The sequence below is a fragment of the Kribbella sp. NPDC055110 genome, assembly GCF_053607525.1.
In genome coordinates this window covers 1-102942 of sequence record NZ_JBSGTS010000029.1, presented here as the reverse complement: position 1 = coordinate 102942, position 102942 = coordinate 1, and the positions used below count along the sequence as shown (strand labels likewise).

Annotated in this window: 102 protein-coding genes and 1 tRNA gene; 43 read left to right on the top strand and 60 right to left on the bottom strand. The window is 68.3% G+C overall.

The window, feature by feature from the left end:
* Positions 1 to 1133: 1133 nt before the first annotated feature.
* A complete protein-coding gene (locus tag ACWF0M_RS32665; protein WP_452239590.1) occupies positions 1134 to 1904 on the bottom strand; it encodes a hypothetical protein in 771 nt (256 codons plus the stop codon).
* Between the two features lie 644 nt (positions 1905 to 2548).
* On the opposite strand from ACWF0M_RS32665, the gene ACWF0M_RS32660 reads away from it, so the two are divergent.
* A complete protein-coding gene (locus ACWF0M_RS32660) occupies positions 2549 to 2902 on the top strand; it encodes a nuclear transport factor 2 family protein (protein ID WP_452239589.1) in 354 nt (117 codons plus the stop codon).
* Here the strand turns inward: ACWF0M_RS32660 and ACWF0M_RS32655 are convergent.
* On the bottom strand, positions 2899 to 3720 hold the full coding sequence (locus ACWF0M_RS32655) for a SigB/SigF/SigG family RNA polymerase sigma factor (RefSeq protein ID WP_452239588.1): 822 nt from the start codon (positions 3718 to 3720) through the stop codon (positions 2899 to 2901). The genes ACWF0M_RS32660 and ACWF0M_RS32655 overlap by 4 nt on opposite strands.
* Before the next feature lie 271 nt (positions 3721 to 3991).
* Between ACWF0M_RS32655 and ACWF0M_RS32650 the strand changes: the two genes are divergently transcribed.
* Positions 3992 to 4225, top strand: a complete 234-nt coding sequence (locus tag ACWF0M_RS32650; RefSeq protein WP_131459723.1) for a DUF397 domain-containing protein — start codon at positions 3992 to 3994, stop codon at positions 4223 to 4225.
* 258 nt (positions 4226 to 4483) lie between these two features.
* On the opposite strand, the gene ACWF0M_RS32645 is transcribed toward ACWF0M_RS32650, so the two are convergent.
* Both ACWF0M_RS32645 and ACWF0M_RS32640 read right to left on the bottom strand, forming a co-directional pair.
* Complete coding sequence (locus ACWF0M_RS32645) at positions 4484 to 4669, bottom strand: hypothetical protein (RefSeq protein ID WP_130383591.1); 186 nt, start codon at positions 4667 to 4669, stop codon at positions 4484 to 4486.
* 29 nt (positions 4670 to 4698) lie between these two features.
* On the bottom strand, positions 4699 to 4893 hold the full coding sequence (locus ACWF0M_RS32640; protein WP_452239587.1) for a hypothetical protein: 195 nt from the start codon (positions 4891 to 4893) through the stop codon (positions 4699 to 4701).
* A gap of 448 nt (positions 4894 to 5341) precedes the next feature.
* On the opposite strand from ACWF0M_RS32640, the gene ACWF0M_RS32635 reads away from it, so the two are divergent.
* Positions 5342 to 6214 (top strand): helix-turn-helix domain-containing protein, encoded by an 873-nt coding sequence (locus tag ACWF0M_RS32635; protein ID WP_452239586.1) that lies wholly within the window; start codon positions 5342 to 5344, stop codon positions 6212 to 6214.
* A 230-nt stretch (positions 6215 to 6444) separates the two neighbouring features.
* On the opposite strand, the gene ACWF0M_RS32630 is transcribed toward ACWF0M_RS32635, so the two are convergent.
* Positions 6445 to 7071, bottom strand: coding sequence for a DUF2461 domain-containing protein (locus tag ACWF0M_RS32630; protein ID WP_452239585.1), 627 nt, complete (start codon positions 7069 to 7071; stop codon positions 6445 to 6447).
* Between the two features lie 41 nt (positions 7072 to 7112).
* Between ACWF0M_RS32630 and ACWF0M_RS32625 the strand changes: the two genes are divergently transcribed.
* The gene (locus tag ACWF0M_RS32625; RefSeq protein WP_452239584.1) at positions 7113 to 8069 is read left to right on the top strand and encodes a quinone oxidoreductase family protein; all 957 of its coding nucleotides are present in this window, start codon (positions 7113 to 7115) and stop codon (positions 8067 to 8069) included.
* Here ACWF0M_RS32625 and ACWF0M_RS32620 read toward each other — a convergent pair.
* Both ACWF0M_RS32620 and ACWF0M_RS32615 read right to left on the bottom strand, forming a co-directional pair.
* Positions 8050 to 9171 carry an epoxide hydrolase family protein gene (locus tag ACWF0M_RS32620; protein ID WP_452239583.1) on the bottom strand — a complete coding sequence of 374 codons (1122 nt, stop codon included), beginning with the start codon at positions 9169 to 9171 and terminating at the stop codon, positions 8050 to 8052. The genes ACWF0M_RS32625 and ACWF0M_RS32620 overlap by 20 nt on opposite strands.
* 29 nt (positions 9172 to 9200) lie before the next feature.
* Positions 9201 to 9464: a hypothetical protein gene (locus tag ACWF0M_RS32615; RefSeq protein ID WP_452239582.1), complete on the bottom strand. Its 264-nt coding sequence runs from the start codon at positions 9462 to 9464 to the stop codon at positions 9201 to 9203.
* Between the two features lie 351 nt (positions 9465 to 9815).
* Between ACWF0M_RS32615 and ACWF0M_RS32610 the strand changes: the two genes are divergently transcribed.
* Genes ACWF0M_RS32610 through ACWF0M_RS32585 form a run of 6 tightly spaced genes read left to right on the top strand, consistent with a single transcriptional unit; the run spans position 9816 to position 17326 of the window.
* Positions 9816 to 11015: an ROK family protein gene (locus ACWF0M_RS32610; protein ID WP_452239581.1), complete on the top strand. Its 1200-nt coding sequence runs from the start codon at positions 9816 to 9818 to the stop codon at positions 11013 to 11015.
* Complete coding sequence (locus tag ACWF0M_RS32605; RefSeq protein ID WP_452239580.1) at positions 11012 to 11950, top strand: carbohydrate ABC transporter permease; 939 nt, start codon at positions 11012 to 11014, stop codon at positions 11948 to 11950. Before ACWF0M_RS32610 ends, ACWF0M_RS32605 begins: the two co-directional genes overlap by 4 nt.
* Positions 11943 to 12746, top strand: coding sequence for a carbohydrate ABC transporter permease (locus ACWF0M_RS32600; protein ID WP_452239579.1), 804 nt, complete (start codon positions 11943 to 11945; stop codon positions 12744 to 12746). The genes ACWF0M_RS32605 and ACWF0M_RS32600 overlap by 8 nt, the downstream gene beginning before the upstream one ends.
* 13 nt (positions 12747 to 12759) lie before the next feature.
* A complete protein-coding gene (locus tag ACWF0M_RS32595) occupies positions 12760 to 14010 on the top strand; it encodes an ABC transporter substrate-binding protein (protein WP_452239578.1) in 1251 nt (416 codons plus the stop codon).
* Positions 14007 to 15113 (top strand): glycoside hydrolase family 15 protein, encoded by a 1107-nt coding sequence (locus tag ACWF0M_RS32590; protein WP_452239577.1) that lies wholly within the window; start codon positions 14007 to 14009, stop codon positions 15111 to 15113. Before ACWF0M_RS32595 ends, ACWF0M_RS32590 begins: the two co-directional genes overlap by 4 nt.
* 17 nt (positions 15114 to 15130) lie before the next feature.
* Complete coding sequence (locus ACWF0M_RS32585) at positions 15131 to 17326, top strand: glycoside hydrolase family 31 protein (protein ID WP_452239576.1); 2196 nt, start codon at positions 15131 to 15133, stop codon at positions 17324 to 17326.
* On the opposite strand, the gene ACWF0M_RS32580 is transcribed toward ACWF0M_RS32585, so the two are convergent.
* The gene (locus ACWF0M_RS32580) at positions 17295 to 17582 is read right to left on the bottom strand and encodes a DUF1905 domain-containing protein (protein WP_452239575.1); all 288 of its coding nucleotides are present in this window, start codon (positions 17580 to 17582) and stop codon (positions 17295 to 17297) included. The genes ACWF0M_RS32585 and ACWF0M_RS32580 overlap by 32 nt on opposite strands.
* A gap of 84 nt (positions 17583 to 17666) precedes the next feature.
* Between ACWF0M_RS32580 and ACWF0M_RS32575 the strand changes: the two genes are divergently transcribed.
* Positions 17667 to 18179: an N-acetyltransferase family protein gene (locus tag ACWF0M_RS32575; protein WP_452239574.1), complete on the top strand. Its 513-nt coding sequence runs from the start codon at positions 17667 to 17669 to the stop codon at positions 18177 to 18179.
* On the opposite strand, the gene ACWF0M_RS32570 is transcribed toward ACWF0M_RS32575, so the two are convergent.
* From ACWF0M_RS32570 to ACWF0M_RS32545, 6 genes are all read right to left on the bottom strand, one after another.
* Entirely contained in the window at positions 18133 to 19134 is a 1002-nt protein-coding gene (locus tag ACWF0M_RS32570; protein WP_452239573.1) for a cation diffusion facilitator family transporter, read from the bottom strand. The two genes, ACWF0M_RS32575 and ACWF0M_RS32570, sit on opposite strands and share 47 nt — an antisense overlap.
* A complete protein-coding gene (locus ACWF0M_RS32565; protein WP_452239572.1) occupies positions 19131 to 19550 on the bottom strand; it encodes an ArsR/SmtB family transcription factor in 420 nt (139 codons plus the stop codon). The genes ACWF0M_RS32570 and ACWF0M_RS32565 overlap by 4 nt, the downstream gene beginning before the upstream one ends.
* Positions 19551 to 19631: 81 nt before the next feature.
* Positions 19632 to 20210: a Uma2 family endonuclease gene (locus ACWF0M_RS32560; RefSeq protein WP_452239571.1), complete on the bottom strand. Its 579-nt coding sequence runs from the start codon at positions 20208 to 20210 to the stop codon at positions 19632 to 19634.
* An 85-nt stretch (positions 20211 to 20295) separates the two neighbouring features.
* Positions 20296 to 21894, bottom strand: coding sequence for an ABC-F family ATP-binding cassette domain-containing protein (locus ACWF0M_RS32555; RefSeq protein ID WP_452239570.1), 1599 nt, complete (start codon positions 21892 to 21894; stop codon positions 20296 to 20298).
* 116 nt (positions 21895 to 22010) lie between these two features.
* Complete coding sequence (locus tag ACWF0M_RS32550) at positions 22011 to 23420, bottom strand: HAMP domain-containing sensor histidine kinase (protein ID WP_452239569.1); 1410 nt, start codon at positions 23418 to 23420, stop codon at positions 22011 to 22013.
* Positions 23421 to 23422: 2 nt separating this feature from the next.
* On the bottom strand, positions 23423 to 24106 hold the full coding sequence (locus tag ACWF0M_RS32545; RefSeq protein ID WP_452239568.1) for a response regulator: 684 nt from the start codon (positions 24104 to 24106) through the stop codon (positions 23423 to 23425).
* A 156-nt stretch (positions 24107 to 24262) separates the two neighbouring features.
* Between ACWF0M_RS32545 and ACWF0M_RS32540 the strand changes: the two genes are divergently transcribed.
* The 6 genes from ACWF0M_RS32540 (at position 24263) to ACWF0M_RS32515 (ending at position 31088) form a co-directional block, all read left to right on the top strand.
* Positions 24263 to 26056 carry an ABC transporter substrate-binding protein gene (locus ACWF0M_RS32540; protein WP_452239567.1) on the top strand — a complete coding sequence of 598 codons (1794 nt, stop codon included), beginning with the start codon at positions 24263 to 24265 and terminating at the stop codon, positions 26054 to 26056.
* A gap of 123 nt (positions 26057 to 26179) precedes the next feature.
* Entirely contained in the window at positions 26180 to 27157 is a 978-nt protein-coding gene (locus ACWF0M_RS32535) for an ABC transporter ATP-binding protein (RefSeq protein WP_452239566.1), read from the top strand.
* Positions 27154 to 28167, top strand: a complete 1014-nt coding sequence (locus tag ACWF0M_RS32530) for an ABC transporter ATP-binding protein (RefSeq protein WP_452239565.1) — start codon at positions 27154 to 27156, stop codon at positions 28165 to 28167. The genes ACWF0M_RS32535 and ACWF0M_RS32530 overlap by 4 nt, the downstream gene beginning before the upstream one ends.
* The gene (locus ACWF0M_RS32525; protein WP_452239564.1) at positions 28164 to 29090 is read left to right on the top strand and encodes an ABC transporter permease; all 927 of its coding nucleotides are present in this window, start codon (positions 28164 to 28166) and stop codon (positions 29088 to 29090) included. The genes ACWF0M_RS32530 and ACWF0M_RS32525 overlap by 4 nt, the downstream gene beginning before the upstream one ends.
* Positions 29091 to 29092: 2 nt before the next feature.
* Positions 29093 to 30052, top strand: a complete 960-nt coding sequence (locus tag ACWF0M_RS32520; RefSeq protein ID WP_452239563.1) for an ABC transporter permease — start codon at positions 29093 to 29095, stop codon at positions 30050 to 30052.
* A 52-nt stretch (positions 30053 to 30104) separates the two neighbouring features.
* On the top strand, positions 30105 to 31088 hold the full coding sequence (locus ACWF0M_RS32515) for a 2-dehydropantoate 2-reductase (RefSeq protein WP_452239562.1): 984 nt from the start codon (positions 30105 to 30107) through the stop codon (positions 31086 to 31088).
* An 82-nt stretch (positions 31089 to 31170) separates the two neighbouring features.
* Here ACWF0M_RS32515 and idi read toward each other — a convergent pair whose 3' ends face one another.
* Positions 31171 to 31734, bottom strand: coding sequence for an isopentenyl-diphosphate Delta-isomerase (gene idi, locus ACWF0M_RS32510; RefSeq protein WP_452239561.1), 564 nt, complete (start codon positions 31732 to 31734; stop codon positions 31171 to 31173).
* A 223-nt stretch (positions 31735 to 31957) separates the two neighbouring features.
* Between idi and tyrS the strand changes: the two genes are divergently transcribed.
* The 3 genes from tyrS (at position 31958) to ACWF0M_RS32495 (ending at position 34428) form a co-directional block, all read left to right on the top strand.
* Entirely contained in the window at positions 31958 to 33142 is a 1185-nt protein-coding gene (gene tyrS, locus ACWF0M_RS32505) for a tyrosine--tRNA ligase (RefSeq protein WP_452239560.1), read from the top strand.
* 5 nt (positions 33143 to 33147) lie between these two features.
* Complete coding sequence (locus tag ACWF0M_RS32500) at positions 33148 to 33414, top strand: hypothetical protein (RefSeq protein WP_452239559.1); 267 nt, start codon at positions 33148 to 33150, stop codon at positions 33412 to 33414.
* 192 nt (positions 33415 to 33606) lie between these two features.
* Entirely contained in the window at positions 33607 to 34428 is an 822-nt protein-coding gene (locus tag ACWF0M_RS32495; RefSeq protein ID WP_452239558.1) for an NAD(P)H-binding protein, read from the top strand.
* A gap of 148 nt (positions 34429 to 34576) precedes the next feature.
* Here the strand turns inward: ACWF0M_RS32495 and ACWF0M_RS32490 are convergent, their stop codons facing one another.
* Together ACWF0M_RS32490 and ACWF0M_RS32485 are read right to left on the bottom strand one after the other, a co-directional pair.
* Positions 34577 to 35101, bottom strand: a complete 525-nt coding sequence (locus tag ACWF0M_RS32490; RefSeq protein WP_452239557.1) for an isochorismatase family protein — start codon at positions 35099 to 35101, stop codon at positions 34577 to 34579.
* Positions 35098 to 38247 carry a DUF2961 domain-containing protein gene (locus ACWF0M_RS32485; protein WP_452239556.1) on the bottom strand — a complete coding sequence of 1050 codons (3150 nt, stop codon included), beginning with the start codon at positions 38245 to 38247 and terminating at the stop codon, positions 35098 to 35100. Before ACWF0M_RS32485 ends, ACWF0M_RS32490 begins: the two co-directional genes overlap by 4 nt.
* 119 nt (positions 38248 to 38366) lie before the next feature.
* On the opposite strand from ACWF0M_RS32485, the gene gndA reads away from it, so the two are divergent.
* Complete coding sequence (gene gndA, locus ACWF0M_RS32480; protein ID WP_452239555.1) at positions 38367 to 39806, top strand: NADP-dependent phosphogluconate dehydrogenase; 1440 nt, start codon at positions 38367 to 38369, stop codon at positions 39804 to 39806.
* Here the strand turns inward: gndA and ACWF0M_RS32475 are convergent.
* Complete coding sequence (locus ACWF0M_RS32475) at positions 39764 to 41170, bottom strand: MFS transporter (RefSeq protein ID WP_452239554.1); 1407 nt, start codon at positions 41168 to 41170, stop codon at positions 39764 to 39766. The two genes, gndA and ACWF0M_RS32475, sit on opposite strands and share 43 nt — an antisense overlap.
* Positions 41171 to 41240: 70 nt before the next feature.
* Between ACWF0M_RS32475 and ACWF0M_RS32470 the strand changes: the two genes are divergently transcribed.
* The 5 genes from ACWF0M_RS32470 (at position 41241) to ACWF0M_RS32450 (ending at position 44888) form a co-directional block, all read left to right on the top strand.
* Complete coding sequence (locus ACWF0M_RS32470) at positions 41241 to 41858, top strand: TetR family transcriptional regulator (RefSeq protein ID WP_452239553.1); 618 nt, start codon at positions 41241 to 41243, stop codon at positions 41856 to 41858.
* A gap of 40 nt (positions 41859 to 41898) precedes the next feature.
* The gene (locus ACWF0M_RS32465; protein ID WP_452239552.1) at positions 41899 to 42351 is read left to right on the top strand and encodes a DUF6319 family protein; all 453 of its coding nucleotides are present in this window, start codon (positions 41899 to 41901) and stop codon (positions 42349 to 42351) included.
* A 591-nt stretch (positions 42352 to 42942) separates the two neighbouring features.
* Positions 42943 to 43479, top strand: a complete 537-nt coding sequence (locus tag ACWF0M_RS32460; RefSeq protein ID WP_452239551.1) for a DUF6817 domain-containing protein — start codon at positions 42943 to 42945, stop codon at positions 43477 to 43479.
* 25 nt (positions 43480 to 43504) lie between these two features.
* Positions 43505 to 44434, top strand: coding sequence for an alpha/beta fold hydrolase (locus ACWF0M_RS32455; protein ID WP_452239550.1), 930 nt, complete (start codon positions 43505 to 43507; stop codon positions 44432 to 44434).
* A gap of 46 nt (positions 44435 to 44480) precedes the next feature.
* Entirely contained in the window at positions 44481 to 44888 is a 408-nt protein-coding gene (locus ACWF0M_RS32450; RefSeq protein WP_452239549.1) for a hypothetical protein, read from the top strand.
* On the opposite strand, the gene ACWF0M_RS32445 is transcribed toward ACWF0M_RS32450, so the two are convergent.
* The 6 genes from ACWF0M_RS32445 to dapC form a co-directional block, all read right to left on the bottom strand.
* Positions 44878 to 45591, bottom strand: coding sequence for a PIG-L deacetylase family protein (locus ACWF0M_RS32445; protein WP_452239548.1), 714 nt, complete (start codon positions 45589 to 45591; stop codon positions 44878 to 44880). The genes ACWF0M_RS32450 and ACWF0M_RS32445 overlap by 11 nt on opposite strands.
* Positions 45592 to 45600: 9 nt before the next feature.
* Positions 45601 to 46902 carry a D-arabinono-1,4-lactone oxidase gene (locus ACWF0M_RS32440; RefSeq protein WP_452239547.1) on the bottom strand — a complete coding sequence of 434 codons (1302 nt, stop codon included), beginning with the start codon at positions 46900 to 46902 and terminating at the stop codon, positions 45601 to 45603.
* Entirely contained in the window at positions 46899 to 48065 is a 1167-nt protein-coding gene (locus ACWF0M_RS32435; protein WP_452239546.1) for an amino acid deaminase/aldolase, read from the bottom strand. The genes ACWF0M_RS32440 and ACWF0M_RS32435 overlap by 4 nt, the downstream gene beginning before the upstream one ends.
* 42 nt (positions 48066 to 48107) lie before the next feature.
* Positions 48108 to 48752 carry a hypothetical protein gene (locus tag ACWF0M_RS32430; RefSeq protein ID WP_452239545.1) on the bottom strand — a complete coding sequence of 215 codons (645 nt, stop codon included), beginning with the start codon at positions 48750 to 48752 and terminating at the stop codon, positions 48108 to 48110.
* A 128-nt stretch (positions 48753 to 48880) separates the two neighbouring features.
* Positions 48881 to 50026, bottom strand: coding sequence for a M15 family metallopeptidase (locus ACWF0M_RS32425; RefSeq protein WP_452239544.1), 1146 nt, complete (start codon positions 50024 to 50026; stop codon positions 48881 to 48883).
* Positions 50027 to 50272: 246 nt separating this feature from the next.
* Positions 50273 to 51373 carry a succinyldiaminopimelate transaminase gene (gene dapC, locus ACWF0M_RS32420; RefSeq protein WP_452239592.1) on the bottom strand — a complete coding sequence of 367 codons (1101 nt, stop codon included), beginning with the start codon at positions 51371 to 51373 and terminating at the stop codon, positions 50273 to 50275.
* 95 nt (positions 51374 to 51468) lie between these two features.
* On the opposite strand from dapC, the gene ACWF0M_RS32415 reads away from it, so the two are divergent.
* Positions 51469 to 52554 (top strand): FAD-dependent oxidoreductase, encoded by a 1086-nt coding sequence (locus ACWF0M_RS32415; RefSeq protein WP_452239543.1) that lies wholly within the window; start codon positions 51469 to 51471, stop codon positions 52552 to 52554.
* On the opposite strand, the gene ACWF0M_RS32410 is transcribed toward ACWF0M_RS32415, so the two are convergent.
* From ACWF0M_RS32410 to ACWF0M_RS32385, 6 genes are all read right to left on the bottom strand, one after another.
* The gene (locus ACWF0M_RS32410) at positions 52545 to 52883 is read right to left on the bottom strand and encodes a GroES family chaperonin (RefSeq protein ID WP_130381884.1); all 339 of its coding nucleotides are present in this window, start codon (positions 52881 to 52883) and stop codon (positions 52545 to 52547) included. The genes ACWF0M_RS32415 and ACWF0M_RS32410 overlap by 10 nt on opposite strands.
* Complete coding sequence (locus ACWF0M_RS32405) at positions 52880 to 53143, bottom strand: DUF3618 domain-containing protein (RefSeq protein WP_130381886.1); 264 nt, start codon at positions 53141 to 53143, stop codon at positions 52880 to 52882. The genes ACWF0M_RS32410 and ACWF0M_RS32405 overlap by 4 nt, the downstream gene beginning before the upstream one ends.
* Before the next feature lie 77 nt (positions 53144 to 53220).
* Positions 53221 to 54264: a glucose 1-dehydrogenase gene (locus tag ACWF0M_RS32400; protein WP_452239542.1), complete on the bottom strand. Its 1044-nt coding sequence runs from the start codon at positions 54262 to 54264 to the stop codon at positions 53221 to 53223.
* Between the two features lie 4 nt (positions 54265 to 54268).
* Positions 54269 to 55111, bottom strand: a complete 843-nt coding sequence (locus ACWF0M_RS32395; RefSeq protein WP_452239541.1) for a transglutaminase family protein — start codon at positions 55109 to 55111, stop codon at positions 54269 to 54271.
* The gene (locus ACWF0M_RS32390) at positions 55108 to 56052 is read right to left on the bottom strand and encodes an alpha-E domain-containing protein (protein ID WP_410790254.1); all 945 of its coding nucleotides are present in this window, start codon (positions 56050 to 56052) and stop codon (positions 55108 to 55110) included. Before ACWF0M_RS32390 ends, ACWF0M_RS32395 begins: the two co-directional genes overlap by 4 nt.
* A 16-nt stretch (positions 56053 to 56068) precedes the next feature.
* Positions 56069 to 57646, bottom strand: coding sequence for a circularly permuted type 2 ATP-grasp protein (locus ACWF0M_RS32385; RefSeq protein ID WP_452239540.1), 1578 nt, complete (start codon positions 57644 to 57646; stop codon positions 56069 to 56071).
* A gap of 101 nt (positions 57647 to 57747) precedes the next feature.
* Between ACWF0M_RS32385 and bcp the strand changes: the two genes are divergently transcribed.
* The 3 genes from bcp to ACWF0M_RS32370 all read left to right on the top strand — a co-directional run bounded on the left by bcp (position 57748) and on the right by ACWF0M_RS32370 (position 60315).
* Positions 57748 to 58215 (top strand): thioredoxin-dependent thiol peroxidase, encoded by a 468-nt coding sequence (bcp, locus tag ACWF0M_RS32380; protein ID WP_452239539.1) that lies wholly within the window; start codon positions 57748 to 57750, stop codon positions 58213 to 58215.
* 325 nt (positions 58216 to 58540) lie between these two features.
* Positions 58541 to 60172: a substrate-binding domain-containing protein gene (locus tag ACWF0M_RS32375; RefSeq protein ID WP_452239538.1), complete on the top strand. Its 1632-nt coding sequence runs from the start codon at positions 58541 to 58543 to the stop codon at positions 60170 to 60172.
* A 62-nt stretch (positions 60173 to 60234) separates the two neighbouring features.
* Positions 60235 to 60315: transfer RNA gene (locus ACWF0M_RS32370), tRNA-Leu, on the top strand.
* A 36-nt stretch (positions 60316 to 60351) separates the two neighbouring features.
* On the opposite strand, the gene ACWF0M_RS32365 is transcribed toward ACWF0M_RS32370, so the two are convergent.
* Positions 60352 to 61551, bottom strand: a complete 1200-nt coding sequence (locus ACWF0M_RS32365; protein ID WP_452239537.1) for a PEP/pyruvate-binding domain-containing protein — start codon at positions 61549 to 61551, stop codon at positions 60352 to 60354.
* 72 nt (positions 61552 to 61623) lie between these two features.
* Here ACWF0M_RS32365 and ACWF0M_RS32360 point away from each other — a divergent pair, with 72 nt between their 5' ends.
* Positions 61624 to 62007 (top strand): hypothetical protein, encoded by a 384-nt coding sequence (locus tag ACWF0M_RS32360; RefSeq protein ID WP_452239536.1) that lies wholly within the window; start codon positions 61624 to 61626, stop codon positions 62005 to 62007.
* Positions 62007 to 62606: a transcriptional regulator gene (locus ACWF0M_RS32355; protein WP_452239535.1), complete on the top strand. Its 600-nt coding sequence runs from the start codon at positions 62007 to 62009 to the stop codon at positions 62604 to 62606. Before ACWF0M_RS32360 ends, ACWF0M_RS32355 begins: the two co-directional genes overlap by 1 nt.
* 76 nt (positions 62607 to 62682) lie before the next feature.
* Here ACWF0M_RS32355 and ACWF0M_RS32350 read toward each other — a convergent pair whose 3' ends face one another.
* The 4 genes from ACWF0M_RS32350 to ACWF0M_RS32335 are packed head-to-tail and all read right to left on the bottom strand — an operon-like array spanning position 62683 to position 65477.
* Complete coding sequence (locus ACWF0M_RS32350) at positions 62683 to 63273, bottom strand: hypothetical protein (RefSeq protein ID WP_452239534.1); 591 nt, start codon at positions 63271 to 63273, stop codon at positions 62683 to 62685.
* A 2-nt stretch (positions 63274 to 63275) separates the two neighbouring features.
* The gene (gene rdgB, locus ACWF0M_RS32345; protein WP_452239533.1) at positions 63276 to 63881 is read right to left on the bottom strand and encodes an RdgB/HAM1 family non-canonical purine NTP pyrophosphatase; all 606 of its coding nucleotides are present in this window, start codon (positions 63879 to 63881) and stop codon (positions 63276 to 63278) included.
* Positions 63878 to 64594: a ribonuclease PH gene (rph, locus tag ACWF0M_RS32340; protein WP_452239532.1), complete on the bottom strand. Its 717-nt coding sequence runs from the start codon at positions 64592 to 64594 to the stop codon at positions 63878 to 63880. The genes rdgB and rph overlap by 4 nt, the downstream gene beginning before the upstream one ends.
* A gap of 10 nt (positions 64595 to 64604) precedes the next feature.
* On the bottom strand, positions 64605 to 65477 hold the full coding sequence (locus ACWF0M_RS32335) for an SGNH/GDSL hydrolase family protein (RefSeq protein WP_452239531.1): 873 nt from the start codon (positions 65475 to 65477) through the stop codon (positions 64605 to 64607).
* A 146-nt stretch (positions 65478 to 65623) separates the two neighbouring features.
* Between ACWF0M_RS32335 and ACWF0M_RS32330 the strand changes: the two genes are divergently transcribed.
* On the top strand, positions 65624 to 66796 hold the full coding sequence (locus ACWF0M_RS32330; RefSeq protein WP_452239530.1) for a Gfo/Idh/MocA family protein: 1173 nt from the start codon (positions 65624 to 65626) through the stop codon (positions 66794 to 66796).
* Positions 66797 to 66961: 165 nt separating this feature from the next.
* A complete protein-coding gene (locus tag ACWF0M_RS32325; RefSeq protein WP_452239529.1) occupies positions 66962 to 67792 on the top strand; it encodes an SAM hydroxide adenosyltransferase in 831 nt (276 codons plus the stop codon).
* On the opposite strand, the gene ACWF0M_RS32320 is transcribed toward ACWF0M_RS32325, so the two are convergent.
* The 4 genes from ACWF0M_RS32320 to murI all read right to left on the bottom strand — a co-directional run bounded on the left by ACWF0M_RS32320 (position 67789) and on the right by murI (position 73973).
* Entirely contained in the window at positions 67789 to 71328 is a 3540-nt protein-coding gene (locus tag ACWF0M_RS32320; RefSeq protein WP_452239528.1) for a PQQ-dependent sugar dehydrogenase, read from the bottom strand. The genes ACWF0M_RS32325 and ACWF0M_RS32320 overlap by 4 nt on opposite strands.
* A 159-nt stretch (positions 71329 to 71487) precedes the next feature.
* Complete coding sequence (locus tag ACWF0M_RS32315; RefSeq protein WP_452239527.1) at positions 71488 to 72315, bottom strand: alpha/beta fold hydrolase; 828 nt, start codon at positions 72313 to 72315, stop codon at positions 71488 to 71490.
* A complete protein-coding gene (locus tag ACWF0M_RS32310; RefSeq protein ID WP_452239526.1) occupies positions 72296 to 73042 on the bottom strand; it encodes an MBL fold metallo-hydrolase in 747 nt (248 codons plus the stop codon). The genes ACWF0M_RS32315 and ACWF0M_RS32310 overlap by 20 nt, the downstream gene beginning before the upstream one ends.
* A 127-nt stretch (positions 73043 to 73169) precedes the next feature.
* A complete protein-coding gene (gene murI, locus ACWF0M_RS32305) occupies positions 73170 to 73973 on the bottom strand; it encodes a glutamate racemase (RefSeq protein ID WP_452239525.1) in 804 nt (267 codons plus the stop codon).
* A 168-nt stretch (positions 73974 to 74141) separates the two neighbouring features.
* Between murI and ACWF0M_RS32300 the strand changes: the two genes are divergently transcribed.
* Positions 74142 to 74504 carry a hypothetical protein gene (locus ACWF0M_RS32300; RefSeq protein WP_452239524.1) on the top strand — a complete coding sequence of 121 codons (363 nt, stop codon included), beginning with the start codon at positions 74142 to 74144 and terminating at the stop codon, positions 74502 to 74504.
* A 96-nt stretch (positions 74505 to 74600) separates the two neighbouring features.
* Here the strand turns inward: ACWF0M_RS32300 and ACWF0M_RS32295 are convergent, their stop codons facing one another.
* The 6 genes from ACWF0M_RS32295 to clpS all read right to left on the bottom strand — a co-directional run bounded on the left by ACWF0M_RS32295 (position 74601) and on the right by clpS (position 78240).
* Positions 74601 to 75548, bottom strand: a complete 948-nt coding sequence (locus tag ACWF0M_RS32295) for a PLP-dependent cysteine synthase family protein (protein WP_452239523.1) — start codon at positions 75546 to 75548, stop codon at positions 74601 to 74603.
* A 2-nt stretch (positions 75549 to 75550) separates the two neighbouring features.
* Positions 75551 to 75829: a MoaD/ThiS family protein gene (locus ACWF0M_RS32290; RefSeq protein ID WP_452239522.1), complete on the bottom strand. Its 279-nt coding sequence runs from the start codon at positions 75827 to 75829 to the stop codon at positions 75551 to 75553.
* Position 75830: 1 nt separating this feature from the next.
* On the bottom strand, positions 75831 to 76286 hold the full coding sequence (locus tag ACWF0M_RS32285; RefSeq protein WP_452239521.1) for a Mov34/MPN/PAD-1 family protein: 456 nt from the start codon (positions 76284 to 76286) through the stop codon (positions 75831 to 75833).
* Positions 76287 to 76357: 71 nt separating this feature from the next.
* A complete protein-coding gene (locus ACWF0M_RS32280) occupies positions 76358 to 77335 on the bottom strand; it encodes an aldo/keto reductase (RefSeq protein WP_452239520.1) in 978 nt (325 codons plus the stop codon).
* A gap of 69 nt (positions 77336 to 77404) precedes the next feature.
* Positions 77405 to 77956: a DUF2017 domain-containing protein gene (locus ACWF0M_RS32275; RefSeq protein WP_452239519.1), complete on the bottom strand. Its 552-nt coding sequence runs from the start codon at positions 77954 to 77956 to the stop codon at positions 77405 to 77407.
* Positions 77953 to 78240: an ATP-dependent Clp protease adapter ClpS gene (gene clpS, locus ACWF0M_RS32270; RefSeq protein WP_452239518.1), complete on the bottom strand. Its 288-nt coding sequence runs from the start codon at positions 78238 to 78240 to the stop codon at positions 77953 to 77955. The genes ACWF0M_RS32275 and clpS overlap by 4 nt, the downstream gene beginning before the upstream one ends.
* 94 nt (positions 78241 to 78334) lie before the next feature.
* Between clpS and ACWF0M_RS32265 the strand changes: the two genes are divergently transcribed.
* Both ACWF0M_RS32265 and ACWF0M_RS32260 read left to right on the top strand, forming a co-directional pair.
* Entirely contained in the window at positions 78335 to 79624 is a 1290-nt protein-coding gene (locus tag ACWF0M_RS32265; protein WP_452239591.1) for a nicotinate phosphoribosyltransferase, read from the top strand.
* On the top strand, positions 79621 to 80115 hold the full coding sequence (locus tag ACWF0M_RS32260; protein WP_452239517.1) for a MarR family winged helix-turn-helix transcriptional regulator: 495 nt from the start codon (positions 79621 to 79623) through the stop codon (positions 80113 to 80115). The genes ACWF0M_RS32265 and ACWF0M_RS32260 overlap by 4 nt, the downstream gene beginning before the upstream one ends.
* Here the strand turns inward: ACWF0M_RS32260 and gabT are convergent.
* The 6 genes from gabT to ACWF0M_RS32230 are packed head-to-tail and all read right to left on the bottom strand — an operon-like array spanning position 80106 to position 86813.
* A complete protein-coding gene (gabT, locus tag ACWF0M_RS32255) occupies positions 80106 to 81419 on the bottom strand; it encodes a 4-aminobutyrate--2-oxoglutarate transaminase (RefSeq protein WP_452239516.1) in 1314 nt (437 codons plus the stop codon). The genes ACWF0M_RS32260 and gabT overlap by 10 nt on opposite strands.
* Complete coding sequence (locus tag ACWF0M_RS32250) at positions 81416 to 82225, bottom strand: ABC transporter permease (RefSeq protein ID WP_452239515.1); 810 nt, start codon at positions 82223 to 82225, stop codon at positions 81416 to 81418. The genes gabT and ACWF0M_RS32250 overlap by 4 nt, the downstream gene beginning before the upstream one ends.
* Complete coding sequence (locus tag ACWF0M_RS32245) at positions 82225 to 83067, bottom strand: ABC transporter permease (protein ID WP_452239514.1); 843 nt, start codon at positions 83065 to 83067, stop codon at positions 82225 to 82227. Before ACWF0M_RS32245 ends, ACWF0M_RS32250 begins: the two co-directional genes overlap by 1 nt.
* 2 nt (positions 83068 to 83069) lie before the next feature.
* Positions 83070 to 84278, bottom strand: coding sequence for an ABC transporter substrate-binding protein (locus tag ACWF0M_RS32240; RefSeq protein WP_452239513.1), 1209 nt, complete (start codon positions 84276 to 84278; stop codon positions 83070 to 83072).
* 31 nt (positions 84279 to 84309) lie between these two features.
* Entirely contained in the window at positions 84310 to 85380 is a 1071-nt protein-coding gene (locus tag ACWF0M_RS32235; protein ID WP_452239512.1) for an ABC transporter ATP-binding protein, read from the bottom strand.
* Positions 85377 to 86813, bottom strand: coding sequence for a gamma-aminobutyraldehyde dehydrogenase (locus tag ACWF0M_RS32230; protein ID WP_452239511.1), 1437 nt, complete (start codon positions 86811 to 86813; stop codon positions 85377 to 85379). The genes ACWF0M_RS32235 and ACWF0M_RS32230 overlap by 4 nt, the downstream gene beginning before the upstream one ends.
* Positions 86814 to 86930: 117 nt before the next feature.
* Here ACWF0M_RS32230 and ACWF0M_RS32225 point away from each other — a divergent pair, with 117 nt between their 5' ends.
* Entirely contained in the window at positions 86931 to 87677 is a 747-nt protein-coding gene (locus ACWF0M_RS32225; protein ID WP_452239510.1) for a FadR/GntR family transcriptional regulator, read from the top strand.
* On the top strand, positions 87674 to 88366 hold the full coding sequence (locus tag ACWF0M_RS32220; RefSeq protein WP_452239509.1) for a cache domain-containing protein: 693 nt from the start codon (positions 87674 to 87676) through the stop codon (positions 88364 to 88366). Before ACWF0M_RS32225 ends, ACWF0M_RS32220 begins: the two co-directional genes overlap by 4 nt.
* Here ACWF0M_RS32220 and ACWF0M_RS32215 read toward each other — a convergent pair.
* Complete coding sequence (locus tag ACWF0M_RS32215; protein WP_452239508.1) at positions 88356 to 89585, bottom strand: D-arabinono-1,4-lactone oxidase; 1230 nt, start codon at positions 89583 to 89585, stop codon at positions 88356 to 88358. The genes ACWF0M_RS32220 and ACWF0M_RS32215 overlap by 11 nt on opposite strands.
* A gap of 145 nt (positions 89586 to 89730) precedes the next feature.
* Positions 89731 to 91281, bottom strand: coding sequence for a fibronectin type III domain-containing protein (locus ACWF0M_RS32210; protein ID WP_452239507.1), 1551 nt, complete (start codon positions 91279 to 91281; stop codon positions 89731 to 89733).
* Positions 91282 to 91481: 200 nt separating this feature from the next.
* Between ACWF0M_RS32210 and ACWF0M_RS32205 the strand changes: the two genes are divergently transcribed.
* Both ACWF0M_RS32205 and ACWF0M_RS32200 read left to right on the top strand, forming a co-directional pair.
* A complete protein-coding gene (locus ACWF0M_RS32205; RefSeq protein ID WP_452239506.1) occupies positions 91482 to 92261 on the top strand; it encodes an SDR family NAD(P)-dependent oxidoreductase in 780 nt (259 codons plus the stop codon).
* A gap of 66 nt (positions 92262 to 92327) precedes the next feature.
* Complete coding sequence (locus tag ACWF0M_RS32200) at positions 92328 to 92906, top strand: isochorismatase family protein (protein ID WP_452239505.1); 579 nt, start codon at positions 92328 to 92330, stop codon at positions 92904 to 92906.
* A 72-nt stretch (positions 92907 to 92978) separates the two neighbouring features.
* Here the strand turns inward: ACWF0M_RS32200 and ACWF0M_RS32195 are convergent, their stop codons facing one another.
* The 5 genes from ACWF0M_RS32195 to ACWF0M_RS32175 all read right to left on the bottom strand — a co-directional run bounded on the left by ACWF0M_RS32195 (position 92979) and on the right by ACWF0M_RS32175 (position 98956).
* Positions 92979 to 94511: an AbgT family transporter gene (locus ACWF0M_RS32195; protein ID WP_452239504.1), complete on the bottom strand. Its 1533-nt coding sequence runs from the start codon at positions 94509 to 94511 to the stop codon at positions 92979 to 92981.
* Entirely contained in the window at positions 94508 to 95458 is a 951-nt protein-coding gene (locus tag ACWF0M_RS32190; protein ID WP_452239503.1) for an alpha/beta hydrolase family esterase, read from the bottom strand. Before ACWF0M_RS32190 ends, ACWF0M_RS32195 begins: the two co-directional genes overlap by 4 nt.
* 93 nt (positions 95459 to 95551) lie before the next feature.
* The gene (locus ACWF0M_RS32185) at positions 95552 to 96280 is read right to left on the bottom strand and encodes a creatininase family protein (protein ID WP_452239502.1); all 729 of its coding nucleotides are present in this window, start codon (positions 96278 to 96280) and stop codon (positions 95552 to 95554) included.
* A 59-nt stretch (positions 96281 to 96339) separates the two neighbouring features.
* On the bottom strand, positions 96340 to 97029 hold the full coding sequence (locus ACWF0M_RS32180) for a FadR/GntR family transcriptional regulator (protein WP_452239501.1): 690 nt from the start codon (positions 97027 to 97029) through the stop codon (positions 96340 to 96342).
* Positions 97030 to 97114: 85 nt separating this feature from the next.
* Complete coding sequence (locus ACWF0M_RS32175; RefSeq protein ID WP_452239500.1) at positions 97115 to 98956, bottom strand: bifunctional metallophosphatase/5'-nucleotidase; 1842 nt, start codon at positions 98954 to 98956, stop codon at positions 97115 to 97117.
* 115 nt (positions 98957 to 99071) lie between these two features.
* Here ACWF0M_RS32175 and ACWF0M_RS32170 point away from each other — a divergent pair, with 115 nt between their 5' ends.
* A complete protein-coding gene (locus ACWF0M_RS32170; protein ID WP_452239499.1) occupies positions 99072 to 99863 on the top strand; it encodes a polysaccharide deacetylase family protein in 792 nt (263 codons plus the stop codon).
* On the opposite strand, the gene ACWF0M_RS32165 is transcribed toward ACWF0M_RS32170, so the two are convergent.
* Both ACWF0M_RS32165 and ACWF0M_RS32160 read right to left on the bottom strand, forming a co-directional pair.
* Positions 99860 to 100543, bottom strand: coding sequence for a hypothetical protein (locus ACWF0M_RS32165; protein ID WP_452239498.1), 684 nt, complete (start codon positions 100541 to 100543; stop codon positions 99860 to 99862). The genes ACWF0M_RS32170 and ACWF0M_RS32165 overlap by 4 nt on opposite strands.
* Before the next feature lie 67 nt (positions 100544 to 100610).
* Positions 100611 to 101804: a homogentisate 1,2-dioxygenase domain-containing protein gene (locus ACWF0M_RS32160; protein WP_452239497.1), complete on the bottom strand. Its 1194-nt coding sequence runs from the start codon at positions 101802 to 101804 to the stop codon at positions 100611 to 100613.
* Positions 101805 to 101878: 74 nt separating this feature from the next.
* Here ACWF0M_RS32160 and ACWF0M_RS32155 point away from each other — a divergent pair, with 74 nt between their 5' ends.
* Positions 101879 to 102733, top strand: a complete 855-nt coding sequence (locus ACWF0M_RS32155) for a hypothetical protein (RefSeq protein ID WP_452239496.1) — start codon at positions 101879 to 101881, stop codon at positions 102731 to 102733.
* The last annotated feature ends 209 nt before the right edge of the window (positions 102734 to 102942 follow it).

The window sequence follows — 102942 nt, the reverse complement described above, 5'->3', positions numbered from 1 at the left end:
TGGAGGACCGGACCACATCTACAAGGGCTGCACCCCTATCACCAGCCGAAACACCGACTTGACCACACACTCCGCCGCCTAACCGAACGACGTTGGGGATAACCGGCGCTCCAGTCACATGTGTGGGCGTCGGTGGCAGCATCCGGAGACTCGCAACAGACCGTGAAGACCTGGAACCCGACATCTCCCGCCTCCGCCCACCAGCTCCTGTCTCCACTCCCCACCGCCCGCCCGTACCACGGCCCGCGCCACCGCCCGCACGGCACCACCGCCCGCACGACCGCCCGCCCGCGCCGCCGCCCGCCCACACCACCGCCCACACCACCGCCCGCCCACACCACCGCCCGCGCCGCCGCATGTACCGCGCCACCGCACGCACCGCCCGGTCCATCCCGCCGGCCGGCGCCGACGTCGGGCGCGACGAGAGCCCTCGCACGCGAGGGGATATCCGATGGTGTTGTGGCTTCTCCCTTGGTGTTAGAGGGGAGAACCCACAACACCAGGGGATATCCGTTCTTCTGCCGGACGGGTGGCTGGGTGATCGGGCTGGTGGCGGAACGGCCGCTCGCAGCGGGGTGATGTGCACGCTCGACAGGTAGTGCACCGGCGAGACGGTGTACGCACGGACACGTTCACGCTCAGGTGCACTACCCGGCCACCCGACACCTCCTGTCGAGCGTGCACATCACACCAAGCCCCGCCGCCGCCCCGGAACCCGTCGACCACCCACACACCAGTCACAAGAGCCGGATATCCCCTGGTCTTGTGGGTTCTCCCCTGGTGTACGAGGGGAGAACCCACAACACCACCGGATATCCCCGCGTATTGGGCCGCGATCCCGGCGGTGCTCGGCGGGAGGCTAGGTGCCGGGACGGTGGCCGGGTGGGAGGCTAGGTGCCGCCGCGGCGGCCGGGAGGTTAGATGCCTCAGCGCCGGCCGGGCGGCAGGTCAGTGCCGCGGCGACGACCGCGCGGAAGGTTAGATGCCGCGGCGGCAGCGGCCGGGAAGTTAGATGCCGCGGCGCCAGCCGCGCGGCGGGGTGAGTGCCGGGGCGGCGGCCGGGCGGGAGGCTAGGTGTCGCGGCCGCGACCCGGGCGGGAGGCTAGGTGCCGGGACGGCGGCCGGGCGGGAGGCTAGGTGCCGGGGCGGCGGCCGGGTTTGTTGGGGCGGCGGGTGGTGGTGCGGCGGGGGCGTGGGGTGTGGGGAGTGACGGGGCCCGAGGGGGTTACCGGGCGGGCCTCGTCGAGGTCGACGACCTTCGGGGGTGGTGGGACGAAGACCGGGATGGTCTCTTCCTCGTCGACGGCCGCGGGTGGGGCCGGTGGTGGCGCCGTCGCGGGCGGGGCGGGTTTGGCTCGAGCGGCCGACTCTTTGCTCACCCGCGGCTGGGGCGCCGCCACCTTAAGCGCCGCGAGCGGGTCGCGCGCGGGGCGGCGGTGTGGGAGGCGGGTGCTCAGCTCGATGCCGAGCGCATCGATCAGTTTGCGGCAGGCAACGATCGCGACAGCGACCGCGAGCACCGTGCAGCCGGCGAACACCACCGACTGCCCGCCGGCCGACCAGTTCGACGGATCTGTGCGGAACATCGCGGCAACCATCGCGACGACGATCGCGTTGGTGATGCCGAGGGCAACGGCTAGGCCGACCGTGCGGAGCAGTACGCCCCGCTCGAGCCCGACGTCGTCCGCCGCCGCGACCAGCCCGGCGATCAATCCGGCGAGCACGGGCACTGTATATACAAGTGCGAGCGTGAGTCCCGGGCTCGCGACGAGGTAGAAGACGTCGAACACCAGCGCGGTGCCGGTCAGTGCGGCGGCGAAGCAGACCACCATCGGCGGATACGCGCGCAGTACCGCGACCGCGTCCGCGGGCACGGTCTTGAACATCCGCAAGGCCAACAGCAACGACTCATCCCCTCGTCCTCCCCCATTGTGCCGCCCCGCCGCCACCCTGAGTGAGATGCCCCGACCAGCGAGTCGCGGACCGCCACCCCATCACAACCGAGCCACCCCCGCCGCCCTCACGCTCACCGCCCCATCACCACCCCGATTGTGATGGCCCTGGGATCCCACACCCGGTTCGATCGCACGCCCGGATCCATCGCCCCGGATCACTCACCTCGACCGCACGCCCGGACCCTCGCCTTGATCGCACCCCCGGGGACGCTCGCCCGGTTCCATCGGCTCGTCCGGTGGGATCGCGCGCCCAGATCGAACGCCTCAATCACACGCCCCGATCCGTCGCCTCGATCACACGCCCGGATCCATCGCCCCGGATCCCGCGCCTCGGCTGCACGCCCGGATCGCTCACCTCGATCGCACGCCCTGCCCCTCACCTCGATCGCACGCCCTGCCCCTCGCCTTGATCGCACGCCCCGGACCGCTCGCCCGGATCGATCGGCTCGTCCGGTGGGATCGCGCGCCCAGATCGAACGCCTCGATCGCACGCGTTGATCGCACGGCCGGATCCCACGCCCGAATCGATCGCACGGTTCGATTGGCTCGTCCGGTGGGATCGCGGGCCCGGGTCGGTCGCTAAGGTCGGGGTCGTGGATGAAGGGGTGCGGGCTGCGGTTGAGGCGGAGTTGCGGTTGTTGCTTCCGGAGGTGCGCGGGTCGGCCGAGGTCGACGTGCTGCTGGATCCGGAGTTCGTCGAGGTCGGCGCATCCGGGCGCCGCTGGGACCGGGATGCGATCGTCGCCGCCCTGGCCTCCGGGGAGATCACTGACGCGGACCCGATCGAAGCCACCGATGTCGCGGGCGTCCGCCTCGCCGACGACCTAGTACATCTGACCTATGTGTCCCGGCATACAGGCGGTACGCCGGTCCGCCGCAGTTCGATCTGGCGACGGACCGACGGCGCCTGGCGTCTGTACTACCACCAAGGCACCCCGGCAGACTAAGCAGCCGTCTGGAGCGGGGCCAGCTTCTCGCGGAGGTCGATGAGGATCCGGCGCAGGACCCGGGACACCTGCATCTGGCTGACGCCGATGTCGTCCCCGATCTCGGACTGGGTCCAGCCCTCGACGAAGCGCAGTTGCAGGATGCGGCGGTCCCGGTCACCGAGGTCGGCGAGTACCGGCTCCAGCATCTCGACCGTCTCCAGCTGATCGATGCTCGCGTCTTCGTCATCGGCGACCACGTCTGCGAGCGTGAGCTCCGCGTCAGCTTCGGCTGGCCGGTCCAGCGAGAGCACGTTGAAGCAGCCGCGTGCCGCGAGCGCCTGCTCGACCTCGGTGACCTCGACCTCGAGGTGGTCGGCCAGTTCGGCCGGCGTCGGTTCGCGGTTCAGCTGCTGCTCGAGCTCCGGCAGCTTGGTCGCGATCGTGCCCTGCATCTCCTGGAGCCGGCGCGGGATCCGGACAGTCCAGGCGCAGTCGCGGAAGTACCGCTTCACCTCGCCGCGGATGGTCGGGATCGCGAACCCGATGAACGGCGTGTCCGCCTCCAACCGGTAGTGGTGGGCTGCCTTGACCAGCCCCAGGTACGCGACCTGCTCGAGGTCGTCGGCCTCGGCGCCCCGGCCGCGGAAGCGGCGCGCGATGCCCTTGGCCATTTCGAGGTTGAGTTCGACGACCTGTTCGAGGATTTCCTGCCGCTCGTCTGCAGCGGTACTGCGGGCCCGGCGTTCCATCAGTTCCCGGGTGGCTGCTTCACGGGCGGCCCGATCGGTCGGGGCGCCGCTGCGGGTGGAGTTCCGCTCGATGATGCTCGTAACCATTGGTATGACCTCGCGACTGTCTTGTCACGGCGTGGCACTTCGCTGAACCACGGTCATGCCTGCACTAGAAGCCTTACCCACCTCCTCGGAACTCATGCACGGAGCCCGAAACGGTCACCGATCGCGACCGAAACCGGTGAGCCAACGCTCGTTTGACCGAGTAAGGATCACAGCACGTAAGGGAGCGGACACACGAGCCAAAAGTGTGTACGATGCAGATGCAAGCCCAAATGCACGTGCATATGCCAAGGACGTACGGAAGGTGCAGCTGATGACTGCGATCTACAACGGCATGCCCGGCGACTCGAACAGTGAGCTGATCTGGCGTAAGAGCCAGCGCAGCGGCCCGAACGGCAACTGCGTCGAGGTAGCGAAGCTGCCTGACGGCGGTGTGGCGGTGCGAAACTCGCGCTTCACCGAAGGACCGGCGCTGGTCTTCACGAAGGCAGAGATCGAGGCGTTTCTCGGTGGCGTTCAGGACGGCGAGTTCGGCTACCTGATCTGAGCAACACCCAGCAATACCCAGCAACACAGGGCGGAACAGAAGCAAGGGCCCCTTCGCCAGGCGAGTGACGAAGGGGCCCTTTCCTGTGCCCTGAACATCGCGGGTACGGCGACACATCGCGGGTACGTCGACCCGGCGGACGGCATCGAACCGTCGCCGGCCGAGGCGCCGCGGCGCGGTCGTTCGACGTACGAAAAACGCCAGGACCGACTCTCCGGAGAGAGCCGGTCCTGGCGTTGCCCGAGGGGCGGGTTCGGACTACTGGACGGTGAGCGGCCAGAGCTGCTCGCTCGGCAGCTCGGACGCCTTCCCGGTCGCCGCATTGTCAACGGTGATTCGCAATCCGGTGAACTTCGGCGTCATCACCCGCTGGTACCGCGACGCGCGGTCGGGCTCGGCGACGTACTCGGCGATCAGGTGGTCGCCCAGCCAGATCCGCACCATTTTCCGTCCTCCTGTTGCTCTGTCGGTGGTCATGGGGCGACGCTCACGATCGGGTCGCCGTCGAGTTGGCGGACGCCGCGCAACCAGCCCTCGAAGGCCCAGCGCTGTTGCTCCGGGCAACGCGCGACCAGGTCCTGGATCTCCCGCTCCGTCAGCTCCTCGGGCGCACTGCCGCCTGCCATCGTGGCGGTCTGCTCCACAACTTCACTGTCGTCGTCGTTCATCGACTCGGGTTCCCCAACCAGTCATGCCAACGGGGGGCCGTCGGCGATCTGTAAGGACCGGCCTGCCGGATCACGCGATGTCACTTTTCGCGAGAACCAGCTCACCTTCTGTGCATGAATCAATCATGGCGTCGGCACGCGACGAATGCAAGCGCCCGATGCACGTGCATCCGCACGTTTTCCATTTCGAGACCAGATCGGGCCATTTTCCGCTTGGTTGAGCCTGGATCGGCCGCCGGCGAACAGTGTTCGACCCTCGATCGGTGGCCTAGTATGTTCTGACAAAGCCGCTCGACCCTGGATCGGCTAGGCTTACACTCCGTGATCGCCGATGCGGATTCGACGCTCTTTTGTAAGAACTCCGGCAGATCAGCGTTCAGGCGTGCGATGATGTGCACCTGCGGATGAGGTTGCCGATGAAGACCGCTGGGGCCGCTGGGAGGTGGGTGTGACCGAGTCGGGCGCGCAGAGCGGGCCGACCGCGCTGCGCATCATTCTCGGCGGGCATCTTCGCCGGATGCGGGTGGCAGCAGGGATCAGCAGATCCGACGCGGGGTGGGAGATCCGGTCGTCGGAGTCGAAGGTCAGCCGGATGGAACTCGGCCGCGTCGGCCTCAAGGAGCGCGACGTCCGTGACCTTCTTACTCTGTACGGCGTCGACGACGAGGAAGAGCGCGCACGCCTCCTCGCCCTGACCCGTGAGGCCAACAACCCGGGATGGTGGCACCGGTACGGCGACGTACTGCCGAGCTGGTTCCACTCGTATCTGGACCTCGAAGCCGCCGCGCAGCTGATCCGTGTCTACGAACTGCAGTTCGTCCCCGGTCTGCTGCAGACCCCCGACTACATCCGCGCGGTGATCCAGCTGGGCCGTGGGCTGATCCCGGCCGAGGAAGTCGAACGCCGGGTCGCGCTGCGGACGAGTCGCCAGAGCGTCCTGACCCGCCCGGAGCCGGTCCGGATCTGGGCCGTCGTCGACGAGGCGGTCCTCCGTCGGCCGATCGGCGGCGTGAAGGCGATGGTCAACCAGCTCGACCACCTGATCGAGGCGTCGCAGTTCCCGAACGTCACGCTGCAGGTGATGCCGTTCAACGTCGGCGGCCACGCAGCCACCGGCGGCGCCTACAGCATCCTCCGTTTCCCGGAGCAGGACCTCCCGGACATGGTCTACATCGAGCACCTCAGCAGCGCCCTCTACCTGGACAAGCTCGAGGACCTCGACCAGTACACCGCCACCATGGAAGCGCTCTGCGTCGCGGCCCCGCCCCCGAACAAGACCCGCGACATCCTCACCAACATCAAAAAAGACTTCGAGAGCTGACCGCAAGCGTTCGCTGGTCGGTTCGGGGAGTTCTACCCACCCAGATCGGGTAGCCGGACTCCCCAGTCGGGGCCAGGGGATGCGACCAGCGTCGTCGCGGCCTGCCCGTCTACAACCACTCGATCCTGGTGCATGATCCGGTGCCTTTGCACAGGAAATAGCCCGTGCTCAGCCGCAGGTTTCTGTTCAACGCCGCGGGCCGTCGATCTGCGGGGCTTGGGATCGTTTGGTCAGGTGTTGTCTGTTAGCCATTGGATGAGGGGTTGGGTGGCTCGCCAGTCGGTGCGGATTTGGGTGGTTAGGGCTGGGGTGTGGATGACGGGTTCGAAGCCGTAGCTTTTGCTGACTGTCAGGGATTTGTGGCGGAGTAGGTCGATGCGGGGGTGGTCGGGGTCGTAGCCTCGGGGGCTGGTTTTGAGTTTGTCGCCGCCTACGGTCCAGCCGGCCTTCGCCAGTTTGGCGAGTAGCTTCTCGAGTTGTTTGCCGCGGCGGTCGTCGTCGATGGCGGTGCGTGCCCGGGCCAGTCGCTCCGACGACGCCTCGTAGAAGCCGGCCGCGACGCGTACGCCGGGTGCGGAGACCTGCACGTACCATCCGGTGGCGGGGGCGACGTCGATGAAGGCGCCTTGGTGGGTCTTGTACGGCGTCTTGTCCTTGGCGAATCGCACGTCGCGGTACGGGCGGAACAGTTTCGCCGTACCGAACTCCTCCTCGAGCTCCGCCAGCAGCGCGGCCATCGGCGCCCGCACCGACTCTTCGTAGACGTGTTTGTGCTCCGTCCAGAAGGTCTTGGTGTTGTCCATTTCGAGATCGTCGTAGAAGTCCAGCGCCGCAGCCGGAAAACCGGTAAAACTCATGCGGTAACGATAGTTCGCCCGGCAGATCGGACAGACACCCCATGCGCGCGATCCAGGTCACCCAGTTCGGCGGCCCCGAGGTACTCGTACCGACCGAGCTGGACCCACCGATCGCAGGTCCCGGCCAACTCCGAGTCGAAGTCAGCGCGGCCGGAGTGAACTTCGCCGACACACATCGCACCGACGGCTCGTACCGCGGCGGCGTCAGGCTCCCGTTCGTCCCGGGCGTCGAGATCGTCGGCCGTACCGAGACCGGCCGCCGCATCCTCTCCCCCATCTTCGAGACCGGCGGAGGGTACGCCGAGTACGCCGTGGCGCCGGCGAACCGCGCGGTCGACGTACCGGACGACGTCAGCGACGGGCAGGCGCTCGCACTGCTCATCCAGGGGCTGACGGCCTGGCATGTACTAAGGAACAGTGCGCGGCTCCGCGCGGGCGAGTCCGTGCTGGTGAACGCGGCGGCCGGCGGTGTCGGATCGATCGCGGTGCAGCTCGCGAAGCACTTCGGGGCCGGGCTCGTCATCGCGACGGCGTCGACCGCGGCGAAGCGGGAGCTGGCGCTGGAGCTCGGCGCGGATGTTGCTGTGGACAACAGCCCGGACGGCTACGCGGACCGGATCCGGGAGGTGTCCGACGACGTGGACGTCGTACTGGACTCGACGGGCGGTCCGACCATGCTGGCCGGGTTGGAAACGCTCGCCCAGTTCGGCCGCCTGGTCAACTACGGCAACGCCGGTCGCGAGGGACGGCCCAGCATCGACCCGAGTGCGCTTGCCCAGCGCAACCTTTCGGTGGCCGGCTTCTGGCTGGTGCCCGCGATGGACCTGCCGGGCGGGTACGTCGAACCGCTGACCGAGCTGCTCGCACTGACCGCCGCAGGCAAGATCCGCCCGCTCGTCGGCGCCGAGTACCCGCTCGAGGACGCCCGCCGCTCGCACGAGGACCTACTCGCCCGCCGGACCACCGGCAAGCTCATCCTCAATCCGAAAAGGCCGTGAAGAAGGCACGGATGTCGGAAGCCAGGACGTCAGGCTGTTCGAGCGCAGCGAAGTGACCGCCGTGCGGGTGGCTGGTCCAGCGGACGATGTTGTCGGTGTGGGCGACCTTGTGCCGTAGCGGGATGAAGTTCTCGTGCGCCAGGTCGAGCAGCGCGGTCGGCGTCCGCGACGGCTCGGCCGGCTGACCCCAGTACGACGCGTGCGCGCGCTCGTAGTAGATCGCGCCGGACGATCCGGCGGTCCTCGTCAGCCAGTAGAGCATGACGTTGGTGAGCAGAAGGTCCCGGTCAACGGGCGAATCCGACCAGGTCGCGAACTTCTCCGCGATCCACGCCAACTGCCCGGCCGGCGAGTCGGTCAGCGCATAGGCCAGCGTCTGCGGCCGGGTCGACTGCAGATCGGCGTACCCCTGCTGCTCCGACGTGAACGCCTGCTGCCGGTGCCACGACGCCCAGGTCCGCTCTCGCTCGGCCGCGTCGAGGGGCGCGAGTTCCTCGAAGGTGGGTTCGGAGGTCGCGCCCGCGCCGGGGATGAGGTTGAGGTGTACGCCGATGACGCGCTCGGGATCGATCCGCCCGACCTCGCGGGAGATCGCCGAACCCCAGTCGCCGCCTTGCACGCCGTACCGCTCGTACCCGAGCCGCGTGACGAGCTCGGTCCATGCGCGCGCGACGCGCTTGAACTCCCACCCGGGCTGGTTGGTCGGGCCGGACAGCGTGAAGCCCGGGATGGTCGGGAGGATCAGGTGGAAGTCGCTCAGCAACTCGGCGACGAAGGTGAACTCGACGATCGAGCCCGGCCAGCCGTGGGTGAGCACGAGCGGGATCGCGTCCGGCGACGATGAGCGCAGGTGGGCGAAGTGGACGACCGCGCCGTCGATGACAGTTGTGTACTGCGGCCACGCGTTCAGCCGTGCCTCGGCGGCTCGCCAGTCGTAAGCGTCCCGCCAATAACCGACCAGTTCGCGCAGGTAGTCCAGCGGTACGCCGCGAGACCAGCCGGCCCCTGGCATCTCCGAGGGCCAACGCACCAGGTCCAGCCGCCGGCGCAGGTCGTCCAGCTCACTCTCCGGCACGTCCAGCCGGAACGGTTCGATCGTCATCGCGGCCACTCTGACACAGAAGGTGCCGGTCAGGCGGTGATTTTCTCCTGGGTGCGGTCGCGGATGATCTTGAGGGCGACGGCGGCGATCAGGCAGAGTACGCCGGCGCTCATCACGAGGATGGTCAGCGTGCTGGCGCCGTTCAGCGCGTTGTCGCAGGCCATCGGCGTGATCCCGCCGGCCGGCTGGAACGCGGAACCGCAGTCGGTCCCACTCGCCGAGACCGACCGGAACCCGAGCAGCGCGCCACCGATCAGCAGCAACAGCCCGGTCGCGCCGAGAATCTTGTTCACCGAGATCACAGTCAGACCAGATCTCCTGGATACGGGCATGCCGATCGCACGCCCCGTGAGCCCCGTAGCACCTCGATCACTCCTGCCTTCGTCGGACCACCCAGGCATCGACGGTACGGTCCGGCCCGCGATGATCCCCACCCGAGCAGCCGGTCAGCAGCGATTCTTCACAGAGACCTTACTCAGAACATGACCGGCTGTGACGGTGATCTCAGATCAAACGGAAGTCACTGTCACCCGGCACGATCTCCCAGGCAGCTCACGATCTCCGCACCGAACCCTTGACAGTCCAGGGCAATCCTGCTTAATTTCTGACTAAATTTAGTGCTGAAGTAAGCCGGAGGAGTGGTTGTGAGCGGTCAGAATCCCCGCGGTGACGTCGTGCCGTCCGGCATCGTGACGCTGCTCGGCACCCGCGGCCCCACGTCGCGGACCGCGATCGCGCGCAGCCTCGGTCTCAGCCCGGCCACAGTCACCCAGGTGACCAAGGACCTGATCGGCCGCGGCATCGTCGAGGAGCTGGAGTCGGTGCCGTCCAACGGCGGCCGCCCGGCCCGGCTGCTCGGTCTGGTCAGCCGGACCAGCCTCGCGCTGGGCGCGAAGGTCACCGCCGACCACGTCGCCGTGGTGACGGTCGAACTCGACGGCACTGTCCGGTCCTCCGGCTCGCACGCCTTCGATCCGAACGCGACCGACGCACTCGACCGGCTCGGCCAGATCCTGACCGCGGAGGTCGCCGGGCTCGACGGTGAACTGCTCGGGGTCGGCGTCGGCGTACCCGGTTCGGTCGACTCGCAGGCCGAAGGGATCGTCGACGCACCCACACTCGGGTGGCGGGCGGCTCCGGTCGGACCGATCCTGCGGCAGGCGATCGGTACGCCGGTTCTCGTCGACAACGACGTGAACACACTGGCCGCGGCCGAGCGGCTGTACGGGATCGGTCGCGAGCATTCGTCGTACCTGGTGGTGACGATCGGGCGCGGGATCGGCTGCGGGATCGTGATCGACGGCGGAATCTACCGCGGCGCAGGCGGCGGCGCGGGCGAGATCGGGCACATCCCGGTCTGGGCCGCCGGGACCGAGGAGCCGCCGTGCACGTGCGGCTCGACCGGCTGCCTGGAGGCGTACATCGGCGCGGACGGACTCGTCCGGACAGCGCGTGCCCGCGGCGTGCTCGGATCGCGTGGCACCCTCGCCGGGCTGTTGCGCTCGGCAACCACCGGGGACGCGGCCGCACGGGCGGTGTACGCCGAGGCGGGCGACCTCCTCGGCCGGGCGTTGGCCGGCGTGATCCACACGGTCGACCCGGAAGTCGTCGTACTGCTGGGTGAAGGGGTGGACGGGTGGGAGTTCTGGCAGCCCGGCTTCGAGCCCTCCTTCCGGCGGTCGTTGCTACCGGCCCGCAAAAACGTGCAGGTCCTCGTCGAGCCGTGGACGGAGGATCAGTGGGCCCGCGGCGCGGCGTCGCTGGTCCTGGCGTCACCGTTCGACGCCACCGGCAACGGCGGGGAACAGGGCCGCCTGGTCCGGGCGCGACTGGGTGCGTCATGAGTACGGCGACGCTCAGCCGCCCGCCGGTCCGGAAAGCGATCCGGACTCGGCCGGGGCGACGCTCGACCGGGTGGAAGAAGCTCGGGTGGGTGTTGTTCTTCCTGTTGCCCAGCGCGATTCCGCTGTTCGTCTTCACGCTCGTGCCGATGGTGTCCAGCCTGTGGGTCAGCCTGCACAAGTGGAACCTGATCTCGCCGATGGAGTGGGTCGGGCTCGACAACTACGCCAACCTGCTGACCGACCCGATGACGCGACGGGTCCTCCTGCACACGCTGATCTACGTCGTCGGCTACCTCCCCTTGGTGTACGCCGGCGGGCTCGCGCTGGCGCTCGTCCTCAACCAGCGGCTGAAGGGCCGGGCGTTCCTGCGGGCGACGTACTTCCTGCCGGTGGTGACCAGTTGGGTCGTGGTCGCGCTCGTCTGGAAGTGGCTGCTCAATCCTGCCAACGGCCTGGTCAACCAGGTTCTCGGCTTTGTCGGACTGCCGGAGCCAGGCTGGTGGACGGATCCGCAGTGGGCGCTGCCCGCGGTCATCCTGTCGTCGGCCTGGAAGGACCTCGGGTTCGTGATGGTGATTCTGCTCGCCGGTCTGCAGGCCATCCCGTCCGATGTCCACGAGGCCGCGGTGGTGGACGGGGCGAGCGCCTGGCAGCGGTTCTGGCGGATCACGCTGCCGCTGCTGTCGCCGTCGACGTTCTTCGTCGTGGTGATCTCGCTGATCAACGGCTTCCAGGTCTTCGACCAGGTGTACGTGATGACCGGCGGCGGCCCGGCCGGGTCGAGTCAGGTCGTCGTCGGCCAGATCTACGACCTCACCTTCCGGTACGGACGCGCCGGTGAGGCGTCCGCGCTCTCGTGGATCCTGTTCGCTCTGATCCTGGTGATCACGGTGATCCAGATCCGCGGCCAGCGGAAGTGGGTCCACTATGCGTAGGTTCTGGCTGTACGCCGCCGTCCTGGCCGGCGCGGCGATCATGCTGTTCCCGTTCCTGTGGACGGTGATCACCTCGATCACGCCGGAGGGTTCGCTCGCCGACGGGCCGCGGCTGATCGTCCACAACCCGACCCTGGACGCGTACCGCACGCTCCTGGACGCGATGCCGATCTGGCGGATCCTGGTGAACTCGCTGCTGATCGCGATCGCTTCCACCGTGCTCCAGCTGATCACCGGATCGATGGCGGCGTACGGGTTCGCCCGGCTGCACTTCCCGTTGAAGAACGTGATCTTCGGCTGCTACCTGGCCACGCTGATGGTGCCGCTGCAGGTGCTCGTCGTACCGCTGTTCATCGAGATGAAGACGCTGAACCTGCAGGACACGTACTTCGCCCTGCTCGCGCCGACGATCGCGTCCGCGTTCGGCGTGTTCCTGCTCCGGCAGGCGGTCACCGCCGTACCGGCCGAGCTGGACGAAGCAGCCACGATCGACGGCGCCGGGCACCTGCGGATCTTCACCACCATCGTGCTGCCGTTGATCAGGCCCGCCCTCGCGACCGTGGCGGTGTTCGCGTTCATGGGCAGCTGGAACAGCTTTCTCTGGCCGCTGGTGGTGATCCGGTCGCCGGAGTTCATGACCCTGCCGCTCGGCCTGTCCACGCTGCAAGGCCAGTTCACCACCCAGTGGGACGTCGTGATGGCCGGCTCGGTCGTCTCGATCGTGCCGATCGCCATCGTCTACCTGCTCGCGCAGCGCCACATCATCGCCGGCGTGGCTCACACCGGCATCAAGTAGGAGGGGAACCACCATGCGCTCACTCAAATTCGCGGTCGTCGGTCTGACCGCCGCACTCGCACTGACCGCCTGCGGGCAGGGGTCCGCGACCAAACAGGCCGCCGCACCTGCGGGCAAGTCGGTCGTCCGGTACATGAACTTCTCGGCCAACGACGGCCACGAGAAGGACCTGACCGCGATCGTGGACGCGTTTCAGACCGCGAACCCCGACATCACGGTGCAGGTCGAGACCGTGCCGTACGCCGACTACTTCACCAAGCTCCAGACCGCGGTTGCTGGTGGCACCGCGGCCGACGCGTTCGAGCTCAACTACGAGAACTTCGTGACGTACGCGAACAACGGCTCGCTCGCCGAGCTGCAGAACGTCGATTCGGCTGTCTACAAGAAAACGCTGTACGACGCGTTCAACTCCGGCGGGAAGCAGTACGGCGTACCCGAATCGTTCTCGAACGTCGTGCTGTTCTACAACAAGGCGCTGTTCAAGCAGGCCGGCGTCGCCGAGCCGACAGCCGACTGGACCTGGAAGGACGAGGAGGCCGCGGCCGCCAAGCTGACGAACAAGGCCGGGAAGGTCTGGGGCGACTACCAGCCGGTGTCGTACAACGAGTTCTACAAGGTACTCGCGCAGAACGGTGGCGAGTTCCTGAACGCGGACCGCACCGAGGCGACGTTCAATTCGCCGCAGGGTGTCGAGGCAGCGAAGTTCCTGGTCGGAAAGGTCGGAAAGACGATGCCGACCGAGGCCGACGGCGCCGGTACGCCGGACTTCGACTCGAAACTGTTCAAGTCCGGGAAGCTGGCGATGTGGCACACCGGGATCTGGATGTTCTCGGCCCTGACCGACGCGAAGTTCGACTGGGACGTGGCGGTCGAGCCGGGGAACACGCAGAAGGCGTCGGCGATGTTCGCGAACGGGCTCGTGGTGAACGCGGCATCGAAGAACGCCGGGGCCGCGCAGAAGTGGATCAGCTACCTCTCGTCGTCGGACGAGACGGTCAAGACCCGGCTCGCGTCGTCCTGGGAGCTGCCCCCGATCGCTGAGGAGGCCAAGCTCAAGGCGTACCTCGACCAGCCGAAACCGGCCAACCGCGAGGCCGTCTTCACCGCGCTTGAGGCGCCTGTCCTTCCGCCGGTGATCGAACGCCAGCAGGAGTTGCAGGACGCGGTCACCCAGGAGCTCACCTCGGCGGCAGCCGGCCGGAAGACGGTGGAGAAGGCACTGGCCGATGCCCAGTCCAAGGTGAACGGTCTGCTCAAGAAGTGACAGGAAAAGCAAGAGCAGAACTAGATCTCGGGCGACTGCGTGCGCTGGCCGAGCGGAGCCATGCGGTCATCACCCGCTGTCAGGACAGTGGTGGGGCGTATCCGGCTGCGCCCGCCTTCTCGGCGTACACCGGATACGCCTGGTTGCGGGACGGGTCGTTCACCGCGGAAGGGATATCACGGTACGGCGACGTGGCCTCGGCCGACCGCTTTCACGCTTGGGTCGACCGGGTGCTGCAGGGGCGGCGCGGGCAGGTGGATGCATTGTGTGCGGACCTGGCTCGTGGCGAGGTGCCCGCGGACGCCGCCATGTTGCCGACGCGCTTCACGTTCGACGGGGCGGACGGGTCGGACCCGTGGTGGGATTTCCAGACCGACGGCTACGGGATGTGGTTGTGGTCGGTCGTGACGCACGCGGCGCGTCACGACCTCGATCTCGAGCGGTGGCGGGGTGGGATCGACGTCGCGGTCGACTATCTGGTCGCGTTCTGGGATCGGCCTTGTTACGACTGGTGGGAGGAGCATGTCGAGCAGCGGCATGGCTCCACGCTGGGCGCGATCTACGGCGGGTTGCTGGCCATCGCACCGCATACGCGGGTTCCGGTGCTCGAGGTTGCCGAGAGCATCCGGTCGCTGGTCGAGGCCGAGGGACTGTCCGACGGCCATCTGAGCAAGTGGCTTGGATCGTCGGCGGTCGACGGCTCCTTGCCGGCGTGCGTCGTACCGTTCGGACTTGCCTCAGGTGAGGTGGGCGCGGCGACGCTGGCGGCGGTGGCACGGGAGCTGGATGTCGACGGTGGGGTGCATCGCTTTACGGCGGATGTGTTCTACGGCGGCGGGCAGTGGATCCTGCTGGCGGCACTGCTCGGGTGGAACCTGGCGGTCGCCGGTGACACCGCCGGTGCCTGGCGGCATCTGCGGTGGATCGCCCAGCAAGCGAACGCGGACGGCGATCTCCCTGAGCAGGTCCCCCACCACCTCCTCCACCCCGGGGCTCGCGCCGAGTGGGTCGCCCGTTGGGGAACCGTCGCCAGCCCGCTGCTGTGGTCTCACGGCATGTACCTGATCCTCGCCGACGAACTCGGCATCCTCTCGAACAACTGATTTCCAAGGCGGCTTGCATGCTCACCCATCGCCCTCGCGGCATCGAACACCCGTATGCCACCTCCCCCGACCAACGCGTCCCTGTCCTCCCCCTCACCGGAGAACCCGTCCGATTGGGTGTTGTCGCATCCCCGAACATCACTCAGGTGGCGTGCGAGTGGGATTCGACGACGCTGGACATGTCGCCGGCGAAGGCAACGGCGGCAGACGCGGCGGCGCTGGCGGGCGGCGAGGGCCATTTGAGCGAGGCACAGGCGAAGTCGCTCGGCTCCGACGACGGCTGGTCGGTGGTCACTCCGCCGGTGACAGCGCCGGTGCGTTACCGCTTCCACGCCTACACCGCGCCGGGACAGTTGGCGGAGACGACCGGATGGTTCGAGGTGTCGCCCGCCACCTGGGTGCCGGAGGGCGGCGAGGTTCGGGGTGGCGGAGCTCGGGTCCGGGACGTCGAGTGGCTCGTGTCCGCTGCAGGTGTGCATCGGGCGCGGTTCCGGCTCGGGCTCGAGCCGGGCGCCCATCTGGTCGGGTTCGGGGAGCGATACGACCGGCTGGATCAGCAGGGACACGCACTGGACGCGGTCGTGTTCGAGCAGTACAAGTCACAGGGCACGCACGGGCGGACGTATCTGCCGATGCCGTTCGCGCATGTCGTGACCGAGAGCGGTGGATGGGGCTTCCACGTGCGGACCGCACGCCGGACCTGGTTCTCGTCGGACGAGACAGAGCTGACCGTAGAAGTTGCCCTGGGCGACGAACCGGTGGTTGACCTGGGCATCTACGAAGGCACGCCCAACCAGGTGCTGACGGCGTTTCTGGACGAGGTCGGCCGGGCCGAAGAGTTGCCGGAGTGGGTCTTCCGACTGTGGGCCTCGGGCAACGAATGGAACACACAGGACCTGGTGATGGCGCGGATGGACGCACACCGAGATCTGGAGATCCCGGTCGGCGTCGTGGTGATCGAGGCCTGGAGCGACGAGGAAGGCATCACCATCTGGCGTGATGCGCAGTACGACGTCACGCCGGACGGCAGCGCCCACAAGGCGAGCGACTTCAGCTACCCGAAGGACGGCGCCTGGCCGTCGCCCAAGGCGATGATCGACGAGTTGCACGACCGCGACATCAAGGTGATCCTGTGGCAGATCCCCTTGCAGAAGTCCGAGTTCAGCACCGGTCAGGTCGCTGCGGACGCCGAAGCGATGGTGCGCGAAGGCCACGCGGTCCAGGAGGCGGACGGTACGGCGTACCACAACCGCGGCTGGTGGTTCCCGCAGGCGCTGATGCCGGATCTGTCCGCGCAGCGCACCCGCGACTGGTGGACCGACAAGCGCCGGTACCTGGTCGAGGACCTCGACGTCGACGGGTTCAAGACCGACGGCGGTGAGCACGCCTGGGGCCACGACCTACGCTACGCCGACGGCCGGCGCGGGGACGAAGGCAACAATCTCTACCCGGTGCACTACGCCCGTGCCTTCGGTGACCTGCTCCGCTCGGCAGGTAAGGCGCCGGTGACGTTCTCCCGGGCCGGCTTCACCGGGTCCCAGGCGCACGGCGTCTTCTGGGCCGGCGACGAGGACTCGACCTGGGACGCGTTCCGGGCGTCGATCACGGCGGGTCTGACCGCGGCGTCCTGCGGCATCGTCTACTGGGGCTGGGATCTGGCCGGCTTCTCCGGTCCGGTGCCCGACGCCGAGCTGTACCTGCGGGCGACCGCCGCGTCGACGTTCCTGCCGATCATGCAGTACCACTCGGAGTTCAACCATCACCTGCGTCCGCTCCGCGACCGCACCCCCTGGCATGTCGCCGAGACCACCGGCGACGCCCGGGTGATCCCGGTCTTCCGCGCGTACGCCGACCTTCGGGAGCGCCTCGTCCCGTACCTGGTCGCGCAGGCCGCGCGGACGATCACCACCGACCGCCCGCTGCTCCGGCCGCTCTTCTTCGACCACGCCGGCGACCCGGAGATCTGGAACCACCCGTATCAGTACCTGCTCGGCGACGACCTCCTCGTCAACCCCGTCGTCGAGCCGGATGCCACCACGTGGACGACGTACCTCCCCGACGGCGATTGGTACGACGCCTGGACCGGTGCCCCGGTCGAGGCCGGGTCGGTCACCCGTGAGGTCCCGCTCGACACGATCCCCGTCTACACGCGGGCTCCGGCGCTGGTCGAACTGCTCTCGATCAGCCGAGGCGCTCTTCCAGATACACCGTGATCTCGTCGCCCGGCTGCTTGCCGATCAGGGTCTGCAACTCGCCCTTGACGGGCAGTTTGTGGGTCCCGTCACCGAGCGCCATGAACGAACTCTCGAACGGGTGCCCGTCCATCGTGCCGCGGACCTTGACCAGTCCGCGCGTCCCGAAGTACGCCGCCGAATCCGGCATCTGCACGTAGGTCCAGCCGCCCTTGGCGTCGCTCTTCAGCAGCGGCGCGGTGAAGGTCTTGTCCAGCTTTCCGGTCTTCTTGCTCACGGTGAGCTCCTCTCTACACACCTAGGTAGAGACTGCGTACGGCGTTTCGACATCTCCGGCCAATCTATTCTGGGAGATGTGCAGATGACGATCCGCCGGGCGGGGCGGGACGACGTACCGGCGGTGCTGGCGCTCCTCGACGGGGCGACCGAGTGGCTGGTCGCGCGCGGGCGGACCGACCAGTGGGGTACGTCGCCGCACTCGACGAGCCCGCAGCGGGTCGAGCAGATCACCAGGTTCGCCACTGACGGCGGACTGTGGGTGGGCGAGGCGGACAGCCGCGTGGTCGGGGCCCTCGCTGTTGGCGCCGCCCTCGACTACGTGCCGCCGGCGACCGAGCCGGAGCTGTACGTGCGACTGCTCGTGACCGATCGCCTGTCCGCGGGGCAGAACCTAGGCGGGGCGCTGCTCGACCACGCCCGCAAGCTGGCCCGCGAGGACGGCGTACGGGTGCTGCGGGTGGACTGCTTCGCCGGCGGTGACGGGGCACTCGTTCGGTACTACGAGAAGCAGGGGTTCACGCGCGACACCGAGTTCGCCGTACCGCGGGTCAATGATGTGGATTGGCTGGGTCAGGTACTGATCCAGCACCTGTGATCGCGCGGTGGACCACGCCGTGTGCGTCGCTGCAGTGCTCCGACCCCTGGCTCGCGACGGCGTGATCGACCTGGAGCGTGGAGTGCGTCAGGTGGTGGCGCTCGGCAAGCACCTCCTCGATCCGGATCCGGATCTGGTGACAGTCGAGCCCCTCGGCGACCAGGATGTGCGCGGACGCGGCCGGCTCGCCCGAAGTGATCTCCCAGACGTGCAGGTCGTGCACCTCGACCACACCGTCCACCGCGCAGAGCTCGGCGCCCAGCGCCTGCGGGTCGATCGCGGTCGGCGCGGCCTCGAGGAAGATCCGCCCCGAGTCCCGGACCAGTGAGACGCCGGCCTTCAGCATCAGTACGGCGACCACGAACGCCGCGATCGCGTCCGCACGGGCGAACCCGGTCAGCAGTACGACGAGACCGGCGATCGCGGTCGCGACGAACGCGAACAGGTCGTTCAGGATGTGCTGGAACGCGCCCTCGACGTTGAGGCTGGAGCGGTTCGCCTTGCTGATCAGCCAGGTCGCGAACAGGTTCACCACGATGCCGACGACGCCCGTGATCAGGACCAGCGCGCCCTTGACCTCAGGCGGATGGATCAGCCGGTTGACGGCCTCGTACACGAAGTACACCGCGAGCAGCAGCAGCGTGATGCCGTTGGCCTGCGCGGACAGGATCTCGACGCGCTTGAAGCCGTACGTGAACCCACCGGCCGGCGGCTTCGCGGCGAGCCGGATCGCTAGCAGTGCTAGCGCGATGGCGATCGCGTCGGTGAGCATGTGCGCCGCGTCGGTGACGAGAGCCAGCGAACCGGCCGCGAAACCGACGATCACCTCGGCGATCATGAAGCCGACGATCAGCGCGAGGGCACCGCTGAGCAGTTTGCGGTCCGCGTTCGCGCTCACACCGTGACCGTGCCCGTGTCCGGCGGTCGCCGCGCCGTGATCGTGGTCGGCGCTCATCCTTCCGACCTTTCCGGGTGGCTGTGCCTTTCTGGGTGAATGGCGTCAGTGTGCTCGGTATGCGCGACCGCGAGATCGAGCAGCATCCGCACGTGCGCGTCGTCGAGCCGGTAGAACGCGTTCCGCCCGTCCCGCCGTACGCCGACCACGCGGTGGGCGCGCAGCAACCTGAGCGCATGGGACGTCGCGGACTCGCTCAAACCCGTGATCGCGGCGAGATCGCAGACGCACAGCTCTCCGTCGAGCAGCGCGACGAGCAACTTCAGCCGCCGCGGGTCGCCGAGCAGACCGAACACGTCGGCCGTGTCGGCGATGTCCTCCTCGCCCGGCATCCTGGCATTGACACTCGCCACCCGCTCCGGGTCGACCAGCCGCACATTGCACGAGTCGAGCTGCACATCTGCAGAACTCTTCATATATCAACGGTAGGGCACGGCCCCCGAAACCGGCAACACTGACGTCCGTGAACAACTACCCGGACGTCGCAGTCGGCGCCGTTAGCCGAGGTCGCCGAGATCGAGGGTGACGGAGAACGGTTCGGCGCTGGTGAAGGCTCCGCTCGAGGCCGCGGTGTCGAGGTAGCCGAACGTTTCGGTCAGGCGGCAGGCCAGCAGTGAGGCCGGTTCCTGGATGTCGACGATCCAGTAGTGCGGGATACCGGCATCGGCGTATTCGGCCCGCTTGACCACGGTGTCGGTACGGCGTGATCCCGGGGACACGATCTCGATCACGACGAGAACTTCCGACGCCCGGAGCAGCCCGCCCTCGGTTCGAACACGTTGCCGCGCGGAACGCCGTACGACGACGAGGTCCGGGCGCCGGGCGAAACCGGGCTGATCGGCCGGTGCGAGCTCGAGATCGATGTCCACATCCGTGATGACCTCGAGGTCGTGAGGCAGCTGCGGCAACAGTTGCACAGCGATCCCCAGTGCCGCCATGTTGTGGTCCGGACTCGGACCGGGCGACAGCACAAGATTGCCCTCCATGAGCTCGCACCGGCCGGAGCCGTCCTCCCCGAGCGCGGCGTACTCACCGACGGTGAGTAGATGGGCGAGCGGCAGCGGAACAGCTGTCATCATCATCTCCTCCTCATCTCCACGAGCCATCGTTCCATGCCTCGGCAGCCGGGTCTCGATCCCTGGGTTGGTTCAGGCCAGGGATTCAGGCCAGGGAGACCAGGTCGAGGTAGTCGGGTGACCAGAGGTCTTCGGTGGCGTCCGGGAGGATGAGTACGCGATCGGGGCGGAGGGCTTCGATGGCGCCCTCGTCGTGGGTGACCATGACGATTGCGCCTGGGTAGTTGCCGACCGCGCCGAGGACTTCGTCCCGGGAGGCCGGGTCGAGGTTGTTGGTCGGCTCGTCGAGGAGCAGCACGTTCGCGCTGGAGTGGACCAGGCCGGCGAGCGCCAGCCGGGTCTTCTCGCCACCGGACAGGACTCCGACCGGCTTGTCCACGTCGTCGCCGCTGAACAGGAACGAGCCGAGCACGTTCCGGACCTCGCCGTCGGTCAGCCCAGGCGCGACCGACGCCAGGTTCTGCCGCACGGTGCCGGCCAGGTCCAGCGTGTCGTGCTCCTGCGCGAAGTACCCGAGCCGCAATCCATGACCGGGTACGACGCGACCGGCGTCCGGCTGTTCGCGGCCCGCGAGGAGCCGGAGCAGCGTGGTCTTGCCCGCGCCGTTCAGTCCGAGGATGACGACACGGCTCCCCCGATCCACGGCCAGGTCGACACCGTTCAGCACCTGGAGTCCGCCGTACGCCTTCTTCAGTCCGACGGCGGACAGCGGCGTCTTGCCCGACGGTGCCGGTGCAGGCAGCCGGATCTTGGCGACGCGCGCGGACCGGCGTACCGGCTCGAGGTCGGAGAGCAGCTTGTCCGCGCGACGGGCCATGTTCTTGGCCGCCATCGCGGTGCTGGCACCGGCCTGCATTTTCGCCGCCTGGGCGTGCAGGACCGCGGCCTTGCGCTCGGCGACGGCACGTTCTCGCTGCCGGCGCCGCTCGTCCACCTCCAGCTGTTCGAGGTACTTCTTCCAGCCGGTGTTGTGGATGTCGATCGTCAGCCGCTGCGGGTCCAGGTGGAAGACCCGGTTGACCGTTGCCCTCAGCAACTCGCGGTCGTGGCTGATCACGATGATGCCGCCCGGGTACGACAGCAGGAACTGTCGCAGCCACAGCACCGAGTCGGCGTCGAGGTGGTTGGTCGGCTCGTCGAGCAGCAGTACGTCGTGCTGCGCGAACAGGATCCGGGCCAGCTCGACGCGCCGGCGCTGCCCGCCGGACAGTTCGCCGATCGGCTGCTCGAGGGCACGGTTCGGCAGGCCGACACCGGCCGCGAGCCGGGCCGCTTCCGCCTCGGCCGCATACCCGCCACCGGCCTGGAACGCGGCTTCGGCACGCGCGTACGATGCCATCGCCTTCTCTTGGACCTCGCCGGTGGCACTGCTCATCGCGGCCTCCGCCGCGCGGAGCTGCCGTACGGCGACGTCCAGGCCGCGCGCGGACAGAATGCGCGCGGTGACGGTGATCGCGGGATCGGCCGCCCGCGGATCCTGCGGCAGGTAGCCGATCGACCCGGTCACGGTGACCTGCCCCGTCGCGGGACGGGCCTCACCGGCCAGGGTCCTCAGCAGCGTGGTCTTGCCGGCACCGTTACGGCCGATGAGCCCGACGCGGTCTCCCGCGCCGACACTGAACGAAACGTCGGCCAGCAGCAACTGCGCACCGACCCGAATATCTACACCGCGAACGGCGATCATGATGGTTACTCTCCGTGATAGCTAGTGGACACACCTCACCTGCAGAAGCGGGTGCGCCAGCTAGACACAGAGGCAAGTAGCCATGCGCCCACGGTAACCGGGGCGGGCAGGATCCGTCAGCTGATTTTCGCGGGGAGCTCGACGACGAAGCGCGCGCCGCCGCCCGGACGATCGGTCACCAGGATCGTGCCGTGGTGCCACTGGACGTGCCGGGCGACGATCGCGAGGCCCAGACCCACACCGCGGCCACGGCCCGACGTCTCGCCGCGACCGAAGCGTTCGAAGATCCGCGACCGGTCCTCGACGGCGATACCAGGCCCGGCGTCGTCGACGGTGATGACGACACCGAGACCACCCGCCGCGACGCCCACGCCCTTGCAGCCGCCCGCGTGGTCCTCGGCGTTCTCGACCAGGTTCGCGATCACCCGCTCGAGCCGGCGCTTGTCGGCGTGCAACGTGAGGCCTTCGGCATCCGGCTCGACGACGGTCACCTCCCGCCCGGCAGCTGCGTCGGCGGCGGCCCGGACCAGGTCGGCGATCCGGACGATCTCCCGGCTTCCCCGGTCACCACCGTCGTCGCGGGAGATCTCCAGCAGGTCGATCACCAGCCGGCGGAACCGGTCCAGATCGTCGCCGAGCAGTTCAACCGGCTCCCGTACGGCGGCCGGCAGTTCGGCGCGGTGGTTCTGGATCAGCTGCATCGAGTTGAGCATCGTCATCAACGGCGTGCGCAGCTCATGGCTCACGTCGCCGGCGAACCGAGCGTCCGCTGCCACGCGTCGCTCCAGGTCCGCCGCGGTCTGGTTGAACGACCGCGCCAGTCCGCCGAGGTCCTTGTCGTTCTCCGCCTGCAACCGCGCGTCGAGCTTCCCGCGCGCGACTGCGTCCGCGACCTGGGTCAGCTCCGCGAGCGGGCGCAGCGCGAGCGTGCTCGCCAGCCGCCCGACCGCGAGCCCGACCAGGGCGGTCGCGATCGCCGCCGCGATCAGGGTGATCTTCATCCGCTGCAGCGTGTCGTCCAGGCTGTTCAGCGGATGCCACTCGAAGAACGCGTCCCCTTGCCGCCCGATCGGTACGCCGACCGCGAGCACCGGCTGCCCGCCCACCTCGATCCGGCGCTGCACCACGTTGCCGCCGATCGCGGCCTGGATCAGGTCCGGCGGCAGATCGGACGGCTTCCCGGTCATCGCGTACCAATGGTCCTGGAGGTACAGCATCGTCGCCGCCGCGTCGGTCGACGGCAGGCTGTTCATCACCTCCGTCACGGACACCCCGGGCTGCAGCGTCGGGCTCTCGCACTCGACGTGCTCGTGGCTCGGCCGGCACGGCTCGGGCGGACCGAACAGCCCGTACCGCAACGCCGCCCCGTTGTCCGCCGTGATCGTCTCCGCCGCCGCCTCGCGCTGCTGGACCAGGTAGTCCGACACCACGGTCCACGTCACGATCGACAGGACGGTCGACAACCCGAGCGCCATCAGGCCGTACGCCAGCATCACGCGGCCCCGCAGGGTGACCCGTCCCAGCAAGGTCAGCTCACCAGTCGGTAGCCCAGACCGCGGGCAGTGACGAGATGCTTCGGGCTGGCCGGGTCGCGCTCGATCTTCAGCCGCAACCTCCGGACGTGGACGTCGACGATCCGGCTGTCACCGAAGTACCCGTAGCCCCAGACCTTCGACAGCAACTGCTCGCGGCTCAGCACTTTGCCGTCGGCATTGGCCAGCTCGGCGAGCAGCTTGAACTCGGTCCGGGTCAGCGGCAGCACGTCGCCGTCCCGCGTCACCTCGGCCCCCGGTACGTCGATCCGCAGGTCACCGACCTCGAGCAGGTCGGCCTGCCGCGCGCCGGCCGGCTCGACCCGGCGCAGCAACGCCCGGATCCGGGCCGACAACTCCTTGGCGACGAGCGGTTTCGTCACGTAGTCGTCCGCGCCCGCCTCCAGCCCCGCGACCACGTCGTGGCTGTCGGTCCGCGCGGTCACCATGATCACCGGTACGTCGCTCGCGCGGCGGATCTCCCGGCAGACCGCGAAACCGTCCCGGTCCGGCAGCATCAGGTCCAGCAGCACCACGTCCGGTGGTTCCCGGCGCAGTGCTGCGAGAGCGTCGTACCCGTTGGCCGCCTCCGCGACCTGGTACCCCTCGTCCTCCAGGGCAAGCCGCAGTACCCGCCGGATGCGCGGCTCGTCGTCGACCAGCAGCAAGCTGTGTGCCACGGGACCAGTGTCGCTCACCGGTGGTATTACCGGCGTCATGAAACCGTCATCTTCCCCCGGGAGCCGGTTGACAACCTCTTGACGGTTGCGTGACCGCGGTTCCGGCGGGGTCCGGAAGTCCTAACTTCGGCGCTATCGAGTCCCGGAGGAGGACCAATGGCCAGGAAACGGCTGGCGGCAGTATCCCTTGCCGCCGTTGCGAGTCTCGCGCTCGCGGCTTGCAGCAACGGCGGCACCACACCGTCCGGATCCGGAGGTAGTGCCGGCACAGCGGTCACCGGCGGCACCCTGAACATGCTCGGGGCGGGCGACGTCGACTACATGGATCCCAACCTCAGCTACTACTCCGTCGGCTACCTGAACCTGCGGATGTGGGCGCGGCAGCTGTTCACCTATCCGGCCGACCCCGGCGGCAAGAACACCACGCCGGTCGCCGACCTCGCCACCGAGATCCCGACCGCGGCGAACGGCGGGATCAGCGCGGACGGCAAGACGTACACGATCAAGATCCGGCCCGGAGCGAAGTGGAGCACCACCCCGGCCCGCCAGGTGACCGCGGCCGACCTGGTCCGCGGCGTCAAGCGGACCGCCAACCCGGTGCAGCCGTTCGGCGGCATCCCGGACTTCGCGAACCTGATCGTCGGCTACAAGGCGTTCGCCGACGGCTTCGCCAAGGCGCCGAAGACGGCGGCCGGGATCCAGGAGTACATCGACAAGACCCCGCTGCCCGGTGTGGAGGCCAAGGACGAGACGACCGTCGTCTTCCATCTCACCCAGCCGGCGTCGTACTTCGTCGACATGCTAACGCTGCCGGCCTTCTCCGCCGCCCCGGTCGAGTCGCTCAAGTACCTGCCGGCCAGCACTGACCTCGGCAACCACTTCCCGTCCGACGGCCCGTACAAGGTCGACTCGTGGGTTCCGACCAAGTCGATCACGTACTCCCGCAACCCCGCCTGGGACCCGGCGTCCGACCCGGTCCGTAAGGCGTACGTCGACAAGATCGTGGTCAACGAGACCGTCACCCAGGACTCGATCCAGCAGCAACTGCAGACCGGCACACCGTCGGCCGACATGGAGTTCGACGTCGCGCCGCCGCCGTCCCAGCTGCCTGCACTGCAGGCCAAGAAGGACCCGAAGCTGACCATCGGCGACACCGCGAGCTCGAACCCGTACGTCGTCTACAACACGGCCTCGCCGAACAACAACAAGGCGATGCAGAACCCAAAGGTGCGGCAGGCGATCAGCTTCGCGATCAACCGCGACCACATCCTGCAGGTGCTCGGCGGCAAGACGCTGAACCCGCCGCTGACGCACGTGCTGCCGGACGTGATCACCGGCTCCAAACAGATCGACCCGTACCCGTACAACCCGGACAAGGCCAAGCAACTGCTGGCCGAGGCAGGGTTCCCGCACCTGACGCTGAAGTTCCTCTACCGGAACGCGAGCGAAGGCAGCAGCAAGTCCTTCCAGACGATCCAGCAGGACCTGTCCAAGGTCGGCATCACGGTCGTCGGCGTACCGTCGCCGAACGCGGACTTCTACGTGAAGTACCTGCAGGTGCCGACCGTCGCGAAGCGCGGTGTCTGGGACGTTTCGCTGGCCGGCTGGGGCGCGGACTGGTACGGCAACGCGGCGCTGTCGTTCTTCAACCCGTTGTTCTCCGGTGAGCCGTCGTTCCCGCCGGTCGGCAGCAACTTCGGGCTCTACAACGACCCCGAGACCAACACGCTGATCAAGCAGGCGGCCGCCGCACCGACCGTCGACGCGGCCTCCGCACTCTGGGCCAAGGCCGACGCCCGGGTGATGGACCAGGCGGCGTTCTACCCGCTGACCAGCAACAAGCAGGCCAACTACCACGCCGAACAGGTGAACAACGCGGTCTACGTACCGTCCATGCAGAACTACGACCCCACCAACGTGTGGCTGTCCAAAGACAAGCAGGGCGGCTGAACCTCATGGCTGTATTGAATGCCGCGCTCCGCGCGGCGTGGCATGGGGCTGTGACTCCCGGTCTTCCCTCGTCGCTCCGGTCGCTTCGCTCCCTCCGCTCCTCAGTCCAGACCGGGAGGCCCCATGCCACTGCTTGAAGTAAGGGATCTTCGGGTCTCCTTCGACACCCCGGACGGTACTGTCCGTGCCGTCCGGGGGTTGTCGTTCGACGTGGAAGCCGGGCAGACGCTCGCCGTGGTGGGCGAGTCCGGATCCGGCAAGAGCGTCTCCACCCAGACCATCACCGGCCTCACCCGGGGCGCCAAGGTCTCCGGTACGGCGTACTTCGACGGCACCGACCTGATCACCGCGGACCAGGCGACGCTCCGGCGGCTGCGGGGCGCGCAGATCGGGATGATCTTCCAGGATCCGCTGTCCAGCCTGCACCCGCAGTACCGGATCGGCTGGCAGATCGTGGAGATGATCCGGGCGCACGACCTGACGATCAGCAAACAGGCGGCCCGGAAACGCGCCGCCGAACTGCTCAGCCTGGTCGGCATCCCGCGGGCGGCGGAGCGGATCGACGACTATCCGCACCAGTTCTCCGGCGGGATGCGGCAACGGGTGATGATCGCGATGGCGATGGCCCTCGACCCGGCGCTGCTGATCGCGGACGAGCCGACCACCGCGCTCGACGTGACGGTCCAGGCCCAGGTGCTGAACGTGATGCGCCGCCTGCAGGAACAGTTCGGTACGGCGATCATCCTGATCACGCACGACCTCGGCGTGGTGGCCGAGATGGCCGACGAGGTCGTGGTCATGTACGCCGGCGCGGTGATGGAACACGCTCCGCGCCGAGACATCTTCTACCGCAACCACCACCCGTACACGCAGGGTCTGCTCGCCTCCCTACCCGCCCGCAGCGAGGACCGGCTGACCCCGATTCCGGGGACACCGCCGAGCCTGATCAACCTGCCGAAGGGCTGCCCGTTCGCGGCGCGTTGCTCGCACGTGTTCGACAAGTGCTCGGAACCACCACCGCTGATCGACGTGGGCGGCGATCCGCGTCATCAGTCCGCGTGCTGGCTCCCCCACGACGTGAACGAGGCGGTGGCTTCATGAACGACGTACTGCTCAAGGTGGACGATGTCCGCAAGGAGTTTCCGACGCATTCCAAGGAGGTCGTGCAGGCCGTCGCCGGGGTCTCGTTGGAGGTGCACAAGGGCGAGACGCTCGGGCTGGTCGGCGAGACCGGCTGTGGGAAGTCGACGCTGGCCCGTTGCATGGCGCATCTGTACGACGTGACGTCGGGCTCGGTGTGGTTCGAGGGCCAGGAGATCAGCAAGCTCTCGCGCAAGGCCATGCGGCCGCTGCGCCGGGACGTGCAGGTGATCTTCCAGGACCCGTACGGCTCGCTGAACCCGCGTCGCCGGGTCGGGTCGATCATCGGCGACCCGTTCGCGATCCACAACATTGCTTCCGGCAACGAGCGGAAGAAAAAGGTCCAGGAGCTGATGGAGCTGGTCGGGCTGAATCCCGAGCACTACAACAGGTTTCCGGCCGAGTTCTCCGGTGGCCAACGGCAACGGATCGGGGTCGCGCGGGCGCTCGCGCTGCGGCCGAAGCTGGTGATCTGCGACGAACCGGTGTCGGCGCTGGACGTGTCGATCCAGGCGCAGATCATCAACCTGCTCTCGGATCTGCAGGGGGAATTCGACCTCACCTACGTGTTCATCTCGCACGATCTGTCGGTGGTCCGGCACGTGAGCGACCGGATCGCGGTGATGTACCTGGGCAAGATCGTCGAACTGGCGCCGACCAGTGAACTGTTCGGGCAGACCCGGCATCCGTACACGAGGGCTCTGCTGTCGGCGTTGCCGGTGGCGGACCCGGACACCGCCGACAGCCGCGAGCAGATCATCCTCGGCGGCGACATCCCGTCCGCGACGAACCCGCCGTCCGGCTGCCGGTTCCACACCAGGTGCCCGAAGGCGCGGCTCGACTGCACAGCCGAGGAACCACCCCTCGAACCAGTCTTGAACGACCAACCACAGCACCGAACCGCCTGCTTCTACCCGCTGACGGTGGGCGAGGACTTGTCCACCGCCGTACCTGACCTGAAGGCATCATGACCGCGGCCATCGAGAGGCTCGATGTTATCGACGAGCCGAAGGCGATCGAGGGGCGGAGTCCTTTCTCGCTCGCGTTGCGGCGGCTGCGCAAGGACAAGGTCGCGATGATCTCGCTCGTCGTGATCGTGCTGATCGTGCTGATGGCGATCCTCGCGCCGGTCTTCGCGGCCGTCACGGGCCATCCGCCCAACGAGCAGTACCGCGACATCGGGCTGACGCCGGACGGCCTGCCGCGCGGACCGAACGGCACGTTCTGGCTGGGGACCGACGACCTCGGCCGCGACATCCTGGTACGGATCGCGTACGGCGCCCGCATCTCACTGCTCGTCGGCGTGATCGCGACCGCCATCACGGTCGTCATCGGCGTCGTACTGGGACTGGCAGCGGGGTTCCTCGGGGGGATCACCGACACCATCCTGGCGCGGCTGATCGACGTGGTGCTGTCCGTACCGTTCCTGCTGGTCGCGATCGCGCTGGTGTCCGTGACCGGCCCGAGCCTGACCGTCACGGTGCTGGTGATCGGCTGCTTCAGTTGGGCGTCCGTGGCCCGGATCGTCCGCGGTCAGGTGCTGTCGCTGCGAGAACGGGAGTTCGTCGAGGCGGCCCGTTCGCTCGGCGCCGGCGACCGGCGGATCATGTTCGTCGACGTACTGCCGAACGTGATCGCGCCGGTGATCGTCTACACCACCTTGCTGATCCCCGTGGTGATCGTGACCCAGGCGACGTTGTCGTTCCTCGGGCTCGGACTGCCCCCGCCGACCGCCGACTGGGGCGGGATGATCAGCGAGTCGCAGAACTACTACACGACCGCGTGGTGGTTCATCCTGTTCCCGGGTCTGGCGCTGCTGATCACCACGCTCGCCTTCAACCTCTTCGGTGACGGGGTCCGGGACGCCTTCGACCCCCGCGCAGATCGGACCTGATCATGGCCATGTTCCTGATCCGCCGGATCGGTCACGGGATCCTGGTCCTGTGGCTGATCAGCGTGGCGGTGTTCGCGCTGTTCTTCGTTGCTCCGAGCAACGTCGCGCAGACGCTCGCCGGCCGGCAGGGTACGCCGGAGACGATCGCGCTGATCAAGCACCGGCTCGGTCTCGACCTGCCGGTATGGCAGCAGTACCTGCATTTCCTCGGCAATGCGGTGAAGGGGAACCTCGGGTACGACTACTACCACCAGGTGCCGGTGACGCACATCATCGCTCAGGCCTTGCCGATCACGGTGTCGCTGGCGCTCGGAGCGGCCGTGCTGTGGCTGTCGCTGGGCGTGTTCAACGGCGTCATCTCGGCAACCCACCCGCGATCGCTGGCAGACCGCGGGCTGACGTTGTTCGCGTTGTTCTTCTACTCGTTCCCGTCGTTCCTGCTGGGCTTGCTGCTGCTGTATTTCCTGTATTTCCGTCTCACGCTGTCCGGCTTCGGCTGGTTCCCGGCGGGTGGGTACGCACCGCTTGCCGGCGGGATCGGGCCTTGGTTCCAGCACCTGCTGCTGCCCTGGGTCGCCCTCGCCTTGTTGCTGGCGGCAACGTATACCCGCCTGACCCGGGGCTCGATGCTGGACGTTCTCGGTGAGGACTACATCCGGACCGCACGGTCGAAGGGAATCCGGGAGAGCCGCGTGGTCGTCGTACACGGCCTGCGCAGCGCGCTCACTCCGGTGGTCACACAGTTCGGTATCGACCTCGGGCAGCTGATCGGCGGCGTGGTCGTCACCGAGACCGTGTTCAGCCTGCCCGGGCTCGGGCAGACCGCCGTGGTCGCGATCAACCAGCAAGACCTGCCGGTGATCATCGGCATCGTCCTGTTCGCCTCCGCGGCAGTCGTGGTCTCGAACATCCTGGTCGACATCGGCTACGCCGTACTCGATCCGCGGGTGCGACTGCACTAGCTGTACCGAAGGACGGGTGGTATGTGGCCCGTCCTTCGGTACGTTGTTCCCCGTGATCGCTGTCTATGGTGCTGGTGGGATCGGGTGTTACGTGGGTGGCCGGCTGGCCGCGACCGGTACGCCGGTGACGTTCGTCGGCCGTCCACGGATGGCGGCCGCGGCGTCGCACGGGTTGCAGCTGACCGACTATCTGGGGGCGGACCTCCGGGTCGACGATGTTCGGTTCGAGACGACGCCGGCGGGCGCGGCGGACGCGGACCTGGTGCTCGTGACGGTGAAGTCCGCGGCAACGGCGGGCGCTGCGGAGGAGCTGGCCGAGGTGCTGTCGCCGGGGACCGTGGTCGTGAGTTTCCAGAACGGCGTGCGGAACGGCGAGGTGCTGCGGTCGCGGTTGACCGAGCAGGTCGTGGTGACCGGCATGGTCCCGTTCAACGTGCTGAACCGGGGCGCGGGCGTGTTCCACCAGGGCACCGAAGGCGCGCTCGACGTACAGCGGGATGCAGCGCTGGCGCCGTACCTGAAGCCTTTTGAGCGAGCAGGATTGCCGCTCGCGCAGCACGACGACATCCTTCCGGTGCAGTGGGCGAAGCTCCTGCTGAACCTGAACAATCCGATCAACGCGCTCTCGAACCTGCCGTTGCGCGACGAGCTCTCGCAACGCGCGTATCGCCGTTGCCTGGCCGCCGCGCAGGCCGAGACCCTCGGACTCCTCGACGCGGCGGGGATCCGCCCGGCCCAGCTCCTCGCCGTCCCGATGCACCGCTTCCCTGCCGTACTTCGGTTGCCCGACTTCCTGTTCCGCCGGGTCGCGAGCAAGGTGCTTGCCGTCGACCCACTCGCCCGTACGTCGATGTGGGAGGACCTCGAGGCCGGCCGGACGACCGAGATCGACTACCTGAACGGCGAGGTCGTCCGGCTGGCCGAGTCCCTCGGGCGTGCCGCGCCGGTCAACCAACGGCTGGTGGAGCTGATCCGCGCCGCCGAGACCGACCGCCGCTCGTGGTCCGGTCCTGACCTCCTTCATGAGTTGTCTTGAAATATGAGATGATATCTCTCGTATCATGAACGGGGCAGCGGGTCATGCGAGTACGGCGGCGGCCGTCGTACACGGGGATCTTCTAGAGCTGGAGCTGGGCGGCGGGCGGTAGCCGCGTCGGGTCGGCGATCGGCCAGTCGACGGGTGGTTCGGGGAGCTCGTCCAGTTGCAGGAGGCACCAGGGCGAGAGATCCGGGAGCTCGCGTACTTCGTGCCACTCCGCCCACCGGTAGTCCGCGACCTCGGTCGGGTTCGGCGTCGGGTCACCGGTCCACCACGCTCGGTACACCGGGCAGATCTCGTTCTCGACCATGCCGGTCGGCATCTCGGCGCGGTACCGGAACTCGGGCAGCACCAGATCCACCGTGTCCGCCACGATCCCCAGTTCGTCCGCGAGCCGGCGCCGTACCGCGTGCTCGAGCGACTCGCCCGGAAGTGGGTGCCCGCAGCAACTATTGGTCCAGACACCCGGCCAGGTGGGCTTGTCGAGCGCCCGCCGGGTCAGCAGCACCCGCCCGGCCGCGTCGACCACGTAGCTGGAGAACGCGAGATGCAGCGGCGTCGCCGCGTGGTGGACCGCCGCCTTCGCCTCGGTCCCGACCGCACGCCCGTCCTCGTCCACCAGCACAACCCGCTCGTCGATCACGTCTTGAGCCTAATCGGATTCCGGTAGGTCGCCGGCAGCTGTTAGCCTCAGGGTGTGACCAAGCACTGCGTGATCTATCGACCGGCTCTGGGAGGAGTCGGCACACCGTAGTCGCTGCACCCAGAGCCTCCGAGGCAGGAACCGTCCGGTTCCTGCCTCTTTCCGTTTGTTTCGGTCTGCCGGAGGCACTGGTACACGGGTGCCTCGTCCCGAGAGGAACCTCATGAACGCTGTCATCGACCGGTTACGCCGTACCACCGAGCTCATCGTCGGCGAGGACGACCTGCGCGAACGCCTGGAGTCCGGGCAGCCGCTGCGGATCAAGTACGGCGTCGACTGCACCGCGCCCGACCTCCATCTCGGGCACGCGGTCAACCTGTGGATGATGCGCCAGCTGCAGGACCTCGGGCACCGGGTCGTGTTCCTGCTCGGCGACCTCACCACCCGCGTCGGCGACCCGACCGGGCGCTCCGAGACCCGCCCGGTTCTCACCCCAGCGCAGATCGACGCGAACGCCGCATCGTTCCTCGAGCAGGTGTCGCTGGTACTGCGGACCGACCCCGAGGTCTTCGAAGTACGACGGAATTCCGAGTGGTACGACGCGATGCCGGTGGCGGAGCTGTTGAGCCTGTTCGCCCAGGTCACGCAGGCGCAGCTGATGAGCCGGGACATGTTCCGCGAGCGGGTCGCGGCCGGGCGCGAGATCGCCGTACACGAGCTGGTGTACCCGGTGCTGCAGGGATACGACAGCTTCGCGATGCAGAGCGATTTGACGATCGTGGGGTCGGACCAGCTGTTCAACGAGCAGCTCGGACGGCACTTCCAGCAGCGGCTGGGCGCACCGCCGCAGGTGGTGATCACGACGACGATCACGCCCGGAATCGATGGTCGGGCCAAGCAGTCGAAGTCGCTCAACAACTACATCGGATTGACAGACAGTCCGCGGGACAAGTTCGGGAAACTGATGAGCATTCCGGACTCGCTCGTCGAGGCGTACGCGCGGGTCTACACCGAGCTCCCCCTCGACACGGTCGCCGCGCTCGCGGATGCAACCGGCCCGGCAGCGCGCGACGCCAAGCTCCGGTTGGCGGCCGCGGTCGTAACTCGGTACCACGGCGCCGGCGTCGCCAAGTCTGAGCTGGACGCCTTCCGTCACACGTTTTCCGAGCGTTCCGAACCGGACGAGATGCCCGAGGTCGTCGTCGGCGCTGAGGTCGCGACTGCCTTCGATCTGCTACGTGCCGTCCGTCCGAACGACAGCAAGTCCGCGCTGCGCCGTCTGCTGCAGCAGGGCGCGGTGACGATCAACGGCGTACGGATGGACGACCCGACCGCTGCGATCGAGCTCGACGCCGGTGTGTTGCTGAAGTCAGGCGCTCGCACTTGGCACCGGATCACGCGAAAGTAGGCGTGGTGGAATTCAAGACGGTGGAGGCGGTGGTCAGCGTCGGCGACCGGTACATCGGGCAGGCGCCGGCCTTCGCCGTCGAGCCGGGATGGTGGGCCGAGGTCGAGGCGATCACCCGTCACCTCGACGAGCTGCTCGGGGTTAGGACAGTCGTACTCCGACTCGTCCACGCCGACGAGGCCGTGATCGGTCGCGGCGGACGGGTCGTGTACCACGTCCAGGACGACCCCACCACCTGCCTCCAGGCAGCCCTCCGCACGCTGACCGGGTAACTGGGCACCCTCCCCAGGGACTGGGCACAAGCAATTGCCTGTTCCCAGTCACCGGGGCCTATTCCGACACCTACGAGACGCCAGCCGGGCTAGTCAGCGCGTCCGGGATCGCCGGGCCGGACATTGCGCCGTGATGTACGGGCAAAAGTGCATCGCTATTCGTGCCCGGCTTTCTGTGACAGGGTTATGCCGGTGACGATCCTGATTACGGGCGCGAGCGGAAACGCCGGCGGCGCCGTGGTGCAATCGCTCGCGGAGCAGGGGATCCCGGGGCGGGCGCTGATCCGCTCGGCGCGTGAGCTTCCCGCTGGTATCGAGCCGGTGTACGGCGACCTCAATCGGCCGGAAACGTTCGTGGACGCGTTACCCGGGGTGACCGGGATTTTCCTGTTGAGCGGTTACGACCGGCTCGAGGAATTGCTCGCGAACGCGGTGCGGGCCGGGGTGCGGAAAGTCGTCGTACTGTCCAGCAGTTCGCTCGACGGCGAGCTGACGAACGCGGTCGCCGCGTACCACCACGCCACCGAGGAAGCGGTCCGGGCGTCCGGGCTGGAGTGGACGTTCCTGCGGCCGAACTCGTTCATGTCGAACACCCTGCGCTGGCGCGACCAGTTGTCGGCGGGCGACGAGGTGCGGGTGCAGTTCCCCGACGTACCGGTGTCGACGATCCATCCTCGCGACATCGCCGACGTCGCGGTCCGCGCACTCCAGGGCTCCCACGACAACGAGGTACTGCGCCTCACCGGGCCGGTCGCCCTCACCCCGGTAGAACAGGTAGCAATCCTCGCCGAGGCCCTGCACCGCCCGCTGACGGCGTACCCGATGACCCGCGCCGAAACCCACGAGGCCCTCCACGCCTCGATGCCGGCGCCCTACGCCGAAGCCATCGAGTCCTTCTTCGCCGACCACACCATCGACGAAACCACCGTCACCAACACCGTCCCCGAGGTCACCGGCCACCCCGCCCAAACCCTCCAAACCTGGACCCACCAAAACGCCAACCTCTTCACCTGACCGAACTGCGACCCGTGCAACAGGTACTGGTGGGCTAGCACCCGATATTCCCTGTCCCCAGCCCCCAGAAGGTGTCACCTCCCCCGACAGCCGGCTGGCCGTACCCGCCTGCAAGCGCGGTCCGTTGCGGCGCGGCTGCGTGCGGTGGTTAGTTGGCCAGCGCGTTCAGGTACTCCGTGGTTGTGCAGGTTGTGCCGAGGCGGGGGAAGACGTAGGTGAGGGCGAAGTTGTGGGCGTGGTCGTCCAGGCCGGTCATGGCGTCGGTGAGGAAGAAGGTTTCGTAGCCGAGGTCGGAGGCGGCGCGGCCGGTGGATTCGACGCCGAAGTTGGTGGCGATGCCGGCGAGTACGACGTTCGCGATGCCGCGGGACTGGAGCTCGGCGTCGAGGGCAGTGCGGCCGAACGCGCCGACCGTCTGCTTGACGATCTCCAGGTCACCGGGCTGCGGCGCGACCTCGGGCGCGAACCCGCTGCCCTCCGGCTGCACCTCCACCCCGGGCCGATCGACGCGGACGTTCACCACCAGCCCGCCGGCGGACCGTGTCGCCGCGGCCAACTCCACCGACCGCTCGAGCACGACCGATCCAGTAAGCGGTGCGGTCTCCAGCGCGATGATCCGCGGCATCAGGTCGATCAGGACGAGCGCGGTACGACGGGACTCCAAAGGGTTCACGGGGTGAGCCTAAGATCCAGCAGATCCACCCCGACGAGGTAGCCGGTTGCTGCCCCGTTCTTGCCGGTAACGGTCACCATGAACTGGTGATCGCCCGCCGCCAACTGGACGGTGCCGAGCGCAACTGTCTGTGTACCGACGCCAGACGCCTGGTAGCCGTCGAAGCTGACCGCAGCGTTCCCGTCGATCTGTACGTCGACGACCCCGTAGTCAGCCGCCCGAGTCAGCACCGTCGACAACTGGTACGAACCGGTCGTCGGAACGTTGAACCCGAGCACCGTCTTGTCACCGACCTTCGCCCCGTGGATCCAAGCCTGCGCACCACCCGACCAACTAACCCCACAACAGTTCCCCTGCGGATCAACCGCGACGGTCGACGACACCGGCGGCAGCATCGACTCCCCCTCAACCCGCAACGTGCTCCCACTCGTGCCCTGCACAGCACTCGACTTCGGACCGGTATGACCCGCGAGATCGACCGCCGCGATCCGGTACGTCCACGTCTCGTGCAGCCCGAGGCCACGGTGCAAGAACCCCGGCAGCGGCGACGTACCGAGCAACTTCTCAGCTCCACCCTGGGGAGCGCCATACACGTTGTACTGCGCGACCCCACTGTCATCGCCGACGTCGTTCCACGTCACGTTGATCGCGTTGTCGGAGCGACCCGTTGCAGTCACACCGCCGACCACGCCGGGCGCCCGGCTGTCGCTGTACGGCGCCGTCAGCGACTGGACGACGTACGACGATGCGGTCCACGCCGGCCCCGTCGGGCGGAGCTCGATGTCGAGGCGGCTCTTGCCGGACGTGATTGCTGCAGGCAACTGGTAGTTGTCGTCGAGCCAGCGTTGATGAGTGTTGCCGAGCGGCTGCAGCCACGTGCCCGCATCCTTGCCGTTGACAACCACCTGCGCCGATTGCCCGCCGGCGTCCTGGTCGCTCGTCCGGCGAAGCGTGACGCCACGGTTCGCCGGGTCGGTCTTCACGCTGAAGCGGATCGACTGCGTGCTGGAGCGGACCTGGTCGGTGAGGATGATGTCGTCGTGATCGCCTTCGTACACCGAGCTGAGATCCGCCTGCGTTCCGTTGTCGACGTACCCGTGCTGCTCGCGACTGCCCGCCGACCCGGTGTCGACGCGGTCGGTCTCCCGCGCACCGAAGTTTGACGTGGTGTAAAGGAAGGCTGTCGAGCCGTAGATCGCCGGGTGGTCGTCCTGCTGGCCGTGCTCGATCCCAAAGTCGAGCTGGTTCTCGAACGCGACCGAGTCGGTGATGTGCAGTCGCCACGCGCCGTCGCACTCGTTGGTGCAGAAACCGGCCCGGACCTCGTGCGCGGAGTTGCCGTGGAACGGGGTCGAGTACGTGCCCGCGTTGAAGTACCAGCCGGACTCGTAGTAGTCCTCGGTGCCGGTGCCGTGGATGGCCGGCGTCCGCTCGCCGTCGACGTACACCCGCTCGTCACCCTCCAGGTACCCGCGAGTGTTGCCGTCGGCAAGCAGTCCTTCCATGGTCTGCGAGACGCCGACGAACTTGCCTCGGCCGGCCACATCGGCGAACGTCCAGTCACTCCCCTGGGTCGTCTCGCCACGCGTCGAGATCGCGGTGAAGTAGCCAATCTTCCCAGCCGCCAGGTCGGCCGCCTTACGACCGTCGCGAGCCGACGTCACCTCGGCCTGCCCCTTCAGCGGGTACGTCGTCTTGTTGACGAGCGTGACCGTGGCGCGCGCGGCGTACGGCATCGGCCACCAGGAGGAGTACCAGCCGTCGGGGTCCATGGCGAAGAAGAGCGAGTGGACCGGGTTCTCGCCGAGACCGGAGCCGAAGAACTCGCCGAGCGGGGCATCGACCCGCTTCTGGCCGTCGATCGTCACCTGCACCCGCACACCCGCCAGGAGTGTGTCGGACGGCTTCACGCGGGCGGCATCCTCGTCCGTCGCGGCGTACGTCATGGCGTGCTCGCCGCTCCAGTTCTGCTTGGTGATCGCGTACCCGTGGGCCTGCTCGTCGGCGACGTGATTCGGGCCGACATCGAGCGTGTCGGTGCGCCCGGCCGTGGAATCGACCCAGTACGCGAACTCGTTGAAGTCCAGGTCGGACGAGACGAACTCGTTCGTGATCGTGATCTGCGACTTGCCCGCGGTCAGCGCGGCCGGGAGGTCGACGGACTGGTCGTGCCACTGCGCGCCCTGTGCCTTGAGCGGCGCCCACTCGCCCGCGGGCGCGCCGTCGACGAGGATCTTCGCGCGCTGGTTTCCGATCCGCAGATCCATCCGGCGCGTCAGCTTCACGCCCGTGTTGGCCGGGTCGATCTTCAACGTGAACGTGCTTCCACCGAGGAACGCGCGCCCGTCGTCGGCGAAGCTCTTCAGGTCGAGGCCGACGAGGTCAGGCAGCTTCAGCCGCAGCGCACTAAGTTCACCGGCGCCACGGGTATCGACCATCGTCACCTGCTTGCCGGGGGCAACGTTCAGCGGAGTGCTCGTGGTCCGCGCGTCAGGCCACGCGGGCTTGGGATCCTTCGTGCCGGCCGCGTTGAGCAGGGCAAGCACGTCCTCGGCCTTGTCGCTCGGGTCGAACGTCTGTACGCCGTTCGCGTCCGGGAACTGGCGGTAGTCGACGTGGTAGAAGTACGGATTCGTCTGCGTGGTGATCCGCATCGAGGAGCGGTACGGCATCGGGACGCGGATGTAGACGCCACCGCTGGTCTGTACGCCGTTCGCGACCAACGGATAGCTGAACGGCGCACCGAGCTTGCCGTCGACGATGTCCTGCAACGAACCGTGCAGCACCTGCTTGCCGTCCAGTTCGACGGTGATCGTGCCGGTCTTCGTGACGTTGCCTTCGTCGCGCGTGAACCAGATCGAGGCGACCTCACCAGGGCCGCTGTCCTCGGCGATCACACAGCCCGCGTCCGTCGTACGCAAGCAGGAGTAGGTACCTTCGAAGCCGTCGTTGTTCGTGCCGTCGCGGCCGAAACTGGAGAACTGTTTGGTGCGGACAGCGGTCTGCAACTCGGGCAGGCGGTCGAGGTTCCGGTACACCTCCCAGCCGACCGGTCCGTTGCTCCCGGACGTGCCGGCCGAGGCCGGCACCGCACCGGTCAGCAGCAAGGCCGAAGTGACGAGGAGAACGACAGCACGACGGAGCATGGGCGGTTTCCTTCGTGATGGGAAATCGATTTCTGAGATGTTTACCACCGATGTTTGTGGTTGAGAAGGGCTCAGGCAGACTGGACCCCGCACACAACTCGAGACTGCGGGAGATTTCGATGAGTTCTGCCAAAGCCCAGATCGGCGTGACCGGCCTCGCGGTGATGGGACGTAACCTGGCCCGGAACCTCGCGCGCAACGGGTTCCGCGTCGCCCTCCACAACCGCTCCCAGGCCCGCACCGACGCGCTGGTCGCGGAGTTCGGCTCCGAGGGCGAGTTCATCCCCTCCACCGACCTCGCGAGCTTCGTCGAGTCGCTGGAGCAGCCGCGCAAGGTGATCATCATGGTCAAGGCCGGCGCACCGACCGACGCGGTTATCGACGAACTGGTGCCGCTGCTCGCCGAGGGCGACATCGTCGTCGACGCCGGTAACGCGCACTTCCTCGACACGCGGCGCCGGGAGAGCGCGCTGAAGGAGAAGGGCCTGCACTTCGTCGGCAGCGGCGTCTCCGGCGGCGAGGAGGGCGCGCTGAACGGCCCGAGCATCATGCCGGGCGGCTCCCCGGAGTCGTACGCGGCGCTGGAGCCGATGCTGACCAAGATCTCCGCGCACGTGAACGGCGAGCCGTGCTGCGTGCACGTCGGTCCGGACGGCGCCGGCCATTTCGTGAAGATGCTGCACAACGGCATCGAGTACGCCGACATGCAGCTGATCGCGGAGGCCTACGACCTGCTCCGGCAGGTGCTCGGCCTGTCCCCGGCGGAGCTCGCGGACGTGTTCCGGGAGTGGAACACCGGCGACCTCGAGTCGTTCCTGATCGAGATCACCGCCGAGGTCCTCAGCCAGACCGATCCCACCACGGGCGGCGCCTTCGTGGACATCGTCCTCGACCAGGCGGAACAGAAGGGCACCGGCCGCTGGACCGTGCAGTCCGCGCTCGACCTGGGCATCCCGGTGAGCGGCATGGCCGAGGCGGTGTTCGCACGGTCGCTGTCGGGTGACGTCGTACGGCGGGAAGCCGCGGCCGGCGTACTGCCCGGGCCCGGGGACGTGAAGGCGGAGGTCGACCGGGACGCGTTCATCGACGACGTACGGCACGCGCTGTACTCGTCGAAGATCGTGGCCTACGCCCAGGGCTTCGACGCGATCCGCGCGGCCAGCGACGAGTACGACTGGAACATCGACCTCGGCGCGATGGCGAAGATCTGGCGGGGCGGCTGCATCATCCGGGCGCGGTTCCTGGACCGCGTCACGGAGGCCTACGACCGGAACCCGTCGCTGCCCTCGCTGCTCGTGGACGACTACTTCAAGGAAGCAGTTGCCAGCGGGCAGGAGGCCTGGCGACGGGTTGTCGCGACGGCGGCGACGATCGGCGTACCGGCACCCGGTTTCTCGGCCGCGCTCTCGTACTACGACGGTCTGCGCGCCGAGCGGCTACCCGCTGCGCTCATCCAGGGGCTGCGCGACCTGTTCGGAGCGCACACCTACAAGCGCGTCGACCGCGAGGGCAGCTATCACCTGGAGTGGTCCGGCGACCGCTCCGAGACGACCGCGTAGACAGCAAGCGCAGCAACACAGAGGAAGCCTGCCGCTCCGACGCCGGCCACGTTGAACCCGTGGACGACGTCGGAGTGCGCGGCCACTGTTCCGGCGACTGTGCTGAGCAGCGCCGTACCCAGTGATGCGCCGACCTGCTGGGACGTCATGACCATGGCGCCGGCCACTGCACTGTCGGAGCCGGCGCCGAGGGTGGCAGTGCTGTTGGCGGTGACTAGGACCCAGCCGGTGCCTAGACCGACCAGCAGGAACACAGGCATGACCTGCAGCCAGTAGTTGGAGTCAGCGCGCAGGAGGCCGAGCAGTGCGAGACCTGCTGCGATGGTGAGGAGTCCTGGGCAGATGAGTGCGCGGACGCTCACCTTGGCCAGCAGGCGGCTCACTGCACGTACACCGACCATCAGTCCGACTGTCAGCGGCAGGAAGCTCAGACCTGCCCGGATCGGCGAGTAGTGGCGGACGGTCTGCAGGTAGAAGGTCAGGAAGAACAGCGCGGCGAACATGCCGATCGCCAGGCTGAAGACGGCCAGGTACGAGCCACCTCGCTTCCGGTCTCTGAGAATCCTCAGCGGCAAGAGCGGAGAGGCCACGCGCGCTTGGACAGCCAGGAACGCGCCTAGGAGTGCCACACCGGCAGCCAAGGGCGCGTACGTCGCGGGCGCGCCCCACCCATCCGACTCTGCTCGGGCGAATCCGAACACCACTGCCATCAACCCAGTGGTGGCCAGCAGCGCACCCAGTACGTCGACTCGCACGCCTGGAGTGCGCTGGACCGGAGGTACGGCGTACAGGACACCTGCCGCGGCCAGTGCAGCGATGGGGAGGTTGACGTACATGGACCAGCGCCAGTCCAGGTACTCCGTCAGCACGCCGCCGGCCAGGACGCCCAGTCCAGACGCACTGCCCATGACGGCGCCGTAGATCCCGAACGCCTTTCCACGCTCCGCTGGTGCCGGGAACGAGGCTGCGAGCGTTGCCAGCACCGCTGGGGTCAGCAACGCGCCGAAGACGCCCTGCAATGCACGTCCGGTCAGCAGCATCGCGCCAGTGGTCGCTGCCCCGCCCAGCGCGGAGGCCAGTGCGAATCCGGTCAGCCCGATCAGGAGCGCTCGCCGACGCCCGATCAGGTCGCTCATCCGTCCACCGAGCAGCAGGAGTCCGCCGTACCCCAATGCGAACAGGGTGATCACCCACTGCCGCGACGGATCCGACAGTCCCAGGTCCTGCTGCATCGACGGCAACGCGATGTTCACGATCGTCAGATCGATCCCCACCATCAACTGCGCCGTCGCCACCGCCCCCAACGCCCACCACCGCCGCTCCACGACCTGCGGAAGTGCGATCTGTTCTTCGAGTTCGCTCATCGTCATCCTTAAGTGAACAGCTGTAGTGCTACGACTGTAAGGCAACGTGCGTTGCAATACAATCGGATCCATGGACGCAGGGACGACGCGGAGCCGGAACCGGCGCGGGCAGGGCGAGCTGCTCCGGCGCGAGATCATCGACGCCGCACTGCGGATGCTGAACGAGCTCGGCGACGACGAGGCGCTCTCGCTGCGCGCGGTCGCCCGCGAGGTCGGGATCGCGGCGACCTCGGTGTACATCCACTTCACCGACCGCGACGAGCTCGTGTTCGCGGCGCTCGAGCAGAGCACTGTCGATCTCCTGCGCGACCTCGAGCAGGCCGAAGCGAGCGGCGGCGACGATCCGGTACGTCGGCTACGCGCGCGACTCCTGTTCCTCGGCAGCTGGACGCGTGAGTACGCCGGCCTCTACAAGGTGCTGCACGAGAGCACGCTGAACCGGCGGATGCATCTGGTCTTCAAGGAGGAACTGTCGATCCGGGCGACCGCCGCCGTCCAGGCCTGCATGGACGCGGGGCTCGCGCCGGCGGACGACGCGGCGGCCGTGGCGCTCGACCTGCGCTCGGCGGTGCACGGCGCGGTCTCGATCCGCATCAACGAGCCGGAGGCCGATCTGCCGCCCTTGCAGGACCAGGTCGACCGGTTTCTGCACAGGCTGGTTGGCGTGCCTATCGAACATGTGTTCTAATAGTCGTCCAGCGCCAGTTCCGAAGGAGATCGCCGCAACGATGACTGTAGACACTCTGGCAGTTGAGACGCCGTCCGACCTCACCGACACTCCCGACCCGGTCAACCGGTCGACGGCCGCCGCCGAATCCACCTCTACCCCAGCACCGTCCGACGCAGCGCCGGCCGAGTCCGGCGAGGCTGTGAAGCCGAAGAAGGCGCCGGCCAAGAAGGCTGCGACCAAGAAGACCAAGACCATCGAGCTGACGCTGACCGTCACCGGGACGGCGGACGGCGAGTGGCGCGCCGAGCTGAAGCAGGGCACGACGTACCTGGCTCGCGACCTGGCCGTCGCCGCGGCCGCGGTGTCGCGCGCGGCCAAGGAGCTGCACGAGGACCTCTCGACCCCGATCGACGAGGTCATCGAGGAGGCCCGCTCCCAGCAGGCCGCCAAGGTCGCCGCCCTCGAAGCCGAACTGGATGCCGCCCGCAAAGCCCTCGCCGACCTCGACTGAGCCGCCGCCGAGGCCCCGACCGAGCTTCGACTGAGTCCGGCTGGGCCTCGACTGAGCTCCGCCTGATCCCGACGACAGGCTCCCCCTGGTCGGTCACCTTCCCTGATCAACCACGGGCAGGAAATGCAGAACCCGTCCGCAACCGTGTGAGGTGGTTGCGGGCGGGTTCTGAGATTTACTGGAGCTGTCCTCGCCTCACCTGCTCCAGACGCGCCGCGAGCCCGGTCCTCCAGTTGCTCGCCGAGCAAACCTGCGACCCACCAACCCCGTTGCCCACCGCAACAACCTGACGGGCGCCTCCTGGAGTGGTGGACAGAACCTGGGGCGACGCAACGGACTGGCGGCGCACGGGCGAGAACCGGGGGTGCGCCCGCGTGGTGGGTGCGTTGAACAGGTTATTTGCTGTCCGGCGACACCAGTTCCTATGCACCGGGGCCCGGGAACGGGGCATGAACGGGATGTGACTTACGCGGCACGCCGGGGTGGTGGGCGGGGGCGGGGAGTTGGCCTTACCGTGGGTGACCTGGGCCGGTCGGTGGGGCCTTTGATCTGGTCGAGGGGTTTGGCCGCTCCGGGGTGAGAAGGGGTCAGATGAGCACTTTCGAGGACTTGGGTTCGCTGCTGCTGGTGCGCGGCGCCGACGAGATCGACCATGCGGGCGGAAGCCTGTACGTCCACCTGCATCGCGTGGCCAAGCGGCTCAGCTCCCTCGGTGCGTCCGACACCCTGGTGCTGGCCGGGCTCGCCCACGCCGCGTACGGGACCGACGGCTTCCCGACGCACCTCTTCGACTGGCAGACCGAGCGCCCGGTCCTGGAGTCGGTGATCGGCACCGAGGCCGAGCTGATCGTCTACCGGTACGGCGCCTGCGACCGGGAGACCACCTGGCGCGACCTCGCCGAGCACCGCACCGTGGCGGACCGCTTCACCGGCACGTCGGAGGAGCTCGGCGCCGACGACCTCCGCGACTTCGTCGACCTGACGATCGTCAACGAGCTCGACGTCCTCGACCACGACGCCAAACGTGCGCTCAAGCTGGGCCCGTTCCTCGCCGAACAGATCCCGCGCTGGCAGTCCCTCGCCTCCCCGGCGGTCCTCACCGAGTCCCAGCGCATCCTGCAGCTGTAAACAGGGGCCTGTAAGACTGGGGCCTGTGAAACGGTTCCTGTGGCGGGGGTTCTTCGGACTTCTCGGGCTCTGGCTGATCGTCACCGCGGCATCACTCAGCTACAACCTCGTCACCAACGGGACCGCAGCACCACCACCAGGCCTCAAGTACGTGCGGGCCGGCGACATCAACACGCGCTACGACACCTGGGGTACGTCGGGAACACCCGTCGTACTCGTCCACGGTGCAGCGGAGTCCGTCGACACGTGGTCGCGGCTGGTACCGCTGCTCGCCACCAACCATCGCGTGTACGCGTACGACATCACCGGCTACGGGTACTCCGAGCGCAAGGCGCCGTACACGATCGAGCGTCTCGCGGCGCAGCTGCTCGGGTTCCTGGACGCGATGCACCTCGGCGGGCCGGGTGAGCCGCGGCCGATCCTGGTCGGGCACTCGCTCGGCGCCGGGATCGCGGCCGAGGCGACGCTGGAGGCGCCGGACCGGATCGGCGGGATCATGTTCCTCGACGGTGACGGGCTGCCGTTGCCGGGCGGGCAAGCCGGGCCGCCGCGGTGGCTGATCGTCCCGCCGTACCGGACGTCGCTGTTTCGGCTGGTGCTCGACCAGGGCTGGCTGCTGAAGAAGATCTACAACAGCGTCTGCTCCCCGGACTGCCCGGACATGGTTGTCGACGACTGGACCCGCCCGTTCCGGCAGCAAGGCGCCGAGAAGGCGGTCTGGCAGATGACCGCGCACGGCATCCCCGCGGTCGCGCCCGAGCGGCTGGCGAAGCTGAGCGCTCTGAAGCTCCCGAAAGCGGTCGTTTTCGGCGTCGACGACACGAACGGCGGCAACCCGACCGCGACCGCGACCCGCATCGGAGCCCCCGCGCCGACGCTGATCCCGAACGCAAACCACCTCACCCCGATCTCCAGCCCGGCCGAGGTGGCGGCCGCGATCAACGCACTTCGCTGATCGCAGATTTCTGGAAATCCGGCGGTTGCCGACGGATGATCGGGATATGGCCCGTTACGAAGTGGTTGCGCGCGCGAAGCCCGATCGTCGACTGTCCAACGCCGACTACATCGACCTCGCCCTGAACTCGTGGTCCTTGGACAAGGGCCTGCGGTTCCAGCGGATCGAGGACCTGCCGGACGGGTCGATCGCGGTCGTCCTGCAGCAGAAGATGTCGTCGCGTAAGCACGACACCGCCTGCGCGATGGCGAACCGGAGCCTCGCCCAGCTCGGGATCCCGGCCAGTCAGGTCCAGCAGATCGACCTGCACCGGATGACCCGCAAGGGCGGTCGTGCGCTGGTCCGCTCCTGGGTCGGCCCGAACAACCCGCCCGGGCCTGGCACCGCGGGCGACCGCGAGCCGCGGCGTCCGAAGCCGGCGCCGCCGCATCTGCAGGCCTACCTCAAGGAGTGAACACCTCGAACCGCGTGCCGTACTTCGTGCCCAGCTGAGTACCGGCCGGGCGGGACGTGCCTTCGAGGAACTCCTCCGGATCGAAGTTCGGCCAGTTCAGCCCGTCGATGTAGGCCTTGTGCGCCTTCAGCGACTGCACTCCGATGTCGAACGTGCCGGTGGTGTCGACTCCGTGCCGCGCGTCGGGTGAGCCGGCCGCCCACACTTGCCGTACGCCGTCCCACTTGTCGCCGGCGTCGGTGAAGATCCACCGGTTCGCGGCGTCCCGGACCGCGTCGAGCGTGGCGCGGCCGGTGCTGATGTGGTCGGCCTGGTTGAGCAGGGCGTCGCCGTCCCAGGTGTCGCGGAAGTTGTTCGTGATGACGATCTCCGGCTGGTGCCGGCGGATCGCGGCGGTGATCACGCGGCGGAGCGCGACGCCGTACTCGATGGTGCCGTCGGGCTGGCCGAGGAACTCGACCGCGGAGACGCCGACGATCCGGGACGACTCGATCTGTTCGGCCTCGCGCAGCGAGGCGCACTCGGCCGGGTCGACGCCGTCGATCCCCGCCTCGCCGGAGGTCAGCAGGCAGTAGACGATCTGCTTGCCCTGTGCGGTCCAGCGCGCGATCGCGGCCGCCGTACCGAACTCGAGGTCGTCCGGATGCGCGACGACAGCCAGCGCCTTCTGCCAGTCCTCGACGACAGGCTCGAGAGTACTCATGCCCGCAGGCTAATCCCCGAAGACCTGACGGGTGTAGGCATTATCGAACGTGCGTTGCGGGTCGAGCCGGTCGCGGACCGCGAGGAAGTCGTCGAAGCGCGGGTAGCGGCCGCGCAGGTCGTCCGCGGTGAGGGTGTGCAGCTTGCCCCAGTGCGGCCGGCCATCGTAGTCGGCGACGATGTTCTCGAAGGCCCGGAAGTACGGGTCGTGCGCCAGCCGGTGGTACTGGTGGATGGCGACGTACGCCGTCTCGCGCCCGGATGCCGTGGACAGCCAGATGTCGTCTGGCGCGGCCACCCGGACCTCGATCGGGAACGGGATCCGTGACCCCGACGCGTCGATCCACTCGCGCAACCGGCGGATCACGTCGACGACATGCTCGCGCGGTACGGCGTACTCCGACTCGCGGAAGATCACGTTGCGCTCGGAACAGAACACCTTGTACGACGCGTCGACGTACTCCCGGGCCGACAGCGCGCGCGAGGCGAGCTGGTTGATCCGCGGCACCACACCGGGCCGCCGCATCGCGAGCCGATTCGTCAGCTCGAAGACCTTGTTGGACAGCAACTCGTCGTCGATCCAGCCGCGGACCCGGCCGACCGGCGAGGCGCCGACGCCCGGGCCGACCCGGTTGTTCCGCTTGGTCAGCGCGATGTCGGTGTGCGGGAACCAGTAGAACTCGAAGTGGTCGTTGCCGTCGGCAAGTTCGTCGAAACCGTCCAGGACCTCGGCGAGCGGCAGCGGCATCTCCTGCGCACGCAGCAGGAACGCCGGAACGCACTGCAAGGTCAGCGAGCTGATCACCCCGAGCGCACCGACCGAGACCCGGGCCGCGGCGAACACGTCCGGGTTCTCCTCCGCCGAGCAGTGCAGCACCGAACCGTCCGCAGTGACCAGGTCGAGCGCGACGACCTGCGTGGCCAGGCCCCCGAGCCGCGCACCGGTCCCGTGCGTGCCGGTTGAGATCGCGCCGGCGACGGTTTGCTTGTCGATGTCGCCGAGGTTCGCCATCGCAAGGTCGAACGCCGCCAGGCCCGCGTTCAGCTTCCGCAGCCCGGTGCCCGCGCCGACCGTGACCCGGCCGGAGTCCTTGTCGGCGTTGACGATCGAGGACAGGCCGTCCAGCCGGATCATCACCTGCTGCGGCACCCCGCAACCGGTGAACGAGTGCCCGGACCCGACGGCCTTGAGCTTCTTGCCCTGCTCAGCCGCGGACTTGACCGCTGCCGCAAGCTCGTCGGCCGAGCCCGGACGCAGGGTCTCGATGCCGGTCGCCGACTCGGTGCCGGCCCAGTTCCGCCAGGTGCTCATCCGAAGTTCTTCCCTTCGCCGCGGTAGGTGAGGAGTTCCTTCACCTCATCCCTCGACCCATCCGAGCCGATCGCGTGCACGACGTCGAACCGCTCCAGCATCTCGCCGGCTTTCGCGTAGCGCATCCACACTCTGTCGCCAATATGTAGCCGATCGGCCGATTGTCCCTGGACCGGAGTCTGCACCTCGCCGGCGCCTTCGGTGCCCAGCAGCTTCAGTCCGGACGGCGCAGCGGGCAGCGGCAGCCGCGACTTCTTCGCCGGCCCCGACGCCACGTACCCACCGCCGAAGAGCGTGACGATCCGCGGCGCGGGCCGCCGTACGACGTCCAGCACGTAAGCCATCGCGTGCTCGGGCTGGAATACGTCGTACTTGTCGAACAGGGTCGGACCGTACAGACCGGAGCCGGCGGTGACCTCGGTGACGACCGGGTCCGCACTGCTGATCTCCAGGCTGCCAGTCCCGCCACTGTTGACGATCCGGAGCGGCGCGACCTGCTTTACCGCGTCGACGACCGCGCCGCGGCGATCGGCGAGCTCAGCGGCCGAACGGCGCTTCACCCAGCGAACGGCCGGCGACGTGTCGGGCAGCCCGGCGATCTGCGCCTCGTAGAACATCACGCCGGTGAGCTCGAACGCGTCGTCGGCGGCGACGGTACGGGCCAGCGCCGCGACCTCGGACGGGGTCCGCAGCGGCGAGCGCCGTACGCCGAGATGCTGGCCGAAGATGCGCAACGAGGCGTCGACGTCGAGGCAGATCTGGATCCGGGCGGTGCCGGTCGCGGCGGCCCTGACGTACCCGAGGTGCTCCGGCGAGTCGATCATCAGCGTGATCCGGGACGCCGCCTCGGGGTCCTCGGAGAGCTCGCGGAGCGCGGTCCGGTGGGTCGTCGGATAGCCGAGCAGGATGTCGTCGACACCGTTGCGGGCCAGCCAGAGCGCCTCGGGCAGCGCGTAGCTCATCACGCCGTGGAACCCGGGCCGCTCGAGCGCGGCCGTGATCAGCGCGCGACAGCGGACCGACTTGGAGGCGATCCGGATCGGCGTACCGGCGGCGCGCCGGACCAGATCGTCGGCGTTCCGCTGGAACGCGGCGAGGTCGATCACCGCGTACGGCGCGTCCAGCCGCGCGGTCAGGCGGGCATACCGGTCGAAGTCACCCATAACCGGAGTGTAGGACACGAAATACTGAAAGGTAATACAACTTTAGGATTCGTCGATCACGGCTTCCAAGCTCGGTACGACGGTGTGCGCCCAGTCGGACTGTTTGTCCGGTTGGGCGGAGGTGGTTGCCAGGAGGGCGACTGTGGAGCCGCGGACCACCGAGAGGTCTACGTACGACTCGGCTGCGGCGTATGCACGAACCGCGGCAGTAGCTGTGGTGGTGGCCCACAACTGTTCGACAGACAGGTCGCCACCCGATCCGCAAGCCTTCATCCGGTGGTTGTAGCCGCTGTAGTACGTCTGCGCCTGCGCGGACGTATCGAACCGGAGCAGGAGGGCGGTAGCGGGCTGCGCCTCGGCTGTGCGGTAGCTGCCGGTAAGGGCGTGCGCGGGAACTGGCAGCGAGCCGTTGACTGGCTGGCCGGCGCAGCCGGAGGGCAGTGCTTCGTAGGAGGCCTGGTGTGGGTCGCGGCGGCGGGTCCAGGTGTTGTTGCCGATGAAACCGGCCTCTGCGCCACCTGGGTCTGTGTAGGTCTTCCAGCCCGGGCCGAGCTTGTCAGGTGCCGGGAGGTTGGCTGCGGTGAGCGGACCGGCGTTGGCCGGAGGCGGTGCGGTCGCCTGCTCGGGCACCTCCGGCGGTACGGCCGCATCTGTCGGCTTGGTGGAGCTCAGCGTGTTGGTGGGCACCGGGACCGTCCCGCCGACCACGGTAGGTATCGGGGTCGGTGTAGGCGTCGGTGTGGGCTCTTGGGCGGCCGAGTTGGAACTGCAGCCGACAAGAACGGCTGCCAGGGCACTAGCAACCACTAGTGCTTTCACTTCGGCTCGAAGTGCTGGTAGTCGGGCTTCGCCCAGCCTGCGCCCCAGAAGTATCCCTGGCCGACCAGTGCCTTCGTCGGCACGCTGCTCGCGAAGAGCATGCCGGGACGCGCCGGCGTACGCGTGCGGTACGCCAGCCCGTTCGACGGGTACCAGACGCCGTTCGCGGCCAGGTACGGGTTCTCCACGGTGTTGATGTCGATCGCCCACCCGTACGAGTGCGGCGACAGCGAGTACGGGTCACCCGTGACCCGGCGGCAGTTGAACGCGGACGTGTTGTCGGCCGCCATCGACTTGATGTCGCTGCCGCCGAACACGTCCACCCGGCGCATCTGCCGAATCGGGAACTTCGACGCGAGCGTCGAGGTCCACACGGTGATCATCTTCGCCACCGCGGCGTCCCGCAGGATCAGCTCACCGCGGTGCACGCGGCCGTCGAAACCCCAGTAGCTCAGTTGCAGCAGCCGCAGCGACGACGGCTTCACGGGGCATCCGGCGCGATACGTGCTCGGCACCATCGCGGCGGAGACGGCGTACACCTTGGGGTTCAGCGCCGCCTTGACGACGATCTTCGCGAGGCCGGAGTACTCCATCGCGGGCTGCGCGACGTACCGCGTCACGACGCGGACGGTCCGCGTCGACGGCACGTCGTCGGGAACCCGCAGCCGGAAGTTGCCTCCTGCATCCATCGTGCCGATGTTCAGCAGTCGCCACACGCCGCTGCCGAGGTACTCCTGCAGCGCGAGCTCCTTGCCCGGCTCGGCCGGCACCATCCGGCCGGTGACCGAGACGCCGGTCAGCGTCGCGTACCAGGACGCCGGGGTGTTGATCAGGATCTTCCGGTCCTGGATCGGCACCGTGCGGTAGTCCGAGATCGCGAGCGCCGTCTCGGCCTTGACCCCGATCATCGTGCGGAACGCCCAGGTGCCCGTGGACGCCGACACGAAGCTGAACTTGTAGACGCCGCCCGTCGTGGTCCGGGTCGAGGCGCGCAGCACCCAGGCGCCGGGGACGCGCTGCCACAGCGTGATGTACGAGCCGGTGATCGGCTGGCTGATCTTGCCGGTGAAGACAGTCGGCTTGTCCTCCCAGGACGCGGCCGGCTGGTCCAGCGAGATCGACCAAGCCGCCGCCGGAGTCACTGCTGGCGTAGGCGTCGGTGTGGGAGTAGGCGTTGCGGTTGGCGTTTCAGTAGGAGTCACAGACGGTGTGACACTCGGCGAAGGGCTTTCGTCCGCATGAGCCACCCCGACCGACCCAAGACTCAGCAGAACCGCTACCGCCACCCCGACGACGCGTTTCATCCGCCTCCCCCTCCGCTGGACAACACCTGCCCCTATAAGAGGCAGTCACACAGGGGAGACGTCACACGAAGACGGGAAGTTCTTTCAGTCCTGCAGTCTCTTCACCGCGGCGTCGATGCGCTCGTCGGTCCCGGTGAGCGCGACGCGGACGTGCCGGTCACCCGCGGTCCCGTAGAACGCGCCAGGTGCGACGAGGATCCCCCGGTCCGCCAGCGCGCCGACAGAGCCGTACGCGTCGTACGACGGGTGCGACGCCCACAGGTACAGCCCGCCGTTGGACAGGGTGATCTCCCAGCCCGCATCGGTCAGCGCGTCCCGCAGTACCGCACGGCGACGCAGGTAGCGAGCGCGCTGCTCCTCGACATGCGCGTCGTCGGCGAACGCGGCAGCCATCGCGGCCTGGATCGGCGACGGCACCATCAGCCCGGCGTGCTTGCGTACGGCGAGCAGCTCGGCCACGACGGTCGGGTCACCGGCGACGAAGCCAGCGCGGTACCCGGCCAGGTTGGAGCGCTTGGACAGCGAGTGCACCGCCAGCAGGTTGTCGAAGCTGCCACCGGACACGTCCGGGTGCAGCACCGACACAGGCTTCTCGTCCCAGCCGAACTCGGTGTAGCACTCGTCGCTGACCAGCAGTACGTCGTTCGCTCGCGCCCACTCGACCGCACGCCGCAGATCGGCTGCCGGGGTGATCTCACCGGACGGGTTGCGCGGAGAGTTCAGGTACGCGACCCGGACCGGCCCGCCGTACGTCGTCGGGTCCGCGACGGGCACGCTGTGCGCACGGGCCAGCGCCGCACCGGCCTCGTACGTCGGGTACGCCAGGTCCGGGATGAGGACGGTGTCACCGGCCCCGATGCCGAGCAGCGTCGGCAGCATCATGATCAGCTCCTTGGTGCCGATCACGGGCAGTACGCCGCTCTGCGGGTCGACGCCGGTCACGTCCAGCCGCCGCGCCATCCAGTCCACAGCTGCCAGCCGCGCCGCCGACGTACCGATCGTCGTCGGGTACGCCGGGGCGTCCGCCGCGTCGGCCAGCGCCTGCTTCACCAGCGCGGGCACCGGGTCGACAGGACTACCCACCGACAGGTCAACGATCCCGTCGGGATGCTCAGTCGCCTTCTGCTTGTACGGGGCGAGCTTGTCCCACGGGAAGTCTGGCAACCGGCTGGAGGTCTCGAAGATCACCCGCCCATTCTCCCCTACACGCTCGGCAGCTGAGATCGGCTGTCCACATCACTACGATCAGCGTTGACAGGGGGCGGACAGGGGGTGACCGAATGACCTATGACGTGGCAGTGGTGGGGGCCGGCGCGATGGGGTCGGCTGCGGCGCGGGCACTGGCCGCGGCCGGGCGAGAGGTCGTCGTACTGGAGCAGTTCACGCTCGGGCACGAGCTGGGTGGCTCGCACGGGGCGACACGGTTGTTCCGGCCGGCTGCGGACGACGCCGAGGTTGCTGAGCTGACGGAGCGGGCGCGGCCGCTGTGGCGGGAGCTGGAGGCGGAGTCGGGCGAGACCCTGCTCGAGGAGACCGGTGGGATCGACCACGGGATGAGTGAGGCGGCAGTCGACGCCTTCCGGTCGTTGCACGGGGCAACCGGGGCGGTGCTGCCGGCGGCAGAGGCTGCGGAGCGGTGGCCCGGGTTCCGGTTCGAGACTCCGGTGCTGTACCAGCCGGGGTCAGGTCGGTTGTACGCCGACCGGACCGTTCACGCGCTACAGGTCGTGGCTGGCCGGTTGGGCGCCGAGTTCCGCGTGCAGTCACCAGTACGGGCCCTGCGGACTCATGACTGTTTGGTGGAGCTCGACGTACCAGGGGGCGCGGTGCGGGCACGGCACGTCGTACTGGCGACTGGACCGTGGACTCCGAAGCTGGTGGAGGGACTGGTGCCGTTGCCACCGTTCACCGTGACGCAGGAGCAGCCGCGGTTCTTCGCACCGCTCTCAGACGAGCTGGAGTGGCCGAGCTTCGTACACCACGGCCCGACCAGCTACGGCCTGTTCGAGCCGGGCTCCGGGGTCAAGGTCGGAATGCACGCGACCGGGCCGGAGGTGGACCCCGACCAGCGCGACTTCCTGCCGGAACCGGAGCGGGACCTGGCCCTGCTGCAGTACGTCGAGCAGTGGTACCCGGGGCTGGATCCCCACCGGTCCACGGCGATCAGCTGTCTCTACGACAACACCCCGACGTCCGACTTCGTGATCGACCGCGCCGGACCGATCACGGTCGCCGCCGGGTTCTCCGGCCAGGGGTTCAAGTTCGTGCCGCTCGTGGGCGCGTTCGTCCGCGATCTGGTCACTGGCGACGCCCAGAATCCAGCTCAGACGCCGGCGCGCTTCAGATTTCAGGGGTTTCAGAGGTAGAGGCCGGTCTGGCCGTCCTCCAGGCGGCCCGCGGCCACCGCGTGCAGGTCGCGCTCGCGCAGCAGGATGTAGTCGTCGCCGCGCACCTCCACCTCGGCCCGGTCCTCCGGGTCGAACAGCACCCGGTCGTCGACCTCGACCGTCCGCACGTTCGCGCCGATCGCGACCACCTTCGCCCAGGAGAGGCGGCGGCCCATCTGCGCGGTGGCGGGGATCAGGATGCCCGCCGACGACTTCCGCTCGCCCTCCTGCTCGAGGGAGACCAGGACGCGGTCGTGCAGCATCCGGATCGGGAGCTTGTCGTCGGACAGCCGTTTGCGTGAAGTCACCGGCGACCCACCAGGCGGCGGATCACGAGGAGTACGCCGACCACGCCGACGACCGCACCGGCGACCGCGACGATCTTCTGGGTCCGCAGCTGACCCTGCTCGTCGAAGACCTGCGACTTGGCCTGCTCGACCTGCCGCAGGGCGACGTTCTTCGGGTTCGCCCGGTCGACCAGCTCGTCCACGGTCGAGGCCAGGCGCGCCCGGGTGGCGGCGATGTCCGCCTCGATCTGCTCGGCGGTCCGAGCCTTCGTGTCCGACACGTGTCGGCGCTCCTTCCATCGGCGGGCCAGCTGGGGGGATGGCCCGCTCTGCCCCTGTCACCCACCATCCTCGCAGGTCATCCCCGCAAGTCCACGACCACCTTGATGTCATCCGGTTCCCGCACCAATGCGTCCGGCCACTCGGACAGCGGCACGGTCCGGGTGATCAGCCGCTCCAGCCAGTCCCGGTCCGCGGCCAGCAACACCTCCACGGCGTCCGCGTAGTGCCTCTTCCCTGCGTTCACCGTCCCGACCAGGGCAGCGTTGCGGACCACCAGTTGCCGGACCAGCGCGTCGAGCTGTACGTCGACAGTCGCCGGACCGGGGTGGATCCCAGCCAGGCACATGACACCAGCAGGCGGTAGCAGCGACGCACAGTCGAACACCAGCTGGCCAGCACCCGTTGCCTCGATCACCACATCCGGTACGACGTCCAGCTGCCCCAGGTCGGTGAGGTACGTCCCGCCAAGCGCCCGTACCAGCTCTGGCTTCGGCCCGTCCTCAACCCGATCCAGCACGTGTACGTCGTACCCGCGCTGCCGCGCGATCAGTGCGGCGAGCAAACCGATCGGTCCGGCACCTGTCACGAGTACGTGCTGCGGAGCGAACCACGACCGGGCTCCGACCCGGTCCACTTGCTCCCACGCCTTGGTGAGGATGCTGGCCGGCTCCACGAGCACACCGAGCTCTCCCAGCGCAGCAGGCACCGGTACGGCGAAGTACGGGTCGACCCGCCAGCGCTCAGCGCCGTACCCGTCCATCTCCTTGATCCCGCGCTCGGTGTACTGCCCGTTGCGGCAGAAGTCCCACTCGCCCCGTGCACACGCCGGACAGGGCACCGGGTCGGGTCGGCGTACTACTCCGGCGACCAGGTCCCCAGTGGTGAAGCCAGAGCCGACAGGTGCCTCCAGCACACGTCCGAGCGACTCATGGCCGATGACGAGGTGGTCGGCACCTGGCCGGCCGCTGCCGAATGCTCCGGAGACCAGCTCGATGTCGGTCCCGCAGATGCCCGTCAGCAGGCCCTCCACCAGGATCGACCCGTCGACGACGGGAGGTTCAGGGACGTCGCCCACTGTCGCCGAGTCGGACTTCCCCGGTGTGACTGTCATGGCCCGCATCGGCTCAGGCTAACCGGGTCATGTCGACGGTCACCTCGATGGCCGTCGCGGCCTCACCGGAGTAGATGCCCTTCAGGGGCGACACGTCCGCGTAGTCCCGGCCGGTCGCCACCCACACGTGCCGGTGCCCGATCGAGATGTCGTTGGTCGGGTCGAAACCCCACCACTCACCGGTCCACGCCTCCACCCACGCATGGCTCTCGCCGACCACCTTCTCGCCCACTGCCGCGTCCGGCTTCGTGTGCAGGTAACCGGACACGTACCGGCTCGGGATGCCGACCGCACGCAGCATGGCCAGCGTCAGGTGCGCGTAGTCCTGGCACACCCCCTCACCGGCCTGCCACGCGTCGACAGCGGACGAGTGCACACCAGTGGTGCCGCGCTGGTACTTCAGGGTGTCGTGGACCCACTTGGACACCGCGAGCACGGTCTCCTCTGGCGTACAGCCCCTGCGCAAAGAGCGGGCGACCGCGGACAGCTCCCGGTGTCTCGGGACGTAGGTGGTCCACTCGAGGTACTCGCCGTACGCGTCCAGAACGTCAGGTGCCTTCAGCTGCACCCAGGTGACGTCAGCGGACGGTGGGGCTTGGTCGCTCGTCTCGACGACTGAGGCCGCGATCACCTTCAGTTCGGTGTGCGGGGTGTGCAGGTCGAAGGAGTTGACCTCGGTACCCCAGTAGTCCGTGTACTTGTACGCGCGAGCCGCGGGGATCGTCTCCAGCCGGGCCACCATGAGGTTCTGCCGGTCGTCATGGCTTGGTGTCAATCTGGCTTCGTTGTAGGACTGCGTAACGGCCGTCGCGTAGCGGTAGCCCGTCGTGTGCACGACGCGGAGGCGCCAGTTCACAGGTTCACCTCCGTGTTGTTCCACTCGATCCACGGCACCGCATGGAAGTACTGCCGCGACACTGCCTCACCGACGTCGCGGACCGTCGTCTGCAGCGCCTGCAGTCTGCCGGTCAGGTTGTCCAGCAGCTCCGCCGGCTGCAGGAACTCCAGATCGCTGCGCGCCTTCCCCAGCAACCGCGACGCCTCAGCACCCGCACCGATCCGTGCCGACGGCCCGTGGTCGAGGTCCTCCAAACAGGACTCCGCCTGCTGCAGCGCGTGGAACACCGACCGCGGGAACAGCCGATCCAGCAACAAGAACTGCACCACCCGGGACGCGTCGAGCGCACCGCGGTACGTCCGCAGGTACGTGTCGTGCGCACCCGCAGAACGCAGTACCGTCACCCAGCCGGGCGACGTGGGCCGGTCGCCCACCCGGGACATCAGCAGCCGGACAAGCATGTCCACCCGCTCCACCGACCGCCCGAGCACCAGGAACCGCCAGCCGTCGTCGCGGCTCATCGTGGAGTCGGCCAGCCCGGCGAACATCGCGGCCCGGTCCTCCACGAACGTGAAGAACTCGTGCGGCCCCACCCGGCGCGCAGCGCGCTGCCGCTCCGGTACGGCGTTCCACATCGCGTTGATGCACTGCCACAGCTCGCTCGACACCACCTCACGCGCGACCCGGGTGTTCTCCCGTGCGCTGGCGATCGAGGACACGATCGACCCGGTCTCCGGTGACATCGCGACCAGCTCGGTCAGCCCCCATACGTCCAGCTCGCTGCCGTCGGGTGGAGTGATGCCGAGGACCGAGAGCAGCCGGCGGCTGGCCGTGTCCGCGTCGACGGTGGCGTCCTCGAGCAGTTGGTGGACCGAGACGTCGAGGATCCGGGCGGTGTCGTCCGCGCGTTCGACGTACCGGCCGATCCAATACAGCGACTCGGCGTTGCGTGCGAGCATCGTCAGAACCTCCCCATCACTGTTGCTGCTGCTGTTGGGCGACGTTCAGTTCGGGACCCCGCTCCGGCGTACTGTCCGATTTCAGAGCAGGTGTCCCCAGACCGGGCCCACGAAGCTCCGCGTCCTCCTCGGACGCTCTGGGCGCCAGCACCCACGTGTCCTTGGACCCGCCGCCCTGTGACGAGTTGACGATCAGACTGCCCTCGGGAATCGCCACTCTGGTCAGTCCACCCGGCAGTACGAACACGTCCTCGCCGTCGTTGACCGCGAACGGCCGCAGGTCCACATGTCGCGGCTGCAGCCGTTCACCCACCTTCGTCGGCACAGTGGACAGCTGTACGACGGGTTGCGCGATCCAGCCGCGCGGATTGGCCCTGATGCGCCGCCGCTGCGCCTGGAGCTCCTTGGGCGACGCATCCGGCCCGAACACGATGCCGTACCCACCGGAGCCCTCCACCGGCTTGGTGACCAGCTCGTCCAGGCGGTCCTGTACTTCCGCCTGCTCTGCGGGCAGCCAGCACCGGTACGTGTCGACGTTCGGCAGCAGCGGCGTTTCACCGAGGTAGTACTTCAGGATCTCCGGCAGGTACGTGTAGATCAGTTTGTCGTCACCGACACCGTTGCCGATCGCATTGGCGATCACTACGTTGCCTGCGCGTGCTGCGTTCACCAGACCGGCCACACCGAGCACGGAGTCCGGAACGAACTGCACCGGGTCCAGGAACTCGTCGTCGATCCGCCGGTAGATCACGTCGACCCGCTGCTCGCCTTCCGTCGTCCGCAGGTAGATGACGTTGTTACGGGCCAGCAGGTCCCGCCCCTCGACCAGCTCCACCCCCATCTGGCGCGCCAGCAGCGAGTGCTCGAAGTACGCCGAGTTGTAAACGCCTGGTGTCAGTACGACGACGTTCGGGTCGGTCACGCCCGGTGCCGCGGCCCGCAACGACCGGAGCAGGTGTACGGCGTAGTCGCCGACCGCACGGACCCGGTGTTTCGCGAACAGGTCCGGAAACACCCGCGCCATCGTCCGGCGGTTCTCCATCACGTACGAAACGCCAGACGGGCTGCGGAGGTTGTCCTCGAGCACGCGGAAGTCGCCCTGCTCGTCACGCACCACGTCGATCCCAGCGACGTGGATGCGGACACCGTTCGGTGGTGCGATCCCGGCTGCCTGCCGGTGGAAGTGTTCACAGGAGGTGATCAGCCGGCGCGGCAGTACGCCGTCCGCAACGATCTGCTGCTCGCCGTAGATGTCGGCGAGGAACGCCTCCAGCGCCCGCACTCGCTGTACGACGCCACGTTCCAGCCGCGACCACTCCGACGCCGTGATCACCCGCGGCACCAGGTCGAGCGGGAACGGCCGCTCCTCCCCCGACAGGCTGAACGTGATCCCCTGGTCGACGAGCGCCCGGTCCAGCGCCTCGGACCGGGTCGTCAGGTCCGCGGGCTGCAACGGCTGCAGCGAGTCGTGCAGCCGCTTGTACGCCGTACGCACGCCGTCGACCGGATCGAACATCTCGTCGTACGCCCCGGCATGCGGACGACGCGGGTCCAGGTAGCCGTCGAACAACTGGCGGGAGGATGCGCGGCTCATCTGCGCATCTTCACCCACGAACCGCCGGCTCGCACCCCGACAGGGCTCTGTTCTTCCGCACGTAACATTGCGCGCAGTAGACCTACCCCGTGGAGGACCTGATGTCCGATCGTCTGTCCGTCGGCGACACCGCGCCCGACTTCACCCTGCCCGATGCCGACGGCAACGACGTGGCACTGGCGGACCTGCGCGGAAAGAACGTGATCGTCTACTTCTATCCGGCCGCGATGACCCCGGGCTGCACCAAGCAGGCCTGCGACTTCCGGGACTCGCTGGACTCGTTGCAGGCCGCCGGGTACGCCGTCCTCGGGATCTCCCCCGACAAGCCGGCCAAGCTGGCGAAGTTCCGGGAGCGTGACGGCGTGACGTTCCCGCTGCTCAGCGACCCGGACAAGGCGGTGCTGGAGGCGTACGGTGCGTTCGGCGAGAAGACCATGTACGGGAAGAAGGTGACCGGCGTGATCCGGTCCACGTTCGTCGTCGACCCGGACGGGAAGGTCGCGATCGCGCAGTACAACGTGAAGGCGACCGGTCACGTCGCGAAGCTGCGCCGCGACCTGGGATTGTGAAAAGGCACCTCACCGGGGACCTTTTCGGAGGGAAACATTCGACCGTTTCATGACGTTGGTCCATGGAACGGTCGTTTGAAGCAAACTACCGCTGTGATTTGGGTCACATCAACATCTCAGCGGATCGCAGCGGAGTCGGCACTCTCGGTGAGTTTTTAAGCGTTCCTGTGAAAGAGCCGTACTCCGGGGACGGTTCCGGTTCAGCGACGGGTGTGTCACGACCGTTGGCGGTCTTCGCCGTCACGTGCGGAAACCGGGTAATCTGCGCGCGCAGTCTGCCTCTGGGAGGGAGGGACCTGCCGCGATGGGAAAACATTCCTCTGCGGTGACGCGAACCAACAACAACCGTCGCTCGGTGTACATCACCGCGGTCGGGCTACTGGTGCTGTCGTTGGGCGCCGTCTTCGTCGTCCGCTCCTTCGGGTCCCAGGCGGGCGCCGACGGGTTCCTCGGCGGCGGCAAGGCCTGCGCCGACCCGACGCAGATCCAGCTGGCCACCACGCCCGAGATGCAGTCCTCGCTCGAAGCCGCGGCCAAGTCGCTGGCGGCCAAGGGCGGTAAGGACGGCACCCCGTGCCTGCAGGTCACCATCACCGCGGCACCGTCGGCACAGATCGCGCGGGACGTCGCGCACGGCAGCGACAACCGGCCGGACCTGTGGGTTCCGGACTCGTCGCTGTGGGTCGCCCAGGCCGACGACGGCCAAAGCGTTCCGAGCATCGCGGTCGCCTCGATCGCCACGTCGCCGATGGTCATCGTCGGCCGCCGCGAGAACTTCGCGGACACCTCGTCCTGGCTACGCATCATGGCCGCCAACGAGCCGGCCCTGCTCGACCCGCTGAACACCTCCCCCGGCGCACTCACGCTGCTGGCGGTGCAGAGCGAGCGGCAGAAGACGTCGGCGTCCGACGGTGCGGTCTCGCAGTTGGTCGTCCCGCTGGCCCAGAAGCTCGGGTCGATGGCCAAGCCGTTCACGGACGTCAACGCGCTGTTCGGCCGCGCGGACCAGGACGGCAGCAAGACCGTCGTACCGGCGTCCGAGCAGGCCTTCGTGAAGTACCAGGAAGCGCATCCCGAGGCGCAGCTGCGGGCGATCCAGCCGGACACCGGCACGCTGTACCTGGACTACCCGATCGTGGTCACGGCGAAGTCCGACACCAACTCGGCGAACGACGCCGCCCAGGCGCTGGCCACAGAACTGCTCACCGACACTGCCACGCAGGCACGTGACACGGCCGGATTCCGGGACACCACGCTGAACCCGCTCGGCGGCGGTCGCGGCGTCGGCGACGTGAACCAGCTGACCAAGCCGACCAGCGAGGCGATCGACACCACGCTGCAGAACTGGACCCGGCTGTCCCTGTCCACACACTCGCTGGCAGTCATCGACATCTCCGGTTCGATGGCGGAGAAGGTCGGCACCAAGACCCGGATGCAGCTCACGATCGAGGCGGCCGCCGGCGGCCTCAACCTGTTCCCGGACAGCGCCGAACTGGGCCTGTGGACGTTCTCGACGACCATCGGCAAGGACAAGGCCGACTACAAACCGCTGGTGCCGATCGCACCGCTGTCCAAGCGGCAGCGCGGCAAGATCGTCGACCAGTTGAAGATCCAGCACCCGATCCCGAACGGCGGCACCGGGCTGTACGACACCGCGATCGCCGCGGTCCGCCAGGTCCGGCTGGAGTACAAGTCGAACGCGGTCAACACGGTCCTGCTGTTCACCGACGGCAAGAACGACGACCCCGGCAGCCCGACGCTGGCCGAGGCCGTCCAGGCCCTCAAGGCCCAGCAGGACCCGTCCCGCCCGGTCCGCATCATCGCCCTGGGTATGGGCCCCGAAGCGAACGCGGACGAACTCAGCGCGCTCGCAGGCGCCACCGGCGGCGCGGCGTACGTCGCCCGCAACCCCAGCGACCTGAAGAACGTCTTCATCGACGCCCTCCAGAGCCGCTGATCCCGTCGAAGGCCGTCGCCTCCCCTAGGATGTCTACCCAGGGGAGGCACCAGCCCTCCTCAGCCAGAGTGGTGGAACGGCAGACACACCGGCTTTAGGTGCCGGCGCCCCCGGGCGTGCGGGTTCAACTCCCGCCTCTGGCACAACCAGTTGGACCTCCGGTTGCAGGCCGTCGCGCGTCAGAGGTGGATGGTGCCTTTGGTGCCGTTGAGGGTGGTTGGGGTGTTGGTGGGGATTTGGGTGGTGGCTTGGGGGACGGCTAGGACTGCGGGGATGCCTTGTTCTCGGGCGACTATGGCGGCGTGGGACAGGAGGCCGCCTTGTTCGGTGATTACGCCGGCGGCTATGGAGAGGAGGGGCGTCCAGGCTGGGTCGGTGAAGGGGCAGATGAGGATGTCGCCGGGGCGGACCTGGGGGAAGTCGGCTGGGCCTCGGACGACTCTGGCGGGGCCGGTTGCGGTGCCGTGGCTGCCTGGGATGCCTGTCAGCAAACGCGGGCCCGTCTGGTCGCCGGTGAAGGGCGCGGGGGCGCTCACGGGCGCGGGGCTGACGGGGGCTGGGCTGACGGACGCTTGGGTGGTGGCGGGGGGTTGGGTTGTGATGGGGCGGGATTGTAGGAGCCAGGGGGTGTTGGTGGTTAGGGACCATTCGATGTCTTGGGGGGTGCCTAGGAGCCTGGTGACTGAATGGGCTAGCGCTGCTAGTTGTACGGCGGTGGCGTCGGTGAGGGTCGGCGTACGGCGTTGGTCGGTGGGGACCTGGCGGACTGTCAGGCTGGACCCTTGGCGGTCTAGGGACGTGAGCTTGTCGGCGATTGCGCGCGTGACTGTGCCGGCCGCGGTGACCTGGTAGCGGTCGGGGGTTACGCGGCCTTCGACGATGCTTGGGCCCAGGCCCCAGGAGGACTCGATGAGCGTGGAGCCGTTCGCGTTGGTGAACATCACGCCGGAGACGTCCGCGTCCAGATGACGCTGGATGATGACCGCCATCGCCGGAGCCTCGGATCCGTTGCGGTACGCCGTTGCGCGCGCGGACCACACGGACGCCCAGCAGGCGCGTACGGCGTCGACCACAGCAGCAATCCCTTGTACGCCGAGGAAGCTGTCGTGCTGGCCCGCTGCCGAGGCGAGGGCGGTGTCCTCGTTCGCGGCCGACGACCGGACGGCGACCGGCGGATCCCCCACACTCGCAAGCCACCGCGAGATCCCCTCGACGAGCCCGTCCGGCAGGCCGTCGACGAGCGCGGCGCCCGCTTTCTCGGCGCCGAACGGGATGACGATGGCTTCGGGGACTGGTAGGTGATTGCGGAGGAGGGTGGCGAGGGTGGCTGCTTTGGCGCCGCAGCGGTCGGTGGTTGCGGCGGCGAGCGGCACCAGCATGTGAAGCTCCCATCAACGAAATGTTGACAACAAAACATTGACAACGGAATGTTGATGATCCACTGTAGGCGGATGCGACGCAAGCAGGACGCGGCGGCGACCGCGGACCAGGCACAGGCCGAACGGCAGCGCGAGGCCTGGGAGCAACTGCTCGACCGAGGCGCGAAGGACCTGCCATCCCGACCGTGGCGGCCGGCGCCGATCCCGTTGTCTGCCGTGGATCTCACCCAGTTCGCGGCCTGGCGAGCCGCCGAGCTGAGCGACGACGATCTGCTAGCAGCGCTAGCGTTGTTGCCGGCCGCCCGGGCGGAGGTCGACGAGGTCGAGGCTGGTCTGCTGTTCATGGCGAGGAGTGCGGGGCTGACCTGGGCGGACATGGCCGACGCGATGGGGTTCAGCTCGCCGCAGGCCTGTCAGCAGCGGTTCAACCGCCTGGCCGCGCGGCAGGACACCTGATGCACCTCGTACTGCACGCGGTCCGCCTACTAGGCTTCGCGGACACCGACGCGATCGCGCGACGTTTCGAACTGCGGGGCGTCGAGGACACCTTGAAGGATGCCGAGTCGCGCGGGTGGACGACGTACAGCAGCTTCGCGGGTACGTCGGGCTGGTCGCTCACCGAAGCAGGTCGCGCGCAGAACGAGCGCCTACTCAAGGCCGAGCTGACCGACGTCGACGCCATCAGCAAGGTGTACGCCGAGTTCCTGCCGCTGAACGGCATGCTCCAGCAGGCCTGCACGGACTGGCAGTTGCGCCCGACAGCGACCGACCCACTCGCCGCGAACGACCACACCGACCCCGAATGGGACGCCGGGGTGTTGCACGAGCTCAAGGTGCTCGACGGTGCGCTCGGAAGCATCGCGCAACGGTTGACGGAGGTGTTACCGCGGTTCGACGGCTACGACACCCGCTTCTCCCACGCGCTGGCACGCGCCACGGCAGGCGAGACCGCCTGGGTCGATCGCAGCGACGTCGACTCGTGCCACCGCGTCTGGTTCGAGCTCCACGAGGACCTGCTCGCCACCCTCAACCTGCACCGCGGCGACGAGCCCTAGCCAGACGACGACGGTGTGGTTGGGGAGGTTTTCTTCCCGGATCGGGTAGAAAACCCTCCCCAAGTCACCGCGGCGACTAGTTGCCTAGGGCATCCAAGAGGGCGGCGCCGCGGGGGGAGAGGCGGTAGCCGACTTCGAGGCTGTAGGTGAGGCCGAGGTTCTTCAGCTTGCGTACGTCGAGTTTGAACGGCGCCGTCTCGCGCCCGACGGCGGCCGCGAGGTCCGCGGCTCGGGTCGCGGGCGTGGTCTGGATGAGCCGGAGCGTCTCGACCGTCCACGGTCCGTGGCTACTGAGCTGATCGAACTGGGTCAGCCGCGCCCGCAGGTCGTCCACATCCTCCGGGGTCAACGACGTCTGCGCGGCCAACTCCTCGCGCGGGTCCGGACCCTCGACCAGGTGGAAGCGGATCAGGTACGTCGGCAGCGTGTCATCGCCCCGCAGCCGGCGCCGTACGTCCCTGGCGTTCTGCCGGTCCGCGAGCGCCACGTCCGGGTCGTTGTCGGCGATCAGCTCCGGGTTCACCGGGCGGATGCTGTCGATCTCGATCCGGCCGGCGTTCGTCCGGTAGATCCGCCCTTCGACCACCCGCGGCTCGGCCCACCGCCGGTACGCCACGGTGATCTGCCCGCTCTCGACACCGTCCTTGTCCGATCCAGCGAACAACATGTCTAGCTCCCCAACGCCTTCGCCACGATCGGGGCCAGTTCGCGCAATGCCTTGCCGCGGTGGCTGATCGCGTCCTTTTCTTCGATCGACAGTTCCGCCGTCGTACGGTCGTACCCATCGGCCTGGAACAGCACGTCGTACCCGAACCCGCCGGTCCCCCGCAGTGAGCGGATCACCGACCCGCGCATCTCGCCGACCACGAGCTCATCCGGTCCGTCCGGCCGGACGAAAGCGACCGCCGCCACGAACGATGCACCGCGACGCTCGTCCGGCACGTCCTCCAGCTGCCCGAGCAGCAGCAGGTTGTTCGCGTGGTTGTCCTTCGCCGGCCCCGACCACCGCGCCGACAGCACGCCTGGCATCCCGTTCAGCGCGTCCACGCAGATCCCGCTGTCATCGGCGATCGACGGCAGCCCGGTCGCCTTCAAAGCCGCACGCGCCTTCAGCAGCGCGTTCCCCTCGAACGTCGTCTCGGTCTCGGGCGGTTCGTCGTACGGCGGTACGTCGCCGAGCCCGAGCACCTCGATCCCGGGCACGATCGGCGTCAGGATCCGCCGCAGCTCCTCGAGCTTCTTCTTGTTGTTCGAGGCGAGTAGAACCCGAGTCACGCCAGTGCCTCCTGCTGCAGCTTCGCCAGCTCCGCGCAGCCCGAAACACCCAGCTCCAATAGGCTGTCCAGCTCGGAGCGGTCGAACGGCGCGCCTTCCGCCGTACCCTGCACCTCGATGAACTTGCCGTCGCCGGTGATCACCAGGTTCATGTCGGTCTCGGCGCGGACGTCCTCCTCGTAGCAGAGATCCAGCATCGGCACCGTGTCGATGATGCCGACCGATACCGCGGACACCGTCCCGGTCAGCGGCTCGCTCTTCAGCAGCTTCCGCTCGCGCAGCCACGAGACCGCGTCGGCCAGTGCGACGTACGCGCCGGTGATCGCGGCGGTCCGGGTGCCGCCGTCGGCCTGCAGTACGTCGCAGTCGAGCAGGATCGTGTTCTCGCCGAGCGCCTTGTAGTCGATCACGGCCCGCAGCGAGCGGCCGATCAGCCGGGAGATCTCGTGGGTACGGCCACCGATCCTGCCCTTCACCGACTCGCGGTCCGAACGGGTGTTCGTGGCCCGCGGGAGCATCGCGTACTCCGCGCTGACCCAGCCGAGACCGGAGCCCTTGCGCCAGCGCGGCACGCCCTCGCTCACACTCGCCGCGCACAGCACCCGGGTACGTCCGAACTCGACCAGCACCGAGCCCTCGGCGTGGTCGAGCCAGTTCCGGGTGATCGTCACCGGGCGGAGCTGGTCAGCATTACGTCCATCAATACGGGCCATGAATCAGACCCTATGCCTCCAGACGCCGGACCTCCGCATTGGACGTGGGCTGCAGCGCGACCGGGGCGGCCGATCGGCGGACCGGCCCGAACTGGGTGACCGCCATCCGCGCGGCCCACGGCACCAGGTCGTTGGCCCGCCGCCCGACCCACGGCACGCCTTCCTTCACGAGCCACACCGCGTCCGCCCACTTGCTCGGCGGCCGATAGGCGCAGTCCAGGTCCGGCGGTACGTCGATGCGCACCCCGCGGACCGCCAGCTCGTCGGCGAACGCCCGCGCCAGCTTCCGGTGACCCCGTTCGGCGGGGTGCAGCCGATCGATGCTCCAGAAGTCCCGGCGGTACACCTCCGGATAGTCGGCCATGTCCAGCCGGATCCCGCCGTACCGTGCGTGCAGGTCGTCGAACACCACGTTCACCTGCTCGATCCGCCGCCAGAGCGGCCGGCGCAACCACTTCGGCAGGCCGAAAACCTGCCCGTGGTCGTGGAACCGGACGGTGAGCAGCAGCGCGCCGCGCGCTGTCAGCCGGTCGGCGATCAGGTCGAGGTTGTCGCGGATCCGGCCGGCGTCGAAGGTGGATCGGAGGGTGTCGTTGACGCCGACGATCAGGGAGGCCAGGTCGATAGGACCATCCGCCAAGGAGACAGCGGAGGGCAGTTGCTCGGTCGCGACGATCGGCACGGTGGCGCCGCTGGTCGCGAAGTTGGAGAACGTCACACGGTGGGTGCTGGCCAGGGAGTCGGCGAGCAGCGAGGCCCAGCCCCGCCACCCCTCCCCCGGGCGCGCACCGGCACCGGACAGGTCGGTCGTACTGCTGCCGTTCATCGGGTCCCCGACCCCTACTGTGGTCGAGTCCCCCAGTGCCACGTAGTGGAGGCTCACATTCCGCCATGGTGACCGCACGGAGCGAGACCCCGATGTTGGGCAGGTGACCACCAAGGCAATTCCAACTGGAGGATCGGTGATTGCTTGCCAGAATTGCTCGGAGTTAGGCTGTTGCAAACAACTATGTGCAGGAGTTGCCTGGTATGACTGATCTTCGGTTTGGCGTAGTGGGGCTCGGGGCGCGCAGCCGCATCGCGCAGTACGCGCATCGTCCCGGCGAGGGCTCGGAAGTCGTCGCGGTGTGTGACCCGGTCGCGGGACAGCGGGATCTCGCCCTGGAGCTGTACCCGGACGCCACGGCGTACGCCGACCACTCCGACCTGCTCGACCAGAAGCTCGATGGGGTGTTCCTGACCACGCCCGACGATCTGCACGAGGGTCCGGCGATCGACTTCCTCCAGGCCGGCGTCTCGGTGTTCGTGGAGAAGCCGCTGGCGATCACCACCGAGGGCAGTGACCGGGTCCTGCAGGCGGCGTACGACTCCGGCGCCCGGCTGTACGTCGGCCACAACATGCGCCACATGCCCGTCGTGCTGACGATGCGCAAGCTGATCCAGGACGGCGCGATCGGCGACGTGAAGGCGATCTGGTGCCGGCACTTCGTCGGCCACGGCGGCGACTTCTACTTCAAGGACTGGCACGCGGACCGCACCCGGACCACCGGTCTGCTGCTGCAGAAGGGTGCCCACGACATCGACGTGATGCACTGGCTGGCCGGCGGCTACACGACCCGGGTGAACGCGATGGGCGCGCTCACGCTGTACGGCGGGATCACCGACCGGCTCGACCGGACGGGCCAGCGGTTCAAGGACTTCGTGTCCAGCGACAACTGGCCGCCGCTGGAGCAGAAGGGCCTGGCGCCGGTGATGGACGTCGAGGACCTCTCGATGGCGAACCTGCTGCTCGACAACGGGGTCTACATGACCTACGAGCAGTGCCACTACACGCCGGACTACTGGCGCAACTACACCGTGATCGGCACCCACGGCCGGCTGGAGAACTTCGGCGACGGGCCGGGAGGCGTGGTGAAGGTGTGGAACAGCCGCCGCTCCGGATACCGCGAGGACGCCGACCTGGTCGTCGAGATCGGCGGCGACGATGAGAACCACGGCGGCGCCGACCCGCACCTGGTGGCCGAGTTCGTGAACTTCGTCCGCGAAGGCGGCGCGACCCTCACCTCCCCGATCGCGGCCCGCGCCGCGGTCGCCGCCGGCTACGCCGCGACCCAGTCCCTGCGCGCGAACGGCGTACCGCAAGACGTCCCTGCGCTGAACCCGGCCCTGGTGACGTATTTCGACAACGGGCAGACGCGCTGACAGTGCTACGCTTTCCGACGTGACCTGGTACGCCGCAATGCGAATGCTGAGCCCTCGATGCGGGAGGACTTCAGCGGCGTAGGCACGTGTGCTTGCAGCGAGAGGCCCCCGATGTCGGGGGCCTCTTTCGTTTCCCCAGCTGCTGCAACCACCCTGGAGTGCCACATGATCACGTACATCACCGACTGTCACGACGGTAACGCCCGCGCCAGACTCAGCACCCGGATCGGTGCCCTCTTCGGCCAGTCGCCGACCGTCGTCGCCGCCGACGGACCCGATCCGGAATCGTTCGCCGCGCTCACCCTGCTCGACTGCCTGCAATCGCTGGAGCTGCTGGGCGAGGAGGGCCATCCGACCATCACGTTGCTGAACATCGCGCCGCGCGACGGCGTCTGGCCGAACGGCGTACCGTTCTGCTTCTTCTGGCACGGCAAGCACCTGGTCGCGAGCACCTTCAACGCCCGCGTGCTTTCCCTGGTACGTCGTGAGCTCGGCATCGACCACGTCTACGTCACCGACATCCGCGAGGCAGTGACCGCGGCCGGCTTCGACGCAAACGACATCGAAAAGATCGCCGGCACCCAGTTCCGCAGCCTCTGGTACCTGCCGCTGCTCGCGAAATGGGTCACCGACGACCGCGCCGTACCCGCCACCGAAACCGCCGTACCCGAGGATCTCGAGGACGGCCCGGTCGTGAGCGTCGTCGACAACTTCGGCAACTGCAAGTTCGACTGCGGGCCGGACGCGATCGGCTTCGCGATCGGCGCGACAGTGCCCGTCGCAGGCCGCGGCCAGGACGGCACGCTCACGGTGACCGATGTGATCTGCTACCGGCACCTCACCGACGTACCGCGAGGTGCCGCCGGCCTGATCGTGGGCAGTTCGGGCACCGGCTTCGTCGAACTCGTCATCCGAGGTGGATCCGCAGCGACGGCGTTCGGGCTCCGGTCAGGGGATGCACCGTTGCGGCGTACCTCGGTCGAGTACGCCGCTTAGCCGACACCTGTGTTCATGTCGGTACGGACCTCATCCACACTCAGTGCCCGGTTGTAGATGCGGATGTCGTCGATCGAGCCGCGCCAGCGCTCGTTGCTGCAGCCGCTGCAGCCGGACTGCCCGAACGCCAGGGCCTGCGTGGTGGGAACCGGTGCGAGGGTCTGCGCAGCGGTCAGGATCGCCGTGCCGTTGAGATAGAGCGTGTAGGTGTTGGCCGTGTCGTTGAAGACCGCGGCCAGGTGTGACCACTGGTTGAGCGGGACGGTCGGCGTCGAGCTCACGTACTCGCGGCAGCCGCCGTTGCTGAACCCACTGGCGATCTTGTTGCCGGTCGTCTGCAGCCAGTACGCACAGCCGCCGGTCACCTCCTTGATCAGGATCGTCTCGTACCCGCTCAGCGCAGTCGGGTTGACCCACGCCTCCAAGGTGTAACTGGAGGTGAAGTTGAGCGAGGCGGAGTTGGGCACGGTGACGTTGCCCGACGAGCCGTTGAAGGACAGGCCGCCGCCGTACTTGCCGGCCGCGGTTCTGGTGACACCCACGCCGGACATCGTCCCCTGGTTGCCGGTGCCGGAGGAGTCGTTGACCGTCGTACCGGACGGCTCGTTGAAGCCCCACGCGCCCACCAGCCCGGTCGGCAACTGCGTCGCGGTGTACGTCGCCACGTAGCTCCCCCCGGTCGCGGGCACCGTGATCGTGTGTTGCTGGCCGCCGCCGTCGGACCACGACGCGAAGGTGTACGACGTGTTGCCGGCGACCTGGTTGCGCGCTTCGACGGTGTGGTTGAACCCGATCAGCGTGTCGGCGACGAACGGGGTCGTCCGCGCGATGCCGTCGAGGTACAGCGTCCGCCCCGTCGGCACCGTGTCGAAGTTCAGGTTCACCTTCTCCGGCCAGATCGTGACCGACTGCGTGGAGGTCAGGCCGGTCGAGTCGCGGACGGTGAGCGTGATCCGGTACCGCGTGAGACCGCTGAAGTCGTGTCCGCTCGACGGAATCGTGAACGTCCCACTCGTCACGCCGGTGATCGGCGTCCCCGGATGGACGTGACCGTCGTGCAGGAAGTCGATGTTCCAGGTGAAGGCACTCGCGGGCAGCGTGCCGTCGTCGGGATCGGTCCCCGTGCCGCTGAACGTGATCACGTCGCCGGCCCGGAACTGCGCGCCGTCGGTGGGCGCGAGGACGGTTGCCGTCGGCACGCTGCCGGCGCTGATCGCGAGCGGCGTCGAGAGCGAGCTGTTCACACCGTCCGACACGGTCAGCCGCACCTGGTACGCCCCGGCGGTCGCGTACGTGTGCGTCGGGTTCGCCTCGGTGGACGTCGTACCGTCCCCGAACGACCATGAGTACGTGAGCGGCTGCCCTTCCGGATCGGACGAGCCCGCACTGGAGAACGCGACGTCCAGCGGCGTCGGACCCGACGTCGGCGTGGCCGAGGCGTTGACGATCGGCGCCTGGTTGTTCTGCACGTACTTGATCCGGCGGATCTTGCTCACGCCGAACGTTCCACTGGCGTCGGAGTAGCCCAGATCCACGTAGTACAAGGCGCCGTCGGGTCCCTCGTCCAGGTAGACGATGTCGCCGTACGGCCCGTCGACCGAGCCGTCGGCCGGCTCGAAGTTGAACGTGCCGCTGACGTTGCCGGCGGCATCCAAGGTGAGACCGCGGATCCAGTTCTGCGCGTAGTCGGCGTAGAAATAGGCGCCGCGGTACGCCGGTGGGAACGCGGTCCCGTGATAGACGAAGCCACCGGTGACCGCGGCGTCCCGACCCGCGTGCGGGTACCAGAACAACGGACTCGTGCACGGCGACGCGCAGGGGCCTTCGGTGGCGGGCCAGCCGTAGTCGGCCCCGGCTGCGCCGAGCTCGATCTCCTCCTTCGAGGTGGACGGGTCGTTGCCGCCGACATCACCGATGAAGAAGCGTCCGGTCGGCTTGTCGTAGTACGCGCGGTACGGGTTGCGCAGGCCCCGGGCCCAGATCGTGTCGACGTTCGGGCCCGCGCCGTCGTAGAACGGGTTGTCGGTCGGCGCGGTGCCGTCGGGGTTGATCCGGTGCACCTTGCCGCGCGGGCTGGTGAGCAGCGGGGCGGCCGACGGGTCGAAGTGCTCGCCGGTGGTGAAGAGCAACTTGCCGTCGTTCGCGAAGTTCAGCGCACCGCCGTGATGCTCGGCGTTCGCGGTCTGAGGATCCTCGTACAGCACGAACTCACTGCCGGCCACGGTGCCGTCCAGGTTCGCGTTCGCGGTGAACCGGGAGACACGGTCGTGGTTCGGCGAGCCGAGGGTGTAGAAGACGTAGTAGTAGTGGTTCGTCGTGAACGCAGGGTCGAGGACGAGGTCGTAGATGCCCTGCTGGACACCGGCTTGGCCGATGTTCGTGATCTGCAGGAACAGCGTCGGGCTCGGAGTGGTGTACGGCGGCGGCAGCACCTTGATCCTGCCCTGCAGTTCGGCGACCAGCATCCGCCCGTCGGGCAGGAACTCGAACGTCGTCGGCAGGTCGAACCCGGTCGCCAGGATCTCGTTCTGGAAGTAGTTCGTGTTCGAGACGTTGACGTTCACCACCGCCGAGGTCGCCGAGTTGCCGGACGCGTCGCGGGCGCGGGCCGTCAGCGTATGGGCGCCGTTGCCGACCGTCCGGGTGTCCCAGGTCAGCGCGTACGGCGATGCGGTGTCCTCGGGCCCGTTCGCCGTACCGTCCACGAAGAACTGCACTCCGGCGACGCGATCGTTGTCGGCGGCATCGGCCGACACGGTGACGATGTCGTTGACCGTGGCCATGTTCGCCGGTGCCGTGACGGCGACCGTCGGCGGTGTCGTGTCCGCGGGAGCGGTGTCGCCCTTGAAGGCCACCATGTGCATCACCCAGGAGGTGCTGTTCTGTGTCGCGGTGGCGTTGTACAGGCCCGCCGTACCGACGACCTTGTCCTCGGTCCGGTTGCCGAAGTTGCTGCGCCGGGTGGTGAAGCCGGCGCCGGCCGCGTTCACGTTGCCGGTCGATGCTGCCGCGCCGAAGATCAGGTCCGACGGGTTCGTGGTGGTCGCGGTGCCGCTGTTCATCGCACTGCTCGTGCCGACCGCGGCGGCCGAGACGTCCAGCGGATTGGTTTTGTCCACGCCTGAGTACTCGTGGATGTACAGGTCCGCCCAGGCGGTGATCGAGGTCGAGAACGTGGCCTTCACGGTGTTCGCTCCGGCTCCGATGTTCTTGGCGTAGAACACCTGCGAGCTCCAGGTGTTGTTGTTCCACCGCGTCACCGGCGCCGCGGCGGCGTACACGTTGCTGTTCGTGTCGGACAGCGTCGCCGTCGCGCTGGTGTTCCAGATCAGGTAGACGACGATCAGGTTCCCGCCGGTGTTGGCGGCCGAGAACGCGAGGCTGTTGACAGTGCCGGAGGTGACCTCCTTGGCCCGGCTCTGGACATGGGCCGGCGTTGCCGCAGCAGCCGGACCCGATGTCGCGACCAGGCTCAGCGCGGCCAGCGCGAGCGCCAGCATGATCCCCAGCGGTTTCCAGGTCCGGCGACGTGTCATCGCTCCCACCCCCACACGCGTGTTTTAAGAACCACGCGCCCCCCGCGTGACCCACCCCAAAGGGCAGTGTTGCCCCGATGTGTCAGCGCGGCAAGAGCGAGGAGGTCCGTTCGCTTCCAGGGAAAGGCCGGTGGCGCGGAGTTCAAACGCTCGGTCGATCTAGCGCACGGCGGCGCGCAGCACCTTCCGGACCAGCTCCGGCTGCTCGAGCCAGGGCGAGTGGCCGGCGGCCGGGATCAGGTGGAACGTGTGGTTCGGGGTGTGGTCGGCGAGGTCGCGGACCGCCCAGGCCGGGCGTGGATCTCCGGCGCCGTGGACGAACGTGACCGGAGCCTGGATCGCGGCCGCCTGCGACTTCAGCTCGTCAGATGTCAAGCGTCCGGTCGCCCCCAGCGCGCGGTTGGCGGCGAAGTTGATCGGGAGGTCGACGGCCGCGCTCGCGTACGCCCATTCCATCGCGCGCTCGGAATCGGCATGGTCGGTGAACCAGGACAGCGCGCGGAACTCGGTCTCCTCGGCCGGTGTGCGCGGCCGTCCGGACAAGTCGTCGAGCCGGGCGTCCTGCTCCGGTGTGATCCGGCGCGCGCGTTCCTGGTGGTACGCCGTACGCCAGTCGCCGATGCCGACACCGTCCAGGTACACGATCCCGGCCACGTGATCGCCGTACGTCGCGGCGTACGTCATCGCCAGCGTCGCGCCGAAGGAGTGGCCGATGACGACGATCCGCTCATGGCCGAAGTACGCGCGGAGCTCGTCGATGTCACGCGCCGACCGGGCCAACGTCTGTACGTCGGACGGGTCCGAGCGACCGCAGCCGCGCTGGTCGAAGCGGTGTACGACCACGAGGTCGTCGAGCATCTCGGCGAGTACGGCGTAGTCGTCCCACAGGCCCGGACCGCCGTGCAGGATCACGACCGCCGGCCGCCCGGTCGCCGTACCGGTGGTTGCGGTCCACAACCGAACGCCGTCAGATGTCGAAAACGGCATGTGGGGTAGCGATCTCGACCGGGCCGGAGAAGGTACGGCGGGCGTTCTCGGCCTGCGTCACGCGGTCGTACCACGGCGGGACGTGGGTGATGACGAGCCGCTTCACGCCGGCCTTCTTCGCGTGCTCACCGGCGTCGGCCGGCGTCAGGTGCAGGTCGACCGGGTTGTTCGGTTCGTTGTCCGGCAGCGCGGCCTCGGACAGCAGCACGTCGGCGCCGCGGGCCAGCTCGATCAGCGCGTCGTTCGGACCGGTGTCGCCGGTGTAGACGAGCGACTTGTTGCCGTGCTCAACCCGGATCGCGTACGCCGGCACCGGGTGCACCATCCGCGCGGTGCGGATCGTGAACGGCCCGATCTGCTGAACGTCCTGCCAGGTATGGAATTCCAGCTCCTCCTCCATCCCGGGATCGAGCGGCAGGTCGTAGGCCAGCGCCATCCGTTCCGACGTACCGGGCGGCCCGAACACGGGGATCCTCGGGATCGGCGCCCCCGGCGCGTAACGCGCCGCGACGTACAGCCCGCACAGATCCATGCAGTGGTCAGGATGCAGGTGGGACAGGCCGATCGCCCCGATCTCCGGTACGGCGAGGTGCCGTTGGAGCGAACCGAGCGCGCCGCTGCCGAGGTCCAGGATCAGGTTGAACCCCTCGGCCGTGACCAGATAGCTCGAGGCAGCCGAGTCCGGCCCGGGAACAGACCCGGAGCAACCGATCACGGTGAGCTTCATACCTGGAACACTACCGGCGAGTCGCTCCCCGTGCAGGACGACCGGACGCGTCGATCCGGTTACCACACAGGCATCCAGGCCCCTTCCGGTGCCTTGGACAACGTCCGGGTGCGACATGGATCACACGTCAGCGGACCCAGGCGAATTGGTCGACGTTCGACAGGGCGGGGCCGAGGAAGCGGGAGCCGATCGCCGCGAACTCCGCGGGGTTGCCGGTGGTGACGAAGCGGTGCGCGGGCGTCGGGAGATGGTCGGGGCGGAGCAGACCGGTCTTGGTGAGTACGCCGTACACGTCCTTCGCGCACTCCTCCGCGCTGCTGACCAGCGTGACGTTGTCGCCCATCACGTACGAGATGACGCCGGTGAGCAACGGATAGTGGGTGCACCCGAGGATCAACGTGTCGACGCCGGCCTCGACCAGCGGATCCAGGTACTCGTGGGCGGCCTCGAGCAGCTCCGGTCCGGACGTCACGCCGGACTCCACGAAGTCCACGAACCTCGGGCACGCGTGCGTGAACAGCTCGACCTGCGGCGCGGCCGCGAACCCGTCCTCGTACGCGAGCGACTGCGCGGTCGCCTTCGTGCAGATCACGCCGACGCGCTGGTTCCGCGTCGCGGCCACCGCCCGGCGCGCGGCCGGCAGGATCACCTCGACGACCGGTACGTCGTACCGCTCGCGAGCGTCCCGCAGCATCGCGGCACTCGCGGAGTTGCACGCGATCACCAGCATCTTCACGCCGGCCTCGACGAGATGGTCCAGGCATTCGAGCGCGTACTCGCGGACCTCGGCGATCGGCTTCGGGCCGTACGGCTGACGCGCGGTGTCGCCCAGATAGAGAATCGGTTCGTGCGGCAACTGATCGAGTACCGCGCGGGCGACGGTGAGTCCCCCGAAGCCTGAGTCGAAGATCCCCACCGGTGCGTCTGCCACAGGAAGAGCTTATACAGGTCCGCACGCGGGCAGATCCGAAGTGCAGCCTTACCTAACCGTTGGGAACGACACGCCGAGGTTGTCCACATCTTTACGTTATGGAATTGCCTTTTCGCGTGATGCACGCCACTCTGGAGCGATGTTTGCTCGACCGCCCCTCGTGATGCCATGGACCTGACGCATCACCTAGCGGTGGTAATAGGTACCACCGCCGCACCAACTCCGCAGCCCGAACACGTCGCCGCCGCAGGACAAGCGGCGAGTCAGGCCACGGAGTCGAACAACGGCACCGCCGCGGATATCGCGTCGTCCATCGGACCGACGGGACTCCTGCTGCTGGCGCTGATGGCGATGTTCGCTGCGTACGTCGTCTCGCTGTCGCTGCACCCGAACGCCAAGTGCGCCAGGTGCAAGGGTGCCGGCCGGCACCGCGGCAGCATCTTCAGTTACGCCCAACGCCCGTGCAGCAGTTGCAAGGGTCGCGGCGTCCACCCCCGACTCGGCCGCAAGGTCCTGTTCAAAGAACCGTAGGCGGACATGACGTAGGTTGCCCAAAGCAACAAACCGCACTCGACCCCGGACCGGCCCTCCGCCCGCCGCTCCGGTCTCCCTGCGCCGCTGCCGACGTCAGGCCCAGAGCTGGCCTTCCAGGCGGTCTTCGGCCTCGTCGATGGTGCCTTCGTAGGCGCCGGTGGACAGGTACTTCCAGCCGCCGTCGGCGACCACGAACGCGATGTCGGCCTGCTCGCCGTCGCGCACGCACTTGGCCGCCTGGCCCAGCGCCGCGTGCAGGATCGCGCCGGTCGAGATGCCGGCGAAGATGCCTTCGTTGTCGAGCAGTTCACGGACCCGGCGGACCGCGTCGCGCGGACCGACGGAGAAGCGGGCGTCGATCAGCGTCTCGTCGTACAGCTCGGGGACGAAGCCCTCGTCGAGATTGCGCAGGCCGTAGACGAGTTCGCCGTACCGCGGCTCGGCGGCGACGATCCGCACCTCGGGCTTGTGCTCGCGGAAGAACCGGCCGACGCCCATCAGCGTGCCGGTGGTGCCGAGGCCGGCGACGAAGTGCGTGACGGAGGGGAGGTCCGCGAAGATCTCCCGCGCGGTGCCGTCGTAGTGTGCGAGCGCGTTCGACGGGTTGCCGTACTGGTACAGCATCACCCAGTCCGGGTGCTCCTCCGCGACCTGCTTCGCGACCCGGACCGCCTCGTTGGAACCGCCCGCGGCCGGGGAGGAGATGATCTCGACCCCCCACATCCGCAGGATCTGGCGGCGCTCCTCGGAGGTGTTCTCCGGCATCACGCAGACCATCCGGTACCCGCGGAGCTTGGCCGCCATCGCGAGCGAGATGCCGGTGTTGCCGGAGGTCGGCTCGAGGATCGTGTTCCCCGGGCGCAGCCGGCCGTCCTTCTCGGCGTCCAGCAGCATCCGCAGCGCCGCCCGGTCCTTGATCGACCCGGTCGGATTGTGGTCCTCGAGCTTCGCCCAGAGCCGTACGTCGGCCGACGGCGACAGCTTCGGCAGCCCGACCAGCGGCGTACCTCCGACCGAGTCCAGCAGGCTGTCGAAGCGCATGATCAGCCGCCGGCGACCGCGGGCAGCACGACGACCACGTCGCCGTCCTTCACCTCGGTCTTGAGGCCGCCGGTGAAGCGGACGTCCTCGTCGTTCACGTACACGTTCACGAACCGGCGCAGCTCCTCCGGCTCACCCTCCACGATGCGCTCCTTGAGGCCCGGGTGGGCGCCGTTCACGTCGTCGATGAACTCGGCCAGGTTCACGCCGTCACCGGTGACCGCCTTCGCGCCACCGGTGTAGGTGCGCAGGATCGTCGGCACGCGCAGCTCGATCGCCATCTCAGTGCTCTCCTTCAGTCTCTTCATAAGAACCAACTACGCGTACTTCTTCTTCCGTGACCTTGCCCTCGACGATCCGGTACGAGCGAAACTCGACCGGCCCGTCGTACGCCGGGGAGTCGGCACCGTCCCGCGTCGACACCAGCACGTAGTGGGCGCCGGGCTCCTGGGCGAGGTTGATGTCGGTGCGGGACGGGTACGCCTCGGTGGCGGTGTGCGAGTGGTAGATCACCACCGGCTCCTCGTCCCGCTCGTCGAGCTCCTTGTAGAGCCGCAGCAGATCACCCGAGTCGAACTCGTAGAACGTCGGCGACATGGCGGCGTTCAGCATCGGGACGAACCGGGTCGCCCGGTCCGATCCCTCGGCCCCCGCGACCACACCGCACGCCTCGTCGGGATGGTCCCGCCGGGCATGCGCCACGATCGCGTCAACAGTCGCCTTCTCGATCACCAGCACGCCTCCACGGTACGGCGCGCGCCGTACCGGCCCCGCCAACCACGGAGTCGTTCCAGAATGCGGACAGTGCGTTACCAGCGGTCGTGGAGCTGGGGACGGATGAGGTCGTCGTACGTCTGCTGGACGGCGGTCAACTGGTCGGAAGTGAGTGGGGTGAGGGTGGCGGCGGAGATGTTTCCGGCTACCTGAGCGGGATTGCGGGCGCCGGGGATGACGACCGACACGCCGGGCTGGTCGAGGATCCAGCGGAGGGCGAACTGGGCCATCGTGGCGCCGGTCGGGAGCCAGGGAATCAGGCGGCGGACGGCCTCCAGGCCGGTGCCGAAGTCGACCCCGGAGAAGGTCTCGCCGACGTCGAAGGCCTCGCCGTGCCGGTTGTACGTGCGGTGGTCGTCGTCGCCGAACGTGGTGTGTTCGTCGTACTTGCCGGAGAGCAGACCGCTGGCGAGCGGGACGCGGGCGATGATGCCGACGCCGGCCGCCTGCGCCGCGGGCAGGACCTCGTCGAGCGGCTTGAGGCGGAACGCGTTCAGGATGATCTGCACCGACGCGACGTTCGGCCGCGCGATCGCGGTCAGCGCCTCGACACAGGTCTCGACACTGACGCCGTACGCCGCAATCCGGCCCTCGTCGACCATCGAGTCGAGCGCGTCGAACACCTCGTCGCTCGAGTAGACGGGCGTCGGCGGGCAGTGCAGCTGCACCAGATCGATCGTGTCGACGCCGAGGTTCTGCCGGGAGCGGTCGTTCCACGCGCGGAAGTTCGCGAGCGAGTAGTTCTCCGGCACCTGCTCGACGCGGCGACCCATCTTCGTCGCCACGGTCAGCCCGTCAGCCGCCTTGAGCACCTGCCCAACAAGCCGCTCACTACGCCCATCGCCGTACACATCCGCGGTATCGATAAACGTCACGCCACCGTCGATCGCGGCCTCGAGCACCGCCAGCGCGTCGCCCTCGTCCACCTCTCCCCAGTCCGCGCCCAACTGCCACGCCCCGAGCCCGACCACACCCACATCCCGCCCGGTCCGCCCGAGCCGCCGCATCTCCATGAGCAGCACCCTAGTCAGCCCGGCGGTGGGGAAAGAAATGTGCGTGTGATGACCATTTGTTTCCCGACCTCAGCGCATGTTGTGGAGGAGGGCGGACTGGAGGTAGCCGAGCCAGTCGTAGAGGTCGTAGGTGAGGCGCCGCGGGTCGTCGTCGGGGAGTTTCTCCCAGGTCGAGTAGTCGTCCTCGTCCTTGATCTCGAGGCGGGTGCCGATGGCGAGGCGGAGGTCGTTCAGCGCACGCAGCCAGGAGAGCTGCTCGTCCGGCTCGAGCGCGATCTCGTCGGCGCCGGACTCCTCCAGCGCCGACAGCACCCGCTTGGCGTCGGTGACCTTGCCCTCGCGCAGCCCGCGCTCGGTGAACCGGCGGAACTCGGCCGACGCCATGTCGTCCTGCTTGTACGCGTCCGGCAGCAGCCGCTGCAGTACGACGTCCTCGGGCGGCGACGTCGGGCCGTCGGAGTCCAGCAGCGCCGCGAGCGGGTCGCTGGACTCGGTGGCGCGCGGCGGCAGCCCGTCGTACAGCAGCTCGACCAGGTTGCGGAGCAGATTCGCGAGGATGTCCGCCTCGTGCTCGGCGAAGCTGACGACGACGGTCTTACGGCGCCTGCGGAACCGGGTCACGACTTCTCGCAGGTGGCCCACAGGCCATAGGTGTGCATCGCTTCCACGTCGCGTTCCATCGCTTCCCGGTTGCCGTTCGAGACCGCCGACTTACCTTCCTTGTGCACCTGCATCATCAGCTTCTCCGCCTTCTGCTTGGAGTAGCCGAAGTAGGTCTGGAACACGAAGGTGACGTAGTCCATCAGGTTGACCGGATCGTTCCAGACGATGGTCACCCAGGGCGGGCTCAACTCGATCGCCTCGTCGACCTCGGGGCTCTCGAGTTCGCTTGGTGCGGTGGTCACCTGTCCATTCTCTCCATCATCGGTTCGCCGTTCGCAATAGGCTGCTCTTGTGACGCACTCGACCGCGCTTCTGACCGACCATTACGAGCTGACCATGCTGCAGGCCGCGCTGGCCGACGGCACGGCGCAGCGCCGCTCGGTGTTCGAGCTGTTCGCCCGCCGGCTGCCGGACGGCCGCCGGTACGGCGTGGTCGCGGGCGTCAACCGCCTGCTGGACGCGCTCGAGCGGTTCCGGTTCGACGAGCAGACGATCGCCTTCCTGGCCGATCGCGGCGTCGTCGACCAGGCTACCCGGGACTGGCTCGCGCAGTACCGGTTCTCCGGCGACATCTCCGGCTACGCCGACGGCGAGATCTTCTTCCCGGGCTCGCCGGTGCTCGTGGTGGAGTCGTCCTTCGCGGAGGCGGTGCTGCTGGAAACCGTTTTCTTGTCGATCCTGAACCACGATTCCGCGGTCGCCTCGGCGGCATCCCGGATGACCTGGTGGGCCGGTGGGCGGCCCTGTATCGAGATGGGCTCGCGGCGGACCCACGAGGAGGCAGCGGTCGGCGCGGCGCTGGCGGCGTACATCTCAGGGTTCAGCGCCACCTCGAACCTGGAGGCGGCCCGCCGGTTCGGCATCCCGAGCACGGGGACGGCGGCGCACGCGTTCACGCTGCTGCACGACCGCGAGGAGGACGCGTTCCGGTCACAGGTCGACGCGCTGGGCAAGGGTACGACGCTGCTCGTCGACACCTACGACGTCGCCGAGGCCGTGCGGTCCGCGATCGAGCTGACCGGCCCCGACCTGGGCGCGGTCCGGCTGGACTCGGGCGACCTGCCGTCGCTGGCCGGGCAGGTCCGCGAGCAGCTCGACTCGCTGGGCGCGACGAAGACCCGGATCATCGTGACGAGCGACCTGGACGAGTACCAGATCGCCGCGCTCGCACCGGCGCCGGTCGACGGGTACGGCGTGGGTACGTCGCTGGTCACCGGGTCCGGGTACCCGACCTGCGGGTTCGTGTACAAGCTGGTCGCCCGGGAGGACGCGAGCGGCGAACTGGTGCCGGTGGCGAAGAAGAGCCCGGACAAGATCTCGATCGGCGGCCGGAAGTGGGCGTTGCGGCGGCGTACGGCGGCCGGGGTCGCGGAGGTCGAACTGATCGGCGTCGGTGAGCAGCCGGTCGACGACGGCGACGACCGCGTCCTCCTGAAGCCGCTCGTCGAGTCGGGCAAGATCGTCGGCCGGACCACGCCGGAGGAGTCGCAGGCACACCACCAGAAGGTCCGCGACGAACTCCCCCGCTCCGCCAGCCAGCTCAGCCGCGGCGAACCCGCCATCCCCACCGACTACATCGGCGACTACACCAACCGAAACCCGTTCCTGCCCCGGAGCCACACGTGACCACCCCAAGCCACACGGCCGACACGGCCGGGCATGATGAGTGGTCGCCGGATGCGCCGGCCGATGAGGCCGACGTCCTGATCGCTCTGCGGTTCGCCGAGCGCGCGACCCGGAAGGCGATCGCGGAGGAGCTCGCGGGGACCGGACTGCACACAGGTCAGGAGCTGGTGCTCGCCAAGCTCCTGCACCACGGCTCGCTACCGGTGGCCCGGCTCGCGAAGGTCCTGGACGTCGAGGTGCCGACGGCAACCAAGACCACGCAGCGGATGGAGGCCGCCGGGCTGGTCCGCCGGGTGAAAAACACCACCGACGCCCGGCAGGTAGGTATCGAGCTGACCGACCGCGGCGTCGAGCTCGCCCACACCGTCCAGGAGATCTACGACCGCGCCGGCCGGCGCGCCCTCGCCCAGCTCACCCCCGAGGACCGCCGCCTCCTCCGCAACCTCCTCTGGACCATCACCGGCACCCTCGAAGACCTCACTCAGCTGTAGCTGTCGAACACCTTCCCGAGTACGCCGAGTGCTTCCCGCAACAAGTCGGGCGGCATCACCAGCGGCGGCAGGAACCGCAGTACGTTCCCGTAAGTCCCAGCGGTCAGCACGACCAGCCCCTCCGCATGGCACGCCTTCGCGATCGCCGCGGTCGCGGCCGCAGCGGGCTCGCCGTCCGCCACCAGCTCGATCGCGATCATCGCGCCGCGACCGCGGACGTCCCCGATGATCGGATGCCGCGCGGCCAGCTCACGTAGCGCGGGCAGCATGATGTCGCCGATCTCCCGCGCCCGCGCGGGCAGGTCGTCGGACTCGATCATGCCGATCGCGGCCAGGGCGGCGGCGCAGGCGACCGGGTTCCCGCCGTACGTCCCGCCGAGTCCGCCGACGTGCGGCGCGTCCATGATCTCGGCCCGCCCGGTGACGGCCGCCAGCGGGAGACCGCCCGCGATCCCCTTGGCCAGCGTGATCAGGTCCGGTACGACCCCTTCCCGCTGACACGCGAACAGGTCGCCGGTCCGCCCGAACCCGGTCTGGATCTCGTCGGCCACGAACACCACGCCGCGCTCCGCACACCAGGCCGCGACCGCCGGCAGGAACCCGTCGGCGGGTACGACGAAGCCGCCCTCGCCCTGGATCGGCTCCAGTACGACGCACGCCACGTTCGACGCGCCGACGTACTTCTCGATCATCGCGACCGATCGCGCCGCGGCCTCCGGCCCGCTCAGTCCGTCGCGGAACGGGTACGACGTGGGCACCCGGTAGACCTCGGGCGCGAACGGGCCGAACCCGTCCTTGTACGGCAGGTTCTTCGCCGTCATCGCCATCGTCAGGTTCGTCCGACCGTGGTACCCGTGGTCGAACACCACGACGGCGTTCCGCCGGGTGTACGACCGGGCGATCTTCACCGCGTTCTCGACCGCCTCGGCGCCGGAGTTCAGCAGTACGGAGCGCTTCTCGTGCCCGCCCGGCGTGATCCGGTTGAGCTCCTCGCACACCCGCAGATAGCCCTCGTACGGCGTCACCATGAAGCAGGTGTGGGTGAAGCGCGCGACCTGGTCCTGAACCGCCGCCACCACGGCCGGTGCCGCGTTGCCCACGTTCGTGACCGCGATCCCGGAGCCGAGATCGATCAGCTGGTTGCCATCGGCATCCACCACGATCCCGCCGGCGGCCCGCTCGACGAACACCGGCAGCGTGATCCCGATCCCGCGCGGGACCGAACGGCGTACCCGCTCCAGCAGCTCCACCGAGCGCGGTCCGGGAATCGCCGTGACCAGCTTGCGTTCCTGTGTGACGGTCATCGTCCCGCTCCCAAGGATTCGGCGTCGCCGGACAGGCGTTGGGCCAGCCAGACCGGGACGACCGAGAAGACGATCAGCACGGCCGCGACCACGTTGACGACGGGCGCCTGGTTCGGCCGGAAGAGGTTGTTGAAGATCCAGATCGGCAGGGTCTGGACGTCCGCGCCGGCGGTGAACGTGGTCACGATGATCTCGTCGAAGGACAGCGCGAACGCCAGCAGCGCGCCGGCCAGCAACGCCGACCGGATCATCGGGAACGTCACCAGCCGGAACGTGGTGAAACCGGACGCCCCCAGATCCGCGGACGCCTGTTCCAAAGCGATCCCGGTACGGCGCAAGCGCGCGATCACGTTGTTGAACACGGTCACGATGCAGAACGTGGCATGCGCGATCACGATCGTCACGAACCCGAGCTGCCAGCCGAAGATCGTCCGGAACGCGTTGTTCAGCGCGATCCCGGTGACGATGCCCGGCAGCGCGATCGGCAGGATCACGAGCAACGAGACCGCGTCCCGGCCGTAGAACTTGAACCGCTGCAACGCGAACGCGATCATCGTCCCGAGCACCAGCGCGATCGCCGTCGCCGCCAGTCCGACGCGCACGCTGACCCACAGCGCATCCAGTGCACCTTGACTTTCCGCGGCCCGGCGCCACCAGTCCAGGGTGAAGTCGCGCGGCGGCCAGGCGAACGTCTTGTTGACGTTGAACGAGTTCACCACCACGAGCAGGAGCGGCACGTAGATCAGCGCGAGAATCAGCACGGTCAGGACCCGCAGCACGATCCGGGCCGGTCGGGAGATCGTCATCACAGGCTCTCCATCGCTCCGGTACGGCGTACTGCGGCCAGGTACACCAGCATCACCACGACCGGCACCGTGGCGACCGCCGCCGCGAACGGCAGGTTGTTGGCGGCGCCCACGTTGTCGTACACGACGTTGCCGAGCAGCTGATTGGTGCCACCGACGATCCGGACCGCGATGTAGTCACCCAGCGTCAGGCTGAACGTGAAGATCGAGCCCGCCACCATCGCCGGCACCACCGTCGGGAGCACGATCAGCCGCAGGGTCTGCAGCGTCCCGCCGCCGAGATCGGCCGATGCCTCCAGCAACGAGTCCGGCAGTCGGTCGAGGCCGGCGAAGATCGGCAGGATCATGTACGGCAGCCAGAGATAGGCCAGCGTGACCACGGTTGCCGTCAGCCCGTACCCCGGCGACCGCAGGCCGACCGCCTCGAACGCCGACGACACCAGCCCGCCCTCGGAGAACATCCCGCGCCACGCGTATGCCTTGACCAGATAGCTGGCCCACAACGGCATCAGCACCGCCACCAGCAGGAACCGGCGCAGCCCCGGCCCGGCCACCTTCGACATGTAGAGCGCGATCGGCAACGCGACCACGGCGTCGATCAGAGTCACCAGTACGGCGACCCCGATCGTCCGCAGTGCGATGGTCCGGTACACGTCGACGGTGAACAGGGTCTTGAAACTGTCCAGCGTCCACTGCCGCTCGATCAGCCCGGTGAACCCGTTCTGCGTCCAGAGCGCGGTGACGAACAGCGCCGCCAGCGCCCCCAGGTACGCGACCCCGAGCCACAGCATCGGCGGCCCGAGCAACAACGCCAACCGGGCCCTGGGGTGACGATGCAGCATGGTCACCCCTTGATCTGCGTCCAGGCTTGGGTCCAGCGGGTGTAGTCCACACATTTCACGTCGGTGCGGCCGTCCAGGCACTGTTCGATCGGCGTGGTCCAGTACCAGATCTTCTCGGAGTACGCCTCGTCGCCCGCATGGAACGTCGTGCAGTGGTTCTTGTCGGCGGTCTTGGTACAGGCCTTCGCGTTGGCCGGCGACTCACCGAAGTACTCGGCGACCGCGGCGTTGGCTTCCGGGCTGATGATGTGGTTCATCCACAGGTACGCGCAGTTCTTGTTCTTCGACGTCGTGCTGACCATCCAGGTGTCCGACCAGCCGGTGACGCCTTCGGTCGGCACGGTGACCTGCACCGGGACCTTCTCGCCGGTCGCCACGTTCGCGATCACCTGCCAGGTGGTGCCGAGCACCGAGTTGCCACTGGTGAACGCCTGCACCTCCTTGAGGTAGTCCGACCAGTACTCCGAGACCAGCGTCTTCTGCGTCTTCAGCAGGTCCACGGCGGCGGCGAACTGCTTGTCGTCCAGGGCGTACGGGTTCTTGATCCCGAGGTCCGGCTTGGACGCCATCAGGTACATCGCGGCGTCGGCGATGTAGATCGGCGAGTCGTACGCCGTGATCTTGCCCTTGTACGGCGAGTTCGGGTCGAACACCGCGCTCCACGAGGTCGGGGCGGTGGTCACCTTGTCGGTACGCCACATCAGCAGGTTCGCGCCGTACCCGTGCGGGACGCCGTACATCTGGCCCTTCACCGAGTTCCACGGGCGGTTCTTCAAGAACGGATAGATGTCGGCGTAGTTCGGGATCAGGTCGGTGTTCACCGGTTCCACCTGGCCGCCCGCGATCAGCCGCAGCGAGGCGTCGCCGGAGGCCGACACCACGTCGTACTGGCCGGTCTTCATCAGACTGAGGGCCTCGTCCGAGGTGCCGAACGTCTTCACCGTCACCTGGCAGCCGGTCTGCTTCTCGAACGGCGTGACCCAGTCGACCTTCGGGTCGTTCGACCCGTCCTCGGCGTACCCGGGCCAGGCGAGCACGCTGAGCTTGCCCTCGCCGGGGCCGAGTGTTTCGAGCTTCTTCAGGTCCGGCGCGGTGAATCCGCCGGCCGCGCCCGCGGAAGCACCGGAACCACCCGAGTCGCCGGCGGACGTTCCACACGCCGCAAGCAGCGCGAGCAGTGCCGCGCTCGCCGCCACAGTCAGTCTCTTCATCCAAAGCTCCTTGAGTACGGGGCGGAAGGTGCTAGTGCGGGCCGCCGATCGCGACGGTGTGATCGCGGTGCCAGGTGAGGCGGACCTGGGCGCCGCGGAGGTCGAGCTTGTCCTGCACCGAGCCGTGCAGGTTCTGCTGCAGGACGATGAGCGATCCGCCGGCGTCCAGGTCGACCACCGACTGCGTGGCCGATCCCAGGTACACCACTTCGCGAACCACTCCGGTCGCCGTACACAGCCCCGGCTCGGCCGGAGCGTCGCGCAACTGCAGCCGGATCTTCTCCGGCCGGACGGTGAACAGCCCGGCGGTCCCGAGGACGGCCTCCGCGACCGCGCCGTCGAGCAAGTTAGAGGTGCCGACGAACCCTGCGACGAACGCGCTCGCCGGGTGCTCGTACAACTCGGCCGGTGCGGCCAACTGCTCGATCCGGCCGCCGTTGAACACGGCGATCCGGTCGCTCATCGTCAGCGCTTCCTCCTGGTCGTGCGTGACGAACACGAAGGTGATGCCGACATCGCGCTGCAGGGCCTTCAACTCGATCTGCATCTCGCGCCGGAGCTTGAGATCGAGCGCGCCGAGCGGCTCGTCGAGCAGCAGGACCTTGGGCCGGTTCACCAGCGCCCGGGCCAGCGCGACCCGTTGCCGCTGGCCACCGGACAGCTGGCTCGGGCGCCGGTCGCCGTACCCCTCCAACCGAACCGTCGAGAGTGCCTCGAGAGCTCTGGTACGGCGACTCCGCCGGTCGACCCCCTTCACTCGTAGCCCGTACTCGACGTTCTGCAGCACCGTCATGTGCGGGAACAGGGCGTAGTCCTGGAAGACCGTGTTCACGTCCCGCGCCGCCGGCGGGCGGTCCGTGACGTCGACCCCGCCGAGCAGCACCCGCCCTTCGGTGGGCACCTCGAACCCCGCGATCATCCGCAGCACCGTGGTCTTGCCGGAGCCGGACGGACCGAGCATCGAGAAGAACTCGCCCTCGGTCAGGTCCAGGTCGATCCCGTCGACGGCGGTCACGTCACCGAACGACTTGCGCAGTCCGCGCAGACCGACCGCCGTCGCCCCGGCCTCGATCTGCACCTGTTCGGTCGCCACCGTGCTCATCCGATCGCCGACATCACGTGCTTGACCCGGGTGTAGTCCTCGACGCCGTACATCGAGAGGTCCTTGCCGTGGCCGGAATGCTTGAACCCACCGTGCGGCATCTCCGCGACCAGCGGGATGTGCGTGTTGATCCAGACACACCCGAAATCAAGGGCTTTCGACATCCGCAGCGCCCGTGAGTGATCCGTGGTGAAGACGCTCGACGCGAGGCCGTACCGGACACCGTTCGCCAGCCGGACCGCATCGGCCTCGTCGGTGAAGGGCTGCACGGTGATGACAGGTCCGAACACCTCGTCCTGGATCATCTCGTCGTCCTGCTGCAGTCCGGTGACGATCGTGGCCTCCAGGAAGTAGCCGTCGGCAAGCGCTCCGCCGGGTCGCTGTCCGCCGAGCACGATCTCCGCGTGCGCGGGCATCCGCGCCAGGAAGCCCCGCACGCGGTCGAGTTGCAGGCTGCTGTTGAGCGGCCCGAACAACGCACCTTCGTCATCGGGCAGTCCTGGGCGGGCGTTTTCATTGGCCCAGCTAACAAGCATGCGGACGAACTCGTCGTGCACCGACGCGTCGACGAGGACCCGGCAGGCCGCCGTACAGTCCTGGCCGGCGTTGAAGTACCCACCAACGCCGATGGCCTCGACAGCAGCCGACAGATCGGCATCGGCGAAGACGACAGCAGGCGCCTTCCCGCCAAGCTCCAGGTGCGTGCGCTTGAGGTCGAGCGCGGCAGTAGAAGCAACCTCCGAGCCGGCGCGGGTCGAACCGGTGATGCTCACGAGGCCGGGTGCCGGGTGCGCGACGACCTCCTGACCGGTCGCGCGATCACCGCAGACGACGTTGAACACCCCGACCGGCAGTACCTCGGCCGCGATCTCGGCGAGCATCACCGTCGTCACGGGCGTGGTCTCGGCCGGCTTGAGGACCAGCGTGTTGCCGGCCGCCAGCGCCGGGCCGATCTTCCAGACCGCCATCATCATCGGGTAGTTCCACGGCGAGACCTGACCGACGACGCCGATCGGTTCGCGACGGACCCAGGACGTGTGCCCGGCCAGGTACTCACCGGCCGACTTGCCCTCGAGCATCCGGGCGGCGCCGGCGAAGAACCGCAACTGGTCGACCATCACCGCGAGCTCCTCGGTGCGCGTGAGCTCGAGCGGTTTGCCGGTGTTCTGCGACTCGGCCGCGACCAGTTCGTCGCCCCGGGCCTCGACCAGGTCCGCGAAGCGCAGCAACATCCGCTGCCTTTCCGCCGGCGTGATCCCGCTCCAGGCCGGTACGGCGGCCACCGCGGCCCGGTACGCCAGATCCACATCCGGCTCGCCGGACAACGGCGCCGTACCGAAGACCTTGCCGGTGGCCGGGTCGACGAGCTCGCTGGTCGCGCCGCTCAGCGCGTCCCGCGGCGTACCGCTGATCAGGTTCCGCACTGTTCGCATCAGGTACTCCCCGGGGATGCTGGTTGGCGGTAAACATATGAAATCAGATGTTAAAGTTCAAGGGATCGGCAACAATGTGCCGGAGTTGTTGCCCGGGAGCGGAAGAGTGGGGGCAGGATGGCGCTGCGGTTCTACGGCAGTGGCGCGGCGGCGGTGTTCGCACCGCTGGAACCGCTGAGCCGCTCGGAACTCGTGGCCCGCCGGCTCACCGACGCGATCGCACTCGGCCTGCTCCCGGATTCGGAGCAGCTGCCCGGCGAGGCGGACCTGGCCGGCATCTTCGGCGTCTCCACCACCACGATCCGCGAGGCCCTGTCGTCGCTGCGGCTGCGCGGGCTGATCGACACCCGCCGCGGCCGCGGCGGCGGCAGCTTCGTCCGCGCGCAGGACGAGATGTCGTCCGCGATCGTCCACGACCGCCTGCAGGAGCTGAGCCTCGCCCAGCTGCGAGACCTCGGCGACCACTACACCGCCATCGCGGGTACGGCGGCCAGACTCGCCGCCGAACGCGCCACGCCGGACGACGTCCAGCGACTGACCGCGGTGTGCGACAGCCTGGAGAACGCCGAGGGGCTGGGCGGCCGCCGGCGCGCCGACGCGCAGTTCCACATCGAGGTCGCCGCGACCGCACAGTCGACGCGGCTGTACCGGGCCGAGGTGAGCCTGCAGGCCGAGGTGGGCACGCTGCTCTGGCTCGCGTTCGGGGACGACGAGAGCCACCGGCGTACCGTACGCAGCTGCCGGGACGTCGTCGCGGCGATCGGGCGGACCGACGGCGACGCGGCACGGACCGCCGCCGAGGAGCGGGTGGCGGACTCGACGGCACGCCTCATCGACCTCAGACTGGCGTTGGAGGACACATGACTTCATTGACGCTCGACGCGGGACTGGAAACCGTGGTCGAGGTCGTCGAGTCCGTCGTCGGCGAGGCGTTCGCGCTCGCCGACCGGATCGGCGCGCAGACCGAGGACGTGTTCACGCTGCGGCCGACCGTCCGGCGCGCCGACCTGGACGGCGTCGTCGAGCTCGTCCGGCCGGTGCTCGAGGATCCGGCCGGCCGGATTCAGGGCGCGGGATTCGTGGCCGCGACCGACGCGCTGGCCGACTCCCGGTGGTGGCTCGAGTGGTTCATGCTCCGGAACGGTTCGGCCGAGCGGCTGCTCGTCGACACCGACCCGCGCGGAGAGAACTTCTTCGACTACCAGTCACTGCCGTGGTTCGACGTACCGCAGCGGACCGCGCGCAGGCACGTCACCGGTCCGTACGTCGACTACCTCTGCACCGACGACTACACCCTGACCTTCACCGTCCCGGTCGTGGTCCGCGACCGGTTCGTCGGCGTGGCGGGGGCGGACGTCCGGGTGTTCACGTTCGAGAAGGCGATCCTGCCGTGCCTGCGGGCGACGCAGCGCAAGCTCGCGATCGTCAACGATCAGGGTCGGGTCGTGCTGAGCAACAGCGCCCGCCATGTCAGCGGGACACTGCTGCGCGCGGAGCTCCCGGCGTACCGGATCGAGGATCTGCCGCTGTCCGTGGTGGAGCTCAGTCTCTAGGCAGGTACTTGTCCAGGTACTCGTTGCGGAACTTGCCCGCCGGGTCGTACTTCGCCGCGAGGGCGATGAAGTCCTTCACCTTCGGGTAGCGCTCGGCCAGGGTGGCGGCGTCGGCCTCGAAGACCTTGCCCCAGTGCGGCCGCGCGTCGAGCGGCGCGAGTGCGTCCTCCAGCGCTGCGACGACCGGGCGGACGACCGTCTCGTCCTGGATCCAGGTGAAGTGCAGGGCGACCGTGTCGCGGCCCTGGCTCGGGCTCAGCCACAGCTCGTCGGCGGCGATCGTCCGGACCTCCGACACCTGGATCACCGGCGCGAACTGGTTGCCCAAGGCCCGCAGTACGTCGAACGCCTCGGCGGCCCGCTCGCGCGGTACGAAGTACTCCGACTGCAGCTCGTCCCCATTGCTCGGCGTGAACTCGAGCCGGAAGTGCGGCAGCCGCTCGTTCCACGGCCCTTCGACCCCGCCCTGCTGGGTCGCGTAGTCGGCCGGCATCACCTTGATCGGGTGCCGCGCCCCGTCGGCGAGCCTCGCGCCCAGCCATGTCGGATCGGGCGCGGTCAGCTCCCGTCGCTTGCGCCACACCATCACGTCCGGGTCCACCCAGTCGGTGAACGCGCTCACGCTGTACGCGCTCCCCATCACCGCGGCGAAGTCCGACCCGAGCCGCTCCACCGGCAACCCGTCGTACACCACCTGGCTGATCTGGTACGTCGGTTGTACGTCGAGCGTCAGGCTCACGGTCACCCCGAGCGCACCGAGCGAGATGACCGACCCGGCGAAGTCCTCGTCGTCCCGGGTCAGCGTGACGAGTTCACCGTCGGCGTTCACGAAGGTGATCGCGTTGACCGCATCCGCCAGTGGACCGTTGATGTCGCCGGAGCCGTGCGTACCCGTCGAGCACGCGCCGGCGACCGAGATGTGCGGAAGCGACCCGAGGTTGTGCAGCGCGAGCCCCTGCGCCTGGAGCGCCGCCGTGATCTCGCCGTACCGCAGCCCGGCCGAGACCGTCACCCCGCGCTCGCCGACCTCGACGACCTTCGGGAGGTCCTGCACGCTGACCAGCGCGCCGGTGCTGTCGGCGATCCGGTTGAACGAGTGCCCGGTCCCGAGCACCCGCACCTTGCCGGCGGCCGCGACCAGCTCCTGCAGTTCCGCGATCGTCCGCGGTCGCTGGAGCTCGCTCGCGAATTTGACGTTCCCCGCCCAGTTGGTGGTCATTCCGAACCCTCTCCGCCGACGCCGTCCCGCACCGAACTCCGGCGCGGGGTGGTGGACCCGCGTGGCGGGGCCGGTGAACAGGTTATTCCAGGCGCCCCGACACCAGTTCCTGTTCACTGCACCTTGAAACGGCGCTGTCCCGGCGCTAGCGGACGCGGACTGAGGCCGTTGGGCTCTTCTGGACGTTGCGGCCGTCGCTGACCTCTAGGTGGTACGACAACCTGTGCCCGCTGGTCAGGCCGGAGTCGGTGACCGAGGTGACGGTCGGCTTCGTCCAGGAGTTCGACGTACGCGACCAGCTGCCGATCCGCGTGCTGCCGCGGTACAGCAGGTAGGTCAGCGTGAGGTTGTCGCGGTCGAGCACGGTCGGGAAGGCGATCGTCACCTTGTTCACCCGCGCGCTGGCGACCTTGGGCGCAGCGGGCCGCGCGGGGGCCGCACCACCCGGCGTGTTCGTGAACCGGGTCAACCCTTCCTGCGGTACGCCGTTGACCTTGGTGAAGTCACCACCCGCCCAGAGGTCGTTGCCGCCGGACGCGAACGCGAGGGGACCGACGAGGGTCGTGCCGCCGGCGGTCGCGTTCGGGAACCACGGACCGAGCTTCCCGGTGATCGCGCTGTAGACGAGGAAGTGGTGCATCCCGGTCTTGTCCGGGAAGGCACCGTCGGCGCTGCAGTCGTGCGCGTGCGAACCCTTGTAGAGCCAGTTCCCGATCGCCTTGATCGCCTCGGTCGCACCCCGGCACCTGCTCTGCCAGAGCAGCTTGCCGGTCGTGGCGTCCGCCGCGAGCACCCCGTCGTAGCAACCGATGCTATGCGTACCGGCGTTGGACGCGAAGACCTTGTTTCCTTGGACCTCGATGTCCTTGACCCGGCTGTCGCACTCGTCGGTCAGCGGCGGGATCGCGGCCGCAGCGGGCATCGGGAGCGCGGCGCCCGTGTTGGCGTTCAGCATCGCGAGCGCATGTACGTCGCGGCCGCCGATCCGGGTGAAGCCGCCGCCGACGAAGGCGCGCGTACCGTCGGTCGACAGCTCGATCGCGTGGACGTCGTCGTTCGCATTCGGACTCCACGACAGCAGCGCGCCGGTGTTCAGGCTGACCGCGGCGACCCGGCTGCGGGCGACCTTGTCCACGGATCCGAACGAGCCGCCCAGATAGACCTTGCTGCCGGTGACCTTCAGCGCCGCGACCCGGTAGTTCACCATCGGGTCCCAGCCGGGCACAAGCTTGCCGGTGGCAACATCGAACATCGCCACCCGCGACCGCGGCACCCCGTCGACGACGGTGAAGTCGCCGCCGATCACCACCCGCCGGCCGTCGGGGGACGTCGCGACACTCCACACCGGCCCGTTGACCTGCGGCGCGAACCGCGTCGGTACGCCGGTGGTCCGGTCGAACACCGCGAAGTACTTCCGCGCCGCATCCCCGACCCCGCGGGCCTTCCCCGGCGGCCGGACCCGCGTGAACAGGCCGCCCGCGAACACCAGGTTCCCCGCGACGGCGAGCGCGTTCACGCTCGCGTTCGTCTGCCACGAGGACTGCTGCACCGACGACAACGCCGACCCGAACCCGGGCGGCGCCGACTGTGCCGCCGTACCAGCCTCTGTTGCCGCCTGCACCGCAGGACCTGAAGGAACCAGTGCCGCGACCCCCACGGCCGCAGCGGTGACAGCAGCCAGAACGGCCTTCTTCATGAGCAAACCCCCAAGGGCCTGCTCCGGCGGAAGATGCCGACCCCATGACTCGATGACAATACGCAGTCGAACGATAACTGTCAGCACAAACATCCCCGTGCGCGGGGTCATCGCTGGCGACCCGCGACACTTGATTTCAATTTGTTAGTCGGCTAAATTTTCTTCTTAGCCGACTAACAATATATGCGGGAGGACGGGTCATGGACCTGGGTTTGAAGGATGCTGCGGTGCTGGTGACGGGCGGTTCGTCGGGGATCGGGCGGGCGACCGCGATCGCGTACGGGCGGGAAGGGGCGCGGGTCGCGATCACCTACAACTCGCAGAAGGACGCGGCCGAGGCAGTCGCGGAGGAGATCGAGGAGGCGGGCGGTACGGCGTACGTCGTCCAACTGGACCTCGGCGCGCCGGAGACGATCGCGAGCGCCGTCGCGTCGACGGTAGAGCACTGGGGCGGGCTGGACGCCGTGGTCGCGAACGCGGTCAGCTGGGGAACGCTCGGGTACGACGACCGGCCGGAGCGGATCGAGGACTCCCGGGTCGAGTGGTGGACTCAGATCATCCGCGCCAACCTCGAGGGGAACTACCACCTCGTCCAGCAGGTCGCGCCGGCACTCCGCGCTTCCGAACACGGGCGGCTGGTGCTGATCTCAACGGACCTCGCCGAGCGTGGCATGCGCGGTTCCTGGGCGTACGGCGCGGCGAAGGCAGGACTGCACGGCCTCGCGGCGAGCCTGCAGCACGATCTCGGCGCAGACGGCGTACTCGTGAACGTCGTACTGCCCGGCATCACGCTGGAGAACGGCGCGCACCGCGTCATCCCCCGCCCCGCGCTGGACCGGATCGCGGCCGGATTCACCGCCCGGCACCTCCCCGACGCGTCCGAGCTCGCCGACGCGATCCTGTTCCTCACCTCGCCCCGCACCAAGGCGATCCAGGGCCAGTTGCTGCACGTGACCGGCGGAGACCTGATGCCCGCGTAATGCAGCGTTGACGGCGCCGACGCTTGTACGGTGGGCTCAGGAATACTCCGGAAAAGGAGCGTCGCGATGGCCCGGGCACTGATCGTGGTTGATGTGCAGAACGACTTCTGCGAGGGCGGGAGCCTGGCCGTCGCCGGTGGCGCCGACGTCGCGTTCCGGATCGGCGAACTGCTGCACAAATGGCACGAGGCCGAGCCGGACGACCGGCAGTACGCGTACGTCGTGGCCACCCGGGACCACCACATCGACCCGGGTGACCACTTCTCCAAGGAACCCGACTTCGTGAACTCCTGGCCGCGGCACTGCGTCGCCGGCACCGACGGCGTCAGCTTCCACCCGAACCTCGACCCGCAGCCCTTCGACGCGATCTTCGACAAGGGCGAGTACGCAGCCGCCTACTCCGGCTTCGAAGGCAAGTCCCACGAAGGCGGCCACACCCTCGCCGACTGGCTCCGCGACAAAGGCGTCACCGACGTCGACGTCTGCGGCCTCGCCACCGACTACTGCGTCCGCGCCACCGCCCTGGACGCCCACCAAGCAGGCTTCGCCACCACAGTCCTGACCACCCTCACCGCCGGCGTGGCCGAGCCCACCACCACCCAAGCCCTGACCGACCTCCGCACCGCCGGTATAACCCTCACCTAAGCAACCACAAACGTCACCGCTACACAGCGGCCGGCGACGGAGGAGCCGTGCGTAGCACCGCTTGGGGCTGTCCTATCTGACTGGGGCTCCTGGGCCGAGGGGGATGCCTAGGGCCCACCAGGCTAGGAACAGTAGGGTCCAGGCGATGGTCATGGAGACTGCTAGTGGGACTGTGTACGACGCTAGGGTGCCGACGCCGGCGTTTTTGCGGTAGCGCTGGAGGAAGCCGAGGGCCATGACGAAGTACGGGCTCATCGGGGTGATTGCCGTGGACCCGGAGTCGGCGATTCGGAAGAGGGCCTGGGTGGTCTCGGCGGGGACGTTCAGAAGGAGCATCATCGGGACCAGGATCGGTGCGGTCAGGGACCACATCGCGGAGCCGCTTGTCACCAGGACGTTGATCACCGTCAGCAGTGCGAGGATGCCGAGGAAGATCACCACCTTCGGCGCCCCGAGGTCGCCGAGTACCCGGGCCGACTCCGCCGACACCAGGTCGCCGATGTTGCTCCAGTCGAAGTATGCGAGGAACTGGGCGATCGCGAAGAACAGCACCAGCACCGGTGCCATTTGCTTGATGCCTTCGGCCATCAGCTTCGGTACGTCGGCGGCGCGCTCGATCGCGCGAACTGTCACGCCGTACGTGATGCCGACGAGGCCGAAGAGGACCGCGACCACCATCGCGATGCCGTCGAGGAACGGCGAGTCGACGATGCTGCCGTCCTTGCCGCGCAACGGCGAACCGTGCGGCAACAGGACTGCGACGATCGCGAGGGCCGCGACGAGGAAGACGATCCCGGCCCGGCGCAGACCTTTGCGTTCGGCAACAGACACGGCGAGTTGATCCGCTTCGTCGCCGGGTGCGTCCGGGTCGGCGTCGAGGTCGGTCCGCTTGCTGAGTATCAGCCGTGTCACGAGGGTGATCACCAGCGCCAGCAGGATCGAGGACGCGATGTTGAAGAACCAGTTCGACAACACCGAGACATGAGCATCCGGATCCACTGTGCGAGCGGCGGCCGTGGTGATGCCGGCGAAGATCGCGTCGTTCGGGGTCGGGATCGGGCTGGCGTCGTACCCGGAGGCGATCGCGGTGTACGCGACCACGATGCCGAGGATCGGGGACCGGCCGACCGCGCGGAACGCGAGCCCGCCGAGCGGCACCAGGATGATGTACGCCGCAGCGGACGCGACGTGGGCCATCGTGCCGGCGAACGCGACCGCGAACACCACCATCGACTGCGGTACCCGCGACACGCTCACCCGCATCAGCGCCTGCAGGAACCTGGTCCGCTCGGCCAGCGCGACGCCCATGATCACGACCACGATCGTGGCCATCGGCGGGAACTCGGCGAAGTTCGAGACTGCCGTCGACACCGCCATCTGCAGGCCGTCGCCGGACAACAGGTTCTGGACGGCGACCTCCTTGCCGTCCTTCGGCGAGAGCACCGAAACGTCCAGCGAGGACAGAATTGCACTGACCACGGCCAGGAGAGCGGACAGGATCCAGAACAGCCAGAACGGGTGCGGCAGCGCGTTCCCGATCCGCTCGATGACCGCCATCGCCCTGACCAGGCGCGGCAGATCCCTCGTGTCGGTCGCCGTACTCATAATGTGTGCGCCTTGAAACTGTGCTCTTTGAAAAACGTGCCGATCAGTTCGTGCGCTTCGAACGTCTGGGTCACGTAACCCGGGCCGGATGTCGCGTCCGATCCCGGCCAGCTGTGCCCGCCGTCGGTGACCGCGACGTGGACGACGTCGGCCTTGCAGCCTTTGTAGGTGAACTTCAGTACGTCGTCACCGATCCGGCTCGTCTTCGGGTCCGGGTTGCAGTGGTCGCGGACGGTCCAGTCCCGGACCCACGTCTGTACGTCGGGCAGGTCGCGCTGACCGTCACCGCCGTACGGGATCGTGGTATCGCCCGTGCCGTGGATGTCGAGCACCGGGACCGGGCGGCTCGGCGCGCAGTGCGTGCCCTCGATGTAGAACGCGCCGGAGACCGGGGCGATCGCCGCGATCCGGTCGGCGAGCCGGCAAGCGAGGATCCCGGTGAAGCCGGCGCCGTTGGACTTGCCGGTCGCGTAGACGGCGTCCGTGTCGACGCAGTACGACGCCTCCAGCTCGTCGAGCAGGTCCTCGGTGAACTGCACGTCGTCGACACCCTTCGCGGAGTACGGCGCGCCCTGCCAGGCCTGCTTGTTCTCGTCGCCGATCACACCGTTGGGGTAGGCAACGATCGCGTCGAGTTTCGACAGGTCGGAGAACGCCTCGGTCTGGGCGCCGGTCTTGCCGCGGCCGTGGTACACGAGGATGAGTCGCTGCGCCTTGGAGCTCTGGTAGTTGTCCGGTACGTGCAGGCGATAGGTGCGGGCGAGGCCGCCGCTGCTGACGGTGTAGTCGCCACTCGCTGCGGCCTGCTTGCCGCAGCCGGCACTGTGGGCGCGGACTGCAGTTGCCGTGGGCAACGTGGTGGCGGCGGTCACCAGAGCCGCCGCTCCTAACAGTGCACCGACCCGGCGGGCGGTACTGCGTGGGATCTTGGGCCGTGCGAGGTTCATCAGGGGGCCTCCTCGGGGGCATGCGGCCTGCAGGCGGGCAGGCTCGCGCCTGGACCTCCCTGAGCAAAGGTCCAGTGTTTTGGGGGGACAGCGTCAGGCCGAGAGCAACTCGTCGGCGAAGGCGGCGATACGGTCGGCGGCGGTCTCCACGAGGAGCCGGCCGTCCTCGGCGGTGGCGCGGCGGGGATCACCCAGCACGCCACGCTTGTGGTACGCGTCGAACCCGACGGACAGCCGCGGACCGCGCGACTGCCGGGAGAGCCGGGCCGTGGTGGTCAGGTCGTCGAGCGTGGTCGCGCCGGGTTCCAGGCGGTCGGCCTGGACGAGGTTCGGCGCGAGGTACAGCATCTGCGCGGTCTCCGCCTCGCCGGCGTGACCGTGGACTGGACTGACATCAGCAATCAGATCCGACACGACAGACGTGACCGGCGTCCACGTGAAGGTCACGTCGCTGCGAACGTACTCCTGCGCGAGCACGGACAGGGCGGCGTTGTTCCCTCCGTGCCCGGTGATCACCAGGAACTGCTGCCAGCCATGTTCGTGCAGGCTGGCCACCAGATCCCGGAGAACATGCATGAACGTTGCCGGCGACAACGTCATCGTGCCGGCGAAGGCCATGTGGTGCGGTGAGACGCCGTACGGGACGGCCGGGGCGATCACCGCGCGGCCGGCCAGCCGTTCCGCGACGCGTTCGGCGACGCCGACGGCGCGGACGGTGTCGGTGGACATCGCCATCCCGCCGCCGTGCTGTTCCTGCGCGCCGACCGGGATGATCACGAGCGGCGCCGTACGCACGGCTTCGAGCGCGTCGTCGGTCGTCATCGCGGCCAGTTTCCGGAACTTTTCTGGCGCCTGGTGACGATTTGTTTCCGGAAAGGCGGTCATGAGAACTCCGGCGCTGACTCGACGGCGCGGCGGATGTTGTCGAGGTGCTCGCGGGTCAGTCGCTCGGCCTGTACGGCGTCCTGCGCGCGGACGGCCTCGACGATCGCCTGGTGCTCCTCGTGATCGCGTCCGCGGTTGTCGTACAGCGCGCGGATCTGCTGCTGCTCGCGGACCCGAACCTTCAGCAGCGACGCCAGAACCTCTTGCAGCAAAGGGTTCCCGGACGCGGCCGCGAGCTCGACGTGGAAGTTCAGCGCGAACGCCGGACCACCCGGCGGGACGAGCGCGTTGGTGACCGCGGCCTCCAGGCGCTCCAGGTTCTCGTCCCGGCGCGCCAGGGCCGACTGCGCCGCGACCGCCGGCTCGATCACCAGGCGCGCACCGATCAGCTGCAACACCGAGTCCTTCGTGATCGGCGGCCGATGCGGATTCGCCAGCACGACGTTGTTGATCGTCGGACCGACGTACGTCCCGGACCCGTGCCGGAACTCGACCGCCCCGGTCGCCTCGAGCTTTCGCAGCGCCTCCCGCACCGTCGGCGTGGTGATCGCGAACCGCTTCGCCAACTCCCGCGCCGACGGAATCGCGTCCCCCGGCCGCAGCCCGCCGTCCCGGATGATCCCGAGAATCGACTCGGTCAACCGGTCCGACAAGCTGGGCAACGCCTCAGAAGCTGAGTAAGTCACAAAGTGACTAAATCACTTAGCCACACCCGGGTCAAGACCTCGAACGAGTAGTTCTGCTCAGGCCACTCGCAGACGCCGAGCGGGGTCAGGGGGTGACGGTGATGGGGGTGCCGTTGGAGACCAGGGACCAGTCGCCGGTGTGGAAGGTGTTGGGGTCGACGGTGCCGGTGGTGGTGACGTAGTCGATCATCAGCTGGCGGATCTCGACCTGGCGGTTGTAGACGACCGGGGCGGTCTTGACGTGCGGGAAGTTGCCGCCGCCGGACTGGCGGTAGTTGTTGACCGCGACAACGAACTGCTGATCGGCCGCGACCGGCGTGCCGTCGTACGCGAGGTCGGTGATCCGGGAGCCGGCCGCCTTGGCGATGTCGATCTTGTAGGTCAGAGGCTTCGACAGGCCGCCGAGGATGTCGTAGTTGTAGTCCGGCGTACCGTTCGGCGCGGTCGGCGTCGGTGCGTTGGTGACGTCAGCGGACGGGAACGGCCCGGTGCCGGTCACCTGCTTGAAATACCGCGCGGAGAACTCCAGGTACTCCTTGATCTGCGCGCCCGTCATCGTCACCCCGAGCAGCGTGTTGTCGAAGACGTAGAGCCCGGCGACGTCGCGGATCGAGACATCGCCGGCCGGGATCGCGGCCGCCCGGTTGAACGGGGCCGCGATCGCCAGTACCGGCAGCGACGCCTGCGGCGTACCGGCGAGGGCCTTCGACACCGCGTCGGCCTGGACGAAGTTCACGAAGTCGAGCGCGGCGGTGTCCTCCCACGGCGCGGTCGCCGCGGACATCGCCGCGGTGCAGGTGCCGATCTTCGAGTTCACGTACTGGACGACCTTGTCGTGGTCCTTCTGCAGCAGCGCGACGACGTCCGGGTCGGCGTCGACGGTGTTCGCGTTCAGCACCTGGCTGTGCCGGCCGACGACCTTCCACTGCCCGTGGACCTTCTGCAGGTCGAGGTCGAACAGCGACAGCCGCATGCCCCATTTCAGCGGCCCGCTGAGCACCACCTGCTCGCCGCTGGTCTTGTTCGTGACGAGCCGCTCGGGGATCTCCAGGTGGGCGTGGCCGACCAGGACGGCGTCGATGCCCGGGACGGTCTCGGCCATCAGCACCGACGTGTTCTCCGGGTACGGCAGCGCGTCGCCGTACGACGAGGACAGGTTCATCCCCGAGTGCACGGAGGCGATCACGACGTCGGCGCCGGCCTTGCGGACCCGCGGCGCCCAGATCTTCGCGAGCTCGACGATGCCGCCGAACTTCAGCTTGTTCTCGACGTTCGCCTTGTCCCAGATCGCGATGCCCGGGTTGGTCAGGCCGAGGATGCCGACGGTGACCGGCTTCTCGCCCGGCACCTGCACCCGCTTCAGCGTGTACGGCGGGAACACCGGGAGGCCCGTGGTCCAGTCCTGGGCGTTCGCGCCGAGCAGCGGGAACCGCAGCTGCCGCTGGAACTTGCGGAGGATGTCGAGGCCGTAGTTGAACTCGTGGTTGCCGAGCGCGGCGGCGTCGTATCCGATCCGGTTCATCGCGGCCGCCATCGGGTGGATGTGACCGCCGGTGATGGGCTCGATCTTGGCGAAGTAGTAGGACAGCGGCGTGCCCTGGATGGTGTCGCCGGCGTCCAGCAGCAGCGGGCGCGGCGCGTACCGGTCCGCGGCGATCCGGTCCCGGACCGCGCTGACCAGCGTGGAGATCTTGGCCAGGCCGATGTCGTTGTGCGCGCTGTCGTCGTACTCGGCGTTCTTGAAGTAGTCCCAGTTGAACACGTTGCCGTGCAGGTCGGTGGTGCCCATCACGGTCAGCCGGACGGTCTTGCCCGGCCCGCTACCGGCGTACGCCGGAACCGCCTGGAACCCGGCCGCGGCCAGCGCCGCCGCACCGCCGATCACCGTACGTCGTGTCATCGTGGTCCGCTCACCGCTGTCCGTCATCGGCCCGCCTCACAGGTCTGTACGCCGGGATCTCCGGCCCGAAGGCACACCCTACGACCGACACACCCCCACCCCCACTCACGCATGCCCCCAGACTCACGAGAAGATGCCACCCATGACCAAGCCGCCCGGCAAACTTCTGCCGTTGGTCGCCGCCCTTCTTTGCGGTGCCGTCCTCGCCCAAGCCGCCACGCCCCCCGACCACTCGGTCACGTCCGCTGCCTCGCCCGTGTCCCCGACGTCCGGCCACGGGCTGATCGGTACGCCGGTGACGTCCAAGCGCGGCGTACCGTCGTCGACCAAACAACCTACGCAACCCACACAGCCCCCCGTTGCCAAGCCGCCCGCCGACGACTGGAATCTCGCGGCGCACGGGAAGGTGCTGTACCTGACCTTCGACGACGGTCCGCAGCACGAATGGACCCCGAAGGTTCTGCAGGTACTGCGCAAGCACAAAGCGCAGGCGACGTTCTTCGTGCTCGGGATCCAGGTGGCGCAGTACCCGGAACTGATCGCCGCCGAACGCGCCGCCGGCCACACCGTCGGCAACCACACGTGGGACCACAAGACGCTGACCCTGCTGCCGGACGCGAAGGTGCGGCATGAGATCGCGACGGGCGTGAAGTCGAAGTGCCTGCGCCCGCCGACCGGGGCCACGAACGCGAAGATCCAGGCGATCGCGGCGGCGTACCACCAGCGGCAGGTGCTGTGGGACGTGGACACGAAGGACTGGGAGAAGCCCGGCGCCGCCAGCGTCGAGCACGCGATCATGACCGGTGCCCGTCCCGGCGCGATCATCCTGATGCACGACGGCGGCGGCAACCGCTCCCAGACCGTCGCGGCCCTCGACCGAGCCCTGACCAGACTCACCAAGCTCGGCTACACGTACCGCTCACTGCCCTGCTAGCGCAGGACACCCGCGGTGCCGTCGGAGAAGTGCTTCATGGCCTCGTCGATGACGTGCACCGGCTGGTCGAGGGATTTCACCAGGAACATGCCGGTCGGGCGCAGCAGCGGGTTCGGCTTCACGACGCTGCGGACCGACGGCTGGTCGAGACCGCGGACACCGGCCGTTGTCGCGCCGACGCCGCGGACCAGGGCCAGGTCGAGCATGTACTGGCCGAGCAGCTTGTGCTGCGTGAAGCCGCGGACGGACGCCCACGGCAGCACCACGGGGAACGCCGCGCCGTCGCAGGCCAGCTCGAGTCCCTTGGCGGAGATCCGCATCGCCACGGGCGGCAACTCGTTGGCGTCGTACCACTCCACCCGATCGGCCTGCACGCGGTACACCAGGACCGTGCTGAGCACCAGCGGGATCATTGCCACGATCAACAACAGCGCGAACGGCCACATCCCGGAGCCGCGGAACGCGACCAGCGCGTAGATCGCGGCAACGATCCCGATCACGCCGAGAACCAGCGTCACCCAGGCACCGCGCCGCTCCACGGTTCGCACCACCTCGCGCCGGCGCAGCACAGTGTCGCGGTCGATCCCGACCACGAACGGCTGCCCCGGCTCCGATGGCGGCACCTGCACCTCCGGCTCGACCTCTACGACCTGTGAAGTTGCGTCCCCGTCGTCACTCACTGGGAAAGAATCCCACAACGTCCGAAGAAGTGCGGTCTCTAGCCCACACTTCTTCGGACGTAACGGGTCAGGTCTTGCGGCGGCCGGCCCAGGTCCAGGCGTAGACGCCGTCGTCGACCGCCTGGCCGCCCTCGCCGAGTTCGAGCGGGCGGAAGGTGTCGACCATCACCGCCAGTTCCTCGAACCGCTCCGCGCCCAGCGAGGCCTCGATCGCCGACGGCTGCGGCCCGTGCGCGTACCCGCCGGGGTGCAGCGAGATCGATCCGAGTCCGATCCCGGAGCCCTTCCGCGCCTCGTAGTCGCCGCCGCAGTAGAACATCACCTCGTCGGAGTCGACGTTCGAGTGGTAGTACGGCACAGGCACCGACAGCGGGTGGTAGTCGACCTTCCGCGGCACGAAGTTGCAGACCACGAAGTTGTACCCCTCGAACACCTGGTGCACGGGCGGCGGCTGGTGCACCCGCCCGGTGATCGGCTCGAAGTCGCTGACGTTGAACGTGTACGGGTACAGGCAGCCGTCCCACCCGACCACGTCGAACGGGTGCGTCGCGTACGTCATCCGGCTCCCGACGATCCCGCCTACACCGTTCCCGCGGTGCTTGACCAGCACCTCGACATCGGTCCCCTCGACCACGAGCGGCTCGGTGGTGGGGTGCAGGTCGCGTTCGCAGTACGGCGAGTGCTCGAGGAACTGCCCGAACCGGGACAGGTAGCGCTTCGGCGGCGCGATGTGCGAGTTGCCCTCGATCGCGTACGCGTGCACGCCGTCCGGCCCGGGCAGCCAGCGGTGCGTGGTCGCGCGCGGGATGATCACGTAGTCGCCCTGGACCGCGTTCAGTACGCCGAAAACGGTTTCCACGGTCGCCGAACCCTTCTCGACGTACACGCACTCGTCGCCGATCGCGTTCCGGTAGTACGGCGAGGGCTGCTCGGCCACGACGTACGAGATCCGGACGTCACCGTTGCCGAGCACGAGCCGCCGGTCCTCCACCGCGTTGCTCTTGGACGTGTCGGTGAACAGATCGTGCAGCTTCAGGTGCCGCGGCGTGAGCGGGTGGTTCGGGACGGTGGCGAGATCCGGCAGGTCCCACACCTGGGAATCGACGATCGCGGACGGTACGCCGGCGTGGTACAGCAGCGACGAGTCCGATGAGAACCCCTCCTCCCCCATCAGCTCCTCGTAGTACAGCCCGCCGTCCGGTTTCCGGAACTGCGTGTGCCGCTTCGGTGGAACCTCACCGACCTGCCGGTAGAACGCCATCTCCGCCACTCCTGCATGTACGCTATCCGAACGCCTGCGTCCGCTTACCGAAAGCATCCGTTAGGCTTCGACCCATGTCAACCGTCCCTGCGCTGTACCGGCACCTGGTCGACGACGCCTCGATGTTCCCGCCGGGCGATCTGCCGCTGCCCGAGGCCGTCGCGGCCCATCACGTCCACCGCCGGTCGCCGTACGCCGACCTGGTCGGCACGTTCGTGTGCACCGACGACGACCTGATGAAGGTCGCCGCCGAAGCGGCCCGCACCGGGACCGCACCGCTCCGGGTCTCGGTGGTGATCTCCGGCGGCGCCGGCGGGATCGAGCCCGTGATCCGCTGGTCCGACCGGTCGAAGGACGTCGAGGTGACCGCGGTCGAGGTCCGGCTGCGCGACGAGGACGACCTGTCCCGGAACGCGCTGCGCGTGGTCCGCGCCTGCGACGACTGCTTCGACGAGGAGACGGCGTACGTCGAACTCGGCCTGGACGGAGCGTGGGAACGCGCGCTCGACGTGGTCGCCGACGCCGGGTACGCCGCCAAGCTCCGCACCGGCGGCCTCGACGCCGCACTCTTCCCGTCGGCCGCCCAGGTGGCGTCCTTCATCACGGCCTGCCTCGACCGCGAAGTGCCCTTCAAGTGCACGGCCGGCCTGCACAACGCGGTCCGGCATACCGCTGAAGACACCGGCTTCGAGCACCACGGGTTCCTCAACGTCCTGCTCGCGACCCGGGCCTCGCTCGACGGCGCCACACACGACGAACTGGTCGAGCTCCTGGACCAGCGCGACGGCGAGGTACTGGCGACGCGGGCGCGCGAGCTGTCGGACGATCAGGCGGCGAGCACGCGCCGGTGGTTCACGTCGTTCGGCTCGTGCAGCATCGACGAGCCGCGCGCGGACCTGATCGCCTTGAACTTGATGGAGGCCCGATGACAGTGCATATTGCCTCGCTGCCGCTCGGCGGGTCATGGGGCTGTTACTCCCGGTCTTCCCTCGTCGTTCCGGTCGCTTCGCTCCCTCCGCTCCTCAGTCCAGGCCGGGAGGCCCCATGACACTCCCTGTGTCAACCTCACGCCGCAGATTGAGCGGTTGTGTGTTGGTTGAGGATGGTTGCGGCGCGGTGGTTGGCGGGGTCGTAGGGG

Bases quoted from the DNA above. Each gene is read 5' to 3' on its own strand.
- ACWF0M_RS32350 (WP_452239534.1), bottom strand. From the start codon at position 63,273: ATGTTGTTCGCTGGATCGGACAAGGACGGTGTCGAGAGCGGGCAGATC.
- ACWF0M_RS32600 (WP_452239579.1), top strand. From the start codon at position 11,943: ATGCGTAGGTTCTGGCTGTACGCCGCCGTCCTGGCCGGCGCGGCGATC.
- ACWF0M_RS32595 (WP_452239578.1), top strand. From the start codon at position 12,760: ATGCGCTCACTCAAATTCGCGGTCGTCGGTCTGACCGCCGCACTCGCA.
- ACWF0M_RS32625 (WP_452239584.1), top strand. From the start codon at position 7,113: ATGCGCGCGATCCAGGTCACCCAGTTCGGCGGCCCCGAGGTACTCGTA.
- ACWF0M_RS32535 (WP_452239566.1), top strand. From the start codon at position 26,180: ATGCCACTGCTTGAAGTAAGGGATCTTCGGGTCTCCTTCGACACCCCG.
- ACWF0M_RS32540 (WP_452239567.1), top strand. From the start codon at position 24,263: ATGGCCAGGAAACGGCTGGCGGCAGTATCCCTTGCCGCCGTTGCGAGT.
- ACWF0M_RS32435 (WP_452239546.1), bottom strand. From the start codon at position 48,065: ATGGGTGACTTCGACCGGTATGCCCGCCTGACCGCGCGGCTGGACGCG.
- ACWF0M_RS32400 (WP_452239542.1), bottom strand. From the start codon at position 54,264: ATGCGGGCCATGACAGTCACACCGGGGAAGTCCGACTCGGCGACAGTG.
- ACWF0M_RS32475 (WP_452239554.1), bottom strand. From the start codon at position 41,170: ATGAGCGAACTCGAAGAACAGATCGCACTTCCGCAGGTCGTGGAGCGG.
- ACWF0M_RS32210 (WP_452239507.1), bottom strand. From the start codon at position 91,281: ATGAAGAAGGCCGTTCTGGCTGCTGTCACCGCTGCGGCCGTGGGGGTC.
- ACWF0M_RS32220 (WP_452239509.1), top strand. From the start codon at position 87,674: ATGACTTCATTGACGCTCGACGCGGGACTGGAAACCGTGGTCGAGGTC.
- ACWF0M_RS32585 (WP_452239576.1), top strand. From the start codon at position 15,131: ATGCTCACCCATCGCCCTCGCGGCATCGAACACCCGTATGCCACCTCC.
- ACWF0M_RS32445 (WP_452239548.1), bottom strand. From the start codon at position 45,591: ATGAGTACTCTCGAGCCTGTCGTCGAGGACTGGCAGAAGGCGCTGGCT.
- ACWF0M_RS32385 (WP_452239540.1), bottom strand. From the start codon at position 57,646: ATGAGCCGCGCATCCTCCCGCCAGTTGTTCGACGGCTACCTGGACCCG.
- ACWF0M_RS32170 (WP_452239499.1), top strand. From the start codon at position 99,072: ATGACCAAGCCGCCCGGCAAACTTCTGCCGTTGGTCGCCGCCCTTCTT.
- ACWF0M_RS32655 (WP_452239588.1), bottom strand. From the start codon at position 3,720: ATGGTTACGAGCATCATCGAGCGGAACTCCACCCGCAGCGGCGCCCCG.
- ACWF0M_RS32290 (WP_452239522.1), bottom strand. From the start codon at position 75,829: ATGGCGATCGAGCTGCGCGTGCCGACGATCCTGCGCACCTACACCGGT.
- ACWF0M_RS32280 (WP_452239520.1), bottom strand. From the start codon at position 77,335: ATGGAGATGCGGCGGCTCGGGCGGACCGGGCGGGATGTGGGTGTGGTC.
- ACWF0M_RS32185 (WP_452239502.1), bottom strand. From the start codon at position 96,280: ATGACGACCGACGACGCGCTCGAAGCCGTGCGTACGGCGCCGCTCGTG.
- ACWF0M_RS32315 (WP_452239527.1), bottom strand. From the start codon at position 72,315: ATGCCGTTTTCGACATCTGACGGCGTTCGGTTGTGGACCGCAACCACC.
- ACWF0M_RS32200 (WP_452239505.1), top strand. From the start codon at position 92,328: ATGGCCCGGGCACTGATCGTGGTTGATGTGCAGAACGACTTCTGCGAG.
- ACWF0M_RS32320 (WP_452239528.1), bottom strand. From the start codon at position 71,328: ATGACACGTCGCCGGACCTGGAAACCGCTGGGGATCATGCTGGCGCTC.
- ACWF0M_RS32470 (WP_452239553.1), top strand. From the start codon at position 41,241: ATGGACGCAGGGACGACGCGGAGCCGGAACCGGCGCGGGCAGGGCGAG.
- ACWF0M_RS32250 (WP_452239515.1), bottom strand. From the start codon at position 82,225: ATGACGATCTCCCGACCGGCCCGGATCGTGCTGCGGGTCCTGACCGTG.
- ACWF0M_RS32300 (WP_452239524.1), top strand. From the start codon at position 74,142: ATGGACCTGACGCATCACCTAGCGGTGGTAATAGGTACCACCGCCGCA.
- gndA (WP_452239555.1), top strand. From the start codon at position 38,367: ATGAGTTCTGCCAAAGCCCAGATCGGCGTGACCGGCCTCGCGGTGATG.
- ACWF0M_RS32645 (WP_130383591.1), bottom strand. From the start codon at position 4,669: ATGGTGCGGATCTGGCTGGGCGACCACCTGATCGCCGAGTACGTCGCC.
- ACWF0M_RS32190 (WP_452239503.1), bottom strand. From the start codon at position 95,458: ATGAACCTCGCACGGCCCAAGATCCCACGCAGTACCGCCCGCCGGGTC.
- ACWF0M_RS32310 (WP_452239526.1), bottom strand. From the start codon at position 73,042: ATGAAGCTCACCGTGATCGGTTGCTCCGGGTCTGTTCCCGGGCCGGAC.
- ACWF0M_RS32460 (WP_452239551.1), top strand. From the start codon at position 42,943: ATGAGCACTTTCGAGGACTTGGGTTCGCTGCTGCTGGTGCGCGGCGCC.
- tyrS (WP_452239560.1), top strand. From the start codon at position 31,958: ATGAACGCTGTCATCGACCGGTTACGCCGTACCACCGAGCTCATCGTC.
- ACWF0M_RS32355 (WP_452239535.1), top strand. From the start codon at position 62,007: ATGCACCTCGTACTGCACGCGGTCCGCCTACTAGGCTTCGCGGACACC.
- ACWF0M_RS32465 (WP_452239552.1), top strand. From the start codon at position 41,899: ATGACTGTAGACACTCTGGCAGTTGAGACGCCGTCCGACCTCACCGAC.
- ACWF0M_RS32570 (WP_452239573.1), bottom strand. From the start codon at position 19,134: ATGAGCGCCGACCACGATCACGGCGCGGCGACCGCCGGACACGGGCAC.
- ACWF0M_RS32390 (WP_410790254.1), bottom strand. From the start codon at position 56,052: ATGCTCGCACGCAACGCCGAGTCGCTGTATTGGATCGGCCGGTACGTC.
- ACWF0M_RS32565 (WP_452239572.1), bottom strand. From the start codon at position 19,550: ATGAAGAGTTCTGCAGATGTGCAGCTCGACTCGTGCAATGTGCGGCTG.
- ACWF0M_RS32195 (WP_452239504.1), bottom strand. From the start codon at position 94,511: ATGAGTACGGCGACCGACACGAGGGATCTGCCGCGCCTGGTCAGGGCG.
- gabT (WP_452239516.1), bottom strand. From the start codon at position 81,419: ATGACCGTCACACAGGAACGCAAGCTGGTCACGGCGATTCCCGGACCG.
- ACWF0M_RS32325 (WP_452239529.1), top strand. From the start codon at position 66,962: ATGATCACGTACATCACCGACTGTCACGACGGTAACGCCCGCGCCAGA.
- ACWF0M_RS32225 (WP_452239510.1), top strand. From the start codon at position 86,931: ATGGCGCTGCGGTTCTACGGCAGTGGCGCGGCGGCGGTGTTCGCACCG.
- ACWF0M_RS32620 (WP_452239583.1), bottom strand. From the start codon at position 9,171: ATGACGATCGAACCGTTCCGGCTGGACGTGCCGGAGAGTGAGCTGGAC.
- ACWF0M_RS32235 (WP_452239512.1), bottom strand. From the start codon at position 85,380: ATGAGCACGGTGGCGACCGAACAGGTGCAGATCGAGGCCGGGGCGACG.
- ACWF0M_RS32215 (WP_452239508.1), bottom strand. From the start codon at position 89,585: ATGACCACCAACTGGGCGGGGAACGTCAAATTCGCGAGCGAGCTCCAG.
- ACWF0M_RS32530 (WP_452239565.1), top strand. From the start codon at position 27,154: ATGAACGACGTACTGCTCAAGGTGGACGATGTCCGCAAGGAGTTTCCG.
- rph (WP_452239532.1), bottom strand. From the start codon at position 64,594: ATGGCCCGTATTGATGGACGTAATGCTGACCAGCTCCGCCCGGTGACG.
- ACWF0M_RS32330 (WP_452239530.1), top strand. From the start codon at position 65,624: ATGACTGATCTTCGGTTTGGCGTAGTGGGGCTCGGGGCGCGCAGCCGC.
- ACWF0M_RS32240 (WP_452239513.1), bottom strand. From the start codon at position 84,278: ATGAAGAGACTGACTGTGGCGGCGAGCGCGGCACTGCTCGCGCTGCTT.
- ACWF0M_RS32485 (WP_452239556.1), bottom strand. From the start codon at position 38,247: ATGCTCCGTCGTGCTGTCGTTCTCCTCGTCACTTCGGCCTTGCTGCTG.
- ACWF0M_RS32365 (WP_452239537.1), bottom strand. From the start codon at position 61,551: ATGCTGGTGCCGCTCGCCGCCGCAACCACCGACCGCTGCGGCGCCAAA.
- ACWF0M_RS32650 (WP_131459723.1), top strand. From the start codon at position 3,992: ATGACTGCGATCTACAACGGCATGCCCGGCGACTCGAACAGTGAGCTG.
- ACWF0M_RS32265 (WP_452239591.1), top strand. From the start codon at position 78,335: ATGCTGCAGGCCGCGCTGGCCGACGGCACGGCGCAGCGCCGCTCGGTG.
- ACWF0M_RS32175 (WP_452239500.1), bottom strand. From the start codon at position 98,956: ATGACGGACAGCGGTGAGCGGACCACGATGACACGACGTACGGTGATC.
- ACWF0M_RS32575 (WP_452239574.1), top strand. From the start codon at position 17,667: ATGACGATCCGCCGGGCGGGGCGGGACGACGTACCGGCGGTGCTGGCG.
- ACWF0M_RS32450 (WP_452239549.1), top strand. From the start codon at position 44,481: ATGGCCCGTTACGAAGTGGTTGCGCGCGCGAAGCCCGATCGTCGACTG.
- ACWF0M_RS32630 (WP_452239585.1), bottom strand. From the start codon at position 7,071: ATGAGTTTTACCGGTTTTCCGGCTGCGGCGCTGGACTTCTACGACGAT.
- ACWF0M_RS32295 (WP_452239523.1), bottom strand. From the start codon at position 75,548: ATGCGCTTCGACAGCCTGCTGGACTCGGTCGGAGGTACGCCGCTGGTC.
- ACWF0M_RS32230 (WP_452239511.1), bottom strand. From the start codon at position 86,813: ATGCGAACAGTGCGGAACCTGATCAGCGGTACGCCGCGGGACGCGCTG.
- ACWF0M_RS32440 (WP_452239547.1), bottom strand. From the start codon at position 46,902: ATGAGCACCTGGCGGAACTGGGCCGGCACCGAGTCGGCGACCGGCATC.
- ACWF0M_RS32555 (WP_452239570.1), bottom strand. From the start codon at position 21,894: ATGATCGCCGTTCGCGGTGTAGATATTCGGGTCGGTGCGCAGTTGCTG.
- ACWF0M_RS32205 (WP_452239506.1), top strand. From the start codon at position 91,482: ATGGACCTGGGTTTGAAGGATGCTGCGGTGCTGGTGACGGGCGGTTCG.
- ACWF0M_RS32160 (WP_452239497.1), bottom strand. From the start codon at position 101,804: ATGGCGTTCTACCGGCAGGTCGGTGAGGTTCCACCGAAGCGGCACACG.
- ACWF0M_RS32360 (WP_452239536.1), top strand. From the start codon at position 61,624: ATGCGACGCAAGCAGGACGCGGCGGCGACCGCGGACCAGGCACAGGCC.
- bcp (WP_452239539.1), top strand. From the start codon at position 57,748: ATGTCCGATCGTCTGTCCGTCGGCGACACCGCGCCCGACTTCACCCTG.
- ACWF0M_RS32525 (WP_452239564.1), top strand. From the start codon at position 28,164: ATGACCGCGGCCATCGAGAGGCTCGATGTTATCGACGAGCCGAAGGCG.
- ACWF0M_RS32415 (WP_452239543.1), top strand. From the start codon at position 51,469: ATGACCTATGACGTGGCAGTGGTGGGGGCCGGCGCGATGGGGTCGGCT.
- ACWF0M_RS32520 (WP_452239563.1), top strand. From the start codon at position 29,093: ATGGCCATGTTCCTGATCCGCCGGATCGGTCACGGGATCCTGGTCCTG.
- ACWF0M_RS32605 (WP_452239580.1), top strand. From the start codon at position 11,012: ATGAGTACGGCGACGCTCAGCCGCCCGCCGGTCCGGAAAGCGATCCGG.
- ACWF0M_RS32155 (WP_452239496.1), top strand. From the start codon at position 101,879: ATGTCAACCGTCCCTGCGCTGTACCGGCACCTGGTCGACGACGCCTCG.
- ACWF0M_RS32245 (WP_452239514.1), bottom strand. From the start codon at position 83,067: ATGCTGCATCGTCACCCCAGGGCCCGGTTGGCGTTGTTGCTCGGGCCG.
- ACWF0M_RS32560 (WP_452239571.1), bottom strand. From the start codon at position 20,210: ATGACAGCTGTTCCGCTGCCGCTCGCCCATCTACTCACCGTCGGTGAG.
- ACWF0M_RS32640 (WP_452239587.1), bottom strand. From the start codon at position 4,893: ATGAACGACGACGACAGTGAAGTTGTGGAGCAGACCGCCACGATGGCA.